119 protein-coding genes, 1 pseudogene and 7 riboswitches (2 of these 127 cut by a window edge) are annotated in these 113,713 nt (G+C 43.0%); of the genes and pseudogenes, 81 read left to right on the top strand and 39 right to left on the bottom strand.

Translation table 11 applies throughout. The features are described 5' to 3' along the window. From dppE to V6D42_RS07860, 5 genes are all read left to right on the top strand, one after another. Positions 1-563 carry the final stretch of a dipeptide ABC transporter substrate-binding protein DppE gene (gene dppE, locus V6D42_RS07880; protein ID WP_333512842.1) on the top strand. Its footprint begins 1,069 nt before the window's first position, so 563 of the gene's 1,632 nt are visible here — the last part of the coding sequence; the start codon falls outside the window, past its left edge; it ends in the stop codon at positions 561-563. Between the two features lie 107 nt (positions 564-670). Continuing rightward, positions 671-1,606 carry a S66 peptidase family protein gene (locus tag V6D42_RS07875; RefSeq protein WP_333512841.1) on the top strand — a complete coding sequence of 312 codons (936 nt, stop codon included), beginning with the start codon at positions 671-673 and terminating at the stop codon, positions 1,604-1,606. Between the two features lie 2 nt (positions 1,607-1,608). Further along, positions 1,609-2,709: an L-Ala-D/L-Glu epimerase gene (ykfB, locus tag V6D42_RS07870; protein WP_333512840.1), complete on the top strand. Its 1,101-nt coding sequence runs from the start codon at positions 1,609-1,611 to the stop codon at positions 2,707-2,709. Beyond that, the gene (locus tag V6D42_RS07865) at positions 2,706-3,596 is read left to right on the top strand and encodes a C40 family peptidase (RefSeq protein WP_333512839.1); all 891 of its coding nucleotides are present in this window, start codon (positions 2,706-2,708) and stop codon (positions 3,594-3,596) included. Before ykfB ends, V6D42_RS07865 begins: the two co-directional genes overlap by 4 nt. A gap of 12 nt (positions 3,597-3,608) precedes the next feature. Continuing rightward, complete coding sequence (locus tag V6D42_RS07860; protein WP_333512838.1) at positions 3,609-4,592, top strand: ABC transporter ATP-binding protein; 984 nt, start codon at positions 3,609-3,611, stop codon at positions 4,590-4,592. Between the two features lie 37 nt (positions 4,593-4,629). On the opposite strand, the gene V6D42_RS07855 is transcribed toward V6D42_RS07860, so the two are convergent. Next, positions 4,630-5,679: a lactonase family protein gene (locus V6D42_RS07855; protein WP_333512837.1), complete on the bottom strand. Its 1,050-nt coding sequence runs from the start codon at positions 5,677-5,679 to the stop codon at positions 4,630-4,632. A gap of 89 nt (positions 5,680-5,768) precedes the next feature. After that, the gene (locus V6D42_RS07850) at positions 5,769-6,629 is read right to left on the bottom strand and encodes a dimethylarginine dimethylaminohydrolase family protein (protein ID WP_333512836.1); all 861 of its coding nucleotides are present in this window, start codon (positions 6,627-6,629) and stop codon (positions 5,769-5,771) included. 186 nt (positions 6,630-6,815) lie between these two features. Here V6D42_RS07850 and V6D42_RS07845 point away from each other — a divergent pair, with 186 nt between their 5' ends. Together V6D42_RS07845 and hmpA are read left to right on the top strand one after the other, a co-directional pair. Further along, positions 6,816-7,334 (top strand): acyl-CoA thioesterase, encoded by a 519-nt coding sequence (locus V6D42_RS07845; protein WP_010333945.1) that lies wholly within the window; start codon positions 6,816-6,818, stop codon positions 7,332-7,334. Positions 7,335-7,587: 253 nt separating this feature from the next. Then, complete coding sequence (gene hmpA, locus V6D42_RS07840; protein WP_333512835.1) at positions 7,588-8,790, top strand: NO-inducible flavohemoprotein; 1,203 nt, start codon at positions 7,588-7,590, stop codon at positions 8,788-8,790. 74 nt (positions 8,791-8,864) lie between these two features. On the opposite strand, the gene V6D42_RS07835 is transcribed toward hmpA, so the two are convergent. After that, the gene (locus V6D42_RS07835; protein WP_229148007.1) at positions 8,865-9,089 is read right to left on the bottom strand and encodes a hypothetical protein; all 225 of its coding nucleotides are present in this window, start codon (positions 9,087-9,089) and stop codon (positions 8,865-8,867) included. A gap of 158 nt (positions 9,090-9,247) precedes the next feature. Here V6D42_RS07835 and V6D42_RS07830 point away from each other — a divergent pair, with 158 nt between their 5' ends. The 9 genes from V6D42_RS07830 to V6D42_RS07790 all read left to right on the top strand — a co-directional run bounded on the left by V6D42_RS07830 (position 9,248) and on the right by V6D42_RS07790 (position 16,237). Further along, positions 9,248-9,979, top strand: coding sequence for a DUF421 domain-containing protein (locus V6D42_RS07830; protein WP_326223125.1), 732 nt, complete (start codon positions 9,248-9,250; stop codon positions 9,977-9,979). A 109-nt stretch (positions 9,980-10,088) separates the two neighbouring features. Beyond that, the gene (locus V6D42_RS07825; protein WP_333512834.1) at positions 10,089-10,613 is read left to right on the top strand and encodes a DinB family protein; all 525 of its coding nucleotides are present in this window, start codon (positions 10,089-10,091) and stop codon (positions 10,611-10,613) included. Then, entirely contained in the window at positions 10,603-11,118 is a 516-nt protein-coding gene (locus V6D42_RS07820; protein WP_333512833.1) for a GNAT family N-acetyltransferase, read from the top strand. Before V6D42_RS07825 ends, V6D42_RS07820 begins: the two co-directional genes overlap by 11 nt. 32 nt (positions 11,119-11,150) lie before the next feature. Further along, positions 11,151-11,263: riboswitch (guanidine-I (ykkC/yxkD leader) on the top strand. A gap of 73 nt (positions 11,264-11,336) precedes the next feature. Beyond that, complete coding sequence (locus tag V6D42_RS07815; protein WP_229148014.1) at positions 11,337-11,675, top strand: DMT family transporter; 339 nt, start codon at positions 11,337-11,339, stop codon at positions 11,673-11,675. Beyond that, the gene (locus tag V6D42_RS07810; protein WP_333512832.1) at positions 11,675-11,992 is read left to right on the top strand and encodes a DMT family transporter; all 318 of its coding nucleotides are present in this window, start codon (positions 11,675-11,677) and stop codon (positions 11,990-11,992) included. Before V6D42_RS07815 ends, V6D42_RS07810 begins: the two co-directional genes overlap by 1 nt. Positions 11,993-12,062: 70 nt before the next feature. After that, positions 12,063-12,965 (top strand): formyltetrahydrofolate deformylase, encoded by a 903-nt coding sequence (gene purU / locus V6D42_RS07805; protein ID WP_168747561.1) that lies wholly within the window; start codon positions 12,063-12,065, stop codon positions 12,963-12,965. 360 nt (positions 12,966-13,325) lie between these two features. Next, a complete protein-coding gene (proB, locus tag V6D42_RS07800) occupies positions 13,326-14,423 on the top strand; it encodes a glutamate 5-kinase (protein WP_333512831.1) in 1,098 nt (365 codons plus the stop codon). Positions 14,424-14,434: 11 nt separating this feature from the next. Further along, positions 14,435-15,682 carry a glutamate-5-semialdehyde dehydrogenase gene (gene proA / locus V6D42_RS07795; RefSeq protein WP_333512830.1) on the top strand — a complete coding sequence of 416 codons (1,248 nt, stop codon included), beginning with the start codon at positions 14,435-14,437 and terminating at the stop codon, positions 15,680-15,682. A gap of 129 nt (positions 15,683-15,811) precedes the next feature. Then, positions 15,812-16,237 carry an organic hydroperoxide resistance protein gene (locus V6D42_RS07790; RefSeq protein WP_010333956.1) on the top strand — a complete coding sequence of 142 codons (426 nt, stop codon included), beginning with the start codon at positions 15,812-15,814 and terminating at the stop codon, positions 16,235-16,237. A 29-nt stretch (positions 16,238-16,266) separates the two neighbouring features. Here V6D42_RS07790 and V6D42_RS07785 read toward each other — a convergent pair whose 3' ends face one another. Next, positions 16,267-16,710, bottom strand: coding sequence for a MarR family winged helix-turn-helix transcriptional regulator (locus V6D42_RS07785; RefSeq protein ID WP_326202012.1), 444 nt, complete (start codon positions 16,708-16,710; stop codon positions 16,267-16,269). Positions 16,711-16,853: 143 nt separating this feature from the next. Here V6D42_RS07785 and V6D42_RS07780 point away from each other — a divergent pair, with 143 nt between their 5' ends. Both V6D42_RS07780 and V6D42_RS07775 read left to right on the top strand, forming a co-directional pair. After that, positions 16,854-17,264 carry an organic hydroperoxide resistance protein gene (locus V6D42_RS07780; RefSeq protein ID WP_326202015.1) on the top strand — a complete coding sequence of 137 codons (411 nt, stop codon included), beginning with the start codon at positions 16,854-16,856 and terminating at the stop codon, positions 17,262-17,264. A 122-nt stretch (positions 17,265-17,386) separates the two neighbouring features. Next, a complete protein-coding gene (locus tag V6D42_RS07775) occupies positions 17,387-18,490 on the top strand; it encodes a glycosyltransferase (RefSeq protein ID WP_333512828.1) in 1,104 nt (367 codons plus the stop codon). Between the two features lie 4 nt (positions 18,491-18,494). Here the strand turns inward: V6D42_RS07775 and V6D42_RS07770 are convergent, their stop codons facing one another. Then, positions 18,495-18,965, bottom strand: coding sequence for a nucleoside deaminase (locus tag V6D42_RS07770; protein WP_333512827.1), 471 nt, complete (start codon positions 18,963-18,965; stop codon positions 18,495-18,497). A gap of 130 nt (positions 18,966-19,095) precedes the next feature. Here V6D42_RS07770 and V6D42_RS07765 point away from each other — a divergent pair, with 130 nt between their 5' ends. After that, a complete protein-coding gene (locus V6D42_RS07765; RefSeq protein WP_333512826.1) occupies positions 19,096-19,722 on the top strand; it encodes a histidine phosphatase family protein in 627 nt (208 codons plus the stop codon). Between the two features lie 36 nt (positions 19,723-19,758). On the opposite strand, the gene metE is transcribed toward V6D42_RS07765, so the two are convergent. Both metE and isp read right to left on the bottom strand, forming a co-directional pair. Then, complete coding sequence (gene metE / locus V6D42_RS07760) at positions 19,759-22,047, bottom strand: 5-methyltetrahydropteroyltriglutamate--homocysteine S-methyltransferase (protein ID WP_333512825.1); 2,289 nt, start codon at positions 22,045-22,047, stop codon at positions 19,759-19,761. A gap of 128 nt (positions 22,048-22,175) precedes the next feature. Continuing rightward, positions 22,176-22,331: riboswitch (SAM riboswitch) on the bottom strand. Positions 22,332-22,462: 131 nt separating this feature from the next. Further along, positions 22,463-23,422, bottom strand: coding sequence for a serine protease Isp (isp, locus tag V6D42_RS07755; protein ID WP_024121126.1), 960 nt, complete (start codon positions 23,420-23,422; stop codon positions 22,463-22,465). 222 nt (positions 23,423-23,644) lie between these two features. On the opposite strand from isp, the gene V6D42_RS07750 reads away from it, so the two are divergent. Next, the gene (locus V6D42_RS07750) at positions 23,645-24,478 is read left to right on the top strand and encodes an STAS domain-containing protein (RefSeq protein ID WP_333512824.1); all 834 of its coding nucleotides are present in this window, start codon (positions 23,645-23,647) and stop codon (positions 24,476-24,478) included. A gap of 33 nt (positions 24,479-24,511) precedes the next feature. On the opposite strand, the gene V6D42_RS07745 is transcribed toward V6D42_RS07750, so the two are convergent. The 4 genes from V6D42_RS07745 to V6D42_RS07730 are packed head-to-tail and all read right to left on the bottom strand — an operon-like array spanning position 24,512 to position 28,082. Then, positions 24,512-25,276, bottom strand: coding sequence for a CbiQ family ECF transporter T component (locus tag V6D42_RS07745; protein WP_333512823.1), 765 nt, complete (start codon positions 25,274-25,276; stop codon positions 24,512-24,514). Next, a complete protein-coding gene (locus V6D42_RS07740) occupies positions 25,251-26,894 on the bottom strand; it encodes an ABC transporter ATP-binding protein (RefSeq protein ID WP_333512822.1) in 1,644 nt (547 codons plus the stop codon). Before V6D42_RS07740 ends, V6D42_RS07745 begins: the two co-directional genes overlap by 26 nt. Next, a complete protein-coding gene (locus V6D42_RS07735; RefSeq protein WP_333512821.1) occupies positions 26,881-27,480 on the bottom strand; it encodes an ECF transporter S component in 600 nt (199 codons plus the stop codon). Before V6D42_RS07735 ends, V6D42_RS07740 begins: the two co-directional genes overlap by 14 nt. Beyond that, the gene (locus V6D42_RS07730; RefSeq protein ID WP_333512820.1) at positions 27,477-28,082 is read right to left on the bottom strand and encodes a YkoF family thiamine/hydroxymethylpyrimidine-binding protein; all 606 of its coding nucleotides are present in this window, start codon (positions 28,080-28,082) and stop codon (positions 27,477-27,479) included. The genes V6D42_RS07735 and V6D42_RS07730 overlap by 4 nt, the downstream gene beginning before the upstream one ends. A 96-nt stretch (positions 28,083-28,178) precedes the next feature. Then, positions 28,179-28,290, bottom strand: a riboswitch (TPP riboswitch). A gap of 101 nt (positions 28,291-28,391) precedes the next feature. On the opposite strand from V6D42_RS07730, the gene ykoG reads away from it, so the two are divergent. The 7 genes from ykoG (at position 28,392) to mgtE (ending at position 33,809) form a co-directional block, all read left to right on the top strand. Next, positions 28,392-29,078 carry a two-component system response regulator YkoG gene (gene ykoG / locus V6D42_RS07725; RefSeq protein WP_333512819.1) on the top strand — a complete coding sequence of 229 codons (687 nt, stop codon included), beginning with the start codon at positions 28,392-28,394 and terminating at the stop codon, positions 29,076-29,078. Between the two features lie 3 nt (positions 29,079-29,081). Next, positions 29,082-30,446 carry a sensor histidine kinase gene (locus V6D42_RS07720; protein ID WP_333512818.1) on the top strand — a complete coding sequence of 455 codons (1,365 nt, stop codon included), beginning with the start codon at positions 29,082-29,084 and terminating at the stop codon, positions 30,444-30,446. After that, on the top strand, positions 30,443-31,123 hold the full coding sequence (locus V6D42_RS07715; RefSeq protein WP_333512817.1) for a PepSY domain-containing protein: 681 nt from the start codon (positions 30,443-30,445) through the stop codon (positions 31,121-31,123). The genes V6D42_RS07720 and V6D42_RS07715 overlap by 4 nt, the downstream gene beginning before the upstream one ends. A 93-nt stretch (positions 31,124-31,216) precedes the next feature. Continuing rightward, positions 31,217-31,729 (top strand): PepSY domain-containing protein, encoded by a 513-nt coding sequence (locus V6D42_RS07710; RefSeq protein ID WP_268448663.1) that lies wholly within the window; start codon positions 31,217-31,219, stop codon positions 31,727-31,729. A gap of 76 nt (positions 31,730-31,805) precedes the next feature. Next, entirely contained in the window at positions 31,806-31,943 is a 138-nt protein-coding gene (locus tag V6D42_RS07705) for a transcriptional regulator SplA domain-containing protein (protein WP_003218541.1), read from the top strand. 109 nt (positions 31,944-32,052) lie between these two features. Next, positions 32,053-32,218: riboswitch (M-box (ykoK) riboswitch) on the top strand. A 95-nt stretch (positions 32,219-32,313) separates the two neighbouring features. Beyond that, positions 32,314-32,436, top strand: coding sequence for a hypothetical protein (locus V6D42_RS07700; protein ID WP_010333972.1), 123 nt, complete (start codon positions 32,314-32,316; stop codon positions 32,434-32,436). A 17-nt stretch (positions 32,437-32,453) separates the two neighbouring features. Continuing rightward, entirely contained in the window at positions 32,454-33,809 is a 1,356-nt protein-coding gene (gene mgtE, locus V6D42_RS07695) for a magnesium transporter (RefSeq protein WP_168747584.1), read from the top strand. A 43-nt stretch (positions 33,810-33,852) separates the two neighbouring features. Here mgtE and tnrA read toward each other — a convergent pair whose 3' ends face one another. Next, the gene (gene tnrA / locus V6D42_RS07690; protein ID WP_003239028.1) at positions 33,853-34,185 is read right to left on the bottom strand and encodes a MerR family transcriptional regulator TnrA; all 333 of its coding nucleotides are present in this window, start codon (positions 34,183-34,185) and stop codon (positions 33,853-33,855) included. A 192-nt stretch (positions 34,186-34,377) separates the two neighbouring features. Between tnrA and V6D42_RS07685 the strand changes: the two genes are divergently transcribed. From V6D42_RS07685 to V6D42_RS07675, 3 genes are all read left to right on the top strand, one after another. Next, entirely contained in the window at positions 34,378-34,533 is a 156-nt protein-coding gene (locus V6D42_RS07685) for a hypothetical protein (protein ID WP_010333974.1), read from the top strand. An 87-nt stretch (positions 34,534-34,620) separates the two neighbouring features. After that, positions 34,621-34,803: a hypothetical protein gene (locus V6D42_RS07680; RefSeq protein ID WP_010333975.1), complete on the top strand. Its 183-nt coding sequence runs from the start codon at positions 34,621-34,623 to the stop codon at positions 34,801-34,803. Positions 34,804-34,938: 135 nt separating this feature from the next. Further along, entirely contained in the window at positions 34,939-35,403 is a 465-nt protein-coding gene (locus V6D42_RS07675) for a MarR family winged helix-turn-helix transcriptional regulator (protein ID WP_333512816.1), read from the top strand. Positions 35,404-35,421: 18 nt separating this feature from the next. On the opposite strand, the gene V6D42_RS07670 is transcribed toward V6D42_RS07675, so the two are convergent. Further along, positions 35,422-36,543: an MGDG synthase family glycosyltransferase gene (locus V6D42_RS07670; RefSeq protein WP_333512815.1), complete on the bottom strand. Its 1,122-nt coding sequence runs from the start codon at positions 36,541-36,543 to the stop codon at positions 35,422-35,424. 92 nt (positions 36,544-36,635) lie between these two features. On the opposite strand from V6D42_RS07670, the gene V6D42_RS07665 reads away from it, so the two are divergent. Further along, a complete protein-coding gene (locus tag V6D42_RS07665) occupies positions 36,636-37,187 on the top strand; it encodes a YkoP family protein (RefSeq protein ID WP_333512814.1) in 552 nt (183 codons plus the stop codon). Between the two features lie 22 nt (positions 37,188-37,209). On the opposite strand, the gene V6D42_RS07660 is transcribed toward V6D42_RS07665, so the two are convergent. After that, the gene (locus V6D42_RS07660; protein ID WP_326192000.1) at positions 37,210-37,983 is read right to left on the bottom strand and encodes a metallophosphoesterase; all 774 of its coding nucleotides are present in this window, start codon (positions 37,981-37,983) and stop codon (positions 37,210-37,212) included. Positions 37,984-38,220: 237 nt separating this feature from the next. On the opposite strand from V6D42_RS07660, the gene V6D42_RS07655 reads away from it, so the two are divergent. Together V6D42_RS07655 and V6D42_RS07650 are read left to right on the top strand one after the other, a co-directional pair. Then, positions 38,221-39,912, top strand: coding sequence for a DUF6044 family protein (locus tag V6D42_RS07655; RefSeq protein WP_333512813.1), 1,692 nt, complete (start codon positions 38,221-38,223; stop codon positions 39,910-39,912). A 12-nt stretch (positions 39,913-39,924) separates the two neighbouring features. Next, complete coding sequence (locus tag V6D42_RS07650) at positions 39,925-40,938, top strand: glycosyltransferase family 2 protein (RefSeq protein ID WP_333512812.1); 1,014 nt, start codon at positions 39,925-39,927, stop codon at positions 40,936-40,938. A gap of 27 nt (positions 40,939-40,965) precedes the next feature. On the opposite strand, the gene V6D42_RS07645 is transcribed toward V6D42_RS07650, so the two are convergent. The 3 genes from V6D42_RS07645 to V6D42_RS07635 all read right to left on the bottom strand — a co-directional run bounded on the left by V6D42_RS07645 (position 40,966) and on the right by V6D42_RS07635 (position 46,182). After that, positions 40,966-42,801, bottom strand: a complete 1,836-nt coding sequence (locus tag V6D42_RS07645; RefSeq protein ID WP_333512811.1) for a DNA ligase D — start codon at positions 42,799-42,801, stop codon at positions 40,966-40,968. A gap of 3 nt (positions 42,802-42,804) precedes the next feature. Then, a complete protein-coding gene (ku, locus tag V6D42_RS07640; protein ID WP_442893198.1) occupies positions 42,805-43,689 on the bottom strand; it encodes a non-homologous end joining protein Ku in 885 nt (294 codons plus the stop codon). Between the two features lie 90 nt (positions 43,690-43,779). After that, the gene (locus tag V6D42_RS07635) at positions 43,780-46,182 is read right to left on the bottom strand and encodes a bifunctional diguanylate cyclase/phosphodiesterase (RefSeq protein ID WP_333512810.1); all 2,403 of its coding nucleotides are present in this window, start codon (positions 46,180-46,182) and stop codon (positions 43,780-43,782) included. Between the two features lie 188 nt (positions 46,183-46,370). On the opposite strand from V6D42_RS07635, the gene V6D42_RS07630 reads away from it, so the two are divergent. From V6D42_RS07630 to V6D42_RS07615, 4 genes are all read left to right on the top strand, one after another. Next, on the top strand, positions 46,371-47,039 hold the full coding sequence (locus tag V6D42_RS07630) for a DedA family protein (protein WP_326197152.1): 669 nt from the start codon (positions 46,371-46,373) through the stop codon (positions 47,037-47,039). A 257-nt stretch (positions 47,040-47,296) separates the two neighbouring features. After that, entirely contained in the window at positions 47,297-48,091 is a 795-nt protein-coding gene (locus V6D42_RS07625) for a TerC family protein (protein WP_442893197.1), read from the top strand. Positions 48,092-48,354: 263 nt separating this feature from the next. Beyond that, the gene (gene sigI, locus V6D42_RS07620) at positions 48,355-49,110 is read left to right on the top strand and encodes an RNA polymerase sigma factor SigI (protein ID WP_010333987.1); all 756 of its coding nucleotides are present in this window, start codon (positions 48,355-48,357) and stop codon (positions 49,108-49,110) included. Then, on the top strand, positions 49,107-50,243 hold the full coding sequence (locus tag V6D42_RS07615; protein WP_333512809.1) for an anti-sigma-I factor RsgI family protein: 1,137 nt from the start codon (positions 49,107-49,109) through the stop codon (positions 50,241-50,243). The genes sigI and V6D42_RS07615 overlap by 4 nt, the downstream gene beginning before the upstream one ends. A gap of 10 nt (positions 50,244-50,253) precedes the next feature. On the opposite strand, the gene sspD is transcribed toward V6D42_RS07615, so the two are convergent. After that, on the bottom strand, positions 50,254-50,448 hold the full coding sequence (gene sspD, locus V6D42_RS07610) for an acid-soluble spore protein SspD (RefSeq protein ID WP_333512808.1): 195 nt from the start codon (positions 50,446-50,448) through the stop codon (positions 50,254-50,256). 134 nt (positions 50,449-50,582) lie between these two features. Continuing rightward, the gene (locus V6D42_RS07605) at positions 50,583-51,284 is read right to left on the bottom strand and encodes a DUF1836 domain-containing protein (RefSeq protein WP_333512807.1); all 702 of its coding nucleotides are present in this window, start codon (positions 51,282-51,284) and stop codon (positions 50,583-50,585) included. A gap of 171 nt (positions 51,285-51,455) precedes the next feature. Between V6D42_RS07605 and htpX the strand changes: the two genes are divergently transcribed. The 4 genes from htpX to V6D42_RS07585 all read left to right on the top strand — a co-directional run bounded on the left by htpX (position 51,456) and on the right by V6D42_RS07585 (position 54,360). Then, positions 51,456-52,352, top strand: a complete 897-nt coding sequence (gene htpX, locus V6D42_RS07600; protein ID WP_326129039.1) for a protease HtpX — start codon at positions 51,456-51,458, stop codon at positions 52,350-52,352. Between the two features lie 174 nt (positions 52,353-52,526). Next, on the top strand, positions 52,527-53,876 hold the full coding sequence (gene ktrD / locus V6D42_RS07595; RefSeq protein ID WP_326202065.1) for a Ktr system potassium transporter KtrD: 1,350 nt from the start codon (positions 52,527-52,529) through the stop codon (positions 53,874-53,876). Positions 53,877-54,031: 155 nt separating this feature from the next. After that, positions 54,032-54,187 carry a hypothetical protein gene (locus V6D42_RS07590; RefSeq protein ID WP_010333992.1) on the top strand — a complete coding sequence of 52 codons (156 nt, stop codon included), beginning with the start codon at positions 54,032-54,034 and terminating at the stop codon, positions 54,185-54,187. A gap of 2 nt (positions 54,188-54,189) precedes the next feature. Further along, the gene (locus V6D42_RS07585) at positions 54,190-54,360 is read left to right on the top strand and encodes a hypothetical protein (RefSeq protein ID WP_010333993.1); all 171 of its coding nucleotides are present in this window, start codon (positions 54,190-54,192) and stop codon (positions 54,358-54,360) included. Between the two features lie 41 nt (positions 54,361-54,401). Here the strand turns inward: V6D42_RS07585 and V6D42_RS07580 are convergent, their stop codons facing one another. Then, positions 54,402-55,424 (bottom strand): acyltransferase family protein, encoded by a 1,023-nt coding sequence (locus V6D42_RS07580; RefSeq protein WP_333512806.1) that lies wholly within the window; start codon positions 55,422-55,424, stop codon positions 54,402-54,404. A 253-nt stretch (positions 55,425-55,677) separates the two neighbouring features. On the opposite strand from V6D42_RS07580, the gene V6D42_RS07575 reads away from it, so the two are divergent. From V6D42_RS07575 to V6D42_RS07565, 3 genes are all read left to right on the top strand, one after another. Then, the gene (locus V6D42_RS07575; RefSeq protein ID WP_333512805.1) at positions 55,678-57,891 is read left to right on the top strand and encodes a PAS domain S-box protein; all 2,214 of its coding nucleotides are present in this window, start codon (positions 55,678-55,680) and stop codon (positions 57,889-57,891) included. Then, positions 57,888-58,385, top strand: a complete 498-nt coding sequence (locus V6D42_RS07570; RefSeq protein ID WP_333512804.1) for a methylated-DNA--[protein]-cysteine S-methyltransferase — start codon at positions 57,888-57,890, stop codon at positions 58,383-58,385. The genes V6D42_RS07575 and V6D42_RS07570 overlap by 4 nt, the downstream gene beginning before the upstream one ends. 89 nt (positions 58,386-58,474) lie before the next feature. Beyond that, the gene (locus V6D42_RS07565; protein ID WP_333512803.1) at positions 58,475-58,600 is read left to right on the top strand and encodes a hypothetical protein; all 126 of its coding nucleotides are present in this window, start codon (positions 58,475-58,477) and stop codon (positions 58,598-58,600) included. A gap of 35 nt (positions 58,601-58,635) precedes the next feature. Here the strand turns inward: V6D42_RS07565 and mtnA are convergent, their stop codons facing one another. The 3 genes from mtnA to V6D42_RS07550 all read right to left on the bottom strand — a co-directional run bounded on the left by mtnA (position 58,636) and on the right by V6D42_RS07550 (position 62,021). After that, complete coding sequence (gene mtnA / locus V6D42_RS07560) at positions 58,636-59,697, bottom strand: S-methyl-5-thioribose-1-phosphate isomerase (protein WP_333512802.1); 1,062 nt, start codon at positions 59,695-59,697, stop codon at positions 58,636-58,638. A gap of 7 nt (positions 59,698-59,704) precedes the next feature. Next, positions 59,705-60,898 (bottom strand): S-methyl-5-thioribose kinase, encoded by a 1,194-nt coding sequence (gene mtnK / locus V6D42_RS07555; protein WP_333512801.1) that lies wholly within the window; start codon positions 60,896-60,898, stop codon positions 59,705-59,707. A gap of 105 nt (positions 60,899-61,003) precedes the next feature. After that, positions 61,004-61,158: riboswitch (SAM riboswitch) on the bottom strand. A gap of 83 nt (positions 61,159-61,241) precedes the next feature. Then, positions 61,242-62,021, bottom strand: coding sequence for a carbon-nitrogen family hydrolase (locus V6D42_RS07550; RefSeq protein ID WP_333512800.1), 780 nt, complete (start codon positions 62,019-62,021; stop codon positions 61,242-61,244). A gap of 93 nt (positions 62,022-62,114) precedes the next feature. Here V6D42_RS07550 and V6D42_RS07545 point away from each other — a divergent pair, with 93 nt between their 5' ends. From V6D42_RS07545 to V6D42_RS07525, 5 genes are all read left to right on the top strand, one after another. Then, complete coding sequence (locus tag V6D42_RS07545; protein ID WP_333512799.1) at positions 62,115-63,311, top strand: pyridoxal phosphate-dependent aminotransferase; 1,197 nt, start codon at positions 62,115-62,117, stop codon at positions 63,309-63,311. 38 nt (positions 63,312-63,349) lie between these two features. Beyond that, positions 63,350-63,450: riboswitch (SAM riboswitch) on the top strand. A gap of 84 nt (positions 63,451-63,534) precedes the next feature. Then, on the top strand, positions 63,535-64,752 hold the full coding sequence (mtnW, locus tag V6D42_RS07540; protein ID WP_333512798.1) for a 2,3-diketo-5-methylthiopentyl-1-phosphate enolase: 1,218 nt from the start codon (positions 63,535-63,537) through the stop codon (positions 64,750-64,752). After that, positions 64,749-65,456 carry a 2-hydroxy-3-keto-5-methylthiopentenyl-1-phosphate phosphatase gene (gene mtnX, locus V6D42_RS07535; RefSeq protein WP_333512797.1) on the top strand — a complete coding sequence of 236 codons (708 nt, stop codon included), beginning with the start codon at positions 64,749-64,751 and terminating at the stop codon, positions 65,454-65,456. Before mtnW ends, mtnX begins: the two co-directional genes overlap by 4 nt. Beyond that, positions 65,414-66,043: a methylthioribulose 1-phosphate dehydratase gene (locus tag V6D42_RS07530; RefSeq protein ID WP_333512796.1), complete on the top strand. Its 630-nt coding sequence runs from the start codon at positions 65,414-65,416 to the stop codon at positions 66,041-66,043. The genes mtnX and V6D42_RS07530 overlap by 43 nt, the downstream gene beginning before the upstream one ends. Positions 66,044-66,058: 15 nt before the next feature. After that, positions 66,059-66,595: a 1,2-dihydroxy-3-keto-5-methylthiopentene dioxygenase gene (locus V6D42_RS07525; protein WP_333512795.1), complete on the top strand. Its 537-nt coding sequence runs from the start codon at positions 66,059-66,061 to the stop codon at positions 66,593-66,595. A gap of 39 nt (positions 66,596-66,634) precedes the next feature. Here V6D42_RS07525 and V6D42_RS07520 read toward each other — a convergent pair whose 3' ends face one another. Continuing rightward, a complete protein-coding gene (locus V6D42_RS07520) occupies positions 66,635-66,955 on the bottom strand; it encodes a YkvA family protein (protein WP_333512794.1) in 321 nt (106 codons plus the stop codon). 202 nt (positions 66,956-67,157) lie between these two features. Here V6D42_RS07520 and V6D42_RS07515 point away from each other — a divergent pair, with 202 nt between their 5' ends. Both V6D42_RS07515 and V6D42_RS07510 read left to right on the top strand, forming a co-directional pair. After that, positions 67,158-67,415 (top strand): aspartyl-phosphate phosphatase Spo0E family protein, encoded by a 258-nt coding sequence (locus tag V6D42_RS07515; protein WP_010334007.1) that lies wholly within the window; start codon positions 67,158-67,160, stop codon positions 67,413-67,415. A gap of 86 nt (positions 67,416-67,501) precedes the next feature. Beyond that, positions 67,502-67,933 (top strand): hypothetical protein, encoded by a 432-nt coding sequence (locus V6D42_RS07510; RefSeq protein ID WP_326217346.1) that lies wholly within the window; start codon positions 67,502-67,504, stop codon positions 67,931-67,933. A 28-nt stretch (positions 67,934-67,961) separates the two neighbouring features. On the opposite strand, the gene V6D42_RS07505 is transcribed toward V6D42_RS07510, so the two are convergent. Then, positions 67,962-69,482: an ATP-binding protein gene (locus tag V6D42_RS07505; protein ID WP_333512793.1), complete on the bottom strand. Its 1,521-nt coding sequence runs from the start codon at positions 69,480-69,482 to the stop codon at positions 67,962-67,964. 192 nt (positions 69,483-69,674) lie between these two features. On the opposite strand from V6D42_RS07505, the gene mhqR reads away from it, so the two are divergent. Beyond that, positions 69,675-70,112, top strand: coding sequence for a MarR family transcriptional regulator MhqR (gene mhqR, locus V6D42_RS07500; RefSeq protein ID WP_010334010.1), 438 nt, complete (start codon positions 69,675-69,677; stop codon positions 70,110-70,112). A 39-nt stretch (positions 70,113-70,151) separates the two neighbouring features. Here mhqR and motB read toward each other — a convergent pair whose 3' ends face one another. From motB to clpE, 3 genes are all read right to left on the bottom strand, one after another. Further along, positions 70,152-70,937 carry a flagellar motor protein MotB gene (gene motB / locus V6D42_RS07495; protein WP_029441222.1) on the bottom strand — a complete coding sequence of 262 codons (786 nt, stop codon included), beginning with the start codon at positions 70,935-70,937 and terminating at the stop codon, positions 70,152-70,154. Then, positions 70,909-71,724, bottom strand: coding sequence for a flagellar motor stator protein MotA (gene motA, locus V6D42_RS07490; protein WP_029441223.1), 816 nt, complete (start codon positions 71,722-71,724; stop codon positions 70,909-70,911). The genes motB and motA overlap by 29 nt, the downstream gene beginning before the upstream one ends. A gap of 351 nt (positions 71,725-72,075) precedes the next feature. Continuing rightward, the gene (clpE, locus tag V6D42_RS07485; protein WP_333512792.1) at positions 72,076-74,175 is read right to left on the bottom strand and encodes an ATP-dependent protease ATP-binding subunit ClpE; all 2,100 of its coding nucleotides are present in this window, start codon (positions 74,173-74,175) and stop codon (positions 72,076-72,078) included. 292 nt (positions 74,176-74,467) lie between these two features. On the opposite strand from clpE, the gene V6D42_RS07480 reads away from it, so the two are divergent. The 9 genes from V6D42_RS07480 to V6D42_RS07440 all read left to right on the top strand — a co-directional run bounded on the left by V6D42_RS07480 (position 74,468) and on the right by V6D42_RS07440 (position 81,725). Further along, positions 74,468-75,508: a YkvI family membrane protein gene (locus tag V6D42_RS07480; protein ID WP_333512791.1), complete on the top strand. Its 1,041-nt coding sequence runs from the start codon at positions 74,468-74,470 to the stop codon at positions 75,506-75,508. 201 nt (positions 75,509-75,709) lie between these two features. Further along, positions 75,710-75,754, top strand: a riboswitch (PreQ1 riboswitch). 130 nt (positions 75,755-75,884) lie between these two features. Beyond that, on the top strand, positions 75,885-76,544 hold the full coding sequence (gene queC / locus V6D42_RS07475) for a 7-cyano-7-deazaguanine synthase QueC (RefSeq protein WP_168747613.1): 660 nt from the start codon (positions 75,885-75,887) through the stop codon (positions 76,542-76,544). Between the two features lies 1 nt (position 76,545). Further along, positions 76,546-76,986, top strand: coding sequence for a 6-carboxytetrahydropterin synthase QueD (gene queD, locus V6D42_RS07470; protein WP_229148067.1), 441 nt, complete (start codon positions 76,546-76,548; stop codon positions 76,984-76,986). Continuing rightward, positions 76,979-77,710, top strand: a complete 732-nt coding sequence (gene queE, locus V6D42_RS07465) for a 7-carboxy-7-deazaguanine synthase QueE (RefSeq protein ID WP_333512790.1) — start codon at positions 76,979-76,981, stop codon at positions 77,708-77,710. Before queD ends, queE begins: the two co-directional genes overlap by 8 nt. A 17-nt stretch (positions 77,711-77,727) precedes the next feature. Further along, the gene (queF, locus tag V6D42_RS07460) at positions 77,728-78,225 is read left to right on the top strand and encodes a preQ(1) synthase (protein WP_003218613.1); all 498 of its coding nucleotides are present in this window, start codon (positions 77,728-77,730) and stop codon (positions 78,223-78,225) included. Between the two features lie 469 nt (positions 78,226-78,694). After that, positions 78,695-79,894 (top strand): glycosyltransferase family protein, encoded by a 1,200-nt coding sequence (locus tag V6D42_RS07455; RefSeq protein WP_333512789.1) that lies wholly within the window; start codon positions 78,695-78,697, stop codon positions 79,892-79,894. Between the two features lie 11 nt (positions 79,895-79,905). Beyond that, positions 79,906-80,157: a LysM peptidoglycan-binding domain-containing protein gene (locus tag V6D42_RS07450; protein ID WP_442893196.1), complete on the top strand. Its 252-nt coding sequence runs from the start codon at positions 79,906-79,908 to the stop codon at positions 80,155-80,157. Positions 80,158-80,216: 59 nt separating this feature from the next. Next, the gene (locus V6D42_RS07445; RefSeq protein ID WP_333512788.1) at positions 80,217-81,152 is read left to right on the top strand and encodes a glycosyl hydrolase family 18 protein; all 936 of its coding nucleotides are present in this window, start codon (positions 80,217-80,219) and stop codon (positions 81,150-81,152) included. 282 nt (positions 81,153-81,434) lie between these two features. After that, entirely contained in the window at positions 81,435-81,725 is a 291-nt protein-coding gene (locus tag V6D42_RS07440) for a DUF3219 family protein (RefSeq protein WP_333512787.1), read from the top strand. Positions 81,726-81,846: 121 nt separating this feature from the next. Here the strand turns inward: V6D42_RS07440 and V6D42_RS07435 are convergent, their stop codons facing one another. Next, the gene (locus tag V6D42_RS07435; protein WP_003232446.1) at positions 81,847-82,032 is read right to left on the bottom strand and encodes a YkvS family protein; all 186 of its coding nucleotides are present in this window, start codon (positions 82,030-82,032) and stop codon (positions 81,847-81,849) included. 164 nt (positions 82,033-82,196) lie between these two features. Between V6D42_RS07435 and V6D42_RS07430 the strand changes: the two genes are divergently transcribed. The 5 genes from V6D42_RS07430 (at position 82,197) to V6D42_RS07410 (ending at position 87,476) form a co-directional block, all read left to right on the top strand. Then, positions 82,197-82,391, top strand: a complete 195-nt coding sequence (locus V6D42_RS07430; protein ID WP_010334023.1) for a hypothetical protein — start codon at positions 82,197-82,199, stop codon at positions 82,389-82,391. A gap of 297 nt (positions 82,392-82,688) precedes the next feature. Next, the gene (locus V6D42_RS07425; RefSeq protein WP_333512786.1) at positions 82,689-83,318 is read left to right on the top strand and encodes a cell wall hydrolase; all 630 of its coding nucleotides are present in this window, start codon (positions 82,689-82,691) and stop codon (positions 83,316-83,318) included. Positions 83,319-83,433: 115 nt separating this feature from the next. Beyond that, a complete protein-coding gene (ykvU, locus tag V6D42_RS07420; protein ID WP_010334025.1) occupies positions 83,434-84,771 on the top strand; it encodes a sporulation protein YkvU in 1,338 nt (445 codons plus the stop codon). A gap of 49 nt (positions 84,772-84,820) precedes the next feature. After that, on the top strand, positions 84,821-85,321 hold the full coding sequence (gene stoA, locus V6D42_RS07415) for an endospore biogenesis thiol-disulfide oxidoreductase StoA (protein ID WP_032731060.1): 501 nt from the start codon (positions 84,821-84,823) through the stop codon (positions 85,319-85,321). Positions 85,322-85,559: 238 nt separating this feature from the next. Then, positions 85,560-87,476 (top strand): heavy metal translocating P-type ATPase, encoded by a 1,917-nt coding sequence (locus V6D42_RS07410; protein WP_333512785.1) that lies wholly within the window; start codon positions 85,560-85,562, stop codon positions 87,474-87,476. A 32-nt stretch (positions 87,477-87,508) separates the two neighbouring features. Here V6D42_RS07410 and V6D42_RS07405 read toward each other — a convergent pair whose 3' ends face one another. Continuing rightward, positions 87,509-87,724: a hypothetical protein gene (locus V6D42_RS07405; protein WP_010334028.1), complete on the bottom strand. Its 216-nt coding sequence runs from the start codon at positions 87,722-87,724 to the stop codon at positions 87,509-87,511. A gap of 162 nt (positions 87,725-87,886) precedes the next feature. Between V6D42_RS07405 and V6D42_RS07400 the strand changes: the two genes are divergently transcribed. After that, entirely contained in the window at positions 87,887-88,981 is a 1,095-nt protein-coding gene (locus tag V6D42_RS07400; protein WP_333512784.1) for a M24 family metallopeptidase, read from the top strand. A 54-nt stretch (positions 88,982-89,035) separates the two neighbouring features. Here V6D42_RS07400 and V6D42_RS07395 read toward each other — a convergent pair whose 3' ends face one another. After that, positions 89,036-89,161, bottom strand: a complete 126-nt coding sequence (locus tag V6D42_RS07395; RefSeq protein WP_010334030.1) for a hypothetical protein — start codon at positions 89,159-89,161, stop codon at positions 89,036-89,038. Positions 89,162-89,267: 106 nt separating this feature from the next. On the opposite strand from V6D42_RS07395, the gene V6D42_RS07390 reads away from it, so the two are divergent. The 7 genes from V6D42_RS07390 (at position 89,268) to splB (ending at position 97,006) form a co-directional block, all read left to right on the top strand. Then, complete coding sequence (locus V6D42_RS07390; RefSeq protein WP_333512783.1) at positions 89,268-90,233, top strand: LacI family DNA-binding transcriptional regulator; 966 nt, start codon at positions 89,268-89,270, stop codon at positions 90,231-90,233. Positions 90,234-90,294: 61 nt separating this feature from the next. Beyond that, entirely contained in the window at positions 90,295-91,161 is an 867-nt protein-coding gene (glcT, locus tag V6D42_RS07385) for a glucose PTS transporter transcription antiterminator GlcT (protein ID WP_026014700.1), read from the top strand. A gap of 231 nt (positions 91,162-91,392) precedes the next feature. Beyond that, complete coding sequence (gene ptsG, locus V6D42_RS07380) at positions 91,393-93,492, top strand: PTS glucose transporter subunit IIABC (RefSeq protein ID WP_029441227.1); 2,100 nt, start codon at positions 91,393-91,395, stop codon at positions 93,490-93,492. Positions 93,493-93,590: 98 nt separating this feature from the next. After that, complete coding sequence (locus V6D42_RS07375) at positions 93,591-93,857, top strand: phosphocarrier protein HPr (protein WP_010334034.1); 267 nt, start codon at positions 93,591-93,593, stop codon at positions 93,855-93,857. After that, positions 93,857-95,569 carry a phosphoenolpyruvate--protein phosphotransferase gene (gene ptsP / locus V6D42_RS07370; protein ID WP_029441228.1) on the top strand — a complete coding sequence of 571 codons (1,713 nt, stop codon included), beginning with the start codon at positions 93,857-93,859 and terminating at the stop codon, positions 95,567-95,569. The genes V6D42_RS07375 and ptsP overlap by 1 nt, the downstream gene beginning before the upstream one ends. A 91-nt stretch (positions 95,570-95,660) precedes the next feature. Then, complete coding sequence (gene splA / locus V6D42_RS07365) at positions 95,661-95,900, top strand: splAB operon transcriptional regulator SplA (protein ID WP_044156104.1); 240 nt, start codon at positions 95,661-95,663, stop codon at positions 95,898-95,900. A 77-nt stretch (positions 95,901-95,977) separates the two neighbouring features. After that, positions 95,978-97,006 (top strand): spore photoproduct lyase, encoded by a 1,029-nt coding sequence (splB, locus tag V6D42_RS07360; RefSeq protein ID WP_168747627.1) that lies wholly within the window; start codon positions 95,978-95,980, stop codon positions 97,004-97,006. Here splB and V6D42_RS07355 read toward each other — a convergent pair. Then, complete coding sequence (locus V6D42_RS07355; protein WP_333513133.1) at positions 96,999-97,700, bottom strand: GNAT family N-acetyltransferase; 702 nt, start codon at positions 97,698-97,700, stop codon at positions 96,999-97,001. The genes splB and V6D42_RS07355 overlap by 8 nt on opposite strands. A 146-nt stretch (positions 97,701-97,846) precedes the next feature. On the opposite strand from V6D42_RS07355, the gene V6D42_RS07350 reads away from it, so the two are divergent. After that, entirely contained in the window at positions 97,847-99,814 is a 1,968-nt protein-coding gene (locus V6D42_RS07350) for a methyl-accepting chemotaxis protein (RefSeq protein WP_333512782.1), read from the top strand. Between the two features lie 136 nt (positions 99,815-99,950). Then, a complete protein-coding gene (locus V6D42_RS07345; protein ID WP_333512781.1) occupies positions 99,951-100,817 on the top strand; it encodes an NAD(P)-dependent oxidoreductase in 867 nt (288 codons plus the stop codon). Positions 100,818-100,855: 38 nt separating this feature from the next. Here V6D42_RS07345 and V6D42_RS07340 read toward each other — a convergent pair whose 3' ends face one another. After that, positions 100,856-101,632 (bottom strand): CAP domain-containing protein, encoded by a 777-nt coding sequence (locus V6D42_RS07340; protein WP_029441230.1) that lies wholly within the window; start codon positions 101,630-101,632, stop codon positions 100,856-100,858. Positions 101,633-101,969: 337 nt separating this feature from the next. On the opposite strand from V6D42_RS07340, the gene V6D42_RS07335 reads away from it, so the two are divergent. Together V6D42_RS07335 and kinA are read left to right on the top strand one after the other, a co-directional pair. After that, the gene (locus tag V6D42_RS07335; protein WP_333512780.1) at positions 101,970-104,084 is read left to right on the top strand and encodes a peptidoglycan D,D-transpeptidase FtsI family protein; all 2,115 of its coding nucleotides are present in this window, start codon (positions 101,970-101,972) and stop codon (positions 104,082-104,084) included. A 210-nt stretch (positions 104,085-104,294) separates the two neighbouring features. Then, positions 104,295-106,067, top strand: coding sequence for a sporulation histidine kinase KinA (gene kinA / locus V6D42_RS07330; RefSeq protein WP_333513132.1), 1,773 nt, complete (start codon positions 104,295-104,297; stop codon positions 106,065-106,067). Positions 106,068-106,076: 9 nt separating this feature from the next. Here the strand turns inward: kinA and V6D42_RS07325 are convergent. Both V6D42_RS07325 and V6D42_RS07320 read right to left on the bottom strand, forming a co-directional pair. Next, a pseudogene (locus V6D42_RS07325) lies at positions 106,077-107,260 on the bottom strand (aminotransferase A). A gap of 201 nt (positions 107,261-107,461) precedes the next feature. Further along, the gene (locus V6D42_RS07320; protein ID WP_333512778.1) at positions 107,462-107,623 is read right to left on the bottom strand and encodes a hypothetical protein; all 162 of its coding nucleotides are present in this window, start codon (positions 107,621-107,623) and stop codon (positions 107,462-107,464) included. A 206-nt stretch (positions 107,624-107,829) separates the two neighbouring features. Here V6D42_RS07320 and cheV point away from each other — a divergent pair, with 206 nt between their 5' ends. Continuing rightward, positions 107,830-108,741 carry a chemotaxis protein CheV gene (gene cheV / locus V6D42_RS07315; protein ID WP_333512777.1) on the top strand — a complete coding sequence of 304 codons (912 nt, stop codon included), beginning with the start codon at positions 107,830-107,832 and terminating at the stop codon, positions 108,739-108,741. 251 nt (positions 108,742-108,992) lie between these two features. On the opposite strand, the gene V6D42_RS07310 is transcribed toward cheV, so the two are convergent. The 4 genes from V6D42_RS07310 to V6D42_RS07295 all read right to left on the bottom strand — a co-directional run bounded on the left by V6D42_RS07310 (position 108,993) and on the right by V6D42_RS07295 (position 112,362). Continuing rightward, a complete protein-coding gene (locus V6D42_RS07310) occupies positions 108,993-109,457 on the bottom strand; it encodes a YkyB family protein (RefSeq protein WP_168747640.1) in 465 nt (154 codons plus the stop codon). A gap of 124 nt (positions 109,458-109,581) precedes the next feature. After that, entirely contained in the window at positions 109,582-110,874 is a 1,293-nt protein-coding gene (locus V6D42_RS07305) for an MFS transporter (protein ID WP_333512776.1), read from the bottom strand. Positions 110,875-110,949: 75 nt separating this feature from the next. Next, positions 110,950-111,444 carry a L,D-transpeptidase family protein gene (locus V6D42_RS07300; RefSeq protein ID WP_229148179.1) on the bottom strand — a complete coding sequence of 165 codons (495 nt, stop codon included), beginning with the start codon at positions 111,442-111,444 and terminating at the stop codon, positions 110,950-110,952. Positions 111,445-111,501: 57 nt separating this feature from the next. Then, a complete protein-coding gene (locus tag V6D42_RS07295) occupies positions 111,502-112,362 on the bottom strand; it encodes a metallophosphoesterase (protein WP_333512775.1) in 861 nt (286 codons plus the stop codon). A 144-nt stretch (positions 112,363-112,506) separates the two neighbouring features. On the opposite strand from V6D42_RS07295, the gene fadH reads away from it, so the two are divergent. Together fadH and V6D42_RS07285 are read left to right on the top strand one after the other, a co-directional pair. After that, entirely contained in the window at positions 112,507-113,271 is a 765-nt protein-coding gene (gene fadH, locus V6D42_RS07290; RefSeq protein ID WP_326202144.1) for a 2,4-dienoyl-CoA reductase, read from the top strand. A 63-nt stretch (positions 113,272-113,334) separates the two neighbouring features. Beyond that, positions 113,335-113,713, top strand: the beginning of a protein-coding gene (locus V6D42_RS07285) for an EAL domain-containing protein (protein WP_333512774.1). The gene runs 848 nt beyond the window's last position; 379 of the gene's 1,227 nt are visible here — the first part of the coding sequence; it begins with the start codon at positions 113,335-113,337; the stop codon falls past the right edge of the window.

Raw genomic sequence — 113,713 nt, 5'->3', positions numbered from 1 at the left:
GGGAAGCGGGTGGAGACCTGATCAAACCAAATGAAAACAAAGCGAAGCAGCTGTTAGAAAAAGGAATGAAGGAAGAGAAGTATGACAAGCTGCCTGCGGTCACGCTTACTTACAGTACGAAACCGGAGCATAAAAAGATTGCTGAAGCCATCCAGCAAAAATTGAAAAATACTCTTGGCGTCGATGTGAAGCTGGCCAATATGGAGTGGAACGTGTTTTTAGAGGAGCAAAAAGCGCTTAAGTTTCAATTCTCACAAAGCTCATTTCTGCCTGACTATGCGGACCCTATCAGTTTCCTGGAAGCCTTCCAAACAGGAAATTCGATGAACCGCACAGGCTGGACCAACAAAGAATATGATCAGCTGATGAAGCAGGCGAAAAATGAAGCGGATGAAAAAACGCGTTTTTCACTCATGCATAAGGCGGAAAAGCTTCTCATCAATGAAGCACCGATCATTCCGGTTTATTTCTATAATCAGGTCAATCTGCAAAACGAACATGTAAAGGACATCGTCCGGCACCCTGTTGGCTATATCGATTTAAAATGGGCCGATAAAAACTAACACGGCGATTGAGAAAATACTGCTCTCTTTATGTGAAGGAGCGGTATTTTTTCTCTTTTTTGTACGTATACGTAGGGTGCAGAGCAAATGAAGGGAGCTGATCGGAGTTGAATCACAAGCCGAACGCACTGAAAAAAGGCGATACAGTCGGTGTCATCGCACCTGCAAGCCCGCCTGATTCGAAAAAGCTTGACACGGCGCTTTTGTTTTTAGAGGAGCTCGGCCTTCAGGTAAAGCTGGGCAAGGCGCTGAAAAACCAGCACGGCTATTTAGCGGGACAGGATGATGAGCGGCTGGCTGATCTGCACGAGATGTTCAAAGACCAGGAGGTGAAAGCGGTGCTGTGCGCATGCGGAGGCTTTGGCACGGGACGGATCGCCTCAAGCATTGATTACAGCTTGCTCCGCAAACACCCTAAAATCTTTTGGGGATACAGTGATATTACGTTCTTACATACAGCCATCCATCAAAACACAGGCCTCGTCACTTTTCACGGCCCGATGCTCAGCTCAGATATAGGCCTTGAAGACGTTCATCCCCTGACAAAAGCGTCGTATCAGCAGCTGTTTCAAGAGACGGCATTCACCTATACAGAAAAACTTTCTCCACTGACGGTGCTTGTTCCGGGAAAAGCGGAAGGGGAGCTTGTCGGAGGTAATCTTTCCTTGCTGTCATCGACACTCGGCACGCCGTTTGAGATTGATACGAGGGGAAAGCTCCTGTTTATTGAGGATATTGACGAGGAGCCGTATCAAATTGACCGGATGCTGAATCAGCTGAAAATGGCAGGGAAGCTGTCGGACGCAGCCGGCATTCTTGTTTGTGATTTTCATAACTGCATCCCGGTGAAACGGGAGAAATCTTTGACACTTGAGCAGGTGCTCGAAGACTATATTGTGTCCTCCGGAAGGCCTGCTCTTAGAGGGTTTAAGATTGGCCACTGTTCGCCGAGTATTGCCGTTCCGGTCGGTGCGCACGCCGCCATGGATACAGCCAAAAAAACGGTCGTCATTGAGGCGGGCGTTTCTGGAGGGGCGTATTGAGTATGAAAATAATAAAAATAGACACCAAACGGGTCGCCGTGCCGCTGACAAAGCCGTTTAAAACGGCGCTTCGCACAGTGTATACAGCTGAATCTGTGATCGTAACGATCACTTATGACAATGGCGCAATCGGATGGGGAGAAGCGCCTCCGACGATTGTGATTACCGGAGACAGCATGGACAGTATCGAGAGTGCGATTCACCACGTCTTAAAGCAGGCACTGCTTGGAAGAAGCCTTACCGGCTGCGAGGCCATTCTGCATGACATCCAGCATCTTCTGGCAGGAAATCAAAGCGCAAAAGCAGCTGTGGAAATGGCTGTATACGACGGCTGGGCGCAGATGAGCGGGCAGCCGCTTTACCAAATGCTCGGCGGATATCGAAGTACACTTGAAACGGACTACACCGTCAGTGTGAACCCGCCTGAAGAGATGGCGGCGGATGCAGAGCGTTTTCTTAAACAAGGCTTTCAAACGCTAAAAATAAAGGTTGGCAGAGATGACATTGAGACAGATATCGCCCGTATTCAAGAAATCAGAAAACGTGTCGGGCCTGGGGCGAAGCTTCGATTGGATGCCAATCAGGGATGGGCGCCGAAAGAAGCGGTAACGGCTATTCGGAAAATGGAGGATGCCGGCCTGGACATTGAGCTTGTCGAACAGCCTGTCCATAAGGATGATATTGCCGGGCTCAAGAAAGTGACGGATGCAACGGACACGCCAATCATGGCTGATGAAAGTGTATTTACACCGCGACAGGCATTCGAAGTCCTTCAAACCCGCAGCGCCGACCTGATCAATATTAAATTGATGAAGGCAGGAGGAATCAGCGGAGCAGAGAAAATCAATGCCATGGCAGAGATTTGCGGGGTGGAGTGCATGGTCGGCAGCATGATCGAAACAAAGCTCGGCATTACAGCTGCGGCGCATTTCGCAGCAAGCAAAAAAAACGTTACGCGCTTTGACTTCGATGCCCCGCTCATGCTGAAAACGGATTTGATTAAGGGCGGAATTGTATACAGCGGCAGCACGATTACGTTGCCTGACAAACCGGGTCTTGGTATTACAGGAGTTGTGCTTCAGAAAGGAGAAACGGAGACATGAACCATACTGTTATATCAGCAGTTGCCAACATATGGACAGCGCCTGATTCACCTCGTCCATTTGATCACACAATGCTCGATCCAACCGTGTCGATCAGAGAATGGCTCAAGAGCATGACCTATGATCAGCGGCTTGGGTTATGTAAAGATAATGTGATCCAAACGCAGGTTCTCTTTGGCGAGGAGGTGCTGGTCACGGAGGAACAGGATGAATGGGTGTCTGTCGTTGTGCCCGGCCAGTCATCCCGCAAGGATAAACGCGGATATCCGGGCTGGATGAAAAAGAACCAGCTGATAAACACAAATCTCACACAATCGAATCACACCGTGTCGATCAGCAAACCAACAGCTTTTTTGTATGGGGATACCCGAGAAAAGGAAATTGAGCTGAGCTTCTTAACTGCTCTGCCTCTGATTAGTGAAGAGGACGGCTTTTTCAAAGTAGCGACTCCTATTGGAGATAGGCTTCTGAGAAAAACTGATGCGGAGCTTGTTCAGCATAAGAAAGGAACGGCCGAAGACATCATTCAGACAGGGGCATGTTTTCTCGGACTTCCTTATTTATGGGGAGGTATAAGCGGATTTGGATTTGATTGCTCTGGTTTTATGTACAGCTTATTTAAAGCCAATGGGTACGGTATTCCCCGTGATGCGGGAGACCAAGCGAAAACAGGGAAGGAAGTGCCGCTTCACGAGATCGGTGCCGGTGATCTGCTATTTTTTGCATATGAAGAAGGAAAAGGAGCAATTCATCACGTGGGTCTGTCCATAGGAGACGGAAAAATGCTTCATTCTCCTAAGACAGGGAAATCGATCGAAATCATCACGCTGAAAAATACAGAATATGAAAAAGAGCTTTGTGCGGCACGCCGCTGTTTTTCAGAATGAGGAGGGAGACACATGACACCACTGCTAGAGGTCAGTCAGCTGAAAATGCATTTTGACGCAGGGAAAAAGCGAACAGTCAAAGCGGTCGACGGGGTAACCTTCCAGGTTCATGAGGGGGAGACGTTCGGGCTTGTCGGGGAATCAGGCTGCGGGAAATCAACCTTGGGAAGAGTGCTGATGCGTCTATACCATCCCACAGAAGGAAGCGTCAAATACCGCGGAACCAATATTCACGCCCTCAGTGAGAAAGAGCAGTTTGCCTATAACCGCAAACTGCAGATGATTTTTCAGGACCCTTATGCATCGCTCAATCCGAGGATGACAGTTCGAGAAATCATTTTAGAGCCGATGGAAATTCACAATCTTTACAATACTCATAAAGCGCGGCTCCTCGTTGTGGACGAGTTGCTTGAGGCAGTAGGGCTTCACCCGGATTTCGGCAGCCGTTACCCACACGAATTCAGCGGAGGCCAAAGGCAGAGGATTGGGATTGCCAGAGCGCTGTCATTGAATCCAGAGTTCATCGTAGCGGACGAGCCGATTTCTGCGCTTGATGTGTCGGTTCAGGCACAAGTGGTCAACCTGCTGAAGCGGCTTCAAAAAGAAAAAGGACTCACCTTTCTGTTTATTGCCCATGATTTATCGATGGTAAAGCATATCAGCGACAGAATCGGCGTTATGTACTTAGGCCACATGATGGAAATTACAGATAGCGGCACATTGTATCGTGAACCGCTGCACCCGTATACGAAGGCGCTGCTGTCTTCGATTCCGATTCCGGACCCTGAGTTAGAGGACAAGCGTGAGCGCATTATTTTAAAAGGGGAGCTGCCGAGTCCGGTTCATCCGCCGAGTGGCTGTGTGTTTCGGACGCGCTGCCCGGAGGCGATGCCTGAATGCGGGGAATCACGCCCTTTGCTTCAAGAAATCGAAGCCGGCCGTTTCGTTGCCTGCCATTTATATCGAAATGCTGAGACGAAAGAAAAGGTGAGATAAATAAAAAGCTGGCCCGTTATGAGGAGCCAGCTTTCTTTTATGATTGCTGTAAAAATTTCACGCACACCGGATAAGGAACAGAAACGGTTGAAGGAAGCAGTGTCAGTCGTCCTGTCTCTGTGTCTCTTTCAAACAATACGAGATTGCCTGTTTCTTCGTTTGAAGCGACAAGGAAGGACTCCGTTGGATCCAGCACAAAGTCACGAGGCCAGTTTCCTTCAGTCGACACTCTTTCCACGAATGCCAGCTCGCCTGAATATTGATTCACTTCAAACACAGCGATACTGTCATGGCCGCGGTTTGCTACGTAAACAAAACGGCCGTCCTGTGTGACATGAATGGCGCTTCCCTGGCTGTTATCTGTGAAATCATCAGGAATGGCAGAGACGACTTGAAGTTCTCTGAATTCGCCGGCTGTCGGATTGTATTCAAGCGCAATTACTTCATTGCTTAATTCTGTCATGACATAAGCGTACTTTTCTTTTGGGTGAAAAGCGATATGACGAGGGCCTGCACCTGGAGCGAAGGAATGGCTGCCAGATTCCTTCAATTCACCGTCTTTTAGCTTATAGGTGTACAGCTTATCTGTCCCTAAGTCAACCGCTACAACATAATTATGTTCAGGTGTAAAGCCCGCATAGTGTGTATGTGGCTTTTCCTGTCTTTCATGCGGACCCTTTCCTATATGGGCGGCTTCTGAAGCGGGGGATTGCAAACCTCCGTCTTTTTGAACCGGAAAAGCGTGCACCTTCCCGCTGTGATAGTTGGCTGTCAATACGTATTGCTGATGATCATCGATGCTTACATGACATGGCGATGGGCCATCGATTAACTGATGATTCAGAAATGTTAATTCTCCGCTGTTTTTATCGATTTGATAGGCAGCAACACCGCCTATTCCGTCTGCTTTTTCAATTGAATAAAGAATCGTGTTGTCTTTATTCGGCGTCACATATGTGGGGTTTCCCAGCTTTGCAGCAAGCTTTGGCTCGCTGAGTGTTTTTTTGTCAGTATCCAGCTCAAATGAATAAATGCCTTCACTTCCGCCTTTTGTATATGTTCCGACATATCCTATGTACTTTGTCATGCGATTTCCCCCTTAAAAATGATGTCATCTCTATATTAACGTATCTTGGTGAAATACGCTGTTTAAAACAAGAAAAAGGGGAATATTCTTCATTCGCCTCGAATGAGCGGCATCGTACAGCATCTGAAGGAACCGCCTGATTTGATAATTTCTGACAAGTCAATTTCGATGATGTGATAGCCTCTTTTGGATAATTCACGATTGACATGACGATTGCCCGGCAGGCTGATGATGGTCTTTCTGCCGATAGATAGGACATTGGTGCCAAGTGTAAATTGTTCGTTTTCCGGTACCTCAATGAGATTGTAACGGTCTGCCAGCATATCGACTTCCTGCTGGGGAAGGGCTTCAGGGTAGATTAACGCTTCGCTTTCAGAAATGATATTAAATACGCAGTCCAAATGCAGAAATTTTTCATCGAGCGGAACTGGGATAATGGTGTATTCAGGAAGCTCTTCTTGCAGCTGGCCGACCGCTGAGATGTCCGTCCGCTGGCTGATCCCGACATAAACGGTATCACCATCTATGACGACGTCACCGCCTTCAATGCTAGTATCGAGCATCCGGGTATAAGGAATCCCTTGATTGTGGAAAAATTCTTTTATCACAGCTTCTTCCCCTTGGCGAATGGGCTCAGTCATGCTGGAAAGAAAGGCTTTTTCCCCGATGACAAAACCGATATCCCGGGTAAATACCTGCTCAGGCAGTCCGTGTTGAACAGGCAAAAGGATGACCTCAATACTGTGTGACCTGAGCTCTTCTACTAAGCGGCTGTGCTGCTCTTTGGCGGTTTTGACTTGAATATTGTCATCTTCAAAATGTTTTTGGGTTTCATTAATCACGTCCTTAATTGTCATATGCTCGGGTTTGCATAAAATAACTTTCTTTAAGGTGCCATATTCTGTTTGGCATACGGTTTTGTGCTGATGTTTTGGAACGGATACATCCATTTGTTTCTCCTCCTGACCGTGTGAAATACGTATATTATTCCCTCATCATTCTGATCATTAAACATTCCAGAACGAAAACCTCACAGACAAACCATTTTAAATTTTAGACAAATGGATGAGAATATTGTTTAATAGGAGAATATGAGTGCATTTACTAATCGATCAGACATCAAAGGGGAGAAAGGTATGGAAGCACAGGAAACAAAATTTTGTAAAGAGTCAAAGGTTGTAAAAACAAGCAGGGTATTCCCTCTTGATACAAACAATCATAATACGCTGTTTGGCGGAAAACTGATGAGTTATATCGATGATATTGCGTCTATTTCCGCAGCGCGCCATTGCAGACGTGATACGGTAACAGCTTCGATGGACTCTGTTGATTTTCTGAAACCGATCGGGCAAAGGGAGTCTGTCTGCCTGGAATCTTATGTGACTTGGGTGGGCACATCTTCCATGGAGGTGTTTGTAAAAGTCATCAAAGAGCATCTGATGACTGGTGAAAGGGAGCTCGCCGCGACATCCTTTTTGACCTTTGTCGCATTAGACTCCAACGGCAAGCCGGTGCCTGTGCCGAGAGTTGTACCGGAGACAGAAGAGGAAATCATGCTGCATAACACAGCGGTTCAGCGTGCAAGTGAACGGAAAAACCGAAAAAAACACAGTCAGGCGCTGGCAAATGCGCTCGGAACAGACAAGCCTTGGTAAACATGAAACCCAAAACAAATTTGTTTTGGGTTTTTTTTGTGCCTTCGGATTATTTCGCTGCTGAGGCTGATAAACCACAAAGATTAGGCCGTTTTTGCTAGGGGATTCTATACAAAAGCAACAATTGTCACGTTAAATTGATAATTTTGTGGCAACTTTTTTAAAGATTCATTTAAAATATATCTTTTGAGGGCGAGATCATGTATTTTAAAGGTATATTTAAAATACATCTTTTTGGAAGGGTTGTTAAACGATGTTAGATAACAAAACAATCGAAATCATAAAAAGTACTGTGACAGTATTACAGCAGCACGGTGAATCCATTACAGGACGTTTTTACGACCTCATGTTCCAAGATCATCCTGAGCTTTTAAACATTTTTAATCAAACAAACCAAAAGAAAAAAACACAGCGTACTGCCTTGGCGAATGCTGTTATTGCAGCTGCCGCCAATATTGACCGGCTTGGCAATATCATTCCGGTCATCAAACAAATCGGCCATAAACACCGCAGTATCGGCATTAAGCCTGAACATTATCCGATTGTCGGCAAATATTTGCTGATTGCCATTAAAGATGTTTTGGGAGATGCAGCGGCTCCTGACATAATGCAGGCGTGGGAGAAAGCGTATGGGGTAATAGCTGACGCGTTTATCAGAATTGAAAAAGAAATGTATGAGCAGGCGGAACGCCAAACCGGCGGATGGAAGGAGTATAAGCCTTTCGTCATAGCGAAAAAAGTGCGTGAAAGCAAAGAAATTACATCCTTCTATTTGAAACCGGAAGACGGCAAGCCGTTATGTGAATTTCAAGCAGGGCAGTATATCAGCATCAAAGTCCGGATTCCTGATTCTGAATATACGCATATCCGTCAATACAGCCTGTCCGATATGCCGGGAAAAGACTATTATCGAATTTCAGTTAAGAAAGAAGGTGTGGTGTCTTCTTATTTACACAATAAGCTGCAAGAGGGGGATTCATTAGAAATCAGCGCACCGGCAGGAGATTTTGTTTTAGATTCCTCATCCCGTAAAGATATTGTTCTGCTTAGTGCCGGAGTTGGCATTACACCGATGATCAGCATGCTGAAAACGTCTGTTTCCAAACAGCCTGAGCGGCAGATTGTGTTTATCCATGCTGCGAAAAATAGTGAATACCACGCGCTACGCGATGAAGCAGAAGAGGCAGCAGAGCATTCTTCTGTTAAAACGGCATTTGTGTATCGCGAGCCAACAGAAAAAGACCGAGCATGTGACATTCAATTTCATGAAGGGCAGATTGATCAGCAGTACCTCAAAGCTCTGATTGCCAATACAGATGCGGATTATTATATTTGTGGTTCACCTTCATTTATCACTCACATGCATAAGCTTGTATCGGAACTTGGATCAGCGCCAGAGTCTATCCATTACGAACTGTTCGGTCCTCAATTAAGTATGGCGAAGTCTATTTCTTAACACACGCGGCTCTTCTCAAATAATGGGAAGAGCTCTTTTTAGGATAATAGAAGAAGGCGGATGAGCGCCTTCTTCTACATTCGTACAATGACTGATCCGCCCCCGCTGGTGCATACGCGATTTTGCTGCTCTTGAATCGTTCTCAGCAATTCATTGTTCACCTCGATGGCTCTGATCAATTGTTCCATTTTAAGCTCTAAACCGGCCAGCCTGTCAGCTGTATGGTATGGCTGATAGGCTGCGGATTTTGGCTGTATGCTTTCATAGTGCCAATTGGCACTCTTATGCTGATGTTTCATGCTGTCCCTCCAATCAACATGGCTTTCTACTATGTTATGTGCCTGCATTCTGCACGTTCGCCTATTTAGATGCTGGATGGAGAGGTAGGATATGCATAGCGTTACAGTCCCAGGGAACAATATATTCATTATGGCTAGCGGATGGAGGGCAATGATCAGTGTTATGGATGGTATGGGCATTTTTACTCAAGCCTGTTATCGTGTTTTCGATTGCTTATATTTTGTTTCGGCTTGCCGGTAAAAAAGCCGTATCACAAATGAACAATTTTGATTTGCTTTTAACCTTCGCAATCGGAACCATTATCAGTGAGCCGATCCTCACATCCAAACTGCCGATGTCTATTTATTACGCGTGCTCCTTTTTATTGCTTTATCTTCTGATGAGCAAGCTTGCTCTATCTAATAAGTGGAGGTGGCTGCTGGTGGTCAGTCCGACAGTGTTAATCCGAAACGGGGATATCGATGAGCGCGGACTCAAAAAAGAGAGGCTGACCGTCAATGAGCTGCTCGGAAAACTGAGAGAAAAGGGCTATGCTGATCCGGCTGATATTGATCTTGCCATCATTGAAGAAACGGGAGAAGTAAGCGTGATCCCGACAGAAGAAGCGAGAGCAGTGCAGATGCGGGATTTGAATATGGAGGCTGAGCGGAACTTTATCCCGATTCCCCTCATATTGGACGGTGAGATCCTTGATCACAATTTGAAGTACCTTCAAAAAAACCGAAGCTGGCTGTTTGAAAAGCTTGAGGAAAAAGGGCACAGCCCAAAACAGCTGTCTTTGATCACGCTCGGCACGTTAAATGACCGCGGTGACATCTCACTCGATTTGAATACATCCAACGATTCACACCATGACCCGTATTTATACAAGCCTGGAAATAACAATTAATTTGCTGCCGACATTCTTTCGCGCTTTTTTATAGATTAGATGTGACTTCTGCACAGGAAATGTTCCCCCTTACGTCAAAATGTACACTTAGGTAAGGAGGGAATGGAACATGAGGGACTTATTCATTAGAAAAGACATGGCGCCGACAGTCAGTCTGCTGTATTCCGCAGTGGAAGAAAACAGCCTTCGTCTGGCATCTATTGTTAGCCGCATGACTCACAGAGAGCTATATTATAAGGGGTCTCAACCAAAAAACAGCACGGCCCAGCTGCTGCAGCATATCGCAAATGTTGATATTAGATGGGTGTGGCGCATAAAGGAGAATCGGGTCCCTGACCATGTTGAAGACATTTTCGGCCCAATGACAGATGAAAGCGGACGATTGCCTGAACCAAAGAATCAGCCGGGTTTAGAAGAGCTTTTGACAAGGCATCAACATGTCGTAAACGAGCTGAAATCGGTATGTAAGACCTTGACGGAGAACGATTTGCATCAAACGCTTTCTTACGAGGGTGACAAGGCAACAGTAAGATGGGGCATCTGGCATATGGCGGATCACAATCGCTATCATCAAGCCCATATTGAAGCCCTCAAAAAAGAATGGAAGCAGGATATAATCAAAAATGCGCGCTGAAACGAAGCTTGAGACCGAACGGATTCGTTTGCGCTGTATGGAGGACAGAGATCAAGAAGCTTTACTTGAGCTTTTCAGCGACCCTGAAGTGATGAAGTATTATTCCGGTTTAAAAGATAAACAGGAAACCCGCGAGTGGATCGCTTGGAACAAAAGAAATGAAAAAGGGTACCGGGTCAGTCTCTGGATCGCCGAGGACAAACAGACGGGGGATTTTTTAGGCCAATGCGGAATCGTGCCTCAGCAAACTGAAAATGAAACGGCGATGGAAATCGGCTATATGTTTGCACGCCGGCACTGGGGAAACGGCTATGCGCAAGAAGCGGCCAAAGCCTGCCTGGACTATGGCTTCAATCATCAGCAGTACGGCAAAATTGCGGCTTTGATTGACCCGGATAACAAAGCGTCTATACGGGTGGCGGAGAAAATCGGCATGCTTTACAGCCGGACGATCAGAAAATGGAATAAACCGATCGCTGTGTATGAAAGAAAATCTTACAATTGAAGACAGCATTGAGGTGTAGTATCATAAGACCAGATAAAGTTTTCTAGGGTTCCGCATGTTAATTGACATGGACTGGTCCGAGAGAAAACACATAGGCGCATCATAACAGCGCATATGCACACGGAGGGAAAAAAGCCCGGGAGAGTCAAGCTCATTAGAGTCGACTGTCCGGGGTTTTTTTGTTTTCGGACAATATAGAAAGAAAGGAATGATGTGATATGAAATGGGGATTGGTTGTGCTGGCCGCCGTGTTTGAGGTTGTTTGGGTTGTGGGCTTAAAGCATGCTGACTCACTCTTAACATGGAGCGGCACTGCTGTCGGTATCATAGTTAGCTTTTATTTATTAATGAAGGCGACAAGCAGCCTGCCGGTCGGTACTGTATACGCCGTCTTTACAGGTCTTGGCACAGCAGGAACGGTGATGAGTGAAATGTTTCTGTTTCACGAACCGGTCGGATGGCCGAAGCTTGTGTTAATCGGTGTGCTCTTAATCGGTGTGATTGGATTGAAACTTGTGACACAGGATGAGGCTGATGAAAAAGGAGGCGAGGCATAATGCTTCATTGGATCAGTTTATTAGGCGCGGGCTTTTTGGAAATGGCAGGCGTCGCACTTATGAATCAATTTGCGAAAGAAAAAAGCGCGAAATGGGTGGTGCTGATCATTATCGGTTTTGCCGCCTCATTTTCCTTATTATCGTTTGCTATGGAAACCATTCCGATGGGCACCGCTTACGCCGTTTGGACAGGCATCGGCACCGCGGGCGGGGCGCTTATCGGCATTCTCTTTTACAATGAGCAGAAAGACGCCAAACGGATCTTCTTTATCGCTTTAATCTTGTGCTCAGCCGTCGGTTTAAAAATGCTGTCTTAAATTGATTTTTATCAAATCTTCAGTATAATGGATAATTAGTTTAGACTTACAAAGATAAGAGGGATTATTCATGAAATCATATATGACCCAGCGGTTAAATGAATACCGTGACGGAAATGAAGATAAAGGGCGCCTCTTAGTCAGCTGTCCCGATCAGCCGGGGATTGTTGCTGCGGTTTCTGCGTTTTTATTGGAACATGGCGCCAATATTATTGAATCCAATCAATACACGACAGATCCTGAAGGCGGGCGTTTTTTCCTGAGAATTGACTTCGATTGCAAGGGCATTCAGGAGAAAAAAGAAAAACTCCAAGACGCGTTTTCGTCTATTGCGGATACATTCGACATGACGTGGAGCTTAACGATGGCCAGCGAGCTGAAGCGTGTCGCTATTTTTGTGTCAAAGGAGCTTCACTGTCTGCATGAGTTGATTTGGGAATGGCAAACAGGCAATCTCATGGCGGAAATCGCGGTTGTCATCAGCAACCATGAAGATGCGAGAGACCTTGTTGAACCGCTGAATATTCCATTCCACTATTTAAAAGCGAACAAAGATATCAGAGCGGAAGTTGAGAAACAGCAGCTTGAACTGCTGGAGCAATATGATATTGATGTGATTGTTCTTGCTCGCTACATGCAGATCTTAACGCCTGATTTTGTGTCAGCTCACCCGAACCGAATCATTAATATCCACCATTCCTTCCTGCCTGCTTTTATCGGTGCCAATCCGTATAAACGGGCTTATGAGCGGGGGGTCAAATTGATTGGCGCAACTTCTCACTATGTCACAAATGACCTTGATGAAGGGCCGATCATTGAACAGGACATTGAGCGTGTTGACCACCGAGACAATGCCGACGCACTGAAAAATATCGGCAGAACGATTGAACGCAGCGTTCTTGCCCGCGCTGTGAAATGGCACTTAGAAGACCGTGTCATCGTTCACGAAAATAAAACAATTGTCTTTAACTAGACTGCCAGACGCCCGCGTAATGCGGGTTTTTTGATGTGTGAAAAACCTTGACAAGAAGCTTTTTTCTTTGCATAATATAAAAAAATCATTGAGCGTTGAAGAGGATTAGTAAGCAGATCTTTCTGTGACAGAGAGCAAAATGAGTGGCTGAAACATTTTGCCGCATGAAACCTGCCGAACCTGCCTTGGAGTCTTAGGGGGAAAACCTAGGCGCATAACCTGGCGTTACAGGGAAGCGGAACGTGCTGAAGTGCGTTCAAACAAGGTGGTACCACGGAAACCCATTTCGTCCTTATCAATAAGGATGAAATGGGTTTTTTTATTGTAAGTTGGCTGGCGAAAAGCCGCGGAGGAGAATAAATGAAAAAACAAAGAATAGTAGTGAAGATAGGAAGCAGTTCGCTTACAAATAGCAACGGAAGCATTGATGAGGTAAAAGTCAGAGAACACGTTCAGGCAATTTCTCTTTTGAAAAAAGCGGGGCATGAACTGATTTTGATTACCTCGGGAGCAGTAGCGGCGGGGTTTTCCAGTCTCGGTTATCCGTCCCGTCCCGTCACCATCAAGGGAAAACAGGCGGCAGCCGCGGTCGGACAAACACTGTTAATGCAGCAATACATGAATCAATTTAAACAATACTCACTTACCCCGGGACAAATCCTTTTGACGAGAAATGATTTTTCGAAAAGAGAGCGGTATCGAAACGCGTATGCAACGATAATGGAATTACTGGAGCGCGGCGTCATTCCGATTATCAATGAAAATGACTCTACTTCTGTTGAAGAATTGACATTCGGGGATAATGACATGCTTTCTGCGTTGGTCAGCGGTTTAATTCATGCGGACCAGCTCATGATTCTCACTGACATTAACGGGCTGTATAATGCCAATCCGAATGAAAATCCTGATGCGAAGCGGTTTGATTACCTGCCGGAGATCACCCCTGAATTGCTGGGATACGCGGGTTCAGCCGGATCAAAGGTCGGCACGGGCGGTATGAAATCAAAGCTGCTGGCCGCACAAACCGCACTATCTCTTGGGGTCAAAGTATTCATCGGAACAGGCAGCGGTGAACAAAAGCTGGCGGATATTTTAGACGGCAGGGGAGATGGGACTTATATCGGCGACAAGGAGCTCTCCTCAATCAACAATACGAGACAATGGATTCAATTCCACTCGCCGATATCAGGAGAAATTGTCATTGATGCGGGTGCCCAAGAGGCGATGGTTCATAACGGAAGCAGTCTTTTACCGGCTGGCGTAGTGGGCGTGAACGGAAGCTTTCCAAAAGGGGCTGTCGTGGAAGTCCGGGGACCGGGCGGTGTGATCGGCAAAGGCCAGACCCATTATTCATCTGAGGAAATTATGGAGGCAAAAGGCAAACGAAGCAATGAGCTTGATTTTGACAAAACGTTTGAGGTCATTCACAGGAATGACTGGGTCAACTTAAAAGACTAGGGGGCGGAAAAATGAGTGAAGTTTCTGTAAAAGCGAAGCTGGCGAAAGAAGCAGCAGCTGAAATGATGATGAGAACAACGGCTGAAAAGAATGAGGCGCTCAGTCTCATTGCAAACGGACTCCGTAAAGAATTGGATTTTCTCTTATCGGAAAATGCAAAAGACATAAAGAACGGAAAAGCAAATGGGTTAACATCCGATGTCATTGACCGTCTCACGCTGGATGAGAAACGCATACGCGACATCGCGGACGCGGTAGAGCTATTGATTGATCTGGCTGACCCAGTGGGCGAATCTCTTGAAACAATTGAAAAAGAGAACGGCCTGTTTATTGAAAAAATCCGTGTGCCGCTCGGCGTTGCCGGAATGATTTATGAGGCGAGGCCAAACGTCACAGTTGATGCGGCTACCCTTTGCCTGAAGACAGGGAACGCGGTTGTTCTGCGGGGAAGCTCCTCAGCCATTCACAGCAATAAAGCACTCGTCAGTGTTATTCACAGAGCGCTTGAGAATTCAGTGCTTCCAATCAACGCTGTGCAGCTGATTGAGGATACGAGCAGAGAGACAGCAAAAGAGCTCTTTACGTTAAATGATGGCTTAGACGTATTGATTCCGCGCGGTGGCAAAAAACTGATCGACCTCGTTGTTAGAGAATCAACAGTCCCAGTATTAGAAACCGGAGCCGGCAACTGTCATATTTTCATAGATGAAACGGCAAATCCGGATATGGCAGAAAGAGTCGTTGTAAACGCCAAAACGCAGCGCCCTTCCGTTTGCAACGCGATTGAATCACTGCTGATCCATAAAGCATGGGCAGAGCAGCACGGAAAAGAATTGCTGACGCAGCTGGAAAAAGCGGGAGTCGAAATCCGCGGTGATGAATTCGTATGTGGACTTCATTCTTCAAGCAAACAGGCGTCAGAAGAAGATTGGGGAACGGAATACTTAGGGCCTGTCATCAGTGTAAAGACGGTTGAAAGTGTACAGGAAGCTGTACAGCATATCCAGAAATACGGCACTAATCATTCTGAAGCCATTTTAACTGAAAATGATAATCATGCGGCTTACTTTCAAACAGCTGTCGATGCCGCCGCGGTTTATCATAACGCGTCGACCCGTTTTACCGATGGCTTTGAATTTGGCTACGGAGCAGAAATCGGCATCAGTACACAAAAGCTTCATGCAAGAGGACCGATGGGTCTTCCTGCATTAACTTCTACAAAATATATCATTAAAGGAACAGGACAAATTCGCGAATAGCTGGGCAATGTTCGATGAAAAAGCTTATCTCGTAACGGGATAAGCTTTTTTGTGCGCTGAAAAATTGACACAGTAAATTAGATTGTGTACAATTAAATTGTATAAAATATATTTAGGGGGATACAAAAAATGAGTCAGCCATTATTTACAGCGTCTGTTTCAGCGGTAGGAGGAAGAGAAGGAAAGGTGATTTCATCAGACCGCGTTCTCGAGCTCGATGTCGCAATGCCGGGAACACCGAGAGCAAAGAAATTAGAAAAAGCGACAAATCCGGAGCAGCTGTTTGCAGCAGGTTACGCAGCTTGCTTTGACAGTGCACTTCAGCTTGTAGCAAGAACAGAACGAGTAAAAGTGGAGACAGAGGTTACAGCGCATGTCAGCCTGCTAAAGGATGAAGCAGATCAAGGCTACAAACTGGGTGTGACGCTGCAGGTGAAAGGAAAAGGTGTCAGCGCATCAGAATTACAGGCACTTGTCCAAAAAGCGCACGGTGTCTGCCCTTATTCAAAAGCAACCTCCGGCAATATCGATGTCACATTGGAAGTCGCTGAATAAAAAATGAGGATGCCTCACATAGGGCATCCTCATTTTTTTTGGTGCAGCGTTTCAAGCAATGTATATAGAGCCGATTTTAAGTGTCTCAATTCCTCGCCGGACTGGCCTGAGAGTGCCAGAATCGTTCCCGGGATATCAGCCGCTTTTTCTTTTAATAACGTTCCGTTCTCTGTCAGGCTGATCATTACCAACCGCTCATCCTCTTCAGATCTTTTTCTGGTAATCAAGTCCTGCTGCTCCATCCGTTTCAGCATCGGTGTCAGCGTTCCGGAATCCAAATACAGAAGCTCGCCCATTTGTTTGACGGAAAGTGTTTCGTGTTCCCACAATAAAAGCAAAGCCAAATATTGAGGGTATGTCACATTCAGCGTTTCAAGCAGCGGCTTGTACTGCTTTGTCATTTCCCGCGAACTCGCATAAAGCAAAAAACAAAGCTGATTCTCTAATTTCATATGATCAAATCCATTTTCCATCTGTGTTCACCAACTCTTTCTGACATTACATACTATTGTAGCTGAAAAATAACACTTTTCCTATTCTCGGCAAACAAAACATGTTTAAAAAGATGTGTATGGGAAATATAACAACTAAAGACAAATAAGGAGGCTGAAAACAAATGGCATTATTTACAGCAAAAGCCACTGCTCGCGGTGGACGTTCAGGACATATTCAATCAGATGACGGGGTTCTCGATTTTGACATTGTCATGCCCAATGCAAAAAAAGAAGGACAAACCGGAACAAACCCGGAACAGCTCTTTGCCGCAGGCTATGCAGCATGCTTTGGCGGCGCGCTTGAACACGTGGCCAAAGAACAAAATATTGACATTGATTCAGAAATAGAAGGTCAGGTCAGCCTCATGAAGGATGAGAAAGACGGCGGCTTTAAAATCGGAGTCACACTAGTCGTCAATACAAAGGGATTAGATCGGGATAAGGCTCAAGAGCTTGTCGAGGCTGCTCATGAATTCTGTCCTTATTCTAAAGCAACAAGAGGAAATGTTGATGTGAAATTGGAATTAAAATAATTTGCGACATCCTGAGAGTTCTCAGGATGTTTTTTTGCGGATCATAACGGATTGGTTATGATCTTTTCGAAGTGTGAATACATGTAGTATAGGTGGATTCAGACTAGAGAAAAGGTGAGCAAATGAAAAGACCGAAGCTGTCAGTTTGTATGATTGTTAAAAATGAAGAACGTCATATTGTCCGCTGTTTAGAAAGCGTGCAGCATATTGCTGATGAAATCATTGTCGTTGATACCGGATCAAACGATCAAACAGAAGAAATTTGCAGAAGTTTTCATGCTCAGGTCTATCATCATCAATGGACACAGGATTATTCGCAGGCAAGAAACATCAGTTTACAGCATGCCAAGGGAGAGTGGATTTTGATTTTGGATGCAGATGAAGAGCTAGACCTGGATACGGGAAGCTTGTTGCGTTCACTGCTGAATGACTGCAGGCAGTCCCTTGGTTACGTAAAGGTTATAAACTATACGGGAAAGCAATGGGATGAAAACGAAGCATTTGAACAAATGCAGATCAGGCTGATACGGAATCAGCGGAAGATAACTTTTAAGGGAAGAATTTGCGAAAAGCCCGTGGGTGAGGAGGCAAGCGGCGCTTTCTCTCTCCCTTGTGTTATTCACCATTACGGCTATCTGGAGCAGGAGGCAAAGTGTAAGCATAAACACAATTTAAGCATTTTGAATACAGAATTATTGTCGTCATATGCCGACCCGCTTCTCATTTATCAGAAAGCAGCTGAGTACGACAGAGGCGGCGAACCGAGCAAAGCCATCCGCCTGGCAATGAATTTCATAAATGAATGTAACAGCAAAAAGCAAATTCCTCCAGCGATTATATTTTATATCAAGCTTAAACTCTTTATTGATACTGAACGGTATGAAGAAGCTGAACGGGATATTGATGAAGCGCTGCGGCATTATCCGGATTACAGCACCCTTTACTACTTCAAAGGGATAATGATGTATCAGCTTAAAAAAGTCAGAGAAGCGATTACAGCATTTGAATCTTGTCTGCAAACGCAAGGTGAATACCATCAGTACGTACAGGTGAAAGGAGCCGCTGATTTTCGCTCCCTTTGCTGGCTGGGCGTCTGTCACGCTGAATTGAATCAACATATGACAGCAGTTTTATATTTGCAAAAAGCGCTGAAAGCAAACCCGAGGTGTACTCAGGCACAGCAACTGCTCAGCGAATTAACAAAGGATCAGGCCGTACATGCCTGATCCTTTAATATTCTTTTTTATGGTCAACATCCCGCCATGCTTGGAACGGAGACAAATGCTCCGCAAGAGTCACGTGATAAAAGGGGATCGTTCTTTCTTCAGCAGGTTTATCAATTTCTGCATAAATAAATGAATCATCAAATCCTGCTTCCGCAGCATCTGTATGCTCAGCAGCAAAGTAAACGGCTTTCGGCCGGGCCCAGTAGATGGCGCCTAAGCACATGGGGCATGGCTCGCAGCTCGTATACAACATGCAGTCATCCAACTGGTATGTCCCAAGCGCTTTACAGGCGTTTCGAATAGCAGTCACTTCCGCATGGGCAGTCGGATCATTGCTTGTAGTGACGTTGTTCTGTCCCTCGGCTATAATAATTCCATCCTTCACGATAACGGCTCCGAAAGGCCCGCCGATTCCAGTTTTCACTCCTTCACGTGCAAGCTCGACAGCCCGCTTTAAAAACGCTTCATGATTCATCCCAAACCCTCCCAGTCGATCGAATGATATAAGTATAGCCGAAAAGAAGTGCAAAAAACATTCTCAAAAAAATGAAAAATAAACAAAATATTTGGGGAATTTGCTAAGATGAAAAAAGGGAGGGGAGCATATGCTGCATTTGTATATTGCCAGGCATGGACAGACGCATTGGAACGTAGAAAAAAGGATGCAGGGCTTACTGGATTCTAGTCTAACAGAACTTGGACTGTACAACGCCCGTGCTCTTGGAAAACGGCTGAAGGATATTGAATTCAATCAGGTTTACATCAGCCCGAGCAAGCGGACAGAAGAGACGACAAAAGCCATAGTGGGATCGCGCCGCCTGCCGCTGGTGAAAGATCGTATATTCAGAGAGATGTCACTGGGGCCTTGGGAAGGGAAAAAACAAGAGGATATTGAAAGAGACGAACCTGATCTTTTTCATGCTTATTTTCAGAATCCTGAAGCATATCGCCAGCCGGGATGTGAAAGTTTTTTTGACCTTGAAAGCCGGGTAAGACTGGCTCTCCAATCAATTTTAAACAGCCATTCTTCCGGGAATGTTCTTCTGGTTACCCATTCTGTCTTTATATTGATGCTGTTAAATATCATAAAGGGAAGAGGCATTCATGACATATGGAACTCCGCTTACATACATGATACGTCTTTGAGCCTTGTGGCATTTGATAAAAACGGAACAGCCGATATTTTAAAAGAAGGGGATGGGGAGCATCGAAAACCGATTCCCGTTTTTTAGAAGAAAAACCATCTGCACATGCAGATGGTTTTCATCTTATACAAGCTGTGTCTGCTTGGCTCTTGCCTGTTTCGCCGCTTCAACCATATTTTTTAAGGCTGCGACTGTTTCTTCCTGCTGTCTTGTTTTTAAACCGCAGTCAGGATTTACCCAGAAACGGTCAGTCGGACATACAGCAAGCGCATCAACGATAATGTTGTACATTTCTTCAGTTGACGGGACACGGGGACTGTGAATGTCATAAACACCAAGACCGAGTCCTTTCAAATACGGATGCTCTTTTAAGTAATCCAAAAATCCTCCGTGGCTTCTGCTGTGCTCGATTGTAATGACATCCGCGTCCAGGTCATTGATCGTATCGACAATGTCTTCAAAGTTGCTGTAGCACATATGCGTATGAATTTGCGTCTCGTTTTTCACGGAAGAAGTGGTTAATCTGAATGCTTCTGCCGCCCAAGTCAAATATTCATCCCAATCGCGGGTTTTTAACGGAAGGCCTTCGCGCAGGGCTGGCTCATCGACTTGAATGATTTGAATGCCTGCGTCTTCAAGCGCTTTTACTTCTTTGCGAAGGGCGAGTCCGATTTGGAACGCGATTTCTTTTCTCGAGATATCGTTCCGAGGGAAAGACCAATTTAAAATCGTAACAGGCCCAGTCAGCATTCCTTTTACATGCTTGGATGTTAACGATTGAGCGTATACAGTATCTTTTACTGTCATCGGTTCAATAAACTCTACATCTCCATAAATTACTGGCGGGCGGACACAGCGTGAGCCGTATGATTGAACCCAAGCGTATTTTGTGAAGGCAAAGCCGGCCAGCTTTTCACCGAAGTATTCGACCATGTCTGTCCGTTCGAATTCACCGTGAACAAGAACATCAAGATCCAATTCTTCCTGAATATCAATCCATCTTTTCGTCTCCGCATTGATAAAGTTTTGGTATTGTTCATCAGACCACTCGTTTTTCCGCCATTTTTGGCGTGCGCTGCGCACTTCAGCAGACTGCGGGAAACTTCCGATCGTAGTCGTCGGCAAAAGCGGGAGGCCGAGAGATTCATTTTGCAAGGATAAACGTTCTTCAAACGGAATCGGGCGCTTGAAGTCTTTATCGCTTAACTGCTCCAGCTCTTTCTTTTGTTCAGAATTCGCGCCTGTTGCAAATTGTTTAAGCGCTAAAATATCAGCTTTCGCCTGCTGTATTTGCTCACTGATGGCGGCTTTGCCTGATACTAAGCCTTCTTTTAAAGCTGTCAGCTCGGCCAGCTTTTCTTTTGCGTAGGACAATCCGTTCAGCAGATCCTGTTCCAAATGCTCGTTTGGATGTTTCGCTACCGGGACATGAAGCAGGCTGCTGGAAGGCTGGATCCACAGTTCATCAACCTGTGCGAGGCTGAGGATATGAAGCACGGCATCGAGGCGTTCTTCAAGATCCGCTTTCCAAATGTTGCGGCCGTCTATAACGCCGGCTGCCAGCACTTTATCTTTCGGAAAGCCGTGTGTCTTAAGCTGTTCCAGGTTTCTGCCCTTATCATGAACGAAATCAAGCCCGATGCCCTGTACAGGATAAGAAATGAGCTCCTCATAAGCATCAACAGAATCGAAATACGTTTGCAAAAGTACATTCAAGGAAGAGAGCTCATTTGTGATGCTTTCGAATAATTCTTTTACGCCGCGTACATCCTCTGCGGAAGCGGTGACAAGCGCAGGCTCATCGATTTGAACCCATTTTACGCCTTCTTCTTCAAGCTCTTTTAAAAGCTGAACATATAAAGGAACGAGGCGCTTTTGAATTGCTTTGGCTTCAGATGGCTCGTAGCCTTTTGCAAGCGTGACGAACGTATAAGGGCCGACGATAACAGGTTTTGTTTCAACGCCGTACTCCTGTTTGATTCGGCGGTAATCTTCAAGCTGTTTGTTTCTTGTCAGGCGGAACTCTAGGCTCTCGTCATATTCAGGCACGATGTAATGGTAATTTGTATTAAACCATTTTGTCATTTCACTTGATACGGCGTCTTTTATTCCGCGGGCGATGGCGAAGTATGTATCTGTACGGTCAGTCAGGTGTCTGAAGCGTTGCGGGATCCAGTTGAAGCTGACCGCCGTGTCAAGAACGTGATCATACTGTGTGAAATCAGAAACAGGCACAACATCAATCTGCTGGTCAATTTGCGTTTTCACTGCGGATAAGAATAATTCATCGATTTGGTTCAAAAACGTATCTTTATCGCTGTTTCCTTCCCAATACGCTTCAAGCGATTTTTTCCATTCTCTGTTCAGTCCGATTCTTGGGAATCCTAGATTCGATGTTTTGATTGTTGTCATTGTTTCTCCTCCTTTATATGTAAAACACTCTTGTTGACCCGTGGATACAGGGTATTAAGAGGTTTTCTCACAGCTAAAAAGCCCCTTTCCCATGAGAGAAAGAGGCTTTTTTACAAAACATATAGCCTCTCTCATCTCTCAGAAACAATCTGATGGAATTAGCACCGTGCCTTAAGAGATATAAATCTCGGCGCGAAAATCAGTGCGCCCCATTTCACAATGGAATTACGGTCGGTTGCTGTTGGGGTCAAAAGGCCAATCCCTCGCCCAACTCTCGATAAGAGAAAATGTTATTAATTTTTTGAAAAGTTGAATCATTTGTTGGTAATCTTAACAGCAATTCAAATTCATTGTCAACAAAGATTTTAAATTTTATTTTACAAATTACGGTGTATATTATATGAGAAAAATAATATTATAGGGTCAGTAAATGTGACTGCTCTGCTTTCTCCGACAGCTCATCAGGAGCAGTTAAATACAGGAATCCATTTCCCGCTAATGTTTTTGCGATATCGAGCGGAAGTGTCCTGCGGATCAGCTGCGCATAAAGCTCAGATTCAGAAAGTTCTCTTTGAAAAGATTCTTCTTCAAAGCTTTTAATTAAAGCAAGCGCTCCGCTGACATGAGGGGCAGCCATTGAAGTGCCCGTCAGCTTCCCGTATTTCTTGTTGGGAAGAGTGGATAAAATGTTTTCACCAGGTGCAACAAGATCAATTTCTTTGTTAGCGTTTGAAAATTCTGACGATTCTCGCGCTACTGAAACAGATCCAACCGCAATCACATCATTATACGCAGCAGGATAGGAAAGCTCCTCTGTGCGTTCGTCGCCGTCACCTTCATTTCCCGCGGCACAAACGACTAGCACTCCGTTTTTGACGGCGTTTTTGACCGCTTCCTCCAGTTCAGGCACATCGCTCGGTCCGCCAAGGGACATTGAGATGATATCAGCCTTTTGCTCAACAGCATAGTTAATGCCGTTAATAATCCATTCGTACTTTCCGCTGCCGTTTTCACCGCCAAGCACCTTTACAATTAAAAGGCTTGCCTCAGGCGCGACTCCGGCGATGCCGCCGTTTGAATCGTTAGCCGCAATCGTTCCGGCAACGTGAGTGCCGTGTCCGTTGTAGTCGGAAATGGCATCTTCCTTGCCGCCGTCATCATCTGTGAAATTCTTGCCGCCGATGATTTGGTTTTTCAAATCTGGATGGCTTGTATCGCAGCCGGTGTCCAATACAGCAATTTTTACATCTTTGCCTTTTACCCCTTTTGCCCACACTTCTGGCGCCTTAATCACTTTAATACCCTCAGGAAGCTCGTTCACATCCATGATCTGCTCATTCGTGACATACGGGATCAAGCGGATTTCACCATTCATAAAAAAGCCCTCCTTTTTTATGCCTGCAAGTGGATACAAGGGTGTTATCTCACATTATATGAAAAAAACAGCCGCTCGGACAGAGTCGTTTGAAGCATTTTGAAAAAATAGGATACAATCCAATGGATTAGTAATTTTCAAAATAATGGGTGGGTTTAGCGTGTATGACTGGGATTCAGCTGTCAGTCAAGTTATAATAGAAGTTGGGAAAGGAGCAGTGTGATGAAACTGAATGAAAAAATATTTGCGTTTTTTTCTGAGAATGTAGAACAAATGGCCGAGGAATGGATTGACACAATGGAGGAAAGCGATCCGAATTCAATTTATGCCTTACATAATGCAACTGTAACCGAGGAGCTGAAAGAGCAGGACAGAGAGTTCTACCGGCATCTGAATTACATGTATGTTTTACCGGAAAAACAATTTCTCGATGAATTTCAACAATGGGTTATTGAGCTGACGAATGATCAAAAACATCTCGATACCCCGGTGCAATATGTGATCCGTGAGTTTATGAGAAACCGAAGATTATATACGAAGTATTTTGAGAAATTCGCAAAAGAAAACGAGTCGGCATTTGGACCGGGTGAGAAACAAAAATGGGCTAATTTGATTGTGAAAGTTTTTGATTTTACCATTTATACATTCGTCGATCACGCTGAATCGAATGCAAAACAGCAATTAAATGCCCAGAGAGAAATGATACTGGAATTAAGTTCTCCTGTCATTACTCTGAGCAAAACGACAGCTCTGCTGCCGCTTGTCGGTGATATTGATACTGAACGGGCAAAGTTTATTCTCGAGAACACGCTTAATGCATGTGCGAAAAGACGCATTGAGCATCTGTTAATCGATCTTTCAGGTGTCGTCGTTGTGGATACAATGGTGGCGCATCAAATCTTTAAATTAATTGAGGCGCTTACTTTAATCGGTGTCAGATCCACATTGTCTGGAATCAGGCCAGAAATCGCGCAAACCGCTGTACAGCTTGGAATTGATTTTACGAACATTAATATTAAAACCAATCTTGCCCGAGCATTGAACTATCATCAATAATGAGAAAGCCGCTATTCAACATAGCGGCTTTTTTTATGAGGTAAAACATAAAGACACAAGAAAAGATCCTGCGAATAACAAGAGAACGATGAAAAAGAACAGCCAGTCGCGCAGTCTGACGGTAAGCGACCGGTAATACGTCCGATTTCGGCTGCCTGTAAATCCTTTTGATTCCATCGCAAGAGCTGTTCGTTCCGCTTTTCTGATCGCACTTGCTAATAGCGGGATTGTATAGCGCTTTAACGCGCTTATTTTTTCTTTTAAGCCATTTTCCGCCGCCCCGCCTCGGATTTTATGTGCCTGCTGGATCAGCTGGACCTCCTCTTTTAACAGAGGGAGAAAACGAAATCCGGCAATGACGCCATACGCGAGCTTTGGGGACAGCTTACACTGTTGCACAAGACTCAGCATAAATAGAATTGGATCGGTTGTAAAAACAAACATCATCGATAAGGCAGAAAAGCACAAAATCCGAAACCCGAGCGAGATGCCGACAGCCACATTTTCACTGTTGATCGAAAAAGGGCCGGCTTGGAACAGAACATTATCTGCAGTCGTGGGAATTTTGCCGAAAACAGCGGCTGTCCATACACAGCCGAATGCTAAAATCAAAAACGGAATCGTGAACAAAAGCCATTTTTTCAATGGGATTCTGGCCGCAAATAGGACACCCGCAACAATTATGATATAAAAGCATGCCGGTGTGTAAGGATTGTAAATAAACGACAGCATGACGACACAGCAAAAAACCGCCGCTGCTTTTACTGCCGGGTTAATGAGATGTAACGGCTGCTTCATCACGCACCTCCTGCTGGTATGTCATCCATTCATATCGAAGGGGGAGGGTGAGCTTTGCTTTTTGGACGAGCTCAGCTTCCTTAGTAAATAATTGTTCCGGTGTTCCGTCAAAGGCCAAATGTGTGTCGTGAAGCACAAGCACGCTGTCAGCATATGAAGATACAAGCTCCATATCGTGTGTGATCATAAGAACAGCGGTGCCTTCTGCCCGGATATGGTGAATCATCTCCATACATTCAGCCGCTGTTTTGGCGTCTTGGCCAAAGGTCGGTTCGTCTAAAAGCAAGACCTTTACATCATGCATCAGCATGGTAGCGACACTCAGCCGCCGTTTTTGTCCTTGGCTGATCGCAAACGGATGGTGGTCCGCCAAATGTGCAAGACCGAAGCGTTGCAGCAGATTCTGCGCTCTTTTCTCGGTTTCGGCATTTGCCGTATGGCCGAACAGCAGCTCATCATATACTGTATCAGTCACAAACTGGTGCTCTGGATTTTGGAAAACAAACCCCAATTGTTTACGAAGCTCTTTTTCTTTGTAAGACTCCAGCGGCTTATCATGCAGAAGAATCTTGCCGCTATTCGCTTTGAGCAAACGGGCGAGAACAGATAACAGCGTAGATTTTCCTGTGCCGTTTGGCCCGACAAGTGCCGTCAAAGAGCCTGCACGCAATGAAAAACTGATGTCTTTGAAAATGGTCTGCTGTCCTCTTGAAAACGATAAGTTCTTGACCTGCACTGTATGTTCAGCAGAAAGAACCACAGCTTCTTCAGTATGCCCAGCAGGGAAGGGTTCCTTGAACAGCGTTTCCTTTGACAATGTAAACGGTATAATCACATTTTCTTGTAAGTCACAAATTTTTGGCACAGCGATTCCCATTGTTCTTAACATGTTTGAATGATGCTGAAACATATCCTTAGTCTTCCCGTCTAAGGCTTTCTTGCCTGCTCCATCCAGTACGATTGTTCTTTCAACCCAAGGCGCCCACTCATCAAGCTGATGTTCGATGACGAGAAGGCCGAAGCCTTTTTCCTGCTGAAGCTCTTTGATCATTTGAACGAATTCCCGCGCTGAATAAGGATCTAAAAGGGAAGTCGGTTCATCCAGAATAATGAGCTCAGGCTCCATCGCCAAAATACAGGCGAGCGCGACTTTTTGCTTCAGTCCCCCTGACAGAGTAGAAATTGTGCTTTTCTTTAAATGAGAGATGTGTAATTTATCCAAAACCGCATCAATTTTCTCTGCCATTTCTTCTTGAGGAACTTGCAAGTTTTCCAATCCGAAGGCGATTTCATCCTCCACTGTCAGCATACAAAACTGCTGATCAGGGTCCTGAAAGACGACTCCGACATGCTGAGCGATCGTTTCAGAGGTTTCATCATCAGTGATCGGTTTTTGAAATAAGAATACATGCCCGGACAACACCCCGTCACAAGCTTCGGGGTAAAGTCCGTTTAAACAGAGGGCAAGCGAGCTTTTTCCGCATCCGCTCGGCCCTAACAATAAAGCGCATTCTCCTTTTAGGAGATCAAACGTTATCTCTTGAAAAATCGGTTTCTCGTTTTCTTCATATGAAAAACGAAGCCGGTCAACCGAAAGTAACTGATTATAGGCTTGCATGATTTGATACCCGTTTCCGTTTCTTTTTCAGTTCCTTTCCCAGCGCCATTCCATTTAAGACGCCCGTAAATGCGAGAGAATCGCTGACAGCTTTTCCGAGAAGTCCGGCTAGAACCGCACCTGAAACGAGACGGATCACAAGCATAATAAGCAGGTAGCCTGGTGAATACGCCGCATAACCGGAAACAAAGAGATCATAAATAAAGCTGGCCACCGATGACCCCATACCCGCTAGAAGCAGCACAGGAAGGGAATATGCTTTCCAGCGTGTCGCAAGAAATACTGCTTCTGCTCCGAGACCTTGAACAACGCCGATCACGATAACCATCGGGCCTGAAGGATTTCCCAGCAAACATTCAACGAGAGCTGCGATGACTTCAGATACAAGGGCTGCCCCCGGTTTGCGAATGATGTACGCGGCAATCACCGACACGATAAACCAAATGCCGTATATCGGTTCATAAGCGATGGGCCCGAACATCCCTGCAAGTACGTTTCCAAAATGAGTGAATACTAAATAAACAATGGCAAATACAATACTGATTACAGACATGATGACAATCTCTTTTACTTTCCAGTTTTTCATTTTATCCCTGCTTTCTGTTTTCTTGATGGACTGTTTGCCGAGAAGTTCACGGTCATTGTGACGTGTGTTGTTTGCTGATGTGCCAAGCGGAAAGCGGCTTCCAGCGTTCGGAACACGTCGTGTGCATCTCCGTCTAGCTCGCTTGCGTAATGAACACCCTGTACAAAGGTGCCGTCAGCCTTAGCAATTTCAACAGCTTTCATGATGATGTCCATATAATCCGGCTCATTCATCGGATAAAGTGCAAATTGGCATGGAGCCTCTGCTTTCAGGGTATGGACAAATTCTTCGTTGACACGCTTTTCATTTGCTGTCAGAAATGTATCTCCTTGTGTATCGCCGGGGCAGCCGATGGAAAACGTCCCGTTCATAACGATGTGTTTTTCGCTATTTGCTGCATAAAGGTAGATGGCTTTGGCGGCGTCGAATACATGCTCGATCGATCCGCGCAAAACTGTGCTGATATGATCGGTTTTTGTCCAAACCTTTGACGTATCGGTTTTTTTCAGCGCAGACTTGATCACACTGATAAAATCATCCGTCATTGGGTATAAAGAGAACCGAAAACCGGCGATTCTGCTTGTACCGCATAAGTTGTCCATTTCTCTGACCTCCTGTTTTTTTGGTAAAATAAAAAACTGCATATCCTTAGGGAATATGCAGTCATAGATCGAGTAAGCGCACGAAAAAATACACCTTTCGGTCAACCTGCACTTCCCCACGCTGGTATTATCCAGATCGGGTCATAAGGGATCAAAGCGCGTTTTTTCGCGCTTTATCTCAGCCATAACAGCACCCCTAGTGCTTTCCGTATACAATTTTTTATTTTGACATCATAATAGATGATAAGAATCATTTTGTAAACAATGAAATCATTTTTTTCATATAGGAACATGAGAGGATGATCGGATTTGGAAAAAGGGCACATATTAATTGTGGAAGATGAAGAAAAAATCGCCAGGGTCCTTCAGCTTGAATTGGAATATGAAGGATACAGCGTGACCATCAAATATAATGGCACTGAAGGGCTTGACGCGGCCGCCGAAGGTTCGTATTCCCTGCTGCTGCTTGATGTCATGCTGCCAGGGATGAGCGGGCTTGAAGTGCTGCGCCGGCTTAGGAAAACAGATCAAGGAACACCGGTTATTTTATTAACCGCCCGCGACAGCATTCCAGATAAGGTAACAGGGCTGGACATCGGTGCGAATGACTATGTCACCAAGCCGTTTGAAATTGAAGAATTGCTTGCCAGAATCAGAGCGGCACTCCGCCAAACCGGAAGCAAAACAGAGGATATCGGCACATTTTTGACATATGACGATTTGCAAGTAAACGAGAAAACACGTGAAGTCAGACGGGGAGACAAAGAAGTTGAATTAACGCCCCGGGAATTTGATTTGCTCGTCTATATGCTGAAGCATCCGCAACAAGTGCTGACGAGGGAGCAAATTCTCAGCTCTGTATGGGGGTTTGATTACATCGGTGATACAAATGTCGTCGACGTGTACATAAGGTATATCAGAAAAAAATTAGACTATCCTTACGAAAAACAGCTGATTCATACCGTGCGCGGAGTCGGCTATACCATTAGGGGGTAAATGATGAAGCTGAAGACTAAGATTCATCTTTATACATCTATTTGGCTGTTGATTTTATTAATGTTGGTCCATACTGCGGTCTATCTCATTTTTTCATCGGCACTCACCTCAAAGGATGCAGCCCGTCTTGCCGATGAAACGGACAATATCGCCGAAGCTCTTCACACCGCCGAAACACAAGGAGTGGCTCTGCAGGATATGCTGCAGGCGTATCTTCCGGCAAACGGAATGGTACGGATAGTGAATGCGGATCAGAAAGCCGTTATGACCATCACCAAGGAAAAAGCATATAAAGACTTCCCTCTGTCTTTTCACAGCGGAGAAACGACAGACGTGACAAAGCATGAAGGCAAACTGTTTGCAGCAGCTGCTGTCCCAGTTATCTGGACAGATGGACAAGTCGTATCTCTTCAGCTCGTGGAAAGGCTGGAGCATACAGAAGAAAGTCTTTTTCTGCTAAAAATTATTTTAATTGCGGCCAGCGCAGCGGTCTGTATCGCTTCCTTCTTTGCCGGCAGCTTACTCGCCCGCCACATCATCAATCCAATCAGACAATTGGTGACAACGATGAAAGACATCCAGAGAGAAAAAGCATTCAAAACAATTTCTCTGGAAGGACAGTCGCACGACGAATTATATCAAATGGGGCTGACATTTAATGAGATGGCGAGCATGCTGAAAGATCACTACGACAAACAGCAGCAATTCGTCCAAGACGCTTCACACGAGCTGAAAACCCCGCTCACCATTATTGAAAGCTACAGCAATCTAATGAAACGCTGGGGGGCAAAAAGGCCTGAAGTGCTTGAGGAATCCATTGAAGCCATTCATTCGGAAGCGGTTCATATGAAAAAACTGACCAATCAGCTGCTTACGCTGGCCAAGAGCCATAAAGAACTGGAGCTTAATCTGAAAACGGTTGACCTGATCGAAATGTCGCGCGCCGTCATACAAACACTCCAGCCGGTTTATAAACGCGACATTTTTCTCGATACGGGCAAAGAGCATTTGCTTGTAACGGCAGATGAAGAACGCATAAAGCAGCTGCTGACGATTTTGCTTGATAATGCCATAAAGTATAGTGACAAGGGCATTGTGATTTCAGCAGGAACCAAAAACAGCCGGCCGTTTTTGTCTGTAAGGGATGAAGGAATCGGCATACCTGAGGAGCATCTCCCGCGTCTGTTTGAACGTTTTTACCGGGCGGATGAGGCGCGTAACCGCAAAACAGGCGGAACGGGTTTAGGTCTATCCATTGCGAAACATATTGCCGATGAGCATGGCATTGACCTGTCTGTAAAAAGCAAACCGGGACAGGGAACAAATGTCACAATGCAATTTAGAGAACAGGATGGGGGAGCGCTATGACAAAACGTATGAAAACAGGAGCTGCTGCGGCGGCAGCCGTTTTAGCCATTGTCATCTGCGCGGTTCTTATCATTCAGCAGACCCATGAGGACGTGCTGTCAAAGGAGGCAGTCATAAAAAAAGTAGAAGCCTCCTATGGAGGCGACATCACAAAAGTGACGCGATCCAATGATAAAAAAACGTATGAAATGACTCTGGAAAATCCAAAAGGAATTTATTTTCTGAAAGCTGATGCTAAATCGGGCGACATATTGTCAATGAACAGAGTGAAAGAGACGAACACAGCTGACATGACAGAAAAAGAAGCTGAGCAGCTTGCTCTGGTGCGGGTACCGGGCACCGTCAAGAAACACAAGCGAAAACACGGTATTGCGGTGTATACCATTCAAAAAAATAATGGGGAAACATACGAAGTGAAGGTAGATATAAAAACAAAAGCGGTGGTGTCCGCTGATAAAATCAGCAGCAAAGACAAACAAAAGACAACAATTTCGGAAAAAGAGGCAAAAGCCATCGCAGAGCGTGAAGCTGGAGGAAAAGCAGATGACGCCGATTTGGAGGAAAGCGAAGGCACTCTCCTGTTTGAAGTAGATGTTGATCTCCCGAATGACAAGGAAGCTACAGTGAAAATAAATGCCTATACCGGCAAAGTTTCTAATATTATCTATGAAGACTAATGGTTTTCTCATCAAATTCTCATCTTTCTCTCGTTTTCCTTTCATGTTGAGTGTGTAAACTGAACTCATAACAAAACAAGGGAGGAATCACATATGCTGAAGAAAAGATGGATGATAGGCATATTAGCAGGTTGTTTAGCGGCCGGGGGATTCAGCTACAACGCGCTTGCGAAAGAAAATAATGAACATACACAGTCTGTTTCTGGAACTGGGGGACTTACTGAACAAGAAGCGGAGTCCATTGCCAAAACAGTTGTTGACGGAACAGTGGATGACATCGACAGAGACATCTATAACGGCAAAGAAGCTTATGAAGTTGAAATCGAAAAAGACGGCGAAGATTATGATGTTTATGTGGATATTAAGACCAAACAAGCTCTCAATGACCCGTTAAAAGAGAAAAAAGAGCAAGTTGTTTTGACAAAAGAAGAAGCAGAACAGATTGCTCTAAAGCAAACAGCTGGAACCGTCACAGAAAGCAAGCTGGATGAAGATGATGGTGCGTACATCTACGAAATTGAGGTTCAAACGAAACAAGGGACTGAAGCAGAATTTGACATCTCTGCAAAGGACGGACGTATCATTAAACAGGAATTAGACGACTAACCCCGCACAAGCGGGGTTTTTTTCATGATAACGAACGGTTTTTTGGAGAATCTAATGAGTAAAGGAGGCGAAGCACATGGAAAAGAAAGAAGAACAATACATCAATCAGGCTGAGTATGTTCCACATCCGACGAAGGAAGGGGAGTACGCCTTATTTCTTCATGAAACCTATCATTTGCTTTCTGAAGATGATGAGACGCAAACAACAGAATAAGGGCTTATGGCCCTTATTTTATTTCATCTGATGAGGTGGAAACGCATTAATAACTTTTTTAAGTTGACATAGCTTGTTTTTTTCTGTAATCTCAGTGTGTCAATTCAATTACGAACTTCGTTAGGTGAGGCTCCTGTATGGAGATACGCTGCTGCCCAAAAATGTCCAAAGACGCCAATGGGTCAACAGAAATCATCGACATAAGGTGATTTTTAATGCAGCTGGATATTGCTCCTATGCCATACAGTGCTAAAGCTCTACGATTGAAGGCGCCCGCACGCTTTTTTTGCCGTGCTTCTTTCCCCTTCAATCCAGAAGGCTTTTTTTATGCCTTGAAAACGAAATGCTGAACAAAAAGGAGGTGCGGAGTATGGATTCTCCCCATTCGAGTCAATCTGAAGAAGTACCCATATACTATGACAGCGAGACAATTGATCACACGATGAGGAGACGATTTGCCGCACCTTCTGGCGAGGCCGGCACGTCTCCGTAGAGGAGGTACGAGTCCCAATGGTTCAAAACATGACCTATGACGAACTCATTTTACGCATTATTATATTATTGCGAGACGGAAAAATTAGGGATTTCAGAAGTGTTATTGATGAGCTTCAGCCCTATGATATGGCGTTTATTTTTAAAGAAATGCCGGAAAAACACCGCGCCCGCTATTTATCTTATTTAACTGTTGATGATATTACTGATATGATCGGCGAACTGGAACGGGAATTTCAGCTAGCCGTCTTAAATAAAGTCGGAAAAACAAAAGCAACACTTGCGATGAACAAAATGGACAACGATGACCTCGCTCAATTGCTTGAAGAAATGGATGAAGAACTGAAGGATCAGCTTTTATCCAGCATGGAGGCCTCAGAGTCAAAAGCCGTTCAGCTCCTTATGAATTACCCGGCTGATTCAGCGGGGCGCATGATGACCAACCGTTATGTGTGGATTCCTCAGCATTACACGGTAAAAGACGCGGTCGTCAAACTAAAAAGTTTCGCGGAAATCGCAGAGTCTATCAACTACTTATATGTCATAAATGACAGTAAGCAGCTTGTCGGCGTTCTGTCATATCGCGATTTGATTCTCGGGGAACCGGAAGAAAAGGTGCAAGACTTGATGTTTACCCGTGTCATTGCAGCAGACGCGCTTCAAGATCAGGAAGAAGTGGCGCGGCTGATTGAACGTTACGATTTCTTAGCGATTCCGATCGTGGAAGAAAACAATGTGCTTGTCGGGATCGTGACGGTCGATGATATCATCGATGTCGTCATTCGGGAAGCTGATGAGGATTACGAAAAATTCGCCGCTTCAGGTAAAGCCATTACCTTCGATACAAAAGCATATGTTGCAGCATACCGCCGCCTTCCATGGCTGATCCTGCTTTTGTTCATTGGGCTGATTTCAGGCAGCATCATGAGCTATTTTGAAGATACGCTGAAGCAGGTCGTGGCGCTGGCATTCTTTATGCCGATGGTGTCAGGGATGACAGGGAATACAGGAACACAGTCTCTCGCGGTTGTCATCAGAGGTTTATCTAAAGAAGAAATGAATAAAAAAACGATTATGAAACTGATTTTTCGGGAGCTCAGAACGAGTATTTATATCGGTGCCGTCTGCTCTGTCTTAATTACGGTGATCGCCATCATATGGCAGGGGAATGTGCTTTTAGGATTTGTTGTCGGCTCTTCACTGCTGCTGACCTTAATTATCGGCACGATGTCTGGAACGATCATCCCCATTATTCTGCACAGACTGAATGTAGACCCGGCCATTGCGTCAGGCCCGCTCATTACGACGCTAAATGATATCTTGTCTTTATTAATTTATTTTGGTATTGCAACTGCATTCATTCACTCATTATAAACGATAAAAGTCCGTCTCAGATTGCGAGGCGGACTTTTATCGTTTATCGGTTTTTGTACCTAAAGTGAGCATTAAGCTGCCCCTCCAGCATTTTTTTCCGCACTTGCGGATCGTTTTTTACCATTTGTTCTTTTTTGCGCATATCTTTTAGAATTTCAGCCGTCTGCACGCCGTCTTCGCGTTTGTTGGCGATATCCATCAGCCGCTCGACATCTGCAAAAGAATATTTTCTCGTTCCCCTTGAAGAACGCTGCGGATAAATCAGCTTCCGCTCCTCATAATATCTGATCTGTCTTACGGACAATCCTGTCAATTCACTGACAATCCCAATCGAAATCACTTTTTTGTCTTTATAAGAATGATCTTCTGTGGTCATTTTTCCACCCCTGGATGTCTTTTGATAATAGTATATAAAAAACATAGAGAAAAAACCTGACGCTTGTTATATTTTCTAACATGAAATAACAGATTTTTGAAAAAATACGGCAGAAAAATTAACAAGAATGATGCGTAACCTATAAGCGCGCTTTATCCTATATGTAAAGATTAATGAGGAGGAAGGATAATCATGGAGGAAGAAAAAGCGGTCTCATTGGCAAAGGAAATAATCGAGTTGGATATGAAACGGGATGAAATGCTTGAAACGTTTATGCAGCTTGCCGGAGAACATGCTTTTCAGCTTTTAAGATCAGTTCAAAACGGACTTTACCGAAAATCTTCGTAAACATAAATTCTTTACACTAGATTCATACCACGTTCATTTAAAAAGAGTATCTTATGAAAAGGATACCTCAAAATGAAGGAGGACGCTATGAGTAATTTATTGAAATCAGCATTAGAAAAAGAACGAAGCCATTATTCAGAAAAACTCTTTCAAATCGGAGTTTATAATAAAGAAGTAATGAACAAAATGACACTTTCTGAATTGCGAAAGGAATACGCATACTTCTTTCGCAGCATTCCATATCACCAAAAAAATCCTTATACAAAATAACGTATAAGGTTTTTTTTGTTTCCTAAAAAGGAATTTCTCGAATTATAGCGAATAAAAATAATAAGGGCATTAAACTCTTATTATATGTAAGGGTTTTCATTATTTTTTTATAAAAATTCTATATACGGGGTAGATATGATGAGATTATCGTTTAACGAAGAAGAAGTTGAGCGTGCGATGAATTTGTACAGAGTTTTTGCAAGGGCTTTCAAAAGTGTGTCTGAACACAGCATCCGTGACAGCAAAGAGCACGGCTTCAATCCCACAGAATTTGCCGTACTGGAACTTTTGTATACGAGAGGCCCGCAAAAATTACAGCAAATTGGGTCGAGACTTCTGCTTGTAAGCGGAAACGTCACATATGTCATTGACAAGCTAGAAAGAAACGGGTTTTTAGTCAGGGAGCAGGACCCGAAAGATAAACGCTCTGTTTACGCGCATCTCACCGATAAAGGGAATGAGTATTTGGATAAGATCTATCCAATTCATGCGCTCCGTATAGCGAGAGCGTTTTCAGGCCTTTCGTCTGATGAGCAGGACCAGCTGATCTTCCTGCTGAAGAAAGCAGGCATCCACAGCCAGCATTTACTGTTTCGTTAGCCATTCCACACTCTCTTTTCAGGAGAGTGTTTTTTTATGTACACATTCATCTAATATCCTGTTTAAAACCTCCTCAATCTTCAGGTCGCACATTTGGCCAAGATACCTGCTGATACGCTTTTCTGCTGCTGCACGTTCATTTGATTGAAAAAATGCGAAAATGCGCTCTTCTGCCCGCTTCATATCCCAGTTTCTTATATCTGTAACAAGCTGCCGTTCTTTTAACAGGTTCACATTCATTTCCTCCTGGCCCGGCAGCGCATGATAGATAAATACCGGAAGCCTTTTCTTTAAGCATTCACTGATGGTTACGCCTCCTGGCTTTGTCATGACGCCTGAGGCCTCTGCGTACAGCCGGTTCATTTCTGCTTTGCTGTGAAGGTAAGGGATCGCCTCAATAAAAGGATGTTGTAAACTTTTAACATAGCGGTAGAGCTTTTCGTTTCTGCCGCATAATATTTTGTATAAGATATTTCCGCCTGGCGACAGCTCCTGAACCAGCTTAAAAATACCTCCGACTCCCATACTGCCGCCTGTGATCATGACAGTATAAGGCGGACGATGCTGACAGGTGTCTGCAGTTCCTGTTTCAAAAGCCCGGTGAACGGGAATGCCGGTCAAAAATATTTTTTCTTGGTTGATTCCTTCGGACATGAGCTGCTTCTTAATATCCATGATCGGGACAAAGTGGTAGTCAATGTTCTTCCGCCCCCATACTTGATTCACAAAAAAATCCGTGTATACATTTACGATGGTCATGTTTGGATATTCCGGTTTTAGCCGGTTCAGCAGGTAAGAAGGCAGGGCATGCGTGCAGAAGGCGATATCAGGCTGTTTTTCTTTGAGAATCTGTCTCATGCTTTGCATAAACAGCCATTCATACATGGCATAGCGCCTGACCTTCTTACAATCTCTGCAAGCGAGAAGCTTGTATATTCCGCTGTACGTTTTCGGAACATATTGAATCCATTTTAAATAAGCTGAGGAGGACAATTGTTCTAAGCGTTTATACGTATGAGAGAAGATATCGATCTTTTCTGAATGCAGCCCTTTAAATTCCAGATCAGTCTTCAGGGTATCAGCGACATGATGATGCCCGGTGGAAATACTTAAAAAAGGAAAAATGAGAATGTTTGTCATGTCTGTCCTCCTTAAAAATATGGCAACTATATTTTGGGGAGAATCATCACAAAATATAAGGGTGTTTTTTTGCTGATAAGGAAGGTGAAGAGATGAAAACCTGTTTCCTTTCCATTTGGAGAGTAATTGACCCAATTTATTTCTTTTTTTCGAGGCTGACCTTGATTGATGATGAGCAAAAATGCGTCTTTCGAGTCAGACTGACAAAATACAAAGGGCATCATGTCGTGCTGAGTGACGGAACCCATATAAGAAAAAACGATGTGCTCGTTAAAATCCATCTGCACAACATCAAGCTGGTCAGAGAGCTGCGAAGCATTGAAAGCGCGGTCAGAAAAGGAATCATCATTTATCAAAAAGTATATCAATCAATGCCGATGCTGCTGGAGTATATCAACAATCATAAAAAAAGCGAAAAAATCAAAGGAATTATTGGCATTACAATGCTTGATAAAGGGGTAGAAAGACTCGGCTTTGATGTGGTAACCCCGGTCAATCCTTTTTACAGATCTTTTAAAAAAATTACCCATATGCCAATCTTATATTTAACGGCAAAGCCAGTGAGCTTGCGGAATTTACCGGATTCATCCTATTTGTTTATCTCGAAAGAAAAGCTTCAGCACACCTATCAAACAAAAGACTGATGCCATGGTCAGCACAGTCTTTTTAAATTTGATGGAAAGTCACTTCCGGGCGGCTTCCTACACGGATATTAACGCCAGTTTGTCCTAAACCTTCACTGATATAAAACGGTTTATCGTGGTGATAATGAAGGCCTTTAATCATATTCATGCGTACAAGCTTGCCCATTTTCACCAAATGATATGGCTTTGGCCAGTGGATTTGCCCTCCATGAAAATGGCCTGATAACAGGTAGTCAAAATGAATATCCTCCATCTCTAATATAATGTTCGGATCATGTGTCAGTACAAGGTGATAGCCATTTTCAAGACCTTTATAAGAGTTTGTGATTTTACTGCGATTCGTACTGTAATCGTCAATTCCAATAATATTAACAGGTCCTGCATCAGTATTGATGTGAACATGTTCATTTTGAAGCGTCATGCATCCATTTTCCTCGAGCACTCGCTTTAATCTTTGAAAGTCCTTTTCTTTTAATACATAATCATGGTTGCCAAATACCGCGTACATTCCATACGCAGGCTTCAGTTTTTGCAAGGCCTGCAAGTAGCCGGCCAGCTTTGGAATATTTCGTTTCCGGTCCAGAAAATCTCCGGTAAGAGCAATGATGTCTACAGGTTGATTATTTGTTAAACGATAAAGCTCATCAGGCGATACAGAAATATTTTCTAAATGAAGATCCGATAAATGAAGGATATTCAGTTTTTTTCTTGCTGGAAGGCCGTCTTGCTGATCAATTGAAATCGTGTTGACCTTCACATCTTTTGTGTTGCGGTTTGCTTTATATATAAATGGCATAACAGCCAGTATGACCAATGAAAGTAAGATGGACACATGTATCCCCTCCCTTCTACCAGTATAGTAAGTGGTCCAGCCTTATGGATAGCGGGAATTAATGGGTTGAAGACCAGTTTGAAAAATGCAGAAAGGATTGACATTTGATGAATGTTTTAGAAGGGAAAAGGGATAATAAATTTTGACACGTGAGGCAGACATGCCCGATAGAAGTCAGAATAACAGATGGATGTGTTAGGGATGTTACGATTAAGACGACACAAAAAAGAAACCTATTATCTTTTGATGGCTTTATTTCTCCTTTTGCTGTATGTGTCCCCGCTTTTTATTTTGAAGGAAGACGCCCATATTCGCGTACACGATAATTTGGATTCTAATATCGCGTGGTATAAGGTGCTGGCCGACAGCGGAGAAATCATCGGCAAAGTGGATGCGGCCATTCCGCAAATCATTAACGGGCTGCCCCGGGATGCGTTCGGCACCGAGTGGAGCGGAATTGTTTGGCTGCACGCGTTGTTTTCTTCTATGACCGCCTATGCGGTAAGCCAGACCATTACGAGAGTTGTGGCTTTTTTCGGAATGTATGTGCTGCTGAAGAAACATGTGATTCCGGAGCAGAAAGCGGCATTGATCCGAATTGGCGTATCGCTCGCATTTGCCTTAACGCCTTTTTGGCCTTCTGGAATGCTGAGCACGCTTGGATACCCTTTGGCGCTGTGGGCTTTTTTGAACATCCGAAAAGGGGATATCTCATGGAGAGAATGGCTGACGCTCGGTTTGCTGCCGCTGTATTCAAGCTTTGTATTAGGCTTCTTCTTTTTCTTGGCTGGGATGGCATGCTTCTGGCTGTATGATGTCATCACAAAAAGAAAATGGAATTTCATTTTTTTAGGCAGCATCGCTTTTATGACAAGTATTTATCTTTTTGTCGAGTATCGGCTTGTCTATTCGATGGTGATTTCACACGCGCCGATGCACCGGATTGAATTTATTTCATCAAGGCATGATGTATGGCACTCTCTGCGTTTATCCGTCAAAAACTTTGTCTACGGCCATAACCATGTCATGACAGTTCATACCGTTGTGATTCTTCCAATCTTATTACTCGTATTTTTTGCTGTGCTGTTCAAACGAAATCGGACAAGGGAAGAAAACGTTTATCTTTTTCTCTGCGTACTGAATTATGCGCTTTCACTGTGGTATGCGTTTTGGTTCAACAAAATATGGGCTGTTCCAAAGCAGAAATTTGCATTTTTAGCCGAATTCAATTTTGCCCGTTTTCATTTTTTGCGCCCGCTGGTAATCTACATGAGTTTTGCGCTCGCTTTGTACCTCATTTGGCGAATGGGGAAGAAGTGGCAATGGCTCGTATATGCGGCAGTTACTGCGCAGCTGATGGTGCTGGCGCCATTTAATGAGGAGTATACGTATGGCGTTCACTACAACGCGCCGACATTTCGCGAATTTTACGCGTCTGACCAATTCAAAGAGATTAAGGAGTATATCGGGCGCCCGCAAGATTCGTACAGGGTGGCGAGTATCGGTCTGCATCCGTCTATTGCCCAGTACAACGGCTTTTACACCTTAGATACATATAACAACCTGTACCCGCTCTCATATAAATATGAATTTAGAAAAATCATTGAAAAAGAGCTCGAAAAAAACGCCCAATTGAAACGGTACTTTGATGAATGGGGGAGCCGCTGCTATCTGTTCGTCGATGAGCTTGGCAAACGATATGACTTTAAAAAGAATTCAAAGAAAACAATCAATCATCTTGAATTAAATACAGATGTGTTTAAACAAATGGGCGGACGATATATTTTTTCTTCGGTTCCCATCATGAACGCTGATCAAAACCACCTGGCGCTCGTGAAAACATTTGACCATAAAGACTCCGCCTGGCGCATTTATTTATACGAAACAAAATAAGGAGGATATCGATTGAAACAGCCACAGCCAGTGTTAACCATCGTCGTTCCGTGTTTCAATGAAGAGGAAGTATTTAAAGAGACAAGCCGTCAGCTGACGGAGGTTGTAAACAGCTTAATGGAAGAAAAAATGATATCAGAAGACAGTAAAATTTTATTTGTTGATGACGGCAGCAAAGACCGCACCTGGTCTTTGATTGCCATGGAAAGCGTGAAAAACAAGAAGGTAACCGGATTAAAATTAGCCTGCAATGTCGGACATCAAAAAGCGCTTTTAGCAGGTCTGCATAAAGCAAAGCAAAAATCAGACTGCGTGATTTCGATTGATGCCGATCTGCAGGATGATATCTCTGTTATCAGGGAATTTATGCTGAAATATCACGATGGTTTTGAAATTGTTTACGGCGTACGCCGATGCCGGAAAACCGACACCTTTTTCAAGCGCACGACGGCTACAGGGTTTTACCGGCTCATGAATAAGCTTGGGATTAAGTTAATTTACAATCATGCCGATTTTCGTTTAATGAATAAAAGGGCGCTTGAAGAACTCGCGCGCTATCCGGAAGCCAATTTGTTTTTAAGGGGCATCGTTCCTATGATCGGCTTCAGATCAGCCGAAGTCTTGTATGACCGCAAAGAACGTTTTGCCGGTAAAACGAAATATCCGCTGAAAAAGATGCTTTCATTCGCTTTTAACGGAATCACATCCTTCAGCGTGGCCCCGATTCGCTTTTTTACGCTTTTGGGTTTTCTATTATTTTTGGTAAGCGCCATGGCGGGGGTTGGCGCAGTTATTCAAAAAATGCTCGGACACACAAATGCAGGCTGGGCGTCTCTCATCATCTCCATTTGGTTTCTGGGCGGGTTGCAGCTCATGGGAATCGGGATTATCGGCGAATATATCGGAACGATTTTTTCTGAGGTGAAAAGACGGCCGAAATATGCGGTTGATATCGATTTGTATAATGAGCCCTTGAGCCCGCTGCAGCGGCAGGAAAGTGAGCAATTGGAGAAAAAATACAGTTAAAATAACACAAAGAGCTGACCGAATAAGTCAGCTCTTTTTCTTCAGCTGATTCAAAATAGCGGCAAGAGGTTCATCCTGCGGATTGCGGTAAAATTCATAAAACGGGCATCCGTGTTTCTTGACCCGGTCAACGACGGTATCGATTGTATACATCGCCGGTGTCAAAGATGGCTGCACCTCGTGCCAATAGAGCGGTGCCGCTACGGTGCCAAGCTCGTTTCCCCTGGTGGAATAGGGACAGATAATCGTTTTTCCTTCAGCATGCTGCAAATAATCGAGATACAATTTTCCATGCCTGTTTTTGATCAAGCGTTCGGTTGTAAATAGCTCCGGAAATGCATTGGTACAATATTCGGCAATCAGCTGTGTAAATTGGCGTGTGTCCTCGTACGTAAATGCTTCTGGTGACAAGGGAATGTAAAGCTGAATTCCCTTGTTGCCGGAAAGCTTCGGATACGATGTGATGCCGAAGGATTCGAAAAGCTGTTTAAGTTCATTTGCAGCCTGAACAGCCATTAGAAAGTCATCTCGGGACGGGGGATCTAAATCAATGACAATCTCTGCCGGCCTCCTGCTTGCAATCGTTTGAAAAGGGACATGTAACTCCAAAGCGAGCTGATTGGCAAGCCACAATAAGGTGGACAGGTCCTTACAGACCACATGTTCATGGCTCCCGTCAAAAAAGGATTGGACAAAGTCCGGCGTATAATCGGGCTTATTTTTTTGGAAAAAGGATTCACCCCTTGATCCGTGCGGATAGCGAATAACCGTGACAGCACGATCTTTGAGAAACGGGAACAGATAGTCGCTGATTTCAATCATATACTGGATGAAATCTTCTTTTGTTTTTTTATGCTTTTCAAATATGATTTTATCCAAGCTTGTAAACTGCAGTTTTGGATGAACCGGCTTTGAGCGGCGCACGAGCTGTGCAAAGGTGCAGTCGGTCCAGTCCATATGAAATTGAAATTTGACAAACGAAACCTCTCTTAGCGTGCCTTGTAAAATCGTTAAGTACTGAACAGTAGCGCAGATCGATGGTTCGAGTGTGTATTCACCTGATGATGTTTTTTGTCCGTGCTGTTCCATAATTGCGCGTATGGCATTTTTTTCTTCCTCGCTCATTCCGTGTGATACAGAGGCGACAGGCGTCATTATACCGTTTTTTAACACAGAAACCGTCAGAAATCCATTGTGAGGATTAAATCCTGTGATACAAACATCGGCATGTTTAAAGTTTTTGTATTTCAGCCAATCAGATGACCGTTTTTTTTCGATCCATTTGCTGTTGATTTTTTTCGCTACAATTCCCTCTCCGTCATACTTTATTACCTTCTCCCAAATTGGATCGAAGTGCTGGTGGGAGGGGATATACTGAATGGTTTCCTTTGCGTAAGGATCTGGCTCAGCCGGGAGCCTTGCAGCAGACATCAGCTCATGCAGCGATGTTTTTCGGTCAATATAGGAATGAGTGGATACATCTTGTCCGCTTCGTTCCAAAAGGTCAAATGCGAGAAAGCAGCAAGGCCGAGAGTTTGCGGATTCCTGTATCTTATCCGGCCTTTTCAAGCGTCCCCGCACTTGAATATGTTCAAAATCTGAACGGAATGGATTCGCCAAAAACACGATTTCTCCATCAAGTGTTAACGGAAGTTCCTTTTTTATATGCTGAACAGCAGTTTCGGCGAACTTGGAAATTTCAGGGAAGGTACTGTTAAGCTCTAAACCATTTCTGCTCGTTAATGTCACACCTGACGGATTAATGCGGAGAATACAGCGAAACCCGTCATATTTTACTTCGTAACGCCATTCCGCTCCTTTTGGAGGTGAAGAAGTAAGGACGGGCTGCATGGTAAACGCCATTGGCTATGATGTGCCGGAGACTTTTTTTCTAGTGGTTTTCTGCTTTTTTTCTCCGGCTCCTTTCGGTTCTCCGCCTTCGGCTGGTGCTGCCGCTGGTTTTTCCCGATTCGGCCTTTTGGTTCGATCGATGCTGGCTTGAAGTGCGCTGACCAGGTCGATCACATCCTCACGAGGAGGCGCTTTGTCAGGAGTGACGGCTGTTTCTTTATTTTCCAGCTTATCATTGACTCTTTGCAGCAAGGCTTTTCGATACGTGTCCTCATATTGTTCTGGCTGAAATTCAGTTGTCAGCTCATCTATCAACGTAATGGCGGTCTGCAGTTCTTTATCATTTACATTTGATTGATCAGGCACTCCTGGTACGTGGGCAGCGCTTCTTACCTCATCGGGATAATGAATGGATTCCATTACGATGCAATTTTCATATACGCGGAGAATGGCAAGCTGCTGTTTCGACCTGATCGTCATATTGGCAATCCCGATCTTTCCGGTGGATCGAAGCGCCTCGCGAAGAAGGGTATAGGCTTTTGTGCCGTTATCACCGGGTCCGACATAATAGGAACGGTTAAAATATATCGGGTCTATTTCCTGCAGTTGAACAAAATCGACAATTTCAACCGCTTTCTCTTCATGCTCCTGCTTTAAGCTTTTTAAATCTTCATCAGTCAGCACGATATATTTTCCTTTTACGTATTCATATCCCTTCACAATTTCATCAGGACTGAGCGTTTTTTCACAGTTCGTGCATATTTTTTCATATTTAATTGGCGCATGATCTTCTTTATGAAGACTTCGCAGCTTAATGTCTTTATCTTCTGTGGCGGCATAAAGCTTGATGGGGATATTCACCAAACCGAAGCTGATGGATCCCTTCCACATTGTATGCATATCGATGAACCACCTTTTTTTCATTATTGTGGAGGTATGAGGGGTGATTCATGTGTAGTAACTTATGGGTATAAAAAACAGCCGGCGCTGTTAACGCGGCGGCTGGTTTAATATCAAGTGTTCAAGCTGTTCCGGCGGTATCGGTCTGCTGAAAAAGAAGCCCTGTAAATGGTCACAACCTTTTTCGTCAAGCAGCTGTTTTTGGCCGGAGTTTTCTACGCCTTCGGCAATGACTTGTAAAGACAGCTGATGGCCCATGGCAATAATGGCGCCGGTAATTTGTTCTGATTTCGGATGAGTCTGAATATCATCGATGAATGATTTATCGATTTTCAGTCTGTGAATCGGAAAATCCTTTAGATAGCTTAGAGAACTGTGCCCCGTGCCAAAATCGTCAATGCTGATTCTGATGCCTAATTTGGTTAAAGAAGATAGAACCTTTTTGGAGTGGTCTAGATTATCCATGGTCATGCTTTCTGTTACTTCAACTTCTAGAAGGCGAGGGGGAAGCCTGTATTTAAAAAGGGTATTCTTTATGAGCGGAATCAGTTCCTCTGATTGAAACTGTCTGGCGGAAATATTAATGGCGACAGAAAGATCAAATCCTTTGTCGTGCCACACTTTTGCCTGCCGGCACGCCTCATCAATAATCCACTTTCCGATATCAATAATAAGGCCGGTTTCTTCGGCAACACCGATGAATTCTCCAGGCGGACGCAGATTGCCGTCAGGAGTGACAAGGCGTATGAGCGCTTCAGCACCTGTCATTTTCTGATCTTTTGAACTGAATTGCGGCTGATAATGCAAGACAAATCTCTTGTTATCAATCGCTTCCCTCAGCTCCATTTCTTGATTAAGCTTGACGGTTTCTTTATTGCCGATTGAAAAAGAGTAGTATCTGTATTTGCTTTTGTTTCGCTCTTTGGCCGCATACATTGCCATATCTGCCTTTTTCATCAATTCAGGGCCGTCTGTTCCGTCTTTTGGAGAAATCGCAATACCGATGCTGACGGATGTAATCAGTGTGTGGTCCTGAATTTTAAATGGCTTTTTGAATTGCTGAATGATTTTTTTAGCCAAAATGTCTGCTTCATCCGTTCCGGTATTGGCGTCAGTCAAAATAATAATGAATTCATCACCCCCAAGCCGCGCGATAAACCCATTATCTGGTATAACAGATGAAAGCCGTTTAGCCGCGAGCTGGAGCAGCTGATCGCCGACATTGTGGCCTAATGCATCATTTATCACTTTAAATCGATTTAAATCTAAGAAAAATACCACGGTGTTATAATCCAGGGCATTCTCGCGGTTCAAGATCTTTGTTAGGTGGGAGATCGCATGTCTTCTGTTGGGTAAATCTGTAAGTGAGTCGTAATGAGCCATTCTATGGATCTTTTTTTCGGCTCTGTACTGTTTTGTGACATCTTTACAGATGACATATATGCTGTCCAGTTCTTGATTAACCTCAACAGGTATAAACGTAATATTCATATGAAACTGGCCTTTGTCCGTCATAAGAGTGGTATCGCTGTTAATGGCTTGTTTTTCGCTCTTGACCTGCTTAAAAAGCGCATTGATTTTTGTCGGCATATAGTGATACCAATTTTGATGGTTTAGGCCGAAGTTATTCATCATATCCTCACCAGCATGGTTAGAAGAAATAATATCTCCTTTTAATGACAGGATAAAGATCGCATCAATATTGTGAATAATTAAAGATTGAAACCGCTGTTCATTATCCTTCATGCGTTCATTTTGTTTCATGAATTTTCGATCGGCATGGGAACTGAATAATAATAACGTTTGAATACAGAAGATGATTAAGGCAATCAGAATAGACCAATCGAATGTATGGACTTCCATATGGTGGTCGGGAGGTGCACTATCTTTATAAAATGTAGCGGCCATCATTCCTGTATAATGCATACCCGAAATGCCAATTCCCATTATTAAGGCACTGATTATTTTATAAATCAGCAAATGGTCTGCAGGTTTTTTCATGGACAAGTCAAAGAAAATCTTTAGTGAGATGAAAGATGCTGCAATGGCAATGACAATGGAAAATGTAAAAAGCAGCGGTTCATATATCATCATTACCCGGGAAATGGAAGACATTCCGATATAATGCATAGATGAAATCGATGCACCCAGCATCACCGATCCTGTAAGCAGCCTGTAAAAGGTAAGCATATACCGGCTGACAATATATAAAGAAACAAATGATCCAGAAACAGCAGCTGCAATCGAAGCAACTAAAGGCACCAGTTCATAACGCATCGGTACCTCCGTATGAACAGCCATCATTCCGATAAAATGCATGGACCAAATCCCAAAGCCCATGATGAAAGAGCCTGCAATCAGCCACACCTTGCTTTTTAATCCTGTATGAATGGTGACTTTTCTTGATAGTTCAAGGGAGGTGAAAGATGCTGCACAAGCAATAAGAATAGATAAACATATGAGTGTTGTATTATATGTTACGTGTAATTCCATATGGAGATTCCCCCGTGTGTTCCAGTCTGGTTGACTCTCCTTAATATCGGCTGCCAGCTAAAGAATTTCAGTCTATATGCCTAGAGAAATTGTCAGAAAAACGTTTGGAATGAAGATTCTCTGTTTTTAGTTCTGCTGACCGTCAAAAATATGTTAAAATCATTTTGATGTTTTGAGCTAAAACAAAAATGTGTATACATAGATCAGGGAAAAGGGAAGTGAAGATGATCGAAGAATTGGTTATGTCCTGGATAGAAGCATTTAAAAGCTTATCTTATTTCGGAATTTTTCTGGCGCTCTGTATTGAATTTATACCGGCTGAAATTGTTCTTCCGCTTGCGGGTTATTGGGTATCGAAAGGTGACATGACGCTTGCCGGCGCTGTTCTGGCAGGATCATTAGGAGGAGTCGCCGGTCCGCTCACCCTGTATTGGATCGGGCGTTATGGAGGCAGGCCGTTTCTTGAACGTTTCGGAAAGTATCTCTTTATAAAGCCTGAGGCTCTTGACAAATCGGATGAATTTTTTAAAAAACATGGCGGTTTTGTCGCTTTCAGCGGCCGCTTCCTGCCGGGGGTCCGCACCCTGATTTCCATACCGTGCGGCATCGCAAAAATGAATGTCTGGGTGTTTTCTCTTTATACATTTATAGCCATGCTGCCAATTACATTTGTTTACGTATATCTCGGCGTGAAGCTCGGAGAAAATTGGAAAGACGTTGGCTCTATTCTAGACCAATATATGCTTCCGATCGGAATCGCCATTTTGATCTTGTTTGTTCTCTATTTAGTGATAAAGAAGAGGAAAAAACGAATGCAGTCTGAACATTTTTCAGTTTTTTTAAAAAATAAGCGTTGACAAATAAGCTCGCTCCGCATATCATTGACTTATAATATGATATTTCTTGAAATCCCAAAGGGGAGTAGCGTCCGGAATGTTTCCGGAAACAAAGTCGTCATTTCATGGATAGTGATATCCATCGGCTTTGTTGGCATGCCTGAATTCATGTCTAGCAAGACCTTTGCCTTATGTCGGCAAAGGTCTTTTTTGCATGTCCGGCCGGCATAAGATCGGATGAAGAGAAAGAAAACAACTTTTTTGGGAGGGTATCATTTATGGATGCAGCATTATTATTGGAGTATGGTTGGGTTCTTCTCGTCTTGATCGGGCTGGAAGGTATTTTAGCCGCCGATAACGCTTTAGTGATGGCGGTTATGGTAAAACATCTGCCGGAGGAGCAAAGAAAGAAGGCATTGTTTTACGGGCTGGCAGGCGCCTTTGTTCTGAGATTTGGTTCTTTATTCGCTATTTCTTTTTTGGTCAATGTATGGCAGGTTCAAGCCATTGGCGCGATCTACTTGCTGTATATTGCAGCAAGCCACTTGCTCAAAAGATATGTATTTAAGAAAGAAGACAATCATAAGGTGACGAAGCAAAGCGGATTTTGGCCGACTGTATTAAAGGTTGAGCTGGCAGATATTGCTTTTGCGGTAGACTCCATCTTAGCAGCAGTCGCTCTGGCGGTTACGCTGCCTGGAACTTCACTTCCGAAGATCGGCGGACTTGATGGAGGACAATTCCTCATTATTTTGGCCGGAGGCATTATCGGGCTGGTGATTATGCGTTTTGCGGCTTCGATGTTTGTTAAGCTTTTAAAGGAACGTCCAAGCCTAGAAACAGCAGCTTTTGTAATTGTCGGATGGGTCGGAGTAAAGCTTGCTTTATATACACTCGCACATGATGACATAGCTATTGTTTCCTCGCACTTTATTCATTCAGGGACATGGAAGCTGATTTTCTGGGTTGTCTTAGCGGCGATCGCAGTTTGTGGCTGGTTTATGTCAGGCTCAAAAAAACAGACGGAAGACGCACAAAACGAACAAAATAACAGAAGCCAAGAAAGGGCTTAACCATAAAGACTCTGTTGAAAAGCAGAGTCTTTTCATGTTTGAAGCGTTTTCACGGACGAAATAAAATAACATTTTTATAACAGCTTTGTTACAAAAACCTCTTATAAAACCCCCAAAATTCTCTTTAAGGGCACGAAATCCTGTATAGTACGTGAGAATGTATTGTCACAATTGAGACATTGGAAATCAATATTTCTTTTTCTCCTTTGCGATTCCCTATCAAATTAGCTATCATTAATGAGTAGTTATAGGGAGGAACTGAGGTGAAACCAGTGCTTAGCCTTTTGTTTAAATTGGGAAAAAAGAAGCAAACGCTTGAAAAAGCTGTTGAAAGTATACAAAAAGGCAATAAAGATCTGCAAAACGAGTTGATACAGCAGTATAAGCCATTTATCGCAAAGACGGTTTCATCCGTTTGTAAACGATATATAGATGAAAAAGACGATGAGTTTAGCATCGGACTGATTGCATTTAACGAAGCTATTGAAAAATACTCACCTGAAAAAGGAAATTCGCTGCTCGCATTCGCAGAGCTTATTATAAAAAGAAAAGTTATTGATTACATTAGAAAAGAAGCAAGAACCGCTCAAAATATTAATATGGATTTACAGGAGGGTGACGATCAGGAATCCTCACAAAGCCTGATTGAAGCCGAGCTTTCTATTGATGAATACCGCCGCCAAATAGAACAGGAACAGAGGCGTGAGGAAATCCTGTATTTTCAAAAGCAGCTCAAAGACTACGGTCTTTCATTTCAAGAGCTGCTTGAACATTCTCCAAAGCATGCGGACGCAAGGCAAAACGCCATAAAGGTGGCGCTCACCCTAGTAGAGCATGAAGAATTAGCTGCGATTCTTTATACGAAGAAACAGCTTCCTGTTAAACAGCTCGAACAGCTCGTTTCAGTAAGCAGAAAAACGATTGAGCGAAACAGAAAATATATCATTGCAATGTGCATTATCATTACTGGTGATTATATTTATTTAAAAGATTATCTTAAAGGGGTGCTGCACTCATGAGAAGAGGGATCATAGTCGAGAAAAATAAAAAATTCGTCACGTTGCTGACCCCTGACGGACAATTTTTAAAAGCAAAAAATGATCGCCAAACATATGAAATCGGAGAAGAAATCATGCTCCCGAGTGAGACACGCATGGGCAGAAGGGCCAGCTTTTTTGATTTTTTAAGACTGCGCCCTTTCAAAATGGGGATTTTTACGATGACTGCTATTATGCTTTTTATTTTTATTATTCTCCCCGTTTTCTCTAATGACAAGGCCTATGCGTATATGACAATTGATATCAATCCAAGCTTCGAAATGGCGTTAAACAGCGATTACGAAGTGATTGAACTGACGCCCCTCAATGATGACGGCAAGAAGGTTATCAGTGACATCGATGATTGGGAGGAGACTGATTTTAAAAAGGTGATAGACGATATTATTACGGATTGCAGCGAGCATGGATATGTAAAGGAATCGAAAGAAATATTGATTTCCACTGTTTATGAAAATTCGGATGACGATACATATAAATCAGGAGTAAAAAAACAGCTGAATGATGTAACGGAAAAATATAAAACGACATACCGCATGGAATCTCTCGAAACCGATATGAAAACGAGAGAAAAAGCAAAAAAGGAAGGCGTATCAACAGGCAGCTACATAAAATCAAATGAAAAGAATAACGTGAAAGATCCAAACGAAGATTCTCAAAAATCCGGGGAAGAGGATCAAAAAAATACCGGCAGCGAGGAAGAAAACACGGATCAAACAGATGATCAGGACAGCAAACAAGGAGAAAATGAACAGCTGGATGATACGGACTCAGAGAAAGAAGATACAACAGACACGCAGAATGACGATAGTGAACTGAATAAAGACGTAAAGGAATCAGATGAAAACACGAAAACTGAAAAAGATGGGGATACTGAGCAAACCCCTACACAAGATCCTCAAGATAACGGAAATGAAGAAGAAGACAATGGTGAACAGAATAGCAAGAATCAAAAAAATTGGAATAACGGTGAAAAAGGAAAGGGTCATTCCTCATCTAATCGGGATAATGCTTCTTACCACCGTAACCCAAATAGCTACAGCAGCAATAATGAATCAGCTCAAACTGAAGATTCGCCGAGTGCCCCCGGCGAATAGAGTCCTGAGTTTATTTATTTGTGCCATTTAGCTGTGATTGTGCTTGCTGAACCAGACGCTTTGTCATTTCCCCGCCTACAGAGCCGTTTGCACGTGAAACTGTATCAGAATCAAGGTTCACACCGAATTCTTGAGCCACTTCAAGTTTAAATTGGTCTAGTGCCTGCTCCACCCCTGGAACAACGAGTTTATTTCTGCTCGCCATCTTTTTTCATCTCCTTTTTCTCGTAAGAAATTCTTAACGCGTATTTAGTTTGAAATGTACGGGGTTTATTTATGCTGGCAATTGTTGTGGGGGAATAAACAACCCCCCGGCAACCTGCCGGGGGTACATCCTGATTATAGGATATCTGCGGTCATTTTGTTCGCGGTCGCCTGAATATGGAACGTCAAAATGGAGAGAACTGTAATGGCAATAATCTTCCTGATTTTGACCCATTGAGCGTCACTCAGCTCTTCAAAATGGTGACGGATAAGGTCCGTTTCCTGTTCGACGATCTGCTGGAGATTTGAATCCTTCATGGAAGGAGTGTCTTGGTGATGGATGGCATGCAGCACATGCGCGCAGCTTTCGTAGTAAGCTAACGGGCTGATGACATCATCAGATCTGTCTGAGATGGTGTTAAAAGCAACTTTTAAGATAGCTCGTATGTGTTCAAAGTCATAAATGGATTTTAGGTCACGTACAATTAAAAGGATCACTGCCTGTTCAACTGAATACTTTTTACCCAGCTCAGGATGGCCAATGAGATCTTTGATATCGCGTTTCACCCAATTTTGAATCGCGGTTGACTTTAACGACGTCAGCTCGCATAAATTGCCAAGCTCAACGATTTCGTTGGTAGACAGACCGTATTCTTTTTTCTGTTTTCTTCGTTCATATCTTGTAAGAAATTCCGGAATCTGAAGATGGCTTGCAGCTTCTTCCGCTGGCATATTCGCTGATTTGACGAGGATGTCGAGCGGGCTAATGTCTCCCAGGCCTTTAAGGGAATAGAGCAGCCGTACCATCTCAATTCGAGTGAGTTTAAAAATATTCATTGTTCACCTCTTCAAGACAATTTGACGCGGATATAATCTTTATGTATAAATGCACTATTAAAGCGTCAGCAATACATTAACATCATACGTCTAAATCCTTGCATTTTCAAACAGATGTTTTATAATTTAAATATACAAGTTCTTTTGATCTTAAAAATAACGGAGGTTATTATGGCGAAAAGAATTTTTCTGTTTATTTTAACGAATATTTTGGTGCTTACAACAATCGGAATTGTTTTATCTGTCATAAGCTCTGTCACTGGAGTTGGGACGTACTTTACAGCTGATGGCGGTATAGATCCTATTGCTCTTCTTGTATTCAGTTTAGTCGTCGGTTTTGTCGGTTCCTTTATGTCTCTTGCGATGTCCAGATGGATGGCAAAAACAATGATGGGTGTCAGAGTGCTGAATCCGGAGAAACATACACTTAGCTATGAAGAGCAGCAATTGGTTGACCGTGTTTATAGATTAAGCCGCTCTGCCGGCTTAACGAAGATGCCGGAGGTCGGAATTTACCGCTCATCCGAAGTGAACGCGTTTGCGACTGGTCCTTCAAAACGCCGCTCTCTTGTCGCTGTGTCATCAGGTCTGCTTGACCAAATGGATGACGCTGCGGTTGAAGGCGTGCTTGCCCATGAGGTTGCGCATATTGCAAATGGTGATATGGTGACAATGACGCTTTTACAAGGAATTGTGAATACCTTTGTCGTCTTTTTATCACGTATCGCTGCGTGGATCGCGAGCCGCTTTGTTAAGGAAGATCTTGCGCCGATTGTTCATTTTATCGCAATGATTGTGTTTCAAATTGTCTTTTCCATTCTCGGAAGCCTCGTTGTTTTTGCGTATTCACGCCACCGTGAATTCCATGCTGACCGGGGAGGAGCTGATCTTGCCGGCAAGGATAAGATGATTCATGCTCTTCGAACGCTTAAGAGCTATTCTTCCCGCATCATGGAAGAAGATCAGACAGCTGTCCAAACGCTAAAGATTAATGGCAAGAAGCGTTCATCGCTCTTCTCTACTCACCCTGATTTAGATGAAAGAATCAGACGGTTAGAAGCTAAATAAAATCAAAACATCATTCCTCTGAGAACCCTCAGAGGTTTTTTTTCTGTTTCACTTTGACTAAAATAATAAAAAAATATGCAAGTTAAGAAAATGTTTCGCAAAAGCCTTTAAAAATGGAACTAATATCTTTAGAATAATTACCGTACTTTAAATGGAGAGGCAGAAGGATTTCACATGAGATTAAAGCTTGGAAAATTGATACAGGCATTATCTCCGGCCCAGCTGATTGCATTATATTATTTTCTCGCAGTAACTGTGGCCCTGATATTGCTGAGTCTGCCTGCTGCCCATAAGCAGGGAGCGGATTGGACTTTTATTGACGCACTTTTTACGGCTGTCAGTTCAGTCAGCGTCACGGGGCTGACGGTTGTTGATACAGCTGATACATTCAGCACTACAGGCATTTTTATTTTGGCATTTGTTCTGCAATTTGGCGGAATCGGAATTATGACGCTCGGCACATTTATTTGGCTGATCATGGGAAAAAGAATCGGCCTTAAAGAACGGAAATTGATTATGGTAGACCAAAACCAATCCCAGTTTTCAGGAATTGTCAATTTAATGAAGCAGGTTCTATTCCTTATATTGTTGATTGAATTTTTTGGAGGAATCATACTTGGCACTTATTTTTTAACCTACTATGATTCCTTTCAGGAAGCTTATTTACACGGGTTTTTTGCAAGTGTCAGTGCAACCACAAATGGCGGGTTTGATATAACAGGAAATTCTATGGTTCCGTTCCGCCATGATTATTTTGTGCAGTTTATTACGATGCTTTTGATCATATTCGGAGCGATTGGCTTTCCGGTGCTTGTCGAAGTAAAGGACTTCTTGTTTTCAAAGCATCGGAGATATCCGTTTACGCTTTTTACAAAAATCACGACGATTATGTTTGGCTCACTCGTAGTGTTTGGCGCCATTGGCATCTATGCGCTGGAAGCAAGCCACTCGTTTGCGGGAAAAGCATGGCACGATATTTTGTTTCTCTCCTTGTTTCAATCAACAGCTACTCGAAGCGGAGGGCTTGCAACAATTGATATCAGCCAGCTGTCGGATCCCACGCTGTTTTTTATGTGTGCGCTGATGTTTATCGGTGCCTCACCAAGCTCAGTCGGAGGAGGCATAAGGACAACAACGTTTGCTTTGAACCTGCTTGCGCTGTTTCATTTTGCCCGCGGCAATAAAGCGGTAAAAGTATTCAAACGGGAGCTGCACCCAGCAGATTTGATGAAGTCTCTTGTTGTCACAATGATGGCGATTTTGCTCGTTTTTGGAGCGACACTGATCCTTACGATAACAGAAAAGCATTCTCTGCTGGAGCTCTTGTTTGAGGTATGTTCGGCCTTTGGAACGACCGGTCTGTCCCTCGGCATTACAGCTGATTTGAGCAACGTGGGAAAATGTGTCATTATGATCGTCATGTTTATCGGACGGATCGGAATATTGACCTTCCTTTATCTGATCGGAAGAAAAGAAATTGAAGCAAATTACCATTATCCGAAGGAAAGAGTCATTATTGGATAATTAAACACCGCATCTGGCGGTGTTCTTTATTGCCAAAAAAAAGATGTGTGACCCGGCACCAGTTGGAGATCCTAACATAAACAGCTGCAGTTGATTAGCTGGTCTTGCATTTTCAAGCGAAATAAAAAATTGAAAAACTGGCGAGGAGGATTTCTGTGAAACGTAAAGCTGAGGTCAATGAAGCCATAAAAAACAACAATACACCGACTGAGAGTATGGACAGAAATGCATATAAGACTCAATATCACGACGACCCGAATTTCCGTGGGGCCAATCGCAATTCCAAACAAGGTCAGCAAGGAGGCGCGTGATCATGAAAAAGAACCAGCATAGCAAAGATATGCAAAATCATAAAAAGCCGATGAATAAGAAGGTGCTTGAGGAAGAATTCTCAAGTGAGCTCGGGGATTACAACGCTGGGAAAATAATTGAAACTCTTGAAATAACAAAGCCGAAAAAGAAAAAAGAGAAAAAACAAAAATAAAAAACACCTCTTAGGCGGAATGCCGCTTAAGAGGTGTTTTTCTATTTTAAATAGGCATTTTTGCTGTTTCCTCTGACTAGCTGCAGCAAGCCTGTCATTCTCAGTTCAATGAACGGCTGAGCAACCGTTTTGACGAAATTGCTTGAGAGAATGGAGGTAAGGGCAGCGGTTAAGAGCAGCAGGATGACTAAGTTTTGATAGTCGGTGAGTCCATCCTCAAGCCCGACCTGCCGGAGTGTTTTAATGATAAACCCGTGGAGCAGGTATACGTAAAATGTCCTTGTTCCCCACTTTGTAAAGAAAAAGCGTTTTTGCGGAACAAGCGCTAAAAAGCTGAAGGTTGCCGCAAAGGCAAGTACATACCAACTGATCCGGGAAAGTCCGCTAGCTAAGGTGACATCGCCAAATGATGAGTACGGCTTAGAGCCGAACAGCCATGAATAGTCAAAGTCGACGCCCCAACAGATGACAAATACGGCAGCGAGAACACCGAGCGCAATCTGTTTGCCTCGTTTTGATCTCAGTAAATCAAAGTGATGTTTATTCAAATAAAACCCAACAAGGAACATCGGCAAGAATACAAATGTCCGGGAGAGGCTCAGTGTGCTGCTGACAAAGTCGAGATAGCCGATCAACACCGCGATTCCGCAGCTGACAAACAGCGCCCACTGCTTAGAAAGCTTTGAAAAAGGATAGAGCAGGATATTCCAGAAAAATAAGCTTACCAGAAACCATAATGACCATTGCGGATCAATCGGATTCACACTTGTCATGCTTTCGTCTTGAATAATGTAATAAAAGACGGAATAGATGCTTTGGAAAATCAAATATGGAATAATCAGCTTAACCGCCAGCTTTTTCACATATCCGGCACGTTTAAAACCTTTGGCAAAATAACCGGATACAAGAATAAAGGCAGGCATGTGGAACGTGTAAATGAACTTGTAGAGGTAGAGCATAAAATTGTTATCATGAATAAAAGATCGAAGAATATGACCGAATACAACAAGGAATATCAATAAAAATTTTGCATTGTCAAAATAACTGTCTCGCGATTTATTCATAGCATCACCTTCTCTTTAAATCAGTCACTAAAAGATTATTCCCTGTTGGTATTTATTTTAAAATAAAAGATCAAAAAGGATTTGAAAAAATGGCTGATTGTTAGGACGATGTAAAGTGACGGTAAGGATCGTTGAAAATGTCTTCTTTATGTAATGACGCTGAAATTTTCTGAAATGTATAGGGCGAATGAAGGAAGTTCATGCAATTTGTAGAAATATTGAGGGATAGGTTTTGAAGAAGGAGTGTTTACGCATGGAAACTCTCAATGTCGAGACAAATTCAGGTCTGAAAGAGGAACTGAAGCGCCTCAAACAAGAAAATGATCGGCTGAAAAAGGAATTACATCAGCATCAAGTGATTGTGAACAATACGCTCGATGCTATTTTTATATGTGATAATGAAATGAAAATCGTGCAGGCAAATGAAGCAACAGCGAGGATGCTTCAAGTGGATGCGGAAGGTTTGAAAGAGCGTTCCGTTATTGATTTTTTGTTTTCTATTCCAAAGGATGAGCTGGACCTTTCCGTGAAGAAGTTTTTTAAGAAAGGTTTTCTGTGGAAGGAGGTTCCAATCCGGCTGGACAGCGGAGCGACAAAATATATTGAGTTTCTTGCCAAAAGAGGGATTGGCGAAGATTTCTTTTTTGTCGTTATGAGAGATATTTCTTCTAAGAAAATTCTGGAGCGGGAATTTTCCATGAATGAACAGCTTTTTAAGGACTTGTTTGACAGAGCCGTCGACGGAATCGTTCTATTTGATAAAGACGGCGGCTTTATTGATGCCAATCTATCCTTTTGCAAAAGCTTTGAAATCGATCAGAATGAGCTGTCACATTTGTCGCTGTATCAATTTATAGACAGCGGCTCACGAAAAGATTTCGATAACATTTGGCACACGCTCTATCGAAAGGGAAAAGCAAAGGGCGAGCTGCCTGTCAGGCTTCGTTCAGGAGATCAGAAGCTGTTTGAATTTACGATTACGTCTAACATCATCAGCGGTTTTTATATGTCGATTATGCGGGATATCACAGAGAAGAGATCCATGGAGCTCCAGCTATTTAAAAGTGAGGAGCGCTTCAGAGAAATTTTTGAAAACGCCATGGATGCCATTATCATCTGGTCGAATGACGGAAGAATCGTTAAGGCCAATCAGTCAGCCTGTAAAATTTTTGAGCTGCCGATGAATTTGCTGTTAAAAAGAAAGCTGTGTGATTTTCTCGTGGACTCGAAGAAATACAGCATGACGAAGAGAAAATATGCAAAATACGGTGAGATCAGAGAAGAGATGCTGTTTCAAATGGGAAACGGGCAGTTCAAAGAGCTTGAATTTACTTCAAAGCGGACAATACTTGAAAACCAGCACTTAACAATTCTAAGAAATGTCAGTGACCGAAAGCGGATGGAAAAGGAGCTTCGGGAAAGCGAGCTCAAATTCAGAAAAGTGTTCAACGGTTCAATGGACGGCAACGTATTATTCGACAATCAGTACCGAATCATCGACGCCAACCCGTTAGCGAGTGATATTTTGGGCCTGCCGCATGAAGAGCTAAAAAGACACAGCCTGCTTGATATTATATCTTCCTATGAAATAGAAAATTTGGCATCGCCGGCAAGGCAGATTAATTTCGATGAAATGGATAATGAAATCCCATTCTTGCTAAGCAGCAATGATAATAGAAAACTAGAATTTTCATTTAAACGAAATATTATTCAAAATATGAACCTGGCTATCTTTAAAGATGTCACAGAGCGAAAAGAACTGGAAGAACGCCTTCGCAAATCTGATACCCTCCATGTGGTTGGAGAACTCGCTGCCGGCATCGCTCACGAAATTAGAAATCCAATGACAGCCCTGAAAGGCTTCATTCAGCTCCTGAAAGGAAGTGTGGAGGGAGACTATTCTCTTTACTTCAACGTTATCACCTCAGAATTAAAGCGCATTGAATCCATCATCACAGAGTTTTTAATATTAGCCAAGCCCCAGGCTATCATGTATGAGGAGAAACATGTGACACAAATTATGAAAGACACATTAGACCTTCTTAACGCGCAAGCCAATCTCAGCAACGTACAAATGCATCTGGATTTAGCCGGCGACATTCCGCCGATATACTGTGAACCGAATCAGCTGAAACAGGTTTTTATCAATATATTAAAGAACGCCATTGAAGTCATGCCTGACGGCGGCAATATTTATGTGACAATCAAAAAAGCGGATCAACATCATATTTTAATATCTTTAAAAGACGAAGGAGTCGGAATCACAGAGGATAAATTAAAGCGTCTCGGAGAACCGTTTTATACAACAAAGGAACGGGGAACTGGGCTCGGGCTTATGGTAAGCTATAAAATCATTGAAGAACATCAAGGCAAAATAATGGTGGAAAGTGAAGAAGGAAAGGGAACTGTTTTCCATCTTACACTGCCCGTCAGGCAGAATTTTGAAGAAAGAAGGCTAGACGAATGAATTACTATACGATAGCGGAAACGCCGCTCGGGGAACTCGCGATTGTCGAGGAAGAAGGCCGCATCACCCGTCTCTTTCTCAGTAAGGAAGATTTGATCGAGTGGAAAGAATCTGTTGAGGGTGCGGAGCAGTTGGAGACTGCATTTTTGGCAGAAGCGAAAAAGCAGCTTCACGAATATTTTGCGGGGGAAAGAAGGACATTCTCACTGCCATTGAGCCAAAAGGGCACGCCTTTTCAGCAAAAAGTATGGGAGACGCTTGCCATGATTCCATATGGCGAATCACGAAGCTATGCTGATATCGCCGTTGCGGTAGGCAGTCCGAAAGCGGTACGTGCTGTCGGGCAGGCAAATAAACGAAATGACCTGCCGATATTTGTCCCATGCCACAGAGTGATCGGCAAAAACAGCACGTTAACAGGGTATGCCGGAAGCAAAACTGACATCAAAGCTTATTTGCTTAGCATCGAGCAAATCTCCTACAAAGAAAAATAAAACATATGGCACGTTCCCTTTTTTCGCTGCCGACATATGATTTTACTAAGTTAAAAAAGTTGGTCTGATGAAAGAGGAGGACAAAGCAATTGAAGCCGAGCCGCTCTGAGAAAATTGCCATTTTTGCCGAACTGCTTGTGAAACTGCATATCTTATCCAGCGCTCAAAAAGATGAAATGATCAATATGAATATGAGTAAACAAAAAAACCGCTGACTCGGCCCTTTATGAGCAAAGTCTTCAGCGGTTTTTTAATGAACCTTTTCGCCTGTGAACAGCTTTTCAATTTCTTCTTCATAGGAACCAGTCATAATCCCTTTTTCAGTAATGATCCCAGAAATAAGATGGTGAGGTGTAATATCAAAAGCAGGATTAAAGACAGGCACTTCAGCCGGAGCGGTCCGGACGCCGGAAATGGTCCTGACTTCATCAGGATCCCGTTCCTCTATCGGGATATCAGCCCCGCTTTTTACTTTTGTGTCAAAAGTAGATAATGGTGCTGCTACAAAAAACGGAATATCGAAGGCGTTTGCTAAAATAGCAAGCCCGTAAGTGCCAATTTTATTCGCAGTATCTCCGTTCCTTGCAATTCGGTCGGCGCCGACGATGACGGCAGAAATTTGTTTTTCTTTCATCGTATGGGCTGCCATACTGTCCGTAATCAGAGTGACGTCAATACCGCCCTGCATCAGCTCCCAAGCAGTAAGCCGTGAACCTTGAAGAACCGGTCTGGTTTCACAAGCATAAATATGAAGCCCCAAATCCTTTTGTTTGGCCAAATAAAACGGGGCAAGTGCGGTTCCATAGCGGCTTGTCGCGATAGAACCGGCATTGCAGATTGTCATAATCCGGTCGCCTTTTTTGAAAAGCTGAAGCGCGTTTTGGCCGATCATCCGGCACGTTTCTTCATCCTCGACTTGAATCTGAATCGCTTCATGGACAAGGTTGGTTTTTGCTTCATTTACAGAAATGGCGTTTTGAATTGAATGACTCAGTCTTTCGAGCGCCCATGATAAATTGATCGCAGTCGGCCTTGAACTGTTCAAATCATTTTTGATATGATCCAATTCGCGGCGGAAATCCGCCACATTATCAGTTTCGATGTCTTTTGCCGCCAGCGCGAGCCCAAATGCTGCCGTAATGCCGATCGCCGGGGCTCCTCTCACTTTTAGTGAGACAATCGCGTCAAATACTTCTTCTTTTGTTGTCAGCTCCAAATATTCCGTGACATCAGGAAGCTTTTGCTGATTTAAAATCTTAATGGATGTTTCTTTCCATTCAACAGAACGCGGAACAGCAAATGAATTGGTCATGGTTGAATCATTCCTTTACAAGTAACTTAAAACATTCAATAACATCCGTTATGGTTTTTAATTGTGAACGTTTTTCGATGAAGGCAGCACCGGTTTCCAGCGCCAGCCGTTTTCTTTCAATTCGCTTATCAAACGGTACGATTGTTTCCAGATCTGCCACATGGGCAAGGCCGATGGTGCGGCGTATCAGTTCGCAGCCGGCAAACCCAATTGCCTCTTCAAAAATATGGCTGAGTGTATCAGCGAGATAACCTTCGATTTTGGCATACACATCGAGGCTGTTTTTCTCCCAGGCTTCACTGAATGTTGTTTGAAACGTGTTCCAAACTTGTTTTATATGGTTATATAACGGCTCTCGATCAGCACCGTCACGGCTGAGTGCATTTAACAATAAGTTGGCGATAAATTGGCCTACATCAAAGCCGATTGGTCCGTAAAAAGCGAATTCAGGATCAATCACCTTTGTCTCAAGCTCGCTGGCAAAAATGCTTCCTGTATGCAGATCGCCATGAATCAGGGTTTCGGCAGATGTTAAAAATGACTTTTTCAGCTTAGCGGCTTCAACTTTGACCTTGTCATTTTTCCAAAGCTTTTCAACATATGGACGAAGCTCTTCCTCAAATTCATTTGTATCATGATCGAAGAAAGGATCTGTAAATACAAGTCTTTCGGTAATATCGCAGAGCTCAGGGTTTGTAAACTGTTTAACAAGCTGTTTTTTCACCTTTGGCTCAAGTGCGTAATCAGAAGAGTAAAATAGCGTTTTTCCTAAAAATTCTCCAATGTCTCGTGACAGGTTTGGATAATTTTCACCTTCAAGAAGTCCTTTTCTAGCGATCTTCAGATGTGAAAGATCCTCCATGACCGTGACCGCCAATTCAGTATCTGAATAGTAAACTCTCGGTACGAGGTGAGGGACGTGCTCACCCTGACGAATCAGTGCGCTGCTTTCAATTCTTGCCCGATCGATTGTAAGTGGCCAGCTTTCCCCGACAACTTTTGCATAAGGAACCGCCTGTTTAATAATCAAAGCCCTGTCATTTTCTTGGTCATAAATATGAAAGACGTAGTTTAAATTTCCATCGCCGATTTCCTGGCATGTCAGCGTGCTTTTGCTTTGAAACAAGCCGAGTTTCACCGCCAGGGCGACAGCTGAGCTTTCATTTAACGTTTCGTATAAAGGTGTTTTTGTGACTGCCATCGTCATTCCCTCCAATTATGTAACATCTTGATATGTGTGCCGCAGAATGGCCGTAAAAAAGCCTCCTTCTCAGAGAGAAGGAGGCTTAACATTCATGTCCCGCCTCTCTTATCTCTCAGATCAGATCTGATGGAATTAGCACCGTGCCTTACGAGACCACAGTCTCGGCGCCATGAAAATGCGCCCCATTTCACAATGGAATTACGGTCGGTTGCTGTTGGGGTCAAAAGGCCAATCCCTCGCCCAACTCTCGATAAGAGAATATATTCACTTGTTAAACAATTCTAATTTATCAGTTGATGAACATAGTAACAGGTGAGTGTTTTAATTGTCAATATATTTTTTAATATAAATCTTTTCTGATATCATCGAAAACAGGGATTTTCCTCCGTACCTCAACGCTTTCTTGAAGGTCAATTTCCGCTCTGACAATGCCTTCTTCTCGGCCGCCCTCTGCCAATATACGTCCCCAAGGGTCAATAATCAGGCTGTGCCCGGCGAATTCATGATCGGGATTAGCTCCTGTGCAATTGCAGGCAGCGACAAAGCATTGATTTTCAATGGCCCGAGCAATAAGCAGGCTTTTCCAATGATCAAGGCGGGGCAGAGGCCATTCCGCAGAAATGAACAGCACGTTAGCGCCTTTTGTCGTATGTTTTCTGATCCATTCCGGAAAACGGATATCATAACAGATCAATCCTGAACTTTTGACGCCATCAAGCTCGAAGTATCCGTCCTCGGAACCTGCTGATAAATATACATGCTCATCCATCAGCTGAAAAAGATGGGCTTTGCTGTACTCTTTAATGATTCGTCCTTCCTTATCTGCGATGAACATTGTATTATAAACATCAGAACCCTTTCTGACAGCAACAGATCCTGCGATAATATGAACCCCGTGTTTTTTTGCGGTTCTTTGCAGCCAGCTTTGAGCAGTGTGCCCGTCTTCATCAGCAAGCTGATCAAGATTGGCAAGGTCGTAACCGGTCGTCCATAATTCAGGGAGAACAAGAACATCAGCATGTTTACTCTCTTTTTCGATTAAATGTTCAGCCTTTTTTATATTTTCAGAAGGTTTTCCGTACGAAATATCAAATTGAAGGCAAGATATGGTCCATTTCAATTTTTAACACCCCATATTTTTCTTTACTTTTTTCATTTAACCATATATGATACTGGACTATCATTTCAAGATTTTTTTAGAAGGTGAAAACAGATGAAATTTGAACATTCTCAAGTGCTGCAGGAACTGCCTAAACAATTCTTTGCTTCTCTAGTGCAGAAAGTGAATCGAAAGCTGAAAGAAGGACATGATGTCATTAATTTGGGGCAGGGGAATCCCGATCAGCCGACGCCCGAGCATATCGTGGAGGAAATGAAGCAAGCCGTTGCTCAGCCCGAAAATCATAAATACTCATCATTCCGAGGTTCGCACAGTCTAAAATCAGCAGCAGCGGCATTTTATAACAGAGAATACGGCGTTCAGCTTGATCCGGAAACTGAAGTAGCCGTATTATTCGGCGGGAAAGCCGGTCTTGTCGAGCTGCCGCAATGCCTGCTAAATCCTGGGGATACAATTTTGGTTCCTGATCCCGGTTATCCGGATTATTGGTCCGGTGTCACGCTTGCGAAAGCGAAAATGGAAATGATGCCGCTCACTAAGGAGAAAGCATTTCTTCCTGAATACGCAAGCATTCCCGCTGACATAAGAGAACAAGCGAAATTGATGTACTTGAATTATCCGAATAATCCGACAGGAGCCGTCGCTACCGCAGAATTTTTTGAAGAAACGGTGAGTTTTGCGAAAGAAAATGAAATCTGTGTGGTCCATGATTTTGCCTACGGGGCAGTGGGCTTTGACGGACACAAGCCTTTAAGTTTTTTGCAGACTGAAGGCGCTAAGGATATCGGAATTGAAATTTACACACTGTCCAAAACATATAATATGGCGGGCTGGCGGGTCGGTTTTGCAGTTGGAAATGCCTCGGTCATAGAAGCGATCAATCTTTATCAAGACCATATGTTTGTCAGTCTTTTCAGAGCAACCCAGCAGGCTGCTGAGACGGCACTCCTATCTGAGCAGACTTGCGTAGCGGAGCAAAATGCCCGATATGAAAGCAGGCGCAACACTTGGATAGCAGCATGCCGGGAAATCGGCTGGGATGTAACAGCACCGTCGGGTTCATTTTTTGCGTGGCTGCCGGTGCCTGAAGGCTATAGCTCTGAGCAATTCTCAGATCTCTTGCTTGAAAAAGCGAATGTGGCGGTGGCAGCTGGAAACGGCTTTGGTGAATATGGAGAAGGGTATGTCAGAGTGGGGCTCTTAACGAGTGAAGCTAGGCTCAAAGAAGCAGCTTACCGAATTGGCAAACTGAACCTGTTTACCCAAAAAAGCATTGACAAGATTCTTTAACGGTGGGATAATTCAAAATAATTTATAAAATCTATATTTTCTTATCAAGAGCAGGCAGAGGGACGAGCCCGATGAAGCCCGGCAACCGACTTGTAAAGCACGGTGCTAATTCTTGCAGCTGGCGGCTGAGAGATAAGATTCGGACGAGAAACGAAACCTCTTTAGACGCATTGCTGTTTGAAGAGGTTTTTTATATGGGTTAAAAAATGAAAGGAGCTCTGGCATGAGTGAATTATTAGCAACATATCTCCTGACCGATCCGGGAGCCGACACGGTGAAAAAAGCAGAACAAATCGCAACAGGGTTGACGGTGGGCTCTTGGACTGATCTGCCTTTGGTGAAGCAGGAGCAGATGCAAAAGCATAAGGGACGGGTTGTGAAGGTCGAGGAGAGAGAGGGACATCTTACATCAGGAAAACAAGCGGTCATCACAATTGCTTATCCCGAGGTAAATTTTTCACAGGATATTCCGGCATTGCTGACAACTGTGTTTGGCAAGCTGTCGCTGGACGGAAAAATCAAATTAGTAGATCTCGAATTTTCCGAAGCGTTTAAGCGTACACTTCCGGGACCGAAGTTTGGCGTATACGGCATCCGGAAAATGCTTGGAGAGTTTGAAAGACCGCTGTTAATGAGCATTTTTAAAGGGGTCATCGGAAGGGACCTGAGTGATATTAAAGAACAGCTCAGGCAGCAGGCGCTGGGCGGGGTTGACTTAATCAAAGACGATGAAATTTTCTTTGAGACGGGTTTAGCACCTTTTGAAACAAGAATTACAGAGGGAAAACAAATGTTGAAAGAAACATACGAGCAGACCGGCCATAAAACGCTGTATGCAGTGAATTTGACTGGAAGAACGGCTGAGCTTAAAGATAAAGCAAGACGCGCCGCTGAATTGGGAGCGGATACGCTTTTATTTAATGTCTTCTCTTACGGTTTGGACGTCATGCAAAGCCTTGCGGAAGATCCGGACGTATCAATCCCCATTATGGCGCACCCTGCAGTCAGCGGGGCATTCACGTCCTCGCCGTTTTATGGGTTCTCCCATGCCCTTTTGCTCGGAAAATTAAACCGATATTGCGGCGCTGACTTCAGTCTGTTTCCTTCTCCATACGGTTCTGTTGCGCTTCCGAGAGAAGACGCGCTGGCGATTCATGAAGAATGCGTAAGAGAAGATGCCTTTAATCAGACATTTGCCGTTCCGTCTGCTGGCATTCACCCTGGTATGGTTCCGCTTTTAATGCGTGATTTCGGCATTGATCATATTATTAACGCCGGAGGAGGCATACACGGACATCCAAACGGCGCCCAAGGCGGGGGCAAAGCGTTCAGAGCTATGATTGATGCGGTTTTGGAGGCGCAGCCGATTGAAGAAAAAGCCGGTCAATGCGAAGATTTGAAGCTTGCGCTTGATAAATGGGGAAAGGCTGAAACCGTATGACGTCTCAAAAACCGTTGATTATATGTGATTTTGATGGAACCATCACGATGAACGACAACATTATAAACATTATGAAAACATTCGCTCCGCCGGAGTGGACTGCGTTAAAAGACGGTGTGCTCTCCAAAACAATGTCGATCCAAGAAGGCGTCGGACGAATGTTCGGCCTTCTGCCGAGCAGCTTAAAAGAGGAGATTACGAGATTTGTAATAGAAGACGCAAAAATCCGGGACGGCTTTCAGGAATTTGTCGCATTTGTTAATGAGCATGAACTCCCGTTTTATGTTGTAAGCGGGGGGATGGACTTTTTTGTCTATCCGCTGCTTGAAGGAATTGTTGAGAAAGATCATATTTATTGCAACCGTGCGTCATTTGAGAATGAATTCATTCATATTGATTGGCCTCATTCTTGCAAAGGCACATGCACCAATCAATGCGGGTGCTGCAAGCCGACTGTTATTAACGAGCTTTGTGAGCCGGATCAATACATCATCATGATCGGTGACTCCGTTACCGACGTGGAGGCGGCAAAGCTGTCTGATCTTTGCTTTGCAAGGGATTATTTATTAAATGAATGCAAGGAGCATCATCTGAATCATATTCCTTACCATGATTTTCATGAAATAAAGAAAGCAATTGAAGACGTAACGGAGGTAAAGAAATGGCTGCAAAACAAGAGCGCTGGGGAGAACTTGCCGAAGTAAAACGGGAATTGGCAGAAAGAGATTGGTTTCCGGCGACCAGCGGCAACCTGTCCATCAAGGTTTCCGATGAGCCATTGCAATTTCTCGTAACGGCGAGCGGAAAAGATAAACGAAAAGAAACGGATGAAGACTTCCTGTTGGTGGATCAGAACGGAGAGCCTGCCGAAAGCGGACATCATCTCAAACCGTCAGCGGAAACGCTTTTGCATACGCACCTGTACAATAAAACAAAAGCCGGATGCTGTCTTCATATTCATACGGTAAACAATAATGTCATCTCAGAGCTGTATGGAGATCAAAAACAAATCACTTTTAAAGGACAAGAAATTATAAAAGCGCTTGGCCTGTGGGAAGAGAATGCAGAAGTATCCATTCCAATTATAGAAAATCCGGCTCATATTCCGACTCTCGCAACGCTTTTCGCGGATCAGGTTACTGGAGATTCAGGAGCTGTCCTGATCCGGAACCATGGCATTACTGCTTGGGGAAGAACAGCATTTGAAGCGAAAAGAGTGCTTGAAGCATATGAATTTTTATTCAGCTATCATTTGAAACTGAAAACACTCCAGCATCAGCTGGTTAAATAAAAGGGGGAACCGCAAATGGCAACAATTCGAATTCATGATGAGGCAAATACAACAATTGAAAATCAAGAAGAAGTGGTAAGCTTTCTGGACAGTCAAGAGGTAATCTATGAGCAATGGAATATCGCCAAGCTCCCTGAACAGCTTTCAGAAAAATATGACCTGTCTGAAAAAGAAAAACAGCAAATTCTTGACACCTTCGACGCCGAAATTAAAGATATCTCAGCCCGCCGCGGCTACAAAGCTCAAGATGTCATCTCTTTGTCTGACGCTAATCCGAAACTGGATGAACTGCTTGAAAACTTTAAAAGAGAACATCACCATACAGACGATGAAGTCCGTTTTATCGTAAGCGGCCACGGAATTTTCGTCATTCAAGGCAAGGACGGCACATTTTTTGATGTCCGTTTAAATCCTGGAGATTTAATCTCAGTACCTGAAAATATCCGCCATTACTTCACGCTTCAAGAAGATCGCAAAGTTGTGGCGGTGCGGATTTTTGTTACATCTGAAGGCTGGGTTCCGATTTATGAAAAAGACAGCGTAAACCAATAAGAAGAAAAAGCCCCGTTTATAAAAGCGGGGCTTTTTGATTTATCGTAAACGCCATTCCTCGTATTGGGACATTTCTTTTTTGATCAGCGTCCAAATCAAACCGAGAATGGCAGCATCGTCAAGAATTCCTATACCGAGCACGAAGTCCGGAATCATATCAATCGGCATGATGATGTAAAAGACAGCAGCTGTCAGAAGCAAAAGTGTTTTCATCTGTGAACGGGGATAGTCACCGTTTCGCCAATCACGTAGCATTTGACAAAAGACCGTAATATGATTGATTAATTTTTTGCGGGTTTTTCTTTTCAGAATAGCTTTTCCGCCTGCTGCACCGAGCATTATCGCTTTTTTTTTCTTCATTTAGCATACCTCCTGCCTGCCGGTGTGTTTAAGATCGTCTTCGTCTGGGTATTGTTCTTCTAATCCTATCAATATATCTATTATAAATGAAAAATTAAGTTATTTAATAAAAATATGTTTACAAATAAAGTATAATCTGTAATAATGCACAATAACCCAATCAAACTTGTTTCCTATTTCTTAGCGGCGAGGGGTGAATTGAATGGGCTGTTCTTCTGAACAAGAAAGATTGCTGGTGTCTATTGATGAAAAAAGAAAGTTAATGATAGACGCCGCTAGTAAGCAGGGATTTACAGGGCATGACACAATCAGACACAGTCAGGAGCTGGATTCTTTAATGAACGAATACCACCAGCTCATGCAAGAAAGCGAACATTCCCAAGGAATTCAAGGCCTTGTGAAGAAATTAGGCTTGTGGCCCCGAAGAGACGTCATGCCTGCATATGATGCACATAAATAGCGGCGCTATCTGATGCATATATAAAGAGAGAGCTTTTCAGAAGCGCTCTTTTTTTCTGGGAAAATTTCATACGAAAGAGGGAACTGATGAAAGAACTGGCGGTAGTCATTACTGAAATGATAAACCAATTTCATGATGCTTTTATTTCGATATGCGGGATGCTTGGCATTCAATTAACCGACAAAGAAATGCATTTTTGGGTAATTGGGATATTTGGCATCTTCTTTTTCGCTGTCACTCACGCTGTATTTACATGGCTTTCTAAATGGAGCTTGACGGCTTTGTCCTTTATCTATACCGTAACGATCATCATTGTGATCGTATTTGCAATTGAGATTCAGCAAAAAGTGACCGGACGGGGAAATATGGAGTTTTTAGATGCAACAGAAGGGTTAAAAGGCTTTTTGGTGTTCTTTGTCATCTTTTTGCTTTTAAAAATGCTTCTGCGTTTGATCCGATTCTTCTTTTCAGGAGGAGCTGTAAGCAAGGGGAATGGAAATACCCGTTCCCGAAAATAAAATAAGCCCTCCTGAGACTGTCAGGGGGCTAGGAAGAGGAGACGGGGAGGGTAATGGTAACCTCGGTTCCTCTTCGTACTTCACTTTCTATATGAATGGAACCTCCGTACATCAGAACGATCCGTTTACATACGACAAGCCCGAGGCCGGTTCCTTTTTCTTTAGAAGTGACAAATGGAAGAAAGATATGTTCCAGCATTTCCTGTGATATCCCTTCGCCGTTATCCATCACTTTTATAATGGCCTTTTTATCAATTGCTCCTAAAGAAATTGTGAGTTTGCCGCCTTCCGGCATAGACTCAAGGCCATTTTTCGCAACATTCAAAATGACCTGTTTAATATGGTCTTTTGTACATTTTACTTTTAGAGGTTTATCAGTTAAAAATGTTAACTCTACCTCCACATTATATAAATTTCCTTCAGAATAAATGATCGGCATAATTTCTTCGATAATATCCTGAAGCGAGTTAAGCTCCCATTTCTCAGCTGTCGGTTTTCCGAGAACTAAAAACTCACTCACGATTTGGTTGATACGTTTAATCTCTTGGTCGATAATTGAAAAGTAAAGCTGATCCTCTTCACCTTTATATTTCTTTTGCAACAGCTGAATAAAACCGCTTATGCCGGTGAGCGGATTGCGGATTTCGTGAGCCGTGCTGGCAGCAAGCGTTCCGATCAGCTCTAATTTTTGCTGCTCATTTTCCGAGCGCTCCAGTTGGGTCCGCCGCTTCAGCAAATAATAAAGCACAAGAATAAAAAGAATATTCAGCAAAACGATAATACAGGAAAGAGGAAGCACAAGGCTTTTACTCAGCTCCTCTATTGAGACAGGATTCGGGTATACTTTCATATTCCAGCTGATATCATCGAGATAACCGCTGACAGGTTTTTGATCCTTGGCGTGAGAAGCCTGTCCGCTTGAGAAAATCAATTTTTCATTTTCGTTCACAACTTCAATATAGACATCAGGGCTCAGCAAGTTAATTAGGTTTTGCAGATAGTCAATTTGTATAGCTGCCACAAGATAATCTGTGACATTTTTCTTTTCGTCCAGCGCGGGAACACAAATTGTAAAAATCGGCTGGCCTGTAATTCTGCTTGAATAGCTGTCTGTAATGATAGTCTTTTTTGTTTGTTTTGCTTTTGTAAAAAAGGATCTGTCGGCCAGATTGACTTTAGTTTTTAATTCTGTTGCGCTGGCAGTGACATCTCCTTTGGCATTGAGCAAATAAAGACCGGAAAACCTTGGTTCGGAATCAAACGTTTTTTCTAAAACAGTTTTCATTTTTTTAATATCTATCGGTCTGTCGATAGCAATAGACAAGGAAGTCATTCTCGCTTTTGTTTCGCCGATTAAATAATTTATTTTGTTGCGGTGAAGATTCAGCATAACACTGGCTTCTTGCTTATGTTCGGCAGCTATTGTTTCTTTTTCCTTTTCATATACGAAAAAGCTTATGACGAGTGCCGGAATCACTACTAGTGCAATATAAAGCTTAATTCTCCCGCAGGCGCCTTTTAGTATTTTCAATTTGCATCGCTCCAACATACACCTGATTAGAGGTATTATATCATTGTTTCTTCTTGTTTAATAAGAAAAAATAACCAAAATAATTAAGAAAAACAAGTTGTTCACATGAATAATAAAAAAGAAGAGAAATATTGGAAAGATTTTTATTGACATTTCGGTATTTGTTTATTAATGTTTCTCTGTAACGGTTTCTAAAAGGATGATTGAGACATGACAGAAAAATCACTGAAGTTATTTATCGTGCTGTCGCGCGCGTATCGGTCTATTAATGATCATATGAATAAGCATATTCATAAGCATGGACTGAATCCTACTGAATTTGCTGTGCTGGAGCTGTTATATCATAAAGGTGATCAGCCGCTGCAGCAGATAGGGGATAAAATTCTCTTGGCCAGCGGGAGCATCACCTATGTCGTAGATAAGCTTGAGCAAAAAGAGCTCCTTATTCGGAAAGCATCACCTACAGACAGACGAGTAACATTTGCACAAATTACCGAAAAAGGCATCAGTCTTTTGGATGATATTTTCCCTGATCATGCAGCTGAGATTGATGAAATGATCAGTGTATTAAGCGAAGAAGAGGTTGAACTGTGCACTGAAATGTTAAAAAGAGTAGGATTAAACGCAAAACAGTTTCATAATAAGTAAAAAAAGGAAGCCTTGTTATAGATAAGGCTTCCTTTTTTACTATTTTTCATTTGTTTCCGCTGCGCCTCTTGGCAAGATGAGAACTTCAACCCGCCTGTTTTTGCTTCGGCCTTCCGCAGTTTTGTTGGAGGCCACTGGTTTATACTCCCCATAGCCTTTGGCACTGAAAACTTTGGCATCAAGCTTAGGGTTCTCAATCAGAAGCCCCATGAAGTTTACGGCTCTCATTACACTTAAATGCCAGTTCGACTGAAATTCTGAATTTCTAATCGGCATATTGTCTGTATGTCCGCTGATAATAATGTTTCTCGGCGGATTAATCACGAGAAGGTTTGAAATCTCTTTTGCAAGCGGAATGTCTTCCTTGCGGATGGTCGCTTTTCCTGAATCAAAGAAGATGCTGTCTTTAATCGTGATCAGAAGACCTTCCTTAGTCATCTTTGTTTCCAGCTGATGCTCCATCTTTTTATCTTTAATGAACTTTTCCACCTGGCTCTGCACATTTTTAAGTTCTTCTTGATCAGCTGCTTTTTCCTTTAGTTTCTTGTTTTCCTTTTTCTCTTCTTTTTCCTTTTCCACTTCATCGATTCCGTCTGACTCATTTTTAGGAGGGGTGACGCTGGAATAATCCAATACGCCGGTCCCGCCTGTAAAGACTTCATTAAATGATTTAGAAAGCATTTGAAACTTAGCTGCGTCAATCGAGCTGCTCGCGTACAGCACAATAAACAATGCTAGGAGAAGGGTAAGGATATCGGCGTAAGGAACCAGCCATGATTCATCAACGTGCTCGTCCTCATGCTTCTTCTTCTTTTTTCTCGCCATTTTGCGCCTCTCCTTCTCGTTCTGCAAATTTCAAACGGTCCTTCGCAGGAAGGTACATTAAAAGTTTTTGCTCGATCACTTTCGGTGCCTGTCCTTCTAAAACGGACAGGACGCCTTCAATCATAATTTCACGGAGCTTGACTTCCTGTTTTGACTTGCGTTTTAATTTGTTTGCAAAAGGATGCCATAATACATATCCCGTAAAGATACCGAGAAGGGTGGCTACAAAGGCTGCACTGATGGCGTGACCAAGTTCATCTGTATTGTCCATATGAGAAAGCGCGGCAATCAGTCCGATAACAGCACCGAGCACCCCAAGTGTAGGCGCGTAAGTTCCCGCCTGTGTAAAAATGGCGGCTCCGGCCTGGTGTCTGTCCTCCATCGCTTCTACTTCTTCAGTCATGATATCTCTGATAAATTCTGCGCTTTGCCCGTCAACAGCCATGCTGAGGCCGTTTTTCAGAAACGCGTCATCTACATTTTCAATACTTGCTTCCAAAGCCAGCAGGCCTTCACGGCGTGCAAGCTGAGCCCATTCAGAGAACATAGGAATGAGTTCTTCTATTGTCAGCTGTTTATTTTCTTTAAATAGCACACGGAACAGCACAGGCACTTTTTTAATTTCTTTCGTTGGGAACGCAATGACTACCGCTGATATCGTTCCGGCGATGATAATTAAAATGGCAGCGGGATTTGCAAGAGCAGCGAAACTGACGCCCTTCAGAACCATTCCCACACTCAATGCAACAAAAGCGAGAATAATACCGATAATCGAAGTTTTATCCATAATTTTCACCAAATCCTTTTTTACTAGCTTGTCTATGGTTAATATCGGTATCAGTGTCTGGAACTTTAGGGACATTGTGAAATTGTTCATGAAATATTCAAGGAAGATACATAGAAGGGAGAAATAAACAAACGCGGGCTTTTCAGCATGGAAAAGCCCGCGGGTTTAACGGTACCGGGATTGATTGGTGGGTATCTGATTCTCTAAACGGCTTTTGTCAGTAGAAATAGATATTCGTTATAGATAAACATGTTCCATCCCTCCTTAAGAAAGGGAAGGAATGACATGGTCTCGGACAAGAGAAGGATTTTACATAAATAGCGGCTTCCCTGAAAAGGAGGCCGCTGATTCTTATTTTGCATGAACTTTGATGTTATCATCTTCTGCTGTGACGTGAAAACTTGAAATCTCGTTATTGTCAAGCAGCAGATCAGTCATTTCATCCTCAATCCATTCCTGGATCGTTCTTCTGAGCGGGCGCGCACCGAATGAAGGATGGTAACCCAGTTCAGCTATTTTTTCTTTTGCTTCATCTGAAACACTCAAGCTGATGCCGCGTTCTGCCAATGTTTCTTCCAATTCTCCAAGAAGAAGGCTGACGATTTTGACCAGATGCTCTTTTTCAAGGGAACGGAATTCGATGATGCTGTCAAAGCGGTTGAGAAACTCAGGTTTAAAGAACATGCTGAGCGAATCAATTAATGTTTGTTCTTCAATCACGCTGTCTTCTGATTGGAAACCGACTTTCGTTTGTTTTTCACCGGTACCTGCATTGCTTGTCATAATAATGACGGTGTCTTTAAAGCTTACGGTTCTGCCTTGGCTATCCGTTAAGCGGCCGTCTTCCATAATTTGCAGGAACATATGCTGAACATCTGGGTGCGCTTTTTCAATCTCGTCAAGCAGCACGATGCTGTATGGATTGCGGCGCACTTTTTCCGTTAATTGTCCAGCTTCCTCATGGCCGACGTATCCAGGCGGTGAACCAATGATTTTAGACACGGCGTGTTTCTCCATGTATTCACTCATATCGAGACGGATAATGGCATCTTTCGTGCCGAATAATTCATCCGCCAGTGTTTTAGAAAGCTCTGTTTTCCCTACGCCGGTTGGTCCGACAAAGAGGAAGGAGCCGACTGGTCTGTTTTTTGATTTTAAGCCGGCGCGGCTGCGTCTGACCGCTTTTGCCACTTTTTGAACAGCCGCTTCTTGCCCGATGACGCGTTCATGTAGCTTTGCTTCAAGCTCTTTCATTTTTGTTTGCTCGTCTGCCTGCAGTTTTCCCACAGGAATGCCGGTTTTTTGTTCGACGATATCCTGAATGTGCTCAGCTTCTACTGTGACGGCGGTATGTGCGGAAGAGCTGTTCAGTTTTTTCTCCAGTGCGATTTCTTCATCACGGAGTGTTGCTGCCAATTCGTAATTCTCTTCTTCCAGCGCTTTTGTTTTTTCTGCTTCAATTACAGTCAGCCGTTCAGCTGCATCTTCATCATTTAAATCATCAATTAACAGGTTGGCTTTAGATCCAGCTTCGTCTAATAAATCAATCGCTTTGTCCGGCAGATGTCTGTCCTGAATGTAGCGTGCTGATAAAGTGACACATGCTTTCAGTGCTTCATCGCTGAATGTCACGCCATGGTATGCTTCGTATTTGTCTTTAATTCCTTGCAGAATGCTGATCGCTTGTTCAATTGTAGGCTCCTGTACCATGACAGGCTGAAAACGTCTTTCCAGCGCCGCATCTTTTTCAATTTGACGGTATTCTTTCAGTGTTGTCGCTCCGATGACTTGCAGCTCACCTCTGGCAAGAGCGGGTTTGAGAATGTTTCCTGCATCCATTGAGCCTTCTGCAGAGCCTGCGCCAACGAGAAGGTGAATTTCATCAATGAAAAGAATGACATTTTTGCGCTCTTTCAGCTCAGTGATCAGCTGTTTCATTCTTTCTTCAAATTGGCCTCTGATGCCAGTGTTTGCAACAAGGGATGCGACATCAAGCAAGTAAAGCTCTTTGTTTTTTAATTTATGTGGAACATCGCCTTCAGCGATTTTTAAAGCGAGCCCTTCTGCAATAGCTGTTTTCCCTACACCTGGCTCTCCAATCAGCACCGGATTGTTTTTGTTGCGGCGGTTTAGAATCTCGATCACACGCGCAACTTCTTCATCACGGCCAATGACAGGGTCAATCAGACCGGCTTTAGCGCCGTTTGTAATATTTTGCGCCAGCTCATCAAGTAAACCTTTTTTCTCGCTTGCTTTAGCTGCGCTTTGTTCTTTCGGCTGGAATGCTTGTTCAAAGGGAAAACCGAAAGATTGAGGACCCATGCTCATTGAAGGTTTACGAGTCAGTTCGTGATAGCAAGTTTCACATAAAACCATTTGTTTATGAACGGAATTTATTTGCATGTTAAGGCGAATCGTCGCCTCGTTTTGATGACAGTGTTGACAACGCATTTGCCAAAACCTCCTTATAAAATTTGATCATCTTTGACCAATTGATTTGGAAAAAAAAGGTCGATTTTTTTGACCAACTTTGACCAATAGAATAATAAAAAAAGTTGGCTGGTTTGACCTTCTTTGATTAATAGTATACTCTGACCTTTTTTGACTTTCAAGTCTTTTGCTCAAAAATATTTTTGAGTTGTTTCCACAGTAAAACTTGTTTTGTTCGTCTTTTCAAGGAACTTGTCTCATAGGCTATAAAAAGGCTAAAAGGACAATACTGCTGTTGGTTCGGAGGGGAGAAATGGAACAATCAAAAGGGTCTGCACATCAGCTCGCTTTTGTGTATGTTGGCACAGTAGTCGGAGCGGGATTTGCAACTGGCAGGGAAATTGTTGAGTTTTTTCTGAAGTTCGGCTGGTTCGGATTGCTTGGTATTATTATAAGCGGAGGAATGTTCACGTTTTTAGGCGCAAAGCTGATGATCATTTCAAAGCGAATCAATGCCAAGTCATATCAGGAAATGAATATATACTTGTTCGGGGAGGCTGCCGGAAGGATTATCAATGTCTTTATGCTGTTTGTTCTCCTCGGTGTCACATCTGTCATGCTGTCTGGCGCAGGGGCGCTTTTTGAGGAACAGCTTGGCATGTCCGCTCAGGTTGGAATGCTGATTACAATTGGATTAAGTTTGATTGTGATGACAAGAGGAGTAAAAGGTATTTTCGGTGTAAATGTGTTTGTTGTACCGCTTTTGATTATCTTTTCTATGATTGTGGTGGCCGACTCTTTTATTTTCAGTGAGACGCGGAATACAACTCAGTGGGTGTGGCCGCATCGATGGGACTGGCTATTATCAGCGGTGTCGTACGGCGCTTTGAATTTATCGCTTGCCCAGGCTGTTTTGGTGCCGCTGGCGAATGAAATGTCTTCAGAACAGGTGATAAGAAAAGGCGCTTTCATCGGAGGTACAATGCTGACAATTGTGCTTTCTGCTAGTTTTTTGTCTTTGTCGATGCTGCCGGATGTATTTTTGTATGATATTCCAATGGCTCAAGTGGTTTACCTCTTTGCGCGATCTGTACATTTGATTTACTTGTTGATTATATTCGGCGAAGTGTTCACGTCGGTGATCGGAAACCTTTATGGGCTGGAAAAACAAGTGAAAAGCTTTCTTCCTATAAAAAGTAAATATATTTTTGCAGCAATAATGATTACGGCTTATATCACGAGTCAAATTGGTTACGGCAAGCTCATTTCAACCATTTATCCATTGTTTGGCTATGTGAGCTTGGCCTTTATAGGCGCTTTGGTCTGTAAAAAGGTTCCCCGGCACAGTTTGTAGTCAAAATGTTTATACGTATATAATAATGAAGCAAACGGTTATGCTGGACTCTGCGCTAGCCAGGAATTGATGTGTTTTTGCTGTGTAGAAGAATCAAGCGAAAGAAATGAGAGAGGCTTTTGGCTATCTTTTTATTGTCAAGAAAAACAACATTATGGTAAGATAGCAGAAGTGAAAAAATTGAAGAAAATCCGTGGATATGCGGGAGAGGTTCTAGCTACACCCTCTATAAAAAACTAAGGACGTGCTGTATCCTTGGATACGGCCTTTTTTATGTTTTTCTAGAGCACCTTTCCGGAAAGGTGTTTTTTTATATTTTAACAGTTGTAGCGATGTCTCTCGCCGAGGTTTTTTATAGCGGAGAAGGAGAGGAATCATGAAAAAGGAAAAAGCAATTGTCGTATTTAGCGGCGGCCAAGACAGTACTACATGTTTACTGTGGGCGTTAAAGGAATTTGAAGAAGTTGAAACTGTAACTTTTCATTATAATCAGCGTCATTCGCAGGAAGTTGAAGTGGCGAAGGGGATTGCGGATAAGCTTGGCGTGAAAAATCATTTGCTTGATATGTCACTTTTGAACCAGCTTGCGCCTAATGCTCTGACGAGAAATGATATAGAAATTGAAGCAAAAGACGGCGAGCTGCCATCAACATTTGTTCCAGGGCGTAACTTAGTATTCTTATCTTTTGCGTCTATCCTGGCGTATCAAATTGGCGCCCGTCATATTATCACGGGCGTTTGCGAAACGGATTTCAGCGGCTATCCAGACTGCCGTGATGAATTCGTTAAATCTTGCAATGTGACGGTGAACCTGGCCATGGAGAAGCCATTTGTGATTCATACACCGCTCATGTGGCTGAATAAGGCGGAAACGTGGAAACTTGCTGACGAACTGGGCGCGCTTGATTTTGTGAAGAACAACACGCTCACATGCTATAACGGCGTGATCGCAGACGGATGCGGCGAATGTCCGGCATGTCACCTTCGCTCCAGAGGCTATGAAGAATATATGGCGATGAAAGGAGAGAGGGCATAAATTGTTATCTCAAATATATCCACAGGTCCAGCATCCATATTCATTTGAATTGAATAAGGACATGCAAATTTCTGCCGCTCATTTTATTCCGCGTGAAAGTGCGGGAGCGTGCAGCAGGGTGCACGGGCATACGTATACCGTAAATATTACCGTTGCCGGTGATGAGCTTGACGATTCCGGCTTTCTCGTGAATTTCAGTGTGCTCAAAAAACTAGTTCACGGCTCCTATGATCATACGCTTTTAAATGATCATGAAGAATTTTCTAAGGACGACCGGTATTCGCTGCCGACAACTGAAGTCGTGGCAAAAACGATCTATGACAAAGTGCAGGCTTATTTAAACACACTGGAGAATAAACCAAGCTGTGTGCAGGTGTTTGTCCGTGAAACACCGACCAGTTATTGTGTTTACCGTCCGAAAAAGGGTGGTTTGAATGGCTAAAGGAATTCCTGTACTAGAAATTTTCGGCCCGACGATTCAAGGGGAGGGCATGGTGATCGGACAGAAGACAATGTTTGTCCGCACTGCAGGCTGTGATTATTCCTGCAGCTGGTGTGACTCCGCCTTCACTTGGGACGGATCTGCTAAAAAAGATATTCGCTGGATGACAGCCGAGGAGATTTTTTCAGAGCTTAAGGAGATTGGAGGAGACGCGTTTTCTCACGTAACCATCTCCGGCGGAAACCCGGCGCTGTTAAAACAGCTGGATGCTTTGATAAAGCTGCTGAAGGAAAACAATATCCGTGCAGCTCTCGAAACACAGGGGACAGTCTATCAGGATTGGTTTACACTGATCGATGATCTGACGATTTCACCTAAACCGCCAAGTTCGAAAATGGTGACGAACTTTAATAAGCTGGATCACATTGTGACATCACTGAAAGAGAATAACAGACAGCATGCTGTCAGCTTGAAGGTTGTCATTTTTAATGATGAAGATCTCGAGTTTGCCAAAACTGTACACAAACGCTACCCGGGAATACCGTTTTATCTGCAAGTCGGGAACGATGATGTGCATACGTCAGATGACAAATCACTCATTGCACATTTACTTGGAAAATATGAAGCGCTTGTTGATCAGGTCGCTGCCGATGCGGAGCTGAATCTCGTCAGAGTGCTTCCGCAGCTGCATACCCTGTTATGGGGCAACAAAAGAGGAGTTTAATAGGAAGGAAGATAAATATGACGACAAGAAAAGAATCAGAATTAGAAGGTGTAACACTGCTTGGCAACCAAGGAACAAATTATTTGTTTGAATATGCGCCGGATGTGCTTGAATCCTTTCCAAATAAACATGTAAACCGTGATTATTTTGTAAAATTCAACTGCCCTGAATTCACATCTTTATGCCCGAAAACAGGACAGCCTGACTTCGCAACAATTTACATCAGCTATATTCCTGATGAAAAAATGGTGGAGAGCAAATCACTAAAGCTGTACCTGTTCAGCTTCAGAAACCATGGAGACTTCCATGAAGATTGCATGAACATCATCATGAATGACTTGATTGAATTAATGGACCCACGCTACATTGAAGTATGGGGCAAATTCACGCCAAGAGGCGGAATTTCCATTGATCCGTACACAAACTACGGAAAACCTGGCACGAAGTACGAGAAAATGGCTGAGTACCGCATGATGAATCATGACTTGTATCCGGAGACGATTGATAATCGCTAATTATTGCTTACGTAGTCAGTGAGCGATTAAGGTAGAAGTAAATTAATTTAAAATAAAGGTAATTTAAGACGTACAAATGTGTACGTCTTTTTCTTTTATGCAAAAATCAAAATATTAACGTAAGTTTTTTGGCAGAAGGACTAGCGAAATCAAAGGAAAGTATTTTGTAGATCGCTTTCTTTTCTGGGGGGCATCCGCACAAGCTATAAAATGATGATTATAATTTTTATTTCTCATTATATATGGATGGCGTATCCGGAATACCGAAAGTATTTTTCAGCTCCTGTTATATTTTTTCGTGTCGACGAGAGAAACGATTATTTTTCGTTCTCTTCGAATGTAATTTTTCAGGAAGCTATTACGTCATCTCATATCTGAACGTTTTGTATAGACTAGTACCGTCACAAGTTATATTACAAATACATACCAATAAGTAGACATGAAAAAGTGAAAGAGAGGACGAACATGTGTGAAAATTCTTTTTCTAGAGAGTCATCCTATGTGGCTCTATGGTTTACCGAATGGGTTTAGTGAAGCAGGCCATACCGTAATGATTTCGGGCCCTGTAAGTCGGGAAAATGTTACTGAAATGATAGAAGAATTCAAACCAGATCTAATCGTATCTATGGGGTGGACACCAGAGCATTCAAGGGAAAAGCAAGCCTGGATCCGCAATGCTACTAAAAAGGTGAAGATCCCCCTCGTTTATTGGGCAACTGAAGACCCGCTGCACACTCAAAACTTTACTATCCCGTTAATTAAAAAGATGAAACCGGATTTTGTTTTCACCGTTACACCTTCTCTGTGTAAAACTTATGAAAGGATGGGGATAAAAGCGGCTCATTTAGACTTTGCATATCACGAAAGTATACATCATCAGATTAAACCATTGGACAAATATAACTGTGATATAGCGGTGGTGGCTAATGCTTACCCTAATTTTCTTGAAGAACATCCGGAAGTGTTCCGCTCGTCCTCTTTAAAAACGCTTATTCGTCCTCTCATACGAAATGGTATTCGCATTGATTTTTGGGGGAAAAATTGGGAGAAAATGAGCAAACATATAGGAAGAGAAATTCCCCGGAATTGGATTCATGGATACCTTGATTATACTGAAGCATATAAAGTTTACAGTTCAGCAAAAATCATTCTCGGTTTGCAAAACTGTGAAAGCCAGCTTACGCAGCGCACCTATGAGATTCTTGGTTCCGGAGGGGTTTTATTGACATCGGATACACCAGCAGTTCGAGGTAAATTCAAACCTGGCCGCGATCTCATAGTTTCATCTTCCCCAAAAGAAACATTTGAAAAGGTTAAATACTATTTGAATCATGATAGCGAGAGAAAGAAGATTCGGATAAACGGTAAAAAGGCTGTAAAGAATGATTCCTATCGGCATAGAGCTGAGAGAATGCTTGAGGTGCTAAAAAGCAGAGGAATCCTAAGAAACCTAGAGGAAACCATTCATTATGTTGATGTTCTCAAAGAAAATTACGTGATCCATCATGTTGCTCCCGGTGAAACATTAACGAAAATCGCCATAAAGTATCATGTTTCCCTTCAGCAAATCATGGAGCTAAATCATTTCAAATCAGATCAGATATATGCGGGACAAATCATTAAGATTAGAAAGAAACGGTCTAGAGATGTTAAAAATAAATCTTTCTAAAGGAGAGTAATATGAATGAAGGGGAAAAAACCAAAACAGAAGTGAAAAGAACGCCTCGTTATATGGAATTTCCCGTGACATATGAAGTATATTGTGTGGAATCCTGCGATACATTATGGACGATTTCAAAATCCTTTAATATTCCGGTACAACAACTTATGAATCTTAATAAGCTTTCTTCAGATAGAATTTATCCCGGACAAATGATAAAGATAAGAGAAAGGTTATTTATGAGGTTTCGGAAACGAAACAAATTGGAATGATCAATCTTCATATTTTATTTGTTAAAACTTGATATCTTTGAGAATGAAGGGGTTATGAGATGTTTCAAATGAGCTATTTCTATTCTGGATTAGGTTATGATATTATTCATCACGTTGATCAAACGAACGGAGTATTAAAAGTCGTGTCTCCTGACTTTTTCTATATCAGAAAAAATGGATCACTACTTCTCCGTTCAGCTAATCCTGATGTGATTAAAGCTCTTCATAGAAGAAAATTAAAAGTAGTTCCTTTTTTAAGCAATCATTGGAATCAGGAATTGGGTCGAGTTGCGTTAAAGAAACGAGTGGTTTTGGCTAAACAAATTTCTAATGCAATAGAAGAACTGGATCTAGACGGGGTCAATATCGATATAGAAAACCTTACAGAGAAAGATCGGCAGGCATTTACGGATTTCGTTAGATTAGTAAGAAAAGGTATTCCTAGGCACAAAGAGGTATCAGTTGCAGTGGCAGCAAATCCTTTTGGCTGGACGAAGGGCTGGCACGGATTATATGATTATGAGAATTTAGCTAAACATGCGGACTATCTAATGGTTATGGCCTATGATGAAAGCCGCCTTGCTGGGCCTACTGCAAGTGTAGGATGGGTGGAAAAGTCCATTCAATATGCTCTAGCCCAAAAAATCTCTCCCAAAAAACTGGTTTTAGGATTGCCTTTCTATGGCCGTTGCTGGATGCAAGACCAATCTAACTCACAAGCCATTTCACTTTACCTTGTTAACTCATTAGTAAAAAGGCATAACGGTACAATTATTTTTGACATAAAGAGTCAGTCTCCAAAAGCTGTTTTTACGATCAAACACGATAAGAAGGATCTATTACCTCCAGGAACATATATATTATGGTTCGAAAATGAACAGTCACTCAGAGCAAAAATAAAACTCGTTCAAAAATATAACCTAAAAGGTCTTGGCAGCTGGAGTCTTGGACAAGAAGATTCGTCAGTCTGGAATAGAGTGTTTAAAAATAAATAAGCGGAGGCGGTTAATAATCGTTAATATAGTTTCTCATGCGGAATGCAGGGGATTTTATACGTAAAAAAGACGAGTGAATCCGGGGGGAATGCCACTCGTCACCTTCTAATGAAAAGACGGGATGCTGGATGGCAGCTCGTCTGTTTTATTATAAAATATCGAACGTATGTTTGTAAAGGCGTCTTTTTTAAAGAAATGGTTAAAATAATGCTCAGAACAGGTTCATTGTAAACGTTAGCTGCGTTATGTTAAGATGCATGAACTGATAAGGAGTGATACAAAGTGAAAACATTGCGTTTAAACGATGTCACGTTAGAAATGTCAACATATCAAGAAGAGAGCGAGCCGAAGCGGAAAATTGCCTTTACCTTACACGTTACCAGTGAGGCTTATCATGATATCGCAGTGCTGTTATATGAAAAGACATTTAACGTCGAAGTTCCGGAAAGAGATCTTGCCTTCCGCGGTGAAATCACAAATTATTCAACGTCATTAACCAACCTGTACGAAGCGGGAGCCGTGAGTGAATTTTATATCGAAATAACGGAAACAGACGCGAACGCCAATTTATAATTGGTGTTTTTTTGATGAAAAAAGCTGCCGGCCGGCAGCTTTTGAGAAAGCTAATTTGATATGTAAGGTGTTTAATTGTTTGTCTAGCAGTTTTTGCAAATGCGTGTGGATGAAGGAGGATTTAATAGGAGTCTCTGATGATCTTGTAATTTTTATGATTTACAACGGTCAGTGAATCTAGCTCAAGATCCCGATAGTTATCCATAATGGTAACATCTACGATAACAGAATTCTCATTAACTTTTTCAACAACACCGGTTAACCCGTTTTTAAATTCAATGACGTTTCCGACCTTAGCGATTTTCACAAGCTTCCTCTCCTTTAAACATAATAATTCCTTTTGAAAGTATTAAACAGTATTTTCATTAAGAAGTAAAGCGATAAGGAGTTTTATCGTCCTAAGGAATTGTCCTGGTGCAGGAAAAATGATATATTGATTTTCGTTCAAAGATTGAAAAGGGGGAGTTTTGATTGCGTCCCGAAGATATAACAGAACAGATTGAGCAGTTGCGTACCGGTGAAATAAAAGAACTGAGAGTTCAAAAAGAACACTTTCTTGATTTCAGAGCCGTTTTATCGAAACAGGACGATTTTAAGCATTTCCGAGGCATTGCCCAGCAAGGCGGAGATGTGGTGTTTCAATATTTAGAACAGCCAAGAAGCTAAAAGGTTTCTCATAAATGAGAAGCCTTTTTATCATATATGACAGAACAGTAGTTATTTATTACAAACGTTGTAACATACGTAAATGAAATGTAAAACGGCAAAACTGGAAATAAATGCTTTGAATTGACAAGATTTATAGAAAATGAGGCTGTTTTTTTGCCATTAATCAGTGCGTCACCCGGTATATTCCATCCTGATACCTGTTTGGGAGAGTTGGAAAATCTTTTTCCGTGAAATTGATTTGATCTCTTGTTAAGGTTATGAAGTGTTTTTTGAGCACTTTAAGGAGGAAACTGTATGACGACAAAATTGACTGCTCTAGCTGTTTTTCTTCTTTGTTTCATGCCTGCTTCGAAAATTGAACATACACAAGCTTCACTACTGAACACAAAGAAGACAAACCATGAAGAAGCTAAGCTGCTTACCCATATAAATCATGACACAGACATATCTTTCTCTTCACTGTCTGCTGATGAGGACAAGAAAAAAATAAAGCCGATCAAGCTTTCAGCGAACACTGAAAAGAAAGAAGAAGAACATTCAGAGAAAACGAATGAGAAGAAAGAAACTTACTCTCAGTCTGAAAAAGAATTGCTTGCCCGACTCGTTCACGCAGAAGCGAAGGGCGAATCCTATGAAGGCAAGGTCGCTGTTGCAAGCGTCGTGCTGAATAGGACGGATAAGAAGGGCTTTCCCGATACAATCAGAGGGGTTATTTATCAGAAAAATGCCTTTGAACCTGTCGCAAACGGAAGCATTAATCAAGAGCCTGACAAAGAATCAATTGAGGCTGTTGAAGAAGCGATGTCATCTAAGGACAGAGAAACAGAAGCCCTTTTCTTCTATAACCCGAAAACGGCGTCAGATGACTGGATTCGCTCAAGGAAAATTATTGAAAAAATCGGCAGGCATGTCTTTGCCATATAAGCATAGAAGAGACATTCGTCTCAGCTGTGCTTTTTTTTATAGAAAGATAAAAATAAAATAATTTTTGAACTTGTCTCATATGATGTTGATAGTACAAGAGACAAGGAGAGACATCATGAATCGATTTGTAAAAGGGATTATTCTTTTATCCATTGCCGCCTTTTTCGCCGAATGCCTTGAATTTGTCGTGAATATGATTTTGGCGCGCGAGCTTGGCGAGCACGGGATGGGGCTTTACATGAGTATTTTGCCTACCATCTTTTTAATTATTGTCATCGCAAGCCTGGAGCTGCCTATATCAATTTCTAAATTTATTGCTGAATCAAATCCAAAGCTCCATGAAAGCATGCTGAGGCACGCCTTTCGAATGACAGCTGTTTTCACAGCCTTTTCCACTGCCGCCGCCAGTATTGCGCTTCCTTTTATTCCGGTGTTTGATACATATCACCCGTTTATCAAAGGAATCGTCATCGGCTTGATTCCTATTGTCGCCTTTACGTCAATTGCCAGAGGCTACTTCATGGGTGTGCAAAAAATGGGGAAGATCGCAATCGCTAATGTACTCAAAAAAATCATTCAGCTGTTGTGCTTGTTCATCTTTTTTCAATGGTACTCGTTTGAGCTGGACATGGCTGTGCTGATTTCGCTGTTTGTCCTTGTCGTGAGCGATGTGATCGTGCTTGTGTACCTGTATTCGCAGTTTATTCTGGCGAGACGTGCGGTATCGGGCCAGCAGCATATCCATTTACGCGGGAAAGATGTTAGAAAAAGACTGCTAGCCGTATCGATTCCGACAACCGGGCTGCGCATTTTTCACGCTGTGGTCAATGCCATTGAGCCTTTTTTAGTAAAAGGAGCGCTTTTGGCCGCGGGCGTTGCCGGGACAACTGCAATCGATCAATACGGCATGCTTGCCGGAGTGGCTGTAACGATAGGGGCGTTTCCTGCTTTTATCGCCCATTCGTTAATGGTCGTCATGATTCCGAGTATTTCTGAGGCTTATTCTCTCTCTCAATATGACATCGTATTAAAAAGGCTGAAGCAGTCGATCTTTATCACGTTTGGATACGGTATACCAGCTGTCTGGATCATGTTCCAGTTTGCGGAGCCCTTGACCCATCTGTTTTTTCACTCTCCAGAAGCACAATATTATTTGCAGCTTTTGTGGCCGTACTTTCTCTTTCATTTATTTGTGATGCCCCTTCAGGCATGTTTAATCGGGATGGGCTTTGTCAAAGAAGCTTTTTATCATAACGTGTGGAGCCATCTCGTTGCGTTGAGTATGATGTATGTGCTGGGTTCAATGGAAAACCTTCAAATGCTCGGTATTATCCTTGGGATGAATACAGGTATGATTTTGCTGACGAGCCTACATTATACAACGATCTGCAAAGCGCTGCGTGTATCTGTTTTTCTGACGGGAGGAAACCGAACGCCGCGGATTGAAGGATGATAAATCTCTAGTAGGGCAAGCTATTTGAAAAGCATGAAAGGAAGATTCCATGTTGACGAAACGCTTGACCCGCACTATTTGCCTAATCTTATTTGCTATGATTTCATGGCTGCCTCTTTCGGCACAGGCTGCCAATAAACAGCCTGCTGTTCCAGCGGTTTTTCTCATGAAAACGATAGAAGGGGAGGATATCTCCATCCCCAATAAAGGGCAGAAAACGATCCTTCATTTTTGGACTTCATGGTGTCCGCCCTGCAAAAAGGAACTTCCTCAGTTCCAATCATTTTATGAGGCTCATCGATCTGACAGTGTCAAGCTGGTAACGGTCAATTTAGTCAATTCAGAACAAAATCAGCAAGTCGTTGAAGACTTTATCAAATCAAACCACCTGACCTTTCCGATTGTTCTCGACACAAAAGGGGATTTGATGAAGGAATATCATATTATAACAATTCCTACTTCGTTTTTGCTGAATGAAAAGGGTGAAATTGAGGAAACAAAAGTGGGGCCGATGACGGCAGAACAATTGAAAGAATGGACGAAAGAATAAGCTGAGAGCGTAGCCTTTCAGCTTTTTTGTCATATAATGAAAGGTAAACAGTTGTTAATGATAATTATTATCAAAAAGAAATTAAAATAATTATAATTGAAATTCTCTTTCTGCATGCTATAATTAAGAAGACATCATGAAATAACCAAACGATGAAGCTGCCTTTTGGGCGGCGATTTTTGTTTTTATAAGAGAAATGAAGATGATTTACGTTCTCAATTAGGGAGGAGAATTCGATATGGATGAACAAGTGATGCTCCAACATGATCAGCATCAGCCTACAAAGAAAGAACAGCCAGAAAAAAGCTGGACTCAGCATGCGGAACTTATCGCAGCCCTTGTGTCAGGTGCTCTTATTTTAGCAGGCTGGCTCCTTTCCGTACATCAAGTGTTATCGGTAACGCTATATTTGCTGGCCTTTGTCATCGGCGGATTTGCTAAAGCGAAAGAAGGAATTGAAGAAACGCTTGAATCCAAAACGCTGAATGTTGAGCTTTTAATGATTTTCGCAGCCGTGGGTTCCGCATTGATTGGGTACTGGGCAGAGGGTGCCGTTTTAATCTTTATTTTTTCCTTAAGCGGAGCTTTAGAAACATACACGATGAATAAAAGCAGCAGGGATTTAACTTCTTTAATGAAGCTTGAACCTGAAGAAGCAACGCTGATTGTAAATGGCGAAACCAAAAGGGTACCGGTTGCAGATATAAAGGCCGGTGATAAAATCATTATCAAACCTGGGGAACGTGTGGCAGCTGACGGGGTTATTGAATCTGGTTCTACAAGCCTTGACGAGTCAGCGTTAACGGGCGAATCGATGCCTGTAGAAAAAAACGCCGGCGACGCTGTATATACGGGAACTGTTAACCGCAACGGCTCCCTGACCGTCCGCGTTACAAAAGCAAACGAAGATTCTTTATTCCGAAAGATTATCAAATTGGTGGAATCTGCGCAAAACAGTGTGTCACCTGCGCAAGCCTTTATCGAACGGTTTGAAAATGCATATGTAAAAGGCGTTCTGATCGTGGTGGGGCTGCTGTTATTTGTCCCACATTTTGCACTTGGCTGGAGCTGGAGTGAAACCTTTTATCGCGCGATGGTATTTATGGTGGTTGCGTCACCTTGCGCACTTGTCGCGTCTATCATGCCGGCAGCGCTGTCCTTGATATCAAATGGCGCCCGCAACGGCATGCTAGTGAAAGGAAGTGTATTTCTTGAACAGCTGGGATCTGTGCAAATGATCGCTTTTGACAAAACGGGGACTGTAACAAAAGGCCAGCCTGCGGTTGAGACAGTCAGACTGGCGAAAGGGTACGAAGAAACGGAAGTGCTTGAACCTGTCTATGCGATTGAGAAGCAGTCCAGCCATCCGCTCGCGCAAGCCATTGCCGGCTACGCTGAAAGCCGCGGCATCAACAAGTCCGGCTACATATCAATCGAAGAAACATCAGGCTTTGGTGTAATGGCTGAAGTGGCGGGTGCCAAATGGAAAGTCGGAAAAGCAGGCTTTATTGGGGAAGAATTGGCAGCTCAATTTTTGAACCAAAATGCATCAGATATCATTCAAAATGGCCAACACACCATTGTGTTTGTGAAAAAGGACGACCACATTGCCGGCTGTATCGCTCTGAAAGACCAAATCAGACCTGAAGCAAAAGAAGTCATGGATGAACTGAGCCGTCTGGGGATTAAAACGGCCATGCTGACGGGAGATCACGAAGACACGGCTCAAGCGATAGCGAAGGAAGCGGGAATGACAACTGTTGCAGCAGAATGTCTGCCTGACCAAAAAGCAAATGAAGTGAGACGATTAAAAGAAGAGTTCGGGACGATTGCAATGGTCGGAGACGGAATCAACGATGCGCCGGCACTAAAAGCGGCGGATGTCGGTATTGCAATGGGCGGCGGAACAGATGTGGCGCTTGAAACTGCTGATATGGTGCTCATGCAAAACGATTTGAAAAAACTCGTAAAAATGTGCCGTTTATCACGGAAAATGAACAGGATTGTAAAGCAGAATATCGTATTTTCTCTCGCAGTCATTTGCCTGCTTATTTGTGCAAACTTTTTACAGGTGATGGAATTGCCGTTTGGCGTTATAGGCCACGAAGGAAGTACAATCTTGGTGATTTTAAACGGCTTAAGGCTTCTAAAATAAAAAACAGCGGTCCAAATGGACAGCTGTTTTTTTTATGGATCAAGTTTTACTTTCCTTTGCTTTTTCTCTTGATCTGGCCTTTTCATCACGATGATGAGAGCAAGGATGCAGCAAAGGAAGCCGGCTGCACAGCCTATGATAGAGCTGTAATAATAAAAATCCACCAGCTTCATACCGACAAAAGGAGCGGATATTCCCACAACTGTTAACAGCACAACTGCCTTACGTCTGAAAAAATTCATCAGCAAACGGAACAACTCCCTGCGTTTCACTCTCCTCTCAGTATACAAGATGACCGGCAGGAAATAAAATGATGGATAAAGGAAAGTCGCCGTGAAAGGCAAACACCCGTAAAACCTGTTACAATATACAAAGAACAACGCATGGCAAAAGGCAGGGAGGAACAAGAAATGAACAGAATACAACGCATATCTTCATGGCTGAAGGAAGCGGGGCATACTGCCGCATTTATTCATACGAAAGAAAATGTATTTTACTTAACCGGTTTTTATACAGAGCCGCATGAACGTGTAATGGGTTTGTTTATCTTTCAAGAGGAGGAGCCATTTTTCGTTTGTCCGGGAATGGAGGCAGACCAGGCCCGAAATGCCGGATGGAATCACGAAATCATTGGCTATGCCGATCACGAAAATCCATGGGAGCTCATTGAAAAAGCACTCAAAAAACGAAATGTCAGCATACATACGCTTGCCGTGGAAAAGGATTCAATCTCGCTTTCACGTGCCGAACAACTGAAGCATTCAGCTGGAGGGGCTCAATTTGTATCAGCAGAAGAAACCCTTAACCAGTTTCGTCTGATTAAAGACGAGCATGAAATTAAATTGCTGAAAGAGGCGGCAAAGCTTGCCGATTTTGGTGTTGAAGTCGGGACAGCTGCTTTGCGTGAAGGCATCAGTGAGGTGGAAGTTCTCGCTCAGATTGAGTATGAGTTGAAGAAAAAAGGAATTCAGGGCATGTCTTTCTCGACAATGGTGCTATTCGGCAAAAAATCAGGTCAGCCTCACGGAAATCCGGGAACAGCCACATTAAAGAAAGGCGATTTTGTCTTGTTTGACCTGGGTGTTATGATGGACGGCTACTGCTCTGATATCACGCGAACCTTTGCTTACAAAACAATCAATCCGAAGCAGGAAGATATTTACGAGACGGTGCTTCAAGCGGAAAAAGCCGCGATAGAAGCTAGCAACCCAGGCGTGAGAATTGGAGATCTCGATTTAACTGCCCGCGGAATCATTGAAAAAGCCGGATATGGAGAATATTTCCCTCACCGGCTGGGCCATGGTCTTGGCATTTCAGTGCATGAGTACCCGTCGATGAGCAAAGCCAATGACACGCTGCTGCAAGAAGGAATGGTTTACACAATCGAACCGGGCATTTATGTGCCGGATGTTGGCGGCGTACGTATTGAAGATGACGTTCACGTAACAAAAGAGGGGGCAGTTACGCTGACTCAATATCCGAAGGAATTAACGATATTGCCGTAACAAGGCAGAGATAAAAAAGGACTTTGTTCTCGACATCGTCCTTTTTTATCTGCTTTAAATAAAAAAATCATCAAACGTCCGAAATGGTTTCACTTCATGTTTTTGATTGAGCGGTCTTACAGCCAGGCAGCTCCCGCCCAGAACGGCCAGACATAATCCAATTAAAATGAAGAAACCCATGTATATCTTCTCCTTTCAGCAAAAAACCATCTAATCTGTCGGTACGTTCTTATCGTATTGTATGAAACGCATTCCAGATCAAGGGAAATCAGAAAGAAGGGAATTTATGGCTAATATTAAAGACATTGCAGAAAAAGCCGGTGTCTCCATTACGACGGTTTCCAGAGTCATAAACAATCATCCTTATGTCAGTGAAGAGAAAAGAAAAAGAGTGCTTGAAGCAATGGAAGTTTTGGAGTACACAAGAAATGTCCACGCTGTGCATCTGTCGAAGGGGTTTTCAAATATGATCGGTGTCGTGATGCCGACGATCAGCCTTCCTTACTTTGCGGAGATGATGGCGGGAATCGCAGACGCTGCCGCAGAGTCAGGCATTCACCTCTCTTTGTTCCAGACAAATTATGACGTGAAGAAAGAAATCTTTGCACTTTCCCAATTAAAACAGCGCCAGGTTGACGGTTTGATTTTTTGTTCGAAGGCACTGTCTGATGACAAGCTCAAGGAGTGGGAAGGCCCGATACTGCTTTGTCAGAATGCTAACAAGGGGGTATTTTCCACAATCAGCATTCCCCATCAAGCCGCATTCCGGGACGGACTCAACTACTTAATCGCCAAAGGGCACAAAAAAATAGCGATTTGCTTAGCAAGAAAAAAAGGCATGAACAGTCATTTTCGCATCAAAGCATATAAAGATGCGTTGGAAGAGATCGGAGAAACATTCAAGGAAGAATGGGTGATTGAGAAAGCGATTACAATGAACGATGGAAAAGCGCTCTTTCATAAATGGAACAACTGGAGGGAAAGGCCGACGGCTATTTTTGTCGCCAATGACCAGGTATCGGCAGGGCTTATATTGGAAGCGAGAGCTCAGCAAGTGTCTGTTCCGGATGAACTTGCGATCTTAAGCTTTGATAACCATGAAATCAGCCAATTGCTTGGCATATCGACCATTGATATTCAAGCGAAGGAAATGGGCAAGCAGGCGTTTGCCATGCTGGAAAAAAGGATTCAGGGTCAGCCGATTGAAAACAGGGTTCTTGATTACCGTCTCATTGAAAGATCGACTGTTTAGTGAAAGCATGAAAAAAGGTTTGACGCGCATTCCGTTCGTTATGTACGATATGAGGTATTGAATGACAAAGGAGCTGAGGATCGTGAATGGGTCCTTTACAGTGAAAAAGGTACTGAATAATAACGTATTAATTGCTTCTCATCATAAATACAGTGAAGTAGTTTTGATCGGAAAAGGAATTGGTTTCGGAAAAAAACAAGATGATGTGATTGAAGATAAAGGGTACGATAAAATGTTCATTTTAAAGGATGAAAAGGAACAGAAGCAGTTTAAAAAGCTCCTCGACTATGTTGATGAAAAGCTCGTTGATATTTCAAACGATGTCATATATCACATCAGCAATCGGACAAACCGCTCACTAAATGAACATATTCATATTGCACTGACTGACCATATTGCATTTGCAATCAAAAGGCAGCAGCAGGGCTTTGATATGAAAAATCCTTTCTTAATGGAGACGCAGTCACTTTATCCGGATGAATATCAGATAGCCCAAGAAGTCATTGACATTATCAATGAAAAAGCGGGAATCTGCCTTCCGGAAGGGGAGATCGGTTTTATCGCCCTGCACATTCATTCAGCTCTGACGAATCGCCCGCTGTCAGAAGTCAACAAGCACTCACAGCTGATGGCGCAGCTTGTAGAGGTGATTGAAGACTCGTTTCAAATGAAAGTAAATAAAGAAAGCGTCAACTATTTGCGGCTTATCCGGCACATCAGATTTACGATAGAAAGAATTAAAAAAGAGGAACCGACTAAAGAACCAGAAAAATTAATGTTGTTATTGAAAAATGAATATCCGCTATGCTACAATACAGCTTGGAAATTGATTAAAATCTTGCAGCAAACATTGAAGAAACCAGTTCATGAGGCGGAAGCGGTTTATCTCACGCTTCATCTGTACCGATTAACCAATAAAATTTCATAAATTCAGTTTATCCTTTAAAAACGTGTTACTGATCCGATCAGGCATGAGTGATTGAGGGGAAAAAACGGGAAGTCCATTCTCGTTCTTTTGCGCACCCTATTTTGCTCATGCCTTTTTTGTTGTGTAAAAGGGCAAATGTAAACGGTTAAACTGGAAGACTTACGCCTGTGAATTCGTTGTCATGATTTTTAGCTGTAAGGTCAGACTAGTAAAAAGAGGAGGTCAATTCTTATGTTTAAAGCATTATTCGGCGTTCTTCAAAAAATTGGGCGTGCGCTTATGCTTCCAGTTGCGATCCTTCCGGCTGCCGGTATTTTGCTTGCGATCGGGAATGCAATGCAAAACAAGGACATGATCCAAGTCCTGCATTTCCTGAGCAATGACAATGTTCAGCTCGTAGCGGGTGTGATGGAAAGCGCTGGACAGATTGTTTTCGATAACCTTCCGCTTCTTTTCGCAGTAGGTGTAGCCATCGGGCTTGCCAACGGAGATGGAGTTGCCGGAATAGCAGCAATTATCGGTTATCTGGTGATGAACGTATCCATGAGTGCGGTTCTTCTTGCAAACGGAACCATTCCTTCCGATTCAATCGAAAGAGCCAAGTTCTTCACGGAAAACCACCCGGCATATGTAAACATGCTCGGCATACCTACCTTGGCGACAGGGGTATTCGGCGGTATTATCGTCGGTGTGCTGGCGGCATTGCTGTTTAACAAATTTTATACAATTGAATTGCCGCAATATCTTGGTTTCTTTGCGGGTAAACGTTTCGTACCGATTATTACGTCAATTTCCGCACTGATTCTGGGTCTTATTATGTTAGTGATCTGGCCTCCGATCCAGCATGGATTGAATGCCTTTTCAACTGGATTAGTGGAAGCGAATCCAACCCTTGCTGCATTTATTTTCGGGGTGATTGAACGTTCGCTTATTCCATTTGGTCTGCATCACATTTTCTACTCGCCGTTCTGGTATGAATTCTTCAGCTACAAAAGTGCAGCCGGAGAGATCATCCGCGGGGATCAGCGCATCTTTATGGCGCAGATTAAAGACGGCGTACAGTTAACAGCAGGTACGTTTATGACAGGTAAATATCCATTTATGATGTTTGGTCTTCCTGCTGCGGCACTTGCGATTTATCATGAAGCAAAACCGCAAAACAAAAAACTTGTTGCGGGTATTATGGGTTCAGCAGCACTGACATCCTTCCTGACAGGGATCACAGAGCCATTGGAATTCTCATTCCTATTCGTTGCCCCTGTCCTGTTTGCGATCCACTGTGTGTTTGCAGGGCTTTCATTCATGGTCATGCAGCTGTTGAATGTTAAGATTGGTATGACATTCTCCGGCGGTTTAATTGACTACTTCCTTTTCGGTATTTTACCGAACCGGACGGCATGGTGGCTTGTCATCCCTGTTGGTTTAGGGATTGCTGTTATTTACTACTTCGGATTCCGATTTGCGATCCGCAAATTTAATCTGAAAACACCAGGCCGTGAGGATGCTTCAGCTGAAACAGCAGCATCTGGGAAAACAGGAGAAGCCGGCGACCTTCCTTACGAGATCCTGCAGGCAATGGGTGACCAGGAAAACATCAAACACCTTGATGCTTGTATCACTCGTCTGCGCGTAACTGTAAACGATCAGAAAAAGGTAGATAAAGACCGTCTGAAACAGCTTGGCGCCTCCGGGGTTCTGGAAGTGGGCAACAATATTCAGGCGATTTTCGGACCACGTTCTGACGGATTAAAAACACAAATGCAGGACATCATCGCGGGACGCAAACCAAGACCTGAACCGAAAACATCCGCTGAGGAAGAAGTAGGGCAGCAGGTTGAGGAAGTCATTGCAGAACCGCTGCAAAATGAAATTGGCGAGGAAGTCTTTGTTTCTCCGATTGCTGGAGAAATTCACCCGATTACTGATGTTCCTGACCAAGTCTTCTCAGGAAAAATGATGGGTGACGGCTTTGCGATTCTTCCTTCTGAAGGTATCGTCGTTTCTCCGGTACGAGGAAAAATACTAAATGTTTTCCCGACAAAACATGCAATCGGCCTGCAATCCGACGGAGGAAAAGAAATTTTGATCCACTTCGGCATTGATACGGTCAGCCTCAAGGGCGAAGGGTTCACGTCTTTCGTATCAGAAGGGGACCGCGTTGAGCCTGGACAAAAGCTTCTTGAAGTTGATTTGGACGCAGTAAAACCGAATGTACCGTCTCTGATGACACCGATCGTATTTACGAACCTTGCTGAAGGAGAAACAGTCAGCATTAAGGCAAGCGGATCAGTTAACAGAGAGCAAGAAGACATTGTGAAGATTGAAAAATAAGGGTATATAGTACGCTGTGCTTGTCAGATGACAAGTACGGCTGTATGATATAATATTGTGAAGTAATAAAGCTTTAAGTTAAAAGGAGAATGATAAAAATGGCACAAAAAACATTCAAAGTAACTGCAGATTCTGGAATTCACGCTCGTCCTGCGACAGTTCTTGTACAAACTGCAAGCAAATACGACGCTGATGTTAATTTGGAATATAACGGCAAAACTGTAAACCTTAAATCAATCATGGGTGTTATGTCTCTTGGAATCGCTAAAGGCGCTGAAATCACAATTTCTGCTGCTGGCGCTGACGAAAACGATGCTCTTAACGCTTTAGAAGAAACAATGAAAAGCGAAGGACTCGGCGAGTAATGCAAGAATTAAAAGGGATTGGTGCTTCAGCCGGCATCGCGATTGCAAAAGCGTACCGGCTTGAAGAGCCAGATTTAACGGTTGAAAAGAAAAACATCTCTGATTCTGAAGCGGAAGTAAGCCGTTTTGAAGAAGCGATTGCACGTTCTAAAGAAGAGCTCGAAAAAATCAAAGAGCATGCTTTGAAAGAACTGGGTCAGGATAAAGCTGATATTTTTTCTGCTCACCTTTTAGTTCTCAGTGACCCTGAGCTTCTGAATCCTGTGAAAGAAAAAATCAGCTCTGATTCTGTGAACGCTGAATTCGCTTTAAAAGAAACGTCTTCTATGTTCGTTACCATGTTTGAATCAATGGACAACGAATATATGAAAGAGCGTGCGGCAGATATCCGCGACGTAACAAAACGCGTAACCGGCCACCTGCTTGGCGTTGAAATTCCAAACCCAAGCATGATTTCAGAAGAGGTTATTATTGTAGCTGAAGACTTAACACCGTCTGACACAGCTCAATTAAACCGTGAGTTCGTTAAAGGATTCACAACTGATATCGGCGGACGCACATCTCACTCTGCCATCATGGCGCGTTCTCTTGAGATTCCTGCAGTTGTTGGAACGAAAGCGGCTACAGGCACGATCCAAAACGGCGTGACTGTTATCGTTGACGGTATTAATGGCGATGTCATTATCGATCCTTCTGCGGAAACTGTAAAAGAGTATGAAGAAAAACATAACGCTTATTTAGCTCAAAAAGCAGAGTGGGCGAAGCTTGTCAATGAACCGACTGTATCAAAAGACGGTCATCATGTAGAGCTTGCAGCGAATATCGGTACTCCAGATGATGTGAAGGGTGTTCTTGAAAACGGCGGAGAAGCAGTGGGTCTTTACCGTACAGAATTCCTTTACATGGGAAGAGATCAGCTGCCTACAGAAGATGAACAGTTTGATGCTTATAAAACGGTTCTTGAGCGTATGGAAGGAAAATCAGTTGTCGTGCGGACACTTGATATCGGCGGAGACAAAGAGCTTCCTTACCTGCAGCTTCCTAAAGAAATGAACCCGTTCTTGGGATACAGAGCGATTCGTCTTTGCCTTGAAGAGCAAGAAATCTTCAGAACACAGCTTCGCGCGCTGCTTCGTGCAAGTACATACGGAAACTTGAAAATCATGTTCCCTATGATTGCGACAGTTAACGAATTCAAAGAAGCGAAAGCGATCCTTCTTGAAGAGAAAGAAAAGCTTGTCAAAGCGGGACAACCTGTATCTGATGATATTGAAGTCGGTATGATGGTTGAGATTCCGTCGACTGCAGTCATCGCTGATCAGTTTGCTAAAGAAGTTGACTTCTTCAGTATCGGAACAAATGATTTGATCCAATACACAATGGCAGCTGACCGTATGAATGAACGTGTAGCTTACCTGTATCAGCCATACAACCCTGCAATCCTTCGCTTAATTACACTCGTAATTGAAGCAGCACATAAAGAAGGAAAATGGGTCGGCATGTGCGGAGAAATGGCAGGAGACGAAATTGCGATTCCGATTCTTCTTGGATTAGGTTTAGATGAGTTCTCAATGAGCGCAACTTCTATTCTTCCGGCAAGAACTCAAATCAGCAAATTGTCTAAACAAGAAGCTGAGTCATTCAAAGAGAAAATCTTATCTATGAGCACGACAGAAGAAGTTGTCGCGTTCGTAAAAGAAACATTCAAGTAATGTGCAAAAACCAGACGGCCTCCGGCCTGTCTGGTTTTTTTTCATAATCAGGGTTGCAGCGGGGCACAATAACATGGCTAGGAGGGATAGAATGTCAAACGAATTTAACGCAGGAGATACAGTCTACGTGATCTACAGAAATCCGCACGCCGCCAATGTTGCTCATATAAAGGAAGCTGAAATTGTGCATCATCCATACCATGAGGGTGAGCTTTCCCTGTTTATATTTGAAACCTACCATCCGTTTGCTGAGGATGATGCTGTTTTTGCAAGCTATGAAGAAGCAAAAACACTTTACAAAGAGTTATTTGATATCGATCCGTATGAGTAACAAGGAAAACATTACAACTCATATCCTTTCCGTCTTTTGAGAAAAGTAACGGTAGAAAAGGAAAAGGATGTGGCACCATGCAGAACCCATTTGTTCCGCAGCTCGTTTATATTGAACCGAGAGCAATGGAATATCCATTGGCACAGGAATTACATGATAAATTTGAAAAAATGGGCATCGAAATCAGAGAAACGACGTCCCATAACCAAGTGCGCAATATTCCTGGTAAAAACCATCTTCAGCAATACCGTAATGCAAAATCAACGTTAGTAGTTGGTGTCCGAAAAACTTTAAAGTTTGATTCTTCAAAGCCGTCAGCTGAATATGCGATTCCGTTTGCGACAGGCTGTATGGGGCATTGCCATTACTGCTATTTACAAACCACAATGGGAACAAAACCCTATATCAGAACCTATGTAAATGTCGAAGAAATATTGGATCAGGCGGATCAGTATATGAAAGAACGTGCACCGGAGTTTACAAGGTTTGAGGCTTCATGTACCTCTGATATTGTGGGCATCGACCATTTGACACACACGCTCAAGCACGCCATTGAACATTTTGGACAGAGTGAGCTTGGCAAGCTTAGGTTTGTCACAAAGTTTCACCATGTTGACCACCTTTTGGATGCTAAACATAACGGAAAAACAAGATTCAGATTCAGCATAAATGCTGACTATGTGATTAAGAATTTTGAGCCGGGAACCTCTCCTCTCGATAAACGGATTGAAGCGGCTGTAAAAGTAGCGAAAGCAGGCTACCCATTAGGCTTTATTGTTGCGCCGATATACATTCACGAAGGCTGGGAGGAAGGATACAGACATCTGTTTGAAAAGCTGGATGCTGCTTTGCCGCAGGACGTCAGACATGATGTTACCTTTGAATTAATTCAGCATCGTTTTACAAAACCGGCTAAACGAGTGATAGAGAAGAATTACCCGAAGACGAAGCTAGAATTAGATGAAGAAAAGCGTCGCTATAAATGGGGACGTTACGGAATCGGAAAGTATATTTATCAGAAAGATGAAGAACATGTGCTTCGGGAAACACTCGAATCTTATATCGATACGTATTTTCCTAATGCGAAAATTGAATATTTCACGTAAACGGGCTGTCAGTTTTACAGCTCGTTTTTTCATAAAAGGGATTTTTCCACTCCATCAAAACCCCGTAATTCAGGGATTCTTCATCGTCTAAATAATTGCTGACGATACAGAGCGGTGAACGGCCGCAATGCAGGAGAAATGACAGTACAGGATCTTTCTTATTTCCTTCTATTACATCCTCTACATATTGTGAAGCGCTGATCTCGTGGGCGTACTTATGATAAAAAGGAATACGTCCGCCGCCGAGTAACCGTTCCATTCGCTTTTCAACCGCTAATTCATACATCGTATTCATCAGCCATTTTCCTATTCCAAGCTTCCGGTAATGCGGTGAAACCGAAATATCAACTACATATAATGTATTTGCCTGCGGATCATGACATGTAATAAAGCCGTTATCTGTTGTCTCCGCCCATGTATGCTCGGGAGCATCGGGATCAAAATGCACGATAAGGGCAGTCATCGAACCGACGATTTCACCATTAACCAGCGCGCATAAAGCCCCTTCTGGAAAGGTGTTGATATGGCTGTCAAGCTGTTCTTCTGACCACAGCAATTCCTGCGGAAATGGAGGGGGAAAACACTCTTTCTGAAGAGAAAGCAATCCCTCAATGTCTGTTCTTGAATAATTTCTGATCGTCAGCCGCTCAAATTTAATGCCATTATGGACATACATCTGTTTAAAAATGACAATCACTCCCCTCATACTGTTTATTATATCGTAATCAAACTGCTGAAACACAATTTTCAATGAATATTCTGTGTTTTCAATATCATTTATTTTATGATTATTCATTTTTTGGGTGAAAAGGCCGATATAGAAGTTAGGAGGGGATTGGTTTGTTTAAAAAACTTCACATGAAAATTGCTGTTTTTGTTTCTATCATGTTAATCGTTACAGTTGTTCTTTTAATGCTTTCTTCTTACCTGACGTTAAAACCGATGATTACAGAGGATGGGAAAAACACGACACAAAACGTAACAAACTCGCTTGAACAAAATATTGAACTGCAATTAAAGAGTTATGACATTTCGCTGTTAAGATTGGCAAATGGAGAGTTAACCCGTGCGTTTGTGACAAACTCAAGTAAAGAAGCTGCCAGGCTGTTTAATGATGACATCAAACAAATTAAAGAAAACGATGATTATGTAGCGATGGCCTATATTGGCACCGCAAAAAAAGAAATGTTTACATATCCGAAAGCCGAATTTGCAGAAGATTATGATCCGGCTTCTAGAACATGGTATAAGCGCGCGGCTGAAACACCGGATAAAGTCGTCTGGACTGAACCCTATCAAGATGTCGTGACGGGAGAAATGGTCGTCACAGCCTCAAAAGCAATTCTTGACGGGCAGAAGGTGATAGGGGTTGCCAGTTATGATCTGAAACTTTCTTCCATCCAAGCTATGGTAAATAAGCAAAAGGTGCCATACAATGGCTTTGCTTTTTTAGCTGATGCAAGCGGCAATCTTTTAGCACATCCGTCAAACCAAGGAAAAAATATCTCCAAGGACCAAACATTAAACACCATTGCATCTGACAAAAAGGGGATACAAGATGCAAAGGGAAAAATGATTGTGTATCAAACGGTTGGAGAAACGGGATGGAAAGTCGGCACACAATTTGACACAAATCAATTAATGTGGATTTCAGATAAAATGAATCGGGCGAACCTTTTCATCTCACTCATCGCGCTGGCGGTGACGATTATTCTCAGCTACTTCCTCGCCAAAACAATAACCGGGCCGATCCAGCAGCTGATTGCGAAAACAAAGGCTGTCTCTGCAGGCGATTTGACAGTCCACGCAGAGTCAAAGACTAAGGATGAAGTCGGCATGTTAACAAGAGACTTTAATCAGATGGTTGAAAACATGAAGGAAATGGTGGAACAAGTCAGATATTCCTCAGGAAAAGTGTCTGACACCTCTGAACAACTAACAGCTGTCTCCGCTGAAACCAATGAAACGAGCGGACAAATTGCAAAAGCGATCGAAGAAGTGGCAGCAGGGGCAACGGAACAGGCTTCAGAGGTTGAAACCATTAACGAAAAATCGGAAAACCTGTCTGCTAAAATCAGACGAATTGCGGATCAGGCAGGCGGCATGAAAGCACGTTCAAAATCCTCAGAGGATGCAAGCTATAAAGGGCTTGACGCTCTCGGCCAGCTGCTGTTGAAATCAAACGAAGCCAATACGGAAACAAAGAAAGTCGAAACGATGCTGCTGGATTTAGAAAATCAAACCAAGAATATTGAAGAAGTGGTTACTGCGATTTCAAATATCTCGGATCAAACCAATTTACTTGCCTTAAACGCCAGTATTGAGGCAGCCAGAGCCGGTGAAAGCGGACGCGGATTTGCTGTCGTGGCTGAAGAGGTGCGGAAGCTTGCCGAGCAATCAGCGCTTTCCACCAAGCATATTAGTGAGACAGTGAAGTTGATCCAGCTTGAAACAAAAGAGGCTTCCCATGCAATGGTTGAAGCAAGTAAAATGAATGATGAACAAAACAGCGCAATCCATGAGACTGGCGAAGTATTAAACACAATCACGTCGGAAATGCAGTCACTTGTACAAGGTATTGATCAAATTTACGAAGACATACAAAGAATGAGTGAAGAACAGCTTGCCATTTCTGAAGCGATTCAAAGCATCTCAGCTATATCACAGGAATCGGCTGCTGCAGCGGAGGAAGTCAACGCCTCAACCGATGAACAGCTGATCACGCTTGAGAAAGTCAAACACTCAACTGATACATTAAAACATGCTAGCCAAGAGCTTATGGACGCTATTGAGAAATTCACATTATAAATATTGGATACCCAGAACTTTTTCAAGTTTTGGGTTTTTTCATTTTCTAGACGCTACTATATGTTTACTAGATATGGTAGTCTAGAAAATGATAAATTTTAACTAAATGAAAACAATACGTCTGGGAGGAATCGCCTTGAAAAAAACAGTCGGTTTTATCGGTCTTGGAGTAATGGGAAACAGTATGGCTTCACATATCCTTAATGATGGACATCCTGTATTGGTGTACACCCGCACAAAAGAAAAAGCGGACAGCATACTGGAAAAAGGTGCGGTATGGAAAGACACCGTAAAAGATCTTTCAAAAGAAGCTGATGTCATTATTACAATGGTAGGCTATCCCAGTGATGTAGAAGAAGTGTATTTCGGCAGCAGCGGAATTATTGAAAATGCTAAAAAAGGCGCGTATCTCATTGATATGACGACTTCTAAACCGTCGTTAGCCAAAAAAATTGCGGAGGCAGCCAAAGAAAAATCATTATTTGCCTTAGACGCTCCTGTTTCAGGAGGTGACATCGGCGCGCAAAACGGAACACTGGCGATTATGGTCGGAGGAGAAAAAGAAGCGTTTGAAGCTTGCCTGCCCATCTTCTCTTTAATGGGAGAGAATATTCAATATCAAGGGCCGGCAGGAAGCGGGCAGCACACAAAAATGTGTAATCAAATCGCGATCGCAGCAGGTATGATCGGTGTAGCCGAAGCGATGGCTTATGCCCAAAAATCAGGTCTTCAGCCGGAAAACGTCCTGAAGAGCATTACAACTGGAGCGGCAGGAAGCTGGTCATTGTCAAACCTCGCCCCGCGTATGCTGAAAGATGATTTCGAACCAGGTTTTTACGTAAAGCATTTTATTAAAGATATGGGAATTGCTTTAGAGGAAGCGGAACTAATGGGGGAAGAAATGCCAGGCTTGTCGCTAGCGAAATCATTATATGACCAACTTGCTGCACAAGGAGAAGAAAACAGCGGAACTCAAAGTATATATAAACTTTGGGTGAAATAAAAAGAGATTGCCTGTCAAAACAGGCAATCTCTTTTTTATTATTTTCCGATGAATTGCTGTGTCCAGTAGCTGCCTGATTCAACATAACCCACACCGATGTGTGTAAAGTTAGGGTTAAGAATGTTTTTTCTGTGGCCCTCACTGTTCATCCAAGCTTTTACTACTTCTTCAGGTGTTTTTTGTCCTTTAGCAATGTTTTCACCAGCTGTTTTGTAGCTGATTCCGAAAGATTTCATCATATCAAACGGTGAGCCGTAAGTTGGGCTTTGGTGATCAAAATAGTTTTTGTCTTTCATATCCTGTGATTTTGCACGTGCAGATTTGCTTAATGTTTCATCAATTTGAAGCGGTTTTAAACCTTGTTTTTGTCTTTCTGCATTTGTCAGCTCAACAACTTTTTTCTCATATGCACTTACAGATGAAGGTGCAGCTGTTGTTGTATTATTGCTGGTTTTTTCAGCAGTAGCCGGTGCTTTAGCAGCAGTGCTTTGATCAGCGGCTTTTTCAGGAGCCTTTTGAGCTGGCTTTACTGCTTCCGGTTTTTGAACATCCTGAATCTTCATGTTGGATTGTTTCGCATGCTTTTGAAGAAGCTGCTCAAGCTCTTTTTCATTCGCCGCGTTTAGTGTTTTTATATTTGTTTTAATATGTAGCTTTTTCACTACATCCTTAAGTGTAAGGTTTTGCACTGTGTTCCCCGTTTTGACCGTTACCACAGGCTGGCAGGAGAGTTCTTTCGCTGATGCTTGCTGTACGCCTCCGAATGTGAATAATCCAACCGCAGCGGCAGCAGATAAAATAAATGCTTTTTTCATTAGTTCGTAACCTCCTAGAGTTGTTTGTTTCTACAAAAAAATCATAACATAGCTTTTTTGTCATAAAGTATCCATCACTTTCCTTTGACAAATGATGATTGTCATTTTTGTAATCAAAACGCGCTGAATCGCTGATGACAAGCGAGTCATGCATATGTAGTGACTTTATCTCACAGTTACATAGCTTCCTATTTTTTGAATCGTTAGTTATATTTTAATGTATTTCATTATTGACAACTTTTTTTATCCCTTTTCGCTGTAACAACTATTACAAAGGTGTTACAATTAAAAACAGTATATGTAAATATATTGAATGATTTGAGAGGGGTAACCAGAAGTGACTGAAATAGGACGTGAACCAAAGAAAAAGCGAAAAGGAAGCAGAGCAATCAGAATGAATCTGTATTTCTTAGCGGTCTTTGTTCTATTTACTGCATTAATCTTTAAGCTTGGCGTTGTTCAAATTGTCGAAGGCGAACAGCATGAAGAAAACGCTGAGAAAGCTAATGCGAAAACAGCGTATTATCCAGCGCCTCGGGGAAAGATGTATGACAGAAACGAGAAAGTGGCTGTTGATAACCAGAGCGTTCCGGAAATTGTGTATGTCTCAACATCTAGCACAAAAACAAAGGACAAAATCAAAACAGCTAAACGGCTTGCCGCTTTGATCGATATTGATACCGAATTTTTAAAGGATAGAGATTTACGTGATTACTGGCTCGCTTCTCATCCGAAAAAAGCCGCCCGCCTGTTAAAGGAATCTGAAAGCAATCTGAAGGGGACACAGGCTTACAAGCTTCAAGTGGAACGCGTCCCGGCTAAAGAATTGAAGGCCATTCAGCGGGATGACGAAGCTATGCAAACCGCGGCCATATACACAAGATTTTCAAGCGGGAATGCGTATGAACCTCAGATTGTAAAAGCGATGGACCCGAATAACAGCAATGGCAACGGCAAGAATGGATCATTGCTTGATGAAAAGAAAAACTCCTCGCAAAGACCGAAAAATGATTTAACATATGATGAAATTTCTATTGTGTCTGAGCATTTAGAAGAGCTGCCGGGGATAGATGTCGTAAACGATTGGACACGAAAATACCCTTATGACAAAACACTTTATTCCGTTTTTGGAGGTGTCACAACACCTGATCAAGGGCTGCTCAGCGACCGGAAAGACTTTTATGTTACGAGAGGCTATGCGAGCAATGACAGAGTCGGCAAAAGTTATTTGGAGTATCAATATGAGGACTATTTAAATTCTCATAAAGAAAAAGTGGAATACGTGGAAGACAATAAAGGAAATGTCGTCAGCCAGAAAACAATCGACAAAGGCAGCCGGGGCTATGATCTTCGTCTTTCATTTGACATGGAGCTGCAGGCAAAGGTAGAAAAGATTGTGGAAGAAGAAGTGAGAAATAGCCGCGCACGCGGAAACTATATGCTTGACCGGGCCTTTGTTGTGATGATGGATCCGAATAACGGCGATATTCTGTCGATGGCAGGAAAAAAGATAGATTTAGAAACAAATAAGATTCAAGATTATGCGATCGGTGCTTTTACAACCCAATATGAAATGGGATCAGCAGTAAAGGGCGCAACCGTTCTCGCGGGCTATCAGGATGGGATTCCGCATTATAAATATTTCCATGATGCGCCGATGTATTTAGGAAGGAACCTCATAAAAAAATCTTACACAAATATGGGAACCATCAATGAATTAACGGCTTTGCAAAAAAGCTCAAACGTTTATATGTTTAATGTTGCTATGCATATTGCTGGGGTAACGTATAAGCCGCATGGACCGCTTCCTGCTGATCAGAAGGATCTGCTCAAAATGAGAAATTACTACAGCCAATTTGGCCTTGGAGTCAAGACTGGTGTTGACCTGCCGCAGGAATCTGCAGGAATGCAAACGACACCTGATGTTGTAGGGGGCTTAATTTTAGACTTGGCAATTGGTCAATACGATACATATACACCGCTTCAGATGGCGCAGTACATTTCTGTGATTGCAAACGGAGGGTACCGTGTACAGCCTAGAATCGTCACAAGCATACATGAGCCAGGCAAAAAAGATGAACTCGGTAAGGCAATCGAGCAAAGGAAACCTAAAGTGCTGAATAAGATCAATAATTCCCAAAGTGATTTGCAGCAAGTGCAAACAGGTATGAAATTAGTAACCTCTTCAGGAACAGCTAAAAATACTTTTACAGAAGATGTATCGGGAAAAACGGGAACAGCAGAAACATATTATTACGGCACAAATCGGAATTGGTGGGGAAAAAAAACGTATAACTTAACATTTGTCGGTTATTATCCGTCAAAAAAACCTAAGGTCGCCTTTAGTGTCGTTGTGCCGTCAGTAGATGATGACGATAAAATCAATAAAATTATCGCCAAAAGGGCCATACACGCTTACGCAGAGCTTGAAAAGAAAAATAGCGAAAAATAAAAAACAGGGTGCACATCTGACGGATTGTGTGCCCTTTCTTTTACTCAAAAATTACAGATCACTATAAGAATAGAAGGAGAATACTCATTTTCTAGCGAATCATACTAGGTAAAAGTCAATCTGTAAATGTCGAATATGATGATCATGCAAAGGAGGGATTCTGTGGAACAGGATACGCAGTATGTTAAGCCATTTTAAACGAAAACCGATATTCATGCAGTCTTGGCTTCTAATGGACGCATCATTTATATATCAGCCAACTCCAAACTGTATCTGGGTTATCTCCAGGGAGAAATGATCGGATCATTCCTCAAGACATTTCTGCATGAGGAAGACCAGTTTTTAGTTGAAAGCTATTTTTATAATGAACATCATCTGATGCCGTGCACCTTTCGTTTCATTAAAAAAGATCATACGATTGTATGGGTGGAGGCAGCAGTAGAAATTGTGACGACGAGAGCTGAGCGGACGGAACGGGAAATCATTTTGAAAATGAAGATTCTTGAAGAAGAGTCTGGCCATCAGCCTCTTACCTGCGAAAAACATGAAATTGAGCCTGCGAACCCGGAATCAACTACATATATAACGGATGATTATGAGCGGCTAGTTGAAAATCTTCCAAGCCCGCTATGCATCAGTGTCAGCGGCAAAATCGTCTATGTGAACAGCGCGATGCTTTCCATGCTGGGAGCAAAGAGCAAGGATGCTGTTATTGGCAAATGGTCCTATGAATTTATTGAGGAAGAGTATCATGATATCGTCAAAAACAGAATTATACGAATGCAAAAAGGAATGGAAGTCGGAATGATTGAACAGACGTGGAAAAGGCTTGATGGCACACCTGTTCATTTAGAAGTGAAAGCGTCCCCGACCGTCTACAAAAACCAGCAGGCTGAACTGCTTCTGCTAATCGATATCTCTTCAAGGAAAAAATTCCAAACCATCCTGCAAAAAAGCCGTGAACGATATCAGCTGCTGATTCAAAATTCAATCGATACTATTGCTGTGATTCATAATGGGAAATGGGTGTTTATGAATGAGTCGGGAATTTCGCTGTTTGAAGCGGCTACCTATGAGGATTTAATCGGCAAAAATATATACGATCAGCTTCACCCTTGCGATCATGAGGACGTGAAAGAGAGAATCCAAAACATTGCCGAGCAAAAAACAGAATCAGAAATTGTTAAGCAATCATGGTTTACCTTTCAGAACAGGGTCATCTACACGGAGATGGTCTGCATTCCGACGACCTTTTTCGGTGAAGCAGCTGTCCAAGTCATTCTGCGTGATATTTCTGAGAGAAAACAAACAGAGGAACTCATGCTTAAATCAGAAAAGTTATCTATCGCAGGACAGCTCGCAGCGGGAATCGCGCATGAGATCCGCAATCCGCTGACAGCGATCAAAGGATTTTTACAGCTGATGAAACCGACGATGGAAGGAAATGAACATTATTTTGACATTGTATTCTCTGAGCTCAGCCGAATTGAATTAATACTCAGTGAACTGCTGATGCTGGCGAAGCCCCAGCAGAATGCGGTTAAGAAGCATTTGAACTTAAAAAAACTAATTGGTGAAGTCTCGGCGCTGCTGGAAACTCAGGCGAATTTGAACGGGATTTTCATCAGAACCAGTTATGAGAAAGACAGCATTTATATAAACGGGGACCAAAATCAGCTAAAGCAGGTATTCATTAATTTAATAAAAAATGCCGTAGAATCCATGCCTGACGGAGGCACTGTAGACATTATCGTAACAGAGGATGAGCATTCTGTTCATGTTACCGTCAAGGACGAAGGGGAGGGCATACCTGAAAAGGTGCTCAACCGTATTGGAGAACCATTTTTAACGACAAAAGAAAAGGGAACGGGACTCGGGCTGATGGTAACATTCAATATCATTGAGAATCATCAAGGCGTTATCCATGTAGACAGTCAGCCGGATAAAGGCACAGCGTTTAAGATCTCATTTCCAAAAAAATAAAACAACGGCTTAAACGCCGTTGTTTATATCGTCTGCATCGATTCCCTTTTCTTTAGTACAAATAATTCTAAACGATCTAATCCTTCTCTTAATGTGTCCAGCGAGTATGCAAAAGACAGCCGTACATATCCTTCACCAAACGCTGAGAACGAGCTGCCGGGCACAAGCGCCACACCAGCATCCTCCAAAAGAGCCATACTAAAATCAAACGAAGACATTCCAAAGGATTTAATAGAAGGAAAAATATAAAATGCGCCAGACGGTTTTACGACATCAAGCCCCATAGACACGAGGCGGTCATACACATAATCGAGCCGTTTTTTGTACTGCTCTCTCATGATCAGGGCGTCGTCAAATCCGTTAGTCACAGCTTCAAGCGCTGCCTTTTGAGAAATAGAGGACGCACATGACACATTGTATTGATGAACCTTTAAAATGTGTTTTGCTATGTCTTTAGGAGCGAATAAAAATCCGATTCTCCATCCCGTCATGCTGTGGGATTTTGACAAACCGTTAATAACAATCGTTTGATCCCGCAAATGTGTTGCAATCGAATGGTGTGGTCTGTCATATGTTAATTCGCTGTATATTTCGTCAGACAATACGAAGACATTTCTGCCTTTTAAAAGAGCCGCAATGCTTTTCAGCTCTTCTTCAGATAACGTGACACCGGTAGGGTTTGACGGATAAGGAAGCACGACACACTTGGTATTGGGAGTCAGAGCTTCTTCAATCAGCCGGGCTGTGAGCTTAAAACCGTGGGATGTTGTGTCAACAATGACAGGTTTGGCACCGCACAAATTGATAATGGGTTCATAACCCGGGTATATCGGACCGGGCATAATGACTTCATCGCCGGGAGACAAAATGGTGCGGAATGCTGCATCAATGGCTTGGCTTGCTCCTGTTGTGATTATTATTTCACTTTCAGCTTCATAGTTGAAGTCCGCTTTTTTCTTCATATAAAGCTGAACAGCTTGTCTCAATTCCAGGTAACCGGCATTTGGAGTGTATGATGTAACGTTGTCATCAATGGCTTTTTTTGCGGCAGCTTTTACGTGATGCGGCGTGAAAAAATCAGGCTGGCCGATCGTAAGTGAAATGACATTTTCGTGTTGAGATACAAGATTTGCGAATTTGCGTATTCCTGAAATTTCAATCTCTCTGGCTTTCGGATTCAGCAAATGTTCCATAATTCATCACCTTAATATATATAATGAGTTTATCCTATTTTACCACTAGCTGGCCATTTGTCACCTTTTTAACCGATATATTTCGATTGTATGCGCCTATTTTCTAAACATACCTTCCTTCTCAGAAAAAAAGAAGACAACCAGCGATTTGATTGTCTTTATTGTATCATGTTCTATTATTGTTTATATGTGCCAATTTCATCAATAACCATAGTCAAAATGAAGGTCTTCGTGCCAAATCATGTACGGGGGATGCTCTTCTTGAAGGTCAGCAGATTCTTTCTTCATATGAAGATAAGTCTCTTCACTGATATCCTCTAAAACAGTCATTTTATCTTCTTTAAATATTACTAAAGTACCCATTATTTACACCCTTCTTTGGAAAAATCCTTGACTATTTTATCACTGTCAGTCGGAATGTCAATGGACATTAGGAAAAAAGTTTCTTTTTTTGAGATTGTCAGCATAACTGTGGCCGGAATAGGATTTTGAGAGCCTCACCATTCATTTTTTGTAATTTGCGCCGATATATACAGTACAATACTGAATGCGAATAGCGAGGGATTGAATTGTCGTTACAACAATACGAAATTTTATTGGATTCTGGTACTAATGAATTAGAAATTGTGAAGTTTGGCGTTGATGGCAATGCTTTCGGCATTAACGTCATGAAAGTGAGAGAGATTATTCAGCCTGTTGAGGTCACATCAGTGCCTCACTCCCACCAGCATGTAGAAGGAATGATTAAACTAAGGGGAGAAATTCTCCCAGTCATCAGCCTGTTTTCCTTTTTTGGGGTTGAGCCTGAGGGATCAAAAGACGAGAAGTATATCGTAACTGAATTTAACCAGCGAAAAATTGTTTTCCATGTCGGATCTGTTTCTCAAATTCACAGGGTTTCCTGGGAAGCAATTGAAAAGCCGACTTCCTTAAATCAAGGAATGGAGCGGCACCTCACAGGGATTATCAAACTGGAAGACATGATGATCTTTTTGCCTGATTATGAAAAAATCATCTATGATATCGAATCAGACTCAGGTGTTGATACGTACAATATGCATACCGAGGGCTATGATGAAAGAAGAGCTGATAAAAAGCTTATCATTGTGGAGGATTCACCGCTTCTGATGCGCCTCTTAAAGGATGAATTAACCGAAGCCGGATACAACAATATTACAGCGTTTGAGAATGGAAAAGACGCATATGACTATATCATGAACCTTGCTGAAAGCGGCAATGATTTAACAGAACAGATCGATATGATCATCAGTGACATTGAAATGCCGAAAATGGACGGGCACAGGCTGACAAAGCTGCTTAAAGACAATCCGAAGAGTTCTGATGTGCCGATTATGATTTTCTCATCATTAATTACAGATGATTTGCGTCACAGGGGAGAAGTGGTCGGTGCCGACGAGCAAATCAGCAAGCCGGAAATCGGCGATCTGATTAAAAAAGTAGATACGTATGTGATCGATTAATAAAAAGCCGGATGCCATAAGTAGGACTGACCCCATAAGATGAGACAAATAAAAAACACCTTCAAGTTTGAAAACGGATTGTTGTTGTCCGAAATAAGACTGGAGGTGTTTTTTGTCTGGGAACAAGCCGTATTCAAACGAAACTAAACAGCCAATCACCGATAAGCTATCGGCAATTGGCTGGATAAAAGGTGTTTTGATCCCTGTCTCAAAAACGGGGGTCAGTCCCCCCAGCGGCAGCGGCTTTTTTATTAAAAATAACTCTCGCCGAGTTTCTTAAAGACAGGCTTATGATATGCAGGCTGCTGGCGATTCGCCACAAGCGGCTTTTCTTTCATGCCGACGTATTGTTGCAATAGGTGTTTTGCTTTTGTTAAAGACATTTGAGCTTTAGGATTTCGGTACGACTGATTAAGTGTACCTAAATGCGGAAGATGTTCGAAGTCTTCTTTAGTTGGAGGCATGTGAAAATAGTAGTCTCCGATTGAGATAAGCACGTCCGATTGCTGCTGGCTGAACCTTGGATTTTTTGAAAAATGAAGCCCTATTTTCTTTCCTTTACCTTCTTTGACAAGCTTTTGCAAAGCCCGTTTTTTCAGCAGATATAGGTATTTAGGGTTGGGGGCGGTTTTTGCATGGCGGTTCACAGTGTAAACTGCTTTTGAAAGATTATCTACGGTTGGCTGCAGATCTTTCGAGTATGCATGGTCGTCCATTATTTCTCTCCTTTGCTCTAATCAAATTCTATATGATTAGATTATACTTTTTTAAGGTTGAAATGCAAATATTGAATGCAAAAATGCGCTTTTTCTGAGGAAAAAAGCGCATTTTCAACTTATATTATACAGATTTTGCTTTCTTTTTCGGCTGAGCCTGAAATGCTTCCTGTACATTCACTTCCACAGCCTGCGCACTGTATTTTGGCAGTGCCACAAAATAGAAAATGAAAACAGCCAGGATGAAAACGCCCATGCCGTAATACAGATAATCGATGTTTGATACGAACTTAGGAAATAACAGCGCCACTAAGCCAAGTGTCAAAGACTGCGCAAACATCATAAAAGGATCTTGCCAGCCGCTTACACGTCCCATCAGCTTCGGATGGACAATCTTAGGCATCCATCCCCCGATGGCGATGTTTACCGGACCGATACACATCCCCAGTACAAAAGTAGTCGCGTAGTACACCCATAAAACTTTGGTGTAGCCAAGGACAAAAATCAGCAAGCCTGCAATTAAAATCGGCACCGACATTAAAAAGTGAGGCTTCACTTTTCTAGAGATTAACGTGCCGATCACACTTCCTGCCAACAGCCCAAACCCGATCGCGATCGTAAATACGGATGTATGCCACTCATAACGGTCGGGGGCCAGTCCATACTTCATTGTAAACATCGGCAATACAGCAAATCCTCCGTTCACAAAACCAAAAACAAAGAAACCGAAAATCAGAGAGGCCAGCAGCTTGTTTTTTAAAATGTAGACAATGCCTTCTTTAAAATCGTTTATCGAATCCTTTAAGGAAGCTTGTCTCCAGTTAAATGTACCGTTCGGCTGTCTGGCTTCTTTTGGAATCCGGCAGGTACGGATCAGCAGGCCGGAAATAATAAAGCTGATAAAATCAAGGATAATCGCTCCATGAATTCCGATTGTGTTATACATAAAAGCACCGATTCCAACCCCAAATACCATAAAGATACTAAAAAGCATCTGATTAAGCCCGGCCGCTTTCGCATAATGCTCCTTCGGCAGGATGGCTTGTACTAAACTGTTTTCTGCAGGAAAGAAAAACTTGGTTACAGCGCTTCTGACAAACAAAATACAGAAAACAAGAGGAATATTGCCGGTAAATAAAGTGAAAAAAAGAACGACAGTCAGGGCGGCTCTGATCCAATCACAGTTTTCCGCGACTTTTTTTCTGTCAAACCGGTCCGCCACGACTCCCACAAGTAAAAACACAAATACTGTAGGAAGGGAATACATCAGTTCAGCCAAGGTTGTGTACGAAGGCTGGCTGCTGAAGCGGTCCAGCAAGAAAAAAGCAAATGCCATGTTGCCTACTGTCGTGCCCATTTGAGAAGCGAGTGCTGCGAAAAATAGACGAACAAAATTACGATTTTTAAATATATCCATAAAAACGCTCCTTACCCTAAAGGTCCCACTTTATCATATTATAAACCGCCTGTTTTTGAAACAAATAAGAAAACATTACCGGTTAATCATGACTCTTGTTCCGTTTGGCACAATGGAAGCGAGTTCTAGAACATCTTTGTTATGCATGCGGATACAGCCTTTAGACACAGCCTTGCCAATCGAAGCGGGATTATTCGTGCCGTGTATTCCATAGTGTTGCCTTGAAAGGCTCAGCCAATAAGCGCCAAATGGTCCGCCGGGATTGCGTTGGCGGTTAATAATATAGAACTCGCCAGTCGGAGTTTGTGTCAGTATTTTACCGACGGCGATCGGATATGTTTTTATTACCCGATTATTTTGGTACAAAGTAAGGGTTTTAGCCCCAATTGAGACTGCAATATGATAGGGGATCGTATTCGGGTCCGGGAGACCGGGGATGACAATGCGCTGTCCGGCGATAACTCCTGATTGCAGCGAAGGGTTGGCCTGAGTTAAAGCAGCGGTGCTGATTCTGAAATCGGCCGCGATGCTGGTGAGTGTATCGCCTTGTTTAATCTGGTACGTGAGCAGTTTCCTCATCCTCCCTTTTTTATTTATAAGTATTGATGAGGAACCCATTCTGCTACATTAATTTGTGCTTTTTAATGTAAAGAATGTGATCTCAGGTTTAGCCAGAAATCGCAAAGGCAGTCTCGTCATCCCAAGGCCGCGGTTCACATAAATATGAGTGTCATCTGTTTGATACATTCCTTCGGTATAGACTTTTCCGTACGGAGGCGTAATAAGCGGTCCGTAGAAGGGCAGCTGAATCTGCCCGCCGTGTGTGTGTCCGGATAGCTGCAGATTGACAGGATATGTTTTTGTATTCAAGGCTGCATCAGGCTCATGGACGAGCAGAATGGAAAAAAGCTTCTCGCTTAGTTTCGATAGTGTGCCTTCATAATCGGGTTTCCCGAGCATTAAATCATCGAGCGCAGCAATCTCAATTTCGCTGCCGTCTGTGAGCGTCAATTTTTGATAGGCGTTGCGGAACACCGTAAAACCTCCTGAAGTCATCAGGCCTTTATAAGCATCGGTACCATAGCCGCCGTGATCATGATTGCCGTAAACACAAAACTTTCCGAAGGGTGCCTGCAGCTTTCTCAAGTAAGGAATCACTGCCTGATAATTGTGATACGTATCAGGGTTATCGATAATATCACCGGTAAAAACAATCAAATCAGGCTTAGATTCATTGATTGTCAGAATGACAGTTCTAAAGTCATCAAGCGTAAAGTAATCGCTTAAATGTGTATCACTGAACTGCACAATTTTAAAACCGTCAAATCCATGGGGAATGAGAGAGCTTTTAATCGTGTGTTTAGTAGTCTCAATCATATGCGGTTCCAGATAGCGGGCATAGCCATATCCGCCGCCAGCCGTTAAAACCCCGGCCGCAAAAACGCCGAACGTTCCTTTTAAAAATTGTCTTCTGGACATCTTTTTCATTTCAAACCAACCTTTAATAGAGTTTTTCTATTATATCACCTGTACCTTTAAAAAATCTCATCTCAGCATGTGCTGACAGAAGCTTGCGTATAATGATAGAATGATATTGAATGAATACTCATTCATAACAGGAGGGATCATACAATGGAAAAAAAGGTTGTTATTATTACCGGCGGGTCAAGCGGCATGGGAAAAGCAATGGCAAAGAAACAGGCCAAATTAGGCTGGAACGTCATGATAACAGGGCGGAACCAGGAAGCGCTTGAAGAAACAAAGAAAGAAATTGAAACCTTTGAGGGCCAAGTTGCCTGCTTTCAAATGGATGTCCGTTCTGATTCTTCTGCAGCACAAATGGTTGCAGAAGCGCTAAATGGGTTTGGGCGTCTTGATGCACTTATTAATAATGCGGCCGGCAATTTTATTTGTCCGGCGGAAAAGCTCACGCCCAATGGATGGAAAGCGGTAATTGAGATTGTATTAAATGGTACTTTTTTTTGCAGTCAGGCCGCAGCCAGGCACTGGATTGAGCATCAGCAGAAGGGTGTTATTTTAAATATGGCCGCCACTTATGCGTGGGGAGCGGGTGCGGGGGTTGCTCATTCCGCTGCGGCAAAAGCTGGCGTATTATCGCTCACTAGAACTCTTGCTGTAGAGTGGGGCAGTCAATACGGAATCCGTTCAAATGCGATTGCACCCGGTCCAATTGAACGAACAGGCGGTGCAGAGAAGCTTTTCGAATCAGAAAAAGCGATGTCCCGAACGATAAACAGTGTGCCGCTCGGCCGGCTTGGCACACCCGAGGAAATCGCCGCTTTGGCAGCGTTTATGCTTTCTGATGAAGCTTCCTATATGAATGGAGAATGTGTCACTCTGGATGGGGGGCAATGGTTGAATCCTTATCCGTTTTAAAGCATATTAATCTTTGGATTCAATGTGGTATAATTAGACAAAGATAGAGAAGCAGGTGATAACATGTTGGATCCACTTGATATTTTAACGAACATTGATGATGTCCACCCATATTACCAGGCGATTTTCAGTGCCGAGGAGCAGAAAATCGTCGGGTATGAGGTGCTGGGACGTATATTGGCAGATTCAGAAATTCAAAGTCTCGGACCCTTTTTTCTAGATGCGGGGATACCCGAAGAATATAAATTAGAGGTTGATAACAGAATTATCCGCCAGGCTCTTGACCGCTTTTTAGAAGCGGATTCTGATCTGCTGATCTTTATGAATCAGGATGCCAATCTTTTAATGCTTGATCACGGCGAAAGCTTTCTTGAGCTTCTGAAAGAATATGAAGCGAGAGGGATCGAACTTCATCGTTTCGTGCTTGAAATTACGGAGCACA

Origin of the sequence: Bacillus sp. 0909A (assembly GCF_036765115.1) — a bacterium.
Classification (GTDB): domain Bacteria; phylum Bacillota; class Bacilli; order Bacillales; family Bacillaceae; genus Bacillus; species Bacillus mojavensis.
The sequence above is the reverse complement of the archived record's forward strand: the minus strand, read 5'-3'. Positions and strand labels throughout refer to the sequence as shown.

Excerpts from the sequence above, each read along its gene's own strand:
- V6D42_RS07305 (WP_333512776.1), bottom strand. The coding sequence starts at position 110,874 with ATGGATATATTTAAAAATCGTAATTTTGTTCGTCTATTTTTCGCAGCA.
- V6D42_RS07705 (WP_003218541.1), top strand. The coding sequence starts at position 31,806 with ATGGAAAAGAAAGAAGAACAATACATCAATCAGGCTGAGTATGTTCCA.
- ptsG (WP_029441227.1), top strand. The coding sequence starts at position 91,393 with ATGTTTAAAGCATTATTCGGCGTTCTTCAAAAAATTGGGCGTGCGCTT.
- queC (WP_168747613.1), top strand. The coding sequence starts at position 75,885 with ATGAAAAAGGAAAAAGCAATTGTCGTATTTAGCGGCGGCCAAGACAGT.
- mhqR (WP_010334010.1), top strand. The coding sequence starts at position 69,675 with ATGACAGAAAAATCACTGAAGTTATTTATCGTGCTGTCGCGCGCGTAT.
- V6D42_RS07425 (WP_333512786.1), top strand. The coding sequence starts at position 82,689 with ATGACGACAAAATTGACTGCTCTAGCTGTTTTTCTTCTTTGTTTCATG.
- mtnX (WP_333512797.1), top strand. The coding sequence starts at position 64,749 with ATGACGTCTCAAAAACCGTTGATTATATGTGATTTTGATGGAACCATC.
- V6D42_RS07720 (WP_333512818.1), top strand. The coding sequence starts at position 29,082 with ATGAAGCTGAAGACTAAGATTCATCTTTATACATCTATTTGGCTGTTG.
- V6D42_RS07445 (WP_333512788.1), top strand. The coding sequence starts at position 80,217 with ATGTTTCAAATGAGCTATTTCTATTCTGGATTAGGTTATGATATTATT.
- V6D42_RS07480 (WP_333512791.1), top strand. The coding sequence starts at position 74,468 with ATGGAACAATCAAAAGGGTCTGCACATCAGCTCGCTTTTGTGTATGTT.
- V6D42_RS07575 (WP_333512805.1), top strand. The coding sequence starts at position 55,678 with ATGGAAACTCTCAATGTCGAGACAAATTCAGGTCTGAAAGAGGAACTG.
- mtnK (WP_333512801.1), bottom strand. The coding sequence starts at position 60,898 with ATGGCAGTCACAAAAACACCTTTATACGAAACGTTAAATGAAAGCTCA.
- V6D42_RS07520 (WP_333512794.1), bottom strand. The coding sequence starts at position 66,955 with ATGAAGAAAAAAAAAGCGATAATGCTCGGTGCAGCAGGCGGAAAAGCT.
- ykvU (WP_010334025.1), top strand. The coding sequence starts at position 83,434 with ATGAATCGATTTGTAAAAGGGATTATTCTTTTATCCATTGCCGCCTTT.
- V6D42_RS07850 (WP_333512836.1), bottom strand. The coding sequence starts at position 6,629 with ATGGATGTATCCGTTCCAAAACATCAGCACAAAACCGTATGCCAAACA.
- V6D42_RS07625 (WP_442893197.1), top strand. The coding sequence starts at position 47,297 with ATGGATGCAGCATTATTATTGGAGTATGGTTGGGTTCTTCTCGTCTTG.
- V6D42_RS07450 (WP_442893196.1), top strand. The coding sequence starts at position 79,906 with ATGAATGAAGGGGAAAAAACCAAAACAGAAGTGAAAAGAACGCCTCGT.
- V6D42_RS07645 (WP_333512811.1), bottom strand. The coding sequence starts at position 42,801 with ATGGCGTTTACCATGCAGCCCGTCCTTACTTCTTCACCTCCAAAAGGA.
- V6D42_RS07525 (WP_333512795.1), top strand. The coding sequence starts at position 66,059 with ATGGCAACAATTCGAATTCATGATGAGGCAAATACAACAATTGAAAAT.
- V6D42_RS07530 (WP_333512796.1), top strand. The coding sequence starts at position 65,414 with ATGGCTGCAAAACAAGAGCGCTGGGGAGAACTTGCCGAAGTAAAACGG.
- htpX (WP_326129039.1), top strand. The coding sequence starts at position 51,456 with ATGGCGAAAAGAATTTTTCTGTTTATTTTAACGAATATTTTGGTGCTT.
- ktrD (WP_326202065.1), top strand. The coding sequence starts at position 52,527 with ATGAGATTAAAGCTTGGAAAATTGATACAGGCATTATCTCCGGCCCAG.
- V6D42_RS07810 (WP_333512832.1), top strand. The coding sequence starts at position 11,675 with ATGCTTCATTGGATCAGTTTATTAGGCGCGGGCTTTTTGGAAATGGCA.
- V6D42_RS07785 (WP_326202012.1), bottom strand. The coding sequence starts at position 16,710 with ATGGAAAATGGATTTGATCATATGAAATTAGAGAATCAGCTTTGTTTT.
- V6D42_RS07340 (WP_029441230.1), bottom strand. The coding sequence starts at position 101,632 with ATGAAAAAAGCATTTATTTTATCTGCTGCCGCTGCGGTTGGATTATTC.
- V6D42_RS07605 (WP_333512807.1), bottom strand. The coding sequence starts at position 51,284 with ATGAATATTTTTAAACTCACTCGAATTGAGATGGTACGGCTGCTCTAT.
- V6D42_RS07375 (WP_010334034.1), top strand. The coding sequence starts at position 93,591 with ATGGCACAAAAAACATTCAAAGTAACTGCAGATTCTGGAATTCACGCT.
- V6D42_RS07545 (WP_333512799.1), top strand. The coding sequence starts at position 62,115 with ATGAAATTTGAACATTCTCAAGTGCTGCAGGAACTGCCTAAACAATTC.
- V6D42_RS07745 (WP_333512823.1), bottom strand. The coding sequence starts at position 25,276 with ATGAAGCAGCCGTTACATCTCATTAACCCGGCAGTAAAAGCAGCGGCG.
- V6D42_RS07680 (WP_010333975.1), top strand. The coding sequence starts at position 34,621 with ATGAGTAATTTATTGAAATCAGCATTAGAAAAAGAACGAAGCCATTAT.
- V6D42_RS07765 (WP_333512826.1), top strand. The coding sequence starts at position 19,096 with ATGCTGCATTTGTATATTGCCAGGCATGGACAGACGCATTGGAACGTA.
- V6D42_RS07860 (WP_333512838.1), top strand. The coding sequence starts at position 3,609 with ATGACACCACTGCTAGAGGTCAGTCAGCTGAAAATGCATTTTGACGCA.
- V6D42_RS07630 (WP_326197152.1), top strand. The coding sequence starts at position 46,371 with ATGTGTATACATAGATCAGGGAAAAGGGAAGTGAAGATGATCGAAGAA.
- V6D42_RS07715 (WP_333512817.1), top strand. The coding sequence starts at position 30,443 with ATGACAAAACGTATGAAAACAGGAGCTGCTGCGGCGGCAGCCGTTTTA.
- V6D42_RS07685 (WP_010333974.1), top strand. The coding sequence starts at position 34,378 with ATGGAGGAAGAAAAAGCGGTCTCATTGGCAAAGGAAATAATCGAGTTG.
- V6D42_RS07660 (WP_326192000.1), bottom strand. The coding sequence starts at position 37,983 with ATGCCATTTATATATAAAGCAAACCGCAACACAAAAGATGTGAAGGTC.
- mgtE (WP_168747584.1), top strand. The coding sequence starts at position 32,454 with ATGGTTCAAAACATGACCTATGACGAACTCATTTTACGCATTATTATA.
- stoA (WP_032731060.1), top strand. The coding sequence starts at position 84,821 with ATGTTGACGAAACGCTTGACCCGCACTATTTGCCTAATCTTATTTGCT.
- V6D42_RS07570 (WP_333512804.1), top strand. The coding sequence starts at position 57,888 with ATGAATTACTATACGATAGCGGAAACGCCGCTCGGGGAACTCGCGATT.
- V6D42_RS07665 (WP_333512814.1), top strand. The coding sequence starts at position 36,636 with ATGAAAACCTGTTTCCTTTCCATTTGGAGAGTAATTGACCCAATTTAT.
- V6D42_RS07505 (WP_333512793.1), bottom strand. The coding sequence starts at position 69,482 with ATGTTGGAGCGATGCAAATTGAAAATACTAAAAGGCGCCTGCGGGAGA.
- motA (WP_029441223.1), bottom strand. The coding sequence starts at position 71,724 with ATGGATAAAACTTCGATTATCGGTATTATTCTCGCTTTTGTTGCATTG.
- proA (WP_333512830.1), top strand. The coding sequence starts at position 14,435 with ATGAGTGAAGTTTCTGTAAAAGCGAAGCTGGCGAAAGAAGCAGCAGCT.
- V6D42_RS07845 (WP_010333945.1), top strand. The coding sequence starts at position 6,816 with ATGGAAGCACAGGAAACAAAATTTTGTAAAGAGTCAAAGGTTGTAAAA.
- V6D42_RS07515 (WP_010334007.1), top strand. The coding sequence starts at position 67,158 with ATGGGCTGTTCTTCTGAACAAGAAAGATTGCTGGTGTCTATTGATGAA.
- purU (WP_168747561.1), top strand. The coding sequence starts at position 12,063 with ATGAAATCATATATGACCCAGCGGTTAAATGAATACCGTGACGGAAAT.
- V6D42_RS07825 (WP_333512834.1), top strand. The coding sequence starts at position 10,089 with ATGAGGGACTTATTCATTAGAAAAGACATGGCGCCGACAGTCAGTCTG.
- queF (WP_003218613.1), top strand. The coding sequence starts at position 77,728 with ATGACGACAAGAAAAGAATCAGAATTAGAAGGTGTAACACTGCTTGGC.
- splB (WP_168747627.1), top strand. The coding sequence starts at position 95,978 with ATGCAGAACCCATTTGTTCCGCAGCTCGTTTATATTGAACCGAGAGCA.
- V6D42_RS07835 (WP_229148007.1), bottom strand. The coding sequence starts at position 9,089 with ATGAAACATCAGCATAAGAGTGCCAATTGGCACTATGAAAGCATACAG.
- V6D42_RS07820 (WP_333512833.1), top strand. The coding sequence starts at position 10,603 with ATGCGCGCTGAAACGAAGCTTGAGACCGAACGGATTCGTTTGCGCTGT.
- V6D42_RS07700 (WP_010333972.1), top strand. The coding sequence starts at position 32,314 with ATGGATTCTCCCCATTCGAGTCAATCTGAAGAAGTACCCATATACTAT.
- V6D42_RS07295 (WP_333512775.1), bottom strand. The coding sequence starts at position 112,362 with ATGAAAAAGATGTCCAGAAGACAATTTTTAAAAGGAACGTTCGGCGTT.
- V6D42_RS07790 (WP_010333956.1), top strand. The coding sequence starts at position 15,812 with ATGAGTCAGCCATTATTTACAGCGTCTGTTTCAGCGGTAGGAGGAAGA.
- ptsP (WP_029441228.1), top strand. The coding sequence starts at position 93,857 with ATGCAAGAATTAAAAGGGATTGGTGCTTCAGCCGGCATCGCGATTGCA.
- queE (WP_333512790.1), top strand. The coding sequence starts at position 76,979 with ATGGCTAAAGGAATTCCTGTACTAGAAATTTTCGGCCCGACGATTCAA.
- V6D42_RS07710 (WP_268448663.1), top strand. The coding sequence starts at position 31,217 with ATGCTGAAGAAAAGATGGATGATAGGCATATTAGCAGGTTGTTTAGCG.
- hmpA (WP_333512835.1), top strand. The coding sequence starts at position 7,588 with ATGTTAGATAACAAAACAATCGAAATCATAAAAAGTACTGTGACAGTA.
- V6D42_RS07320 (WP_333512778.1), bottom strand. The coding sequence starts at position 107,623 with ATGGGTACTTTAGTAATATTTAAAGAAGATAAAATGACTGTTTTAGAG.
- fadH (WP_326202144.1), top strand. The coding sequence starts at position 112,507 with ATGGAAAAAAAGGTTGTTATTATTACCGGCGGGTCAAGCGGCATGGGA.
- tnrA (WP_003239028.1), bottom strand. The coding sequence starts at position 34,185 with ATGACCACAGAAGATCATTCTTATAAAGACAAAAAAGTGATTTCGATT.
- V6D42_RS07855 (WP_333512837.1), bottom strand. The coding sequence starts at position 5,679 with ATGACAAAGTACATAGGATATGTCGGAACATATACAAAAGGCGGAAGT.
- V6D42_RS07675 (WP_333512816.1), top strand. The coding sequence starts at position 34,939 with ATGATGAGATTATCGTTTAACGAAGAAGAAGTTGAGCGTGCGATGAAT.
- V6D42_RS07750 (WP_333512824.1), top strand. The coding sequence starts at position 23,645 with ATGAAACTGAATGAAAAAATATTTGCGTTTTTTTCTGAGAATGTAGAA.
- motB (WP_029441222.1), bottom strand. The coding sequence starts at position 70,937 with ATGGCGAGAAAAAAGAAGAAGAAGCATGAGGACGAGCACGTTGATGAA.
- V6D42_RS07615 (WP_333512809.1), top strand. The coding sequence starts at position 49,107 with ATGAGAAGAGGGATCATAGTCGAGAAAAATAAAAAATTCGTCACGTTG.
- V6D42_RS07735 (WP_333512821.1), bottom strand. The coding sequence starts at position 27,480 with ATGAAAAACTGGAAAGTAAAAGAGATTGTCATCATGTCTGTAATCAGT.
- sspD (WP_333512808.1), bottom strand. The coding sequence starts at position 50,448 with ATGGCGAGCAGAAATAAACTCGTTGTTCCAGGGGTGGAGCAGGCACTA.
- proB (WP_333512831.1), top strand. The coding sequence starts at position 13,326 with ATGAAAAAACAAAGAATAGTAGTGAAGATAGGAAGCAGTTCGCTTACA.
- clpE (WP_333512792.1), bottom strand. The coding sequence starts at position 74,175 with ATGCGTTGTCAACACTGTCATCAAAACGAGGCGACGATTCGCCTTAAC.
- metE (WP_333512825.1), bottom strand. The coding sequence starts at position 22,047 with ATGACAACAATCAAAACATCGAATCTAGGATTCCCAAGAATCGGACTG.
- V6D42_RS07585 (WP_010333993.1), top strand. The coding sequence starts at position 54,190 with ATGAAAAAGAACCAGCATAGCAAAGATATGCAAAATCATAAAAAGCCG.
- mtnW (WP_333512798.1), top strand. The coding sequence starts at position 63,535 with ATGAGTGAATTATTAGCAACATATCTCCTGACCGATCCGGGAGCCGAC.
- V6D42_RS07770 (WP_333512827.1), bottom strand. The coding sequence starts at position 18,965 with ATGAATCATGAAGCGTTTTTAAAGCGGGCTGTCGAGCTTGCACGTGAA.
- splA (WP_044156104.1), top strand. The coding sequence starts at position 95,661 with ATGTCAAACGAATTTAACGCAGGAGATACAGTCTACGTGATCTACAGA.
- mtnA (WP_333512802.1), bottom strand. The coding sequence starts at position 59,697 with ATGACCAATTCATTTGCTGTTCCGCGTTCTGTTGAATGGAAAGAAACA.
- V6D42_RS07815 (WP_229148014.1), top strand. The coding sequence starts at position 11,337 with ATGAAATGGGGATTGGTTGTGCTGGCCGCCGTGTTTGAGGTTGTTTGG.
- V6D42_RS07635 (WP_333512810.1), bottom strand. The coding sequence starts at position 46,182 with ATGGAATTACACGTAACATATAATACAACACTCATATGTTTATCTATT.
- V6D42_RS07730 (WP_333512820.1), bottom strand. The coding sequence starts at position 28,082 with ATGGACAACTTATGCGGTACAAGCAGAATCGCCGGTTTTCGGTTCTCT.
- V6D42_RS07395 (WP_010334030.1), bottom strand. The coding sequence starts at position 89,161 with ATGGGTTTCTTCATTTTAATTGGATTATGTCTGGCCGTTCTGGGCGGG.
- V6D42_RS07510 (WP_326217346.1), top strand. The coding sequence starts at position 67,502 with ATGAAAGAACTGGCGGTAGTCATTACTGAAATGATAAACCAATTTCAT.
- ku (WP_442893198.1), bottom strand. The coding sequence starts at position 43,689 with ATGCATACAATGTGGAAGGGATCCATCAGCTTCGGTTTGGTGAATATC.
- V6D42_RS07580 (WP_333512806.1), bottom strand. The coding sequence starts at position 55,424 with ATGAATAAATCGCGAGACAGTTATTTTGACAATGCAAAATTTTTATTG.
- V6D42_RS07410 (WP_333512785.1), top strand. The coding sequence starts at position 85,560 with ATGGATGAACAAGTGATGCTCCAACATGATCAGCATCAGCCTACAAAG.
- V6D42_RS07780 (WP_326202015.1), top strand. The coding sequence starts at position 16,854 with ATGGCATTATTTACAGCAAAAGCCACTGCTCGCGGTGGACGTTCAGGA.
- ykfB (WP_333512840.1), top strand. The coding sequence starts at position 1,609 with ATGAAAATAATAAAAATAGACACCAAACGGGTCGCCGTGCCGCTGACA.
- glcT (WP_026014700.1), top strand. The coding sequence starts at position 90,295 with ATGACAAAGGAGCTGAGGATCGTGAATGGGTCCTTTACAGTGAAAAAG.
- V6D42_RS07390 (WP_333512783.1), top strand. The coding sequence starts at position 89,268 with ATGGCTAATATTAAAGACATTGCAGAAAAAGCCGGTGTCTCCATTACG.
- V6D42_RS07310 (WP_168747640.1), bottom strand. The coding sequence starts at position 109,457 with ATGGACGACCATGCATACTCGAAAGATCTGCAGCCAACCGTAGATAAT.
- V6D42_RS07400 (WP_333512784.1), top strand. The coding sequence starts at position 87,887 with ATGAACAGAATACAACGCATATCTTCATGGCTGAAGGAAGCGGGGCAT.
- V6D42_RS07865 (WP_333512839.1), top strand. The coding sequence starts at position 2,706 with ATGAACCATACTGTTATATCAGCAGTTGCCAACATATGGACAGCGCCT.
- V6D42_RS07775 (WP_333512828.1), top strand. The coding sequence starts at position 17,387 with ATGAAAAGACCGAAGCTGTCAGTTTGTATGATTGTTAAAAATGAAGAA.
- isp (WP_024121126.1), bottom strand. The coding sequence starts at position 23,422 with ATGAATGGTGAAATCCGCTTGATCCCGTATGTCACGAATGAGCAGATC.
- V6D42_RS07670 (WP_333512815.1), bottom strand. The coding sequence starts at position 36,543 with ATGACAAACATTCTCATTTTTCCTTTTTTAAGTATTTCCACCGGGCAT.
- V6D42_RS07655 (WP_333512813.1), top strand. The coding sequence starts at position 38,221 with ATGTTACGATTAAGACGACACAAAAAAGAAACCTATTATCTTTTGATG.
- V6D42_RS07740 (WP_333512822.1), bottom strand. The coding sequence starts at position 26,894 with ATGCAAGCCTATAATCAGTTACTTTCGGTTGACCGGCTTCGTTTTTCA.